At 71.2% G+C, this 114306-nt stretch carries 103 protein-coding genes, 1 tRNA gene and 1 pseudogene (2 of these 105 cut by a window edge); 73 read left to right on the forward strand and 32 right to left on the reverse strand.

Annotated features, from left to right (window positions below; all coding sequences use genetic code 11):
- Window positions 1–1077: the 3' portion of an IS256 family transposase gene (locus H4W31_RS26760; RefSeq protein WP_192768751.1), read on the forward strand. 210 nt of this gene lie to the left of the window's left edge; the window shows 1077 of its 1287 coding nt (coding positions 211–1287); the start codon falls outside the window, past its left edge; the stop codon is at window positions 1075–1077.
- 95 nt (window positions 1078–1172) lie between these two features.
- Here H4W31_RS26760 and H4W31_RS26765 read toward each other — a convergent pair whose 3' ends face one another.
- From H4W31_RS26765 to H4W31_RS26775, 3 genes are all read right to left on the reverse strand, one after another.
- Window positions 1173–2735, reverse strand: a complete 1563-nt coding sequence (locus H4W31_RS26765; protein ID WP_192769167.1) for a 4-hydroxyphenylacetate 3-hydroxylase family protein — start codon at window positions 2733–2735, stop codon at window positions 1173–1175.
- The gene (locus H4W31_RS26770) at window positions 2732–3976 is read right to left on the reverse strand and encodes an acyl-CoA dehydrogenase family protein (protein WP_192769168.1); all 1245 of its coding nucleotides are present in this window, start codon (window positions 3974–3976) and stop codon (window positions 2732–2734) included. Before H4W31_RS26770 ends, H4W31_RS26765 begins: the two co-directional genes overlap by 4 nt.
- 279 nt (window positions 3977–4255) lie before the next feature.
- The gene (locus H4W31_RS26775) at window positions 4256–5062 is read right to left on the reverse strand and encodes an SCO6745 family protein (RefSeq protein ID WP_225945698.1); all 807 of its coding nucleotides are present in this window, start codon (window positions 5060–5062) and stop codon (window positions 4256–4258) included.
- Window positions 5063–5110: 48 nt separating this feature from the next.
- On the opposite strand from H4W31_RS26775, the gene H4W31_RS26780 reads away from it, so the two are divergent.
- Window positions 5111–5491, forward strand: a complete 381-nt coding sequence (locus H4W31_RS26780; RefSeq protein WP_192769170.1) for a hypothetical protein — start codon at window positions 5111–5113, stop codon at window positions 5489–5491.
- On the opposite strand, the gene H4W31_RS26785 is transcribed toward H4W31_RS26780, so the two are convergent.
- The 4 genes from H4W31_RS26785 to H4W31_RS26800 all read right to left on the reverse strand — a co-directional run bounded on the left by H4W31_RS26785 (window position 5473) and on the right by H4W31_RS26800 (window position 8674).
- Window positions 5473–5556 (reverse strand) — tRNA-Leu (locus H4W31_RS26785). The genes H4W31_RS26780 and H4W31_RS26785 overlap by 19 nt on opposite strands.
- Window positions 5557–6099: 543 nt before the next feature.
- The gene (locus tag H4W31_RS26790; RefSeq protein ID WP_450091434.1) at window positions 6100–6810 is read right to left on the reverse strand and encodes an ABC transporter ATP-binding protein; all 711 of its coding nucleotides are present in this window, start codon (window positions 6808–6810) and stop codon (window positions 6100–6102) included.
- A 20-nt stretch (window positions 6811–6830) separates the two neighbouring features.
- Entirely contained in the window at window positions 6831–7673 is an 843-nt protein-coding gene (locus tag H4W31_RS26795; RefSeq protein ID WP_192769172.1) for an ABC transporter permease, read from the reverse strand.
- Window positions 7670–8674, reverse strand: coding sequence for an aliphatic sulfonate ABC transporter substrate-binding protein (locus tag H4W31_RS26800; RefSeq protein WP_192769173.1), 1005 nt, complete (start codon window positions 8672–8674; stop codon window positions 7670–7672). The genes H4W31_RS26795 and H4W31_RS26800 overlap by 4 nt, the downstream gene beginning before the upstream one ends.
- A 489-nt stretch (window positions 8675–9163) precedes the next feature.
- On the opposite strand from H4W31_RS26800, the gene H4W31_RS26805 reads away from it, so the two are divergent.
- The 23 genes from H4W31_RS26805 (at window position 9164) to H4W31_RS26920 (ending at window position 33177) form a co-directional block, all read left to right on the forward strand.
- Window positions 9164–10495, forward strand: a complete 1332-nt coding sequence (locus tag H4W31_RS26805) for an LLM class flavin-dependent oxidoreductase (protein ID WP_225945699.1) — start codon at window positions 9164–9166, stop codon at window positions 10493–10495.
- A 428-nt stretch (window positions 10496–10923) separates the two neighbouring features.
- Window positions 10924–11658 (forward strand): PIG-L deacetylase family protein, encoded by a 735-nt coding sequence (locus tag H4W31_RS26810; protein ID WP_192769174.1) that lies wholly within the window; start codon window positions 10924–10926, stop codon window positions 11656–11658.
- Window positions 11655–12461 (forward strand): 4-carboxy-4-hydroxy-2-oxoadipate aldolase/oxaloacetate decarboxylase, encoded by an 807-nt coding sequence (locus tag H4W31_RS26815; protein ID WP_192769175.1) that lies wholly within the window; start codon window positions 11655–11657, stop codon window positions 12459–12461. Before H4W31_RS26810 ends, H4W31_RS26815 begins: the two co-directional genes overlap by 4 nt.
- A gap of 103 nt (window positions 12462–12564) precedes the next feature.
- Window positions 12565–12894 carry a muconolactone Delta-isomerase gene (locus H4W31_RS26820; protein ID WP_192769176.1) on the forward strand — a complete coding sequence of 110 codons (330 nt, stop codon included), beginning with the start codon at window positions 12565–12567 and terminating at the stop codon, window positions 12892–12894.
- 273 nt (window positions 12895–13167) lie between these two features.
- The gene (locus tag H4W31_RS45040; RefSeq protein WP_450091424.1) at window positions 13168–13704 is read left to right on the forward strand and encodes a UGSC family (seleno)protein; all 537 of its coding nucleotides are present in this window, start codon (window positions 13168–13170) and stop codon (window positions 13702–13704) included.
- Window positions 13701–14828 carry a hypothetical protein gene (locus H4W31_RS26835; RefSeq protein WP_192769179.1) on the forward strand — a complete coding sequence of 376 codons (1128 nt, stop codon included), beginning with the start codon at window positions 13701–13703 and terminating at the stop codon, window positions 14826–14828. Before H4W31_RS45040 ends, H4W31_RS26835 begins: the two co-directional genes overlap by 4 nt.
- The gene (locus H4W31_RS26840) at window positions 14825–15082 is read left to right on the forward strand and encodes a hypothetical protein (protein ID WP_192769180.1); all 258 of its coding nucleotides are present in this window, start codon (window positions 14825–14827) and stop codon (window positions 15080–15082) included. The genes H4W31_RS26835 and H4W31_RS26840 overlap by 4 nt, the downstream gene beginning before the upstream one ends.
- Window positions 15083–15174: 92 nt before the next feature.
- On the forward strand, window positions 15175–16596 hold the full coding sequence (locus H4W31_RS26845; protein WP_192769181.1) for an FAD-dependent oxidoreductase: 1422 nt from the start codon (window positions 15175–15177) through the stop codon (window positions 16594–16596).
- Entirely contained in the window at window positions 16593–18293 is a 1701-nt protein-coding gene (gene ilvD / locus H4W31_RS26850) for a dihydroxy-acid dehydratase (RefSeq protein WP_192769182.1), read from the forward strand. Before H4W31_RS26845 ends, ilvD begins: the two co-directional genes overlap by 4 nt.
- A 151-nt stretch (window positions 18294–18444) precedes the next feature.
- Window positions 18445–20052: a sensor histidine kinase gene (locus H4W31_RS26855; RefSeq protein WP_225945700.1), complete on the forward strand. Its 1608-nt coding sequence runs from the start codon at window positions 18445–18447 to the stop codon at window positions 20050–20052.
- Window positions 20039–20713 (forward strand): response regulator, encoded by a 675-nt coding sequence (locus tag H4W31_RS26860; protein ID WP_192769183.1) that lies wholly within the window; start codon window positions 20039–20041, stop codon window positions 20711–20713. Before H4W31_RS26855 ends, H4W31_RS26860 begins: the two co-directional genes overlap by 14 nt.
- Window positions 20714–20930: 217 nt before the next feature.
- A complete protein-coding gene (locus H4W31_RS26865) occupies window positions 20931–21935 on the forward strand; it encodes a PDR/VanB family oxidoreductase (RefSeq protein ID WP_318783423.1) in 1005 nt (334 codons plus the stop codon).
- A 40-nt stretch (window positions 21936–21975) separates the two neighbouring features.
- Window positions 21976–23013 (forward strand): aromatic ring-hydroxylating dioxygenase subunit alpha, encoded by a 1038-nt coding sequence (locus tag H4W31_RS26870; RefSeq protein WP_192769184.1) that lies wholly within the window; start codon window positions 21976–21978, stop codon window positions 23011–23013.
- A gap of 77 nt (window positions 23014–23090) precedes the next feature.
- Window positions 23091–24329 carry a formaldehyde dehydrogenase, glutathione-independent gene (gene fdhA, locus H4W31_RS26875; protein ID WP_192769185.1) on the forward strand — a complete coding sequence of 413 codons (1239 nt, stop codon included), beginning with the start codon at window positions 23091–23093 and terminating at the stop codon, window positions 24327–24329.
- Window positions 24326–25036, forward strand: coding sequence for an alpha/beta fold hydrolase (locus tag H4W31_RS26880; protein WP_192769186.1), 711 nt, complete (start codon window positions 24326–24328; stop codon window positions 25034–25036). The genes fdhA and H4W31_RS26880 overlap by 4 nt, the downstream gene beginning before the upstream one ends.
- A 3-nt stretch (window positions 25037–25039) precedes the next feature.
- Window positions 25040–25888, forward strand: coding sequence for an SDR family NAD(P)-dependent oxidoreductase (locus H4W31_RS26885; protein ID WP_318783424.1), 849 nt, complete (start codon window positions 25040–25042; stop codon window positions 25886–25888).
- Window positions 25885–26127, forward strand: a complete 243-nt coding sequence (locus tag H4W31_RS26890) for a hypothetical protein (protein ID WP_225945701.1) — start codon at window positions 25885–25887, stop codon at window positions 26125–26127. Before H4W31_RS26885 ends, H4W31_RS26890 begins: the two co-directional genes overlap by 4 nt.
- Window positions 26120–27286 (forward strand): DODA-type extradiol aromatic ring-opening family dioxygenase, encoded by a 1167-nt coding sequence (locus tag H4W31_RS26895; RefSeq protein WP_192769187.1) that lies wholly within the window; start codon window positions 26120–26122, stop codon window positions 27284–27286. Before H4W31_RS26890 ends, H4W31_RS26895 begins: the two co-directional genes overlap by 8 nt.
- Window positions 27286–28782, forward strand: coding sequence for a CoA-acylating methylmalonate-semialdehyde dehydrogenase (locus H4W31_RS26900; protein WP_192769188.1), 1497 nt, complete (start codon window positions 27286–27288; stop codon window positions 28780–28782). The genes H4W31_RS26895 and H4W31_RS26900 overlap by 1 nt, the downstream gene beginning before the upstream one ends.
- A 10-nt stretch (window positions 28783–28792) precedes the next feature.
- Complete coding sequence (locus tag H4W31_RS26905) at window positions 28793–29902, forward strand: zinc-binding dehydrogenase (protein ID WP_192769189.1); 1110 nt, start codon at window positions 28793–28795, stop codon at window positions 29900–29902.
- 524 nt (window positions 29903–30426) lie between these two features.
- A complete protein-coding gene (locus H4W31_RS26910; RefSeq protein ID WP_192769190.1) occupies window positions 30427–31518 on the forward strand; it encodes an ABC transporter substrate-binding protein in 1092 nt (363 codons plus the stop codon).
- A gap of 40 nt (window positions 31519–31558) precedes the next feature.
- Window positions 31559–32392 carry an ABC transporter ATP-binding protein gene (locus H4W31_RS26915; protein WP_192769191.1) on the forward strand — a complete coding sequence of 278 codons (834 nt, stop codon included), beginning with the start codon at window positions 31559–31561 and terminating at the stop codon, window positions 32390–32392.
- Window positions 32392–33177 (forward strand): ABC transporter permease, encoded by a 786-nt coding sequence (locus H4W31_RS26920; protein ID WP_192768166.1) that lies wholly within the window; start codon window positions 32392–32394, stop codon window positions 33175–33177. Before H4W31_RS26915 ends, H4W31_RS26920 begins: the two co-directional genes overlap by 1 nt.
- A gap of 35 nt (window positions 33178–33212) precedes the next feature.
- Here the strand turns inward: H4W31_RS26920 and H4W31_RS26925 are convergent, their stop codons facing one another.
- From H4W31_RS26925 to H4W31_RS43165, 6 genes are read right to left on the reverse strand one after another with little or no spacing between them, the layout of a single operon-like run.
- Window positions 33213–34340 (reverse strand): endonuclease/exonuclease/phosphatase family protein, encoded by a 1128-nt coding sequence (locus tag H4W31_RS26925; RefSeq protein ID WP_192769192.1) that lies wholly within the window; start codon window positions 34338–34340, stop codon window positions 33213–33215.
- Window positions 34337–35395, reverse strand: a complete 1059-nt coding sequence (locus H4W31_RS26930) for a glycosyltransferase family 2 protein (protein WP_192769193.1) — start codon at window positions 35393–35395, stop codon at window positions 34337–34339. The genes H4W31_RS26925 and H4W31_RS26930 overlap by 4 nt, the downstream gene beginning before the upstream one ends.
- Window positions 35392–36405, reverse strand: coding sequence for a glycosyltransferase family 2 protein (locus H4W31_RS26935; RefSeq protein ID WP_192769194.1), 1014 nt, complete (start codon window positions 36403–36405; stop codon window positions 35392–35394). The genes H4W31_RS26930 and H4W31_RS26935 overlap by 4 nt, the downstream gene beginning before the upstream one ends.
- A complete protein-coding gene (locus H4W31_RS26940; RefSeq protein ID WP_225945702.1) occupies window positions 36402–37487 on the reverse strand; it encodes a UbiA prenyltransferase family protein in 1086 nt (361 codons plus the stop codon). The genes H4W31_RS26935 and H4W31_RS26940 overlap by 4 nt, the downstream gene beginning before the upstream one ends.
- Before the next feature lie 26 nt (window positions 37488–37513).
- Window positions 37514–38533: an NAD-dependent epimerase/dehydratase family protein gene (locus tag H4W31_RS26945; RefSeq protein ID WP_318783425.1), complete on the reverse strand. Its 1020-nt coding sequence runs from the start codon at window positions 38531–38533 to the stop codon at window positions 37514–37516.
- On the reverse strand, window positions 38527–39840 hold the full coding sequence (locus tag H4W31_RS43165; RefSeq protein ID WP_225947141.1) for an aspartate aminotransferase family protein: 1314 nt from the start codon (window positions 39838–39840) through the stop codon (window positions 38527–38529). The genes H4W31_RS26945 and H4W31_RS43165 overlap by 7 nt, the downstream gene beginning before the upstream one ends.
- 280 nt (window positions 39841–40120) lie before the next feature.
- Between H4W31_RS43165 and H4W31_RS26950 the strand changes: the two genes are divergently transcribed.
- From H4W31_RS26950 to H4W31_RS26960, 3 genes are all read left to right on the forward strand, one after another.
- A complete protein-coding gene (locus H4W31_RS26950) occupies window positions 40121–41122 on the forward strand; it encodes a glycosyltransferase family 2 protein (protein ID WP_225945703.1) in 1002 nt (333 codons plus the stop codon).
- Entirely contained in the window at window positions 41119–41817 is a 699-nt protein-coding gene (locus H4W31_RS26955) for a polysaccharide deacetylase family protein (protein WP_192769197.1), read from the forward strand. Before H4W31_RS26950 ends, H4W31_RS26955 begins: the two co-directional genes overlap by 4 nt.
- A 109-nt stretch (window positions 41818–41926) precedes the next feature.
- On the forward strand, window positions 41927–42733 hold the full coding sequence (locus H4W31_RS26960) for an AfsR/SARP family transcriptional regulator (protein ID WP_192769198.1): 807 nt from the start codon (window positions 41927–41929) through the stop codon (window positions 42731–42733).
- 175 nt (window positions 42734–42908) lie between these two features.
- Here the strand turns inward: H4W31_RS26960 and H4W31_RS26965 are convergent, their stop codons facing one another.
- The 3 genes from H4W31_RS26965 to H4W31_RS43170 all read right to left on the reverse strand — a co-directional run bounded on the left by H4W31_RS26965 (window position 42909) and on the right by H4W31_RS43170 (window position 47223).
- Window positions 42909–43577, reverse strand: a complete 669-nt coding sequence (locus H4W31_RS26965) for a class I SAM-dependent methyltransferase (protein ID WP_192769199.1) — start codon at window positions 43575–43577, stop codon at window positions 42909–42911.
- Window positions 43577–44590 (reverse strand): lysylphosphatidylglycerol synthase domain-containing protein, encoded by a 1014-nt coding sequence (locus H4W31_RS26970; protein ID WP_192769200.1) that lies wholly within the window; start codon window positions 44588–44590, stop codon window positions 43577–43579. Before H4W31_RS26970 ends, H4W31_RS26965 begins: the two co-directional genes overlap by 1 nt.
- Window positions 44591–44808: 218 nt before the next feature.
- Window positions 44809–47223, reverse strand: a complete 2415-nt coding sequence (locus H4W31_RS43170) for a glycosyltransferase 87 family protein (protein WP_225945704.1) — start codon at window positions 47221–47223, stop codon at window positions 44809–44811.
- 355 nt (window positions 47224–47578) lie between these two features.
- Here H4W31_RS43170 and H4W31_RS26985 point away from each other — a divergent pair, with 355 nt between their 5' ends.
- Window positions 47579–48016, forward strand: a complete 438-nt coding sequence (locus H4W31_RS26985; protein WP_192769201.1) for a hypothetical protein — start codon at window positions 47579–47581, stop codon at window positions 48014–48016.
- Between the two features lie 18 nt (window positions 48017–48034).
- Here H4W31_RS26985 and H4W31_RS26990 read toward each other — a convergent pair whose 3' ends face one another.
- Complete coding sequence (locus H4W31_RS26990) at window positions 48035–49777, reverse strand: DEAD/DEAH box helicase (RefSeq protein WP_192769202.1); 1743 nt, start codon at window positions 49775–49777, stop codon at window positions 48035–48037.
- Window positions 49778–50087: 310 nt separating this feature from the next.
- Between H4W31_RS26990 and H4W31_RS26995 the strand changes: the two genes are divergently transcribed.
- Window positions 50088–50846, forward strand: a complete 759-nt coding sequence (locus H4W31_RS26995; RefSeq protein ID WP_192769203.1) for a TetR/AcrR family transcriptional regulator — start codon at window positions 50088–50090, stop codon at window positions 50844–50846.
- Window positions 50830–52269 (forward strand): MFS transporter, encoded by a 1440-nt coding sequence (locus H4W31_RS27000; RefSeq protein WP_192769204.1) that lies wholly within the window; start codon window positions 50830–50832, stop codon window positions 52267–52269. Before H4W31_RS26995 ends, H4W31_RS27000 begins: the two co-directional genes overlap by 17 nt.
- 185 nt (window positions 52270–52454) lie before the next feature.
- Here H4W31_RS27000 and H4W31_RS27005 read toward each other — a convergent pair whose 3' ends face one another.
- On the reverse strand, window positions 52455–53654 hold the full coding sequence (locus tag H4W31_RS27005; protein WP_192769205.1) for an Nramp family divalent metal transporter: 1200 nt from the start codon (window positions 53652–53654) through the stop codon (window positions 52455–52457).
- A gap of 360 nt (window positions 53655–54014) precedes the next feature.
- On the opposite strand from H4W31_RS27005, the gene H4W31_RS27010 reads away from it, so the two are divergent.
- The 17 genes from H4W31_RS27010 to H4W31_RS27090 all read left to right on the forward strand — a co-directional run bounded on the left by H4W31_RS27010 (window position 54015) and on the right by H4W31_RS27090 (window position 73597).
- On the forward strand, window positions 54015–55280 hold the full coding sequence (locus H4W31_RS27010; protein WP_192769206.1) for an iron-containing alcohol dehydrogenase: 1266 nt from the start codon (window positions 54015–54017) through the stop codon (window positions 55278–55280).
- Window positions 55271–56611: a histidine kinase gene (locus H4W31_RS27015; protein WP_192769207.1), complete on the forward strand. Its 1341-nt coding sequence runs from the start codon at window positions 55271–55273 to the stop codon at window positions 56609–56611. Before H4W31_RS27010 ends, H4W31_RS27015 begins: the two co-directional genes overlap by 10 nt.
- 9 nt (window positions 56612–56620) lie before the next feature.
- Window positions 56621–57685, forward strand: a complete 1065-nt coding sequence (locus H4W31_RS27020) for a C-terminal binding protein (RefSeq protein ID WP_192769208.1) — start codon at window positions 56621–56623, stop codon at window positions 57683–57685.
- A gap of 50 nt (window positions 57686–57735) precedes the next feature.
- The gene (gene aepX, locus H4W31_RS27025; protein WP_225945706.1) at window positions 57736–58704 is read left to right on the forward strand and encodes a phosphoenolpyruvate mutase; all 969 of its coding nucleotides are present in this window, start codon (window positions 57736–57738) and stop codon (window positions 58702–58704) included.
- Window positions 58701–59885: a phosphonopyruvate decarboxylase gene (gene aepY / locus H4W31_RS27030; protein ID WP_192769209.1), complete on the forward strand. Its 1185-nt coding sequence runs from the start codon at window positions 58701–58703 to the stop codon at window positions 59883–59885. The genes aepX and aepY overlap by 4 nt, the downstream gene beginning before the upstream one ends.
- On the forward strand, window positions 59882–60637 hold the full coding sequence (locus H4W31_RS27035) for an MBL fold metallo-hydrolase (protein WP_192769210.1): 756 nt from the start codon (window positions 59882–59884) through the stop codon (window positions 60635–60637). Before aepY ends, H4W31_RS27035 begins: the two co-directional genes overlap by 4 nt.
- Window positions 60638–60654: 17 nt before the next feature.
- Window positions 60655–61203 (forward strand): adenylyltransferase/cytidyltransferase family protein, encoded by a 549-nt coding sequence (locus H4W31_RS27040; protein ID WP_318783426.1) that lies wholly within the window; start codon window positions 60655–60657, stop codon window positions 61201–61203.
- Entirely contained in the window at window positions 61184–62527 is a 1344-nt protein-coding gene (locus H4W31_RS27045; RefSeq protein ID WP_192769211.1) for a CMP-5'-phosphonoformate--3-phosphoglycerate phosphonoformyl transferase, read from the forward strand. Before H4W31_RS27040 ends, H4W31_RS27045 begins: the two co-directional genes overlap by 20 nt.
- 2 nt (window positions 62528–62529) lie before the next feature.
- Window positions 62530–63717 carry an enolase-like domain-containing protein gene (locus H4W31_RS27050; RefSeq protein ID WP_192769212.1) on the forward strand — a complete coding sequence of 396 codons (1188 nt, stop codon included), beginning with the start codon at window positions 62530–62532 and terminating at the stop codon, window positions 63715–63717.
- A 15-nt stretch (window positions 63718–63732) separates the two neighbouring features.
- Window positions 63733–64620: a carboxyvinyl-carboxyphosphonate phosphorylmutase gene (bcpA, locus tag H4W31_RS27055; protein ID WP_192769213.1), complete on the forward strand. Its 888-nt coding sequence runs from the start codon at window positions 63733–63735 to the stop codon at window positions 64618–64620.
- A 3-nt stretch (window positions 64621–64623) separates the two neighbouring features.
- Window positions 64624–66024, forward strand: coding sequence for an aldehyde dehydrogenase family protein (locus H4W31_RS27060; protein WP_192769214.1), 1401 nt, complete (start codon window positions 64624–64626; stop codon window positions 66022–66024).
- Window positions 66025–66048: 24 nt separating this feature from the next.
- Complete coding sequence (locus tag H4W31_RS27065; RefSeq protein WP_192769215.1) at window positions 66049–67287, forward strand: aminotransferase class I/II-fold pyridoxal phosphate-dependent enzyme; 1239 nt, start codon at window positions 66049–66051, stop codon at window positions 67285–67287.
- Entirely contained in the window at window positions 67284–68744 is a 1461-nt protein-coding gene (locus tag H4W31_RS27070) for an aminotransferase class III-fold pyridoxal phosphate-dependent enzyme (protein ID WP_192769216.1), read from the forward strand. The genes H4W31_RS27065 and H4W31_RS27070 overlap by 4 nt, the downstream gene beginning before the upstream one ends.
- Window positions 68716–69687: an SDR family oxidoreductase gene (locus tag H4W31_RS27075; RefSeq protein ID WP_225945707.1), complete on the forward strand. Its 972-nt coding sequence runs from the start codon at window positions 68716–68718 to the stop codon at window positions 69685–69687. Before H4W31_RS27070 ends, H4W31_RS27075 begins: the two co-directional genes overlap by 29 nt.
- Window positions 69688–69815: 128 nt before the next feature.
- Entirely contained in the window at window positions 69816–70916 is a 1101-nt protein-coding gene (locus H4W31_RS27080) for an amidohydrolase family protein (RefSeq protein ID WP_192769217.1), read from the forward strand.
- Window positions 70913–71302 carry a Rieske (2Fe-2S) protein gene (locus tag H4W31_RS27085; RefSeq protein WP_192769218.1) on the forward strand — a complete coding sequence of 130 codons (390 nt, stop codon included), beginning with the start codon at window positions 70913–70915 and terminating at the stop codon, window positions 71300–71302. The genes H4W31_RS27080 and H4W31_RS27085 overlap by 4 nt, the downstream gene beginning before the upstream one ends.
- A gap of 120 nt (window positions 71303–71422) precedes the next feature.
- On the forward strand, window positions 71423–73597 hold the full coding sequence (locus H4W31_RS27090) for an MMPL family transporter (RefSeq protein WP_318783427.1): 2175 nt from the start codon (window positions 71423–71425) through the stop codon (window positions 73595–73597).
- A 92-nt stretch (window positions 73598–73689) separates the two neighbouring features.
- Here the strand turns inward: H4W31_RS27090 and H4W31_RS27095 are convergent, their stop codons facing one another.
- From H4W31_RS27095 to H4W31_RS27105, 3 genes are read right to left on the reverse strand one after another with little or no spacing between them, the layout of a single operon-like run.
- On the reverse strand, window positions 73690–75417 hold the full coding sequence (locus tag H4W31_RS27095; protein WP_192769219.1) for a hypothetical protein: 1728 nt from the start codon (window positions 75415–75417) through the stop codon (window positions 73690–73692).
- Window positions 75418–75444: 27 nt separating this feature from the next.
- A complete protein-coding gene (locus H4W31_RS27100) occupies window positions 75445–75942 on the reverse strand; it encodes an LGFP repeat-containing protein (protein WP_192769220.1) in 498 nt (165 codons plus the stop codon).
- Between the two features lies 1 nt (window position 75943).
- Window positions 75944–76429: a hypothetical protein gene (locus tag H4W31_RS27105; RefSeq protein ID WP_192769221.1), complete on the reverse strand. Its 486-nt coding sequence runs from the start codon at window positions 76427–76429 to the stop codon at window positions 75944–75946.
- A gap of 228 nt (window positions 76430–76657) precedes the next feature.
- Here H4W31_RS27105 and H4W31_RS27110 point away from each other — a divergent pair, with 228 nt between their 5' ends.
- Window positions 76658–78493, forward strand: coding sequence for a serine hydrolase (locus tag H4W31_RS27110; protein WP_192769222.1), 1836 nt, complete (start codon window positions 76658–76660; stop codon window positions 78491–78493).
- Here H4W31_RS27110 and H4W31_RS27115 read toward each other — a convergent pair.
- The gene (locus tag H4W31_RS27115; protein WP_192769223.1) at window positions 78475–81297 is read right to left on the reverse strand and encodes an AfsR/SARP family transcriptional regulator; all 2823 of its coding nucleotides are present in this window, start codon (window positions 81295–81297) and stop codon (window positions 78475–78477) included. The two genes, H4W31_RS27110 and H4W31_RS27115, sit on opposite strands and share 19 nt — an antisense overlap.
- 168 nt (window positions 81298–81465) lie before the next feature.
- On the opposite strand from H4W31_RS27115, the gene H4W31_RS27120 reads away from it, so the two are divergent.
- Window positions 81466–81762 (forward strand): hypothetical protein, encoded by a 297-nt coding sequence (locus H4W31_RS27120; RefSeq protein WP_192769224.1) that lies wholly within the window; start codon window positions 81466–81468, stop codon window positions 81760–81762.
- 29 nt (window positions 81763–81791) lie between these two features.
- Here the strand turns inward: H4W31_RS27120 and H4W31_RS27125 are convergent, their stop codons facing one another.
- Window positions 81792–82715, reverse strand: a complete 924-nt coding sequence (locus H4W31_RS27125) for a class I SAM-dependent methyltransferase (RefSeq protein ID WP_318783428.1) — start codon at window positions 82713–82715, stop codon at window positions 81792–81794.
- A gap of 120 nt (window positions 82716–82835) precedes the next feature.
- Between H4W31_RS27125 and H4W31_RS27130 the strand changes: the two genes are divergently transcribed.
- Window positions 82836–83297, forward strand: a complete 462-nt coding sequence (locus H4W31_RS27130; protein ID WP_192769226.1) for a helix-turn-helix domain-containing protein — start codon at window positions 82836–82838, stop codon at window positions 83295–83297.
- Complete coding sequence (locus H4W31_RS27135; RefSeq protein WP_192769227.1) at window positions 83290–83649, forward strand: DUF4180 domain-containing protein; 360 nt, start codon at window positions 83290–83292, stop codon at window positions 83647–83649. Before H4W31_RS27130 ends, H4W31_RS27135 begins: the two co-directional genes overlap by 8 nt.
- 61 nt (window positions 83650–83710) lie before the next feature.
- Here H4W31_RS27135 and H4W31_RS27140 read toward each other — a convergent pair whose 3' ends face one another.
- Complete coding sequence (locus H4W31_RS27140; protein ID WP_192769228.1) at window positions 83711–84337, reverse strand: helix-turn-helix transcriptional regulator; 627 nt, start codon at window positions 84335–84337, stop codon at window positions 83711–83713.
- A gap of 280 nt (window positions 84338–84617) precedes the next feature.
- Here H4W31_RS27140 and H4W31_RS27145 point away from each other — a divergent pair, with 280 nt between their 5' ends.
- Window positions 84618–85361, forward strand: coding sequence for an ABC transporter ATP-binding protein (locus H4W31_RS27145; protein ID WP_192769229.1), 744 nt, complete (start codon window positions 84618–84620; stop codon window positions 85359–85361).
- 18 nt (window positions 85362–85379) lie between these two features.
- Here the strand turns inward: H4W31_RS27145 and H4W31_RS27150 are convergent, their stop codons facing one another.
- Entirely contained in the window at window positions 85380–86651 is a 1272-nt protein-coding gene (locus H4W31_RS27150) for a lipase/acyltransferase domain-containing protein (protein WP_192769230.1), read from the reverse strand.
- A 215-nt stretch (window positions 86652–86866) separates the two neighbouring features.
- On the opposite strand from H4W31_RS27150, the gene H4W31_RS27155 reads away from it, so the two are divergent.
- From H4W31_RS27155 to cpt, 10 genes and pseudogenes are all read left to right on the forward strand, one after another.
- Window positions 86867–88024 (forward strand): acyl-CoA dehydrogenase family protein, encoded by a 1158-nt coding sequence (locus H4W31_RS27155; protein WP_192769231.1) that lies wholly within the window; start codon window positions 86867–86869, stop codon window positions 88022–88024.
- Window positions 88021–89130 carry an acyl-CoA dehydrogenase family protein gene (locus H4W31_RS27160; RefSeq protein ID WP_192769232.1) on the forward strand — a complete coding sequence of 370 codons (1110 nt, stop codon included), beginning with the start codon at window positions 88021–88023 and terminating at the stop codon, window positions 89128–89130. Before H4W31_RS27155 ends, H4W31_RS27160 begins: the two co-directional genes overlap by 4 nt.
- Before the next feature lie 77 nt (window positions 89131–89207).
- Window positions 89208–89975: pseudogene (locus tag H4W31_RS27165) on the forward strand (ABC transporter ATP-binding protein); the annotation flags it as partial.
- A gap of 185 nt (window positions 89976–90160) precedes the next feature.
- Window positions 90161–90883, forward strand: a complete 723-nt coding sequence (locus H4W31_RS27170) for an ABC transporter ATP-binding protein (RefSeq protein WP_192769234.1) — start codon at window positions 90161–90163, stop codon at window positions 90881–90883.
- A 27-nt stretch (window positions 90884–90910) separates the two neighbouring features.
- On the forward strand, window positions 90911–91789 hold the full coding sequence (locus tag H4W31_RS27175; RefSeq protein ID WP_192769235.1) for a branched-chain amino acid ABC transporter permease: 879 nt from the start codon (window positions 90911–90913) through the stop codon (window positions 91787–91789).
- Window positions 91786–92955, forward strand: coding sequence for a branched-chain amino acid ABC transporter permease (locus H4W31_RS27180; RefSeq protein WP_192769236.1), 1170 nt, complete (start codon window positions 91786–91788; stop codon window positions 92953–92955). Before H4W31_RS27175 ends, H4W31_RS27180 begins: the two co-directional genes overlap by 4 nt.
- 169 nt (window positions 92956–93124) lie before the next feature.
- Window positions 93125–94411 carry an ABC transporter substrate-binding protein gene (locus tag H4W31_RS27185; RefSeq protein ID WP_192769237.1) on the forward strand — a complete coding sequence of 429 codons (1287 nt, stop codon included), beginning with the start codon at window positions 93125–93127 and terminating at the stop codon, window positions 94409–94411.
- 70 nt (window positions 94412–94481) lie between these two features.
- Window positions 94482–95282: an SDR family NAD(P)-dependent oxidoreductase gene (locus H4W31_RS27190; protein WP_318783429.1), complete on the forward strand. Its 801-nt coding sequence runs from the start codon at window positions 94482–94484 to the stop codon at window positions 95280–95282.
- Window positions 95283–95399: 117 nt separating this feature from the next.
- Complete coding sequence (locus H4W31_RS27195; protein WP_192772421.1) at window positions 95400–96011, forward strand: TetR/AcrR family transcriptional regulator; 612 nt, start codon at window positions 95400–95402, stop codon at window positions 96009–96011.
- A 29-nt stretch (window positions 96012–96040) separates the two neighbouring features.
- Window positions 96041–96574, forward strand: coding sequence for a chloramphenicol phosphotransferase CPT (cpt, locus tag H4W31_RS27200; RefSeq protein ID WP_318783430.1), 534 nt, complete (start codon window positions 96041–96043; stop codon window positions 96572–96574).
- Here the strand turns inward: cpt and H4W31_RS27205 are convergent.
- Together H4W31_RS27205 and H4W31_RS27210 are read right to left on the reverse strand one after the other, a co-directional pair.
- Entirely contained in the window at window positions 96571–97644 is a 1074-nt protein-coding gene (locus H4W31_RS27205) for an alcohol dehydrogenase catalytic domain-containing protein (RefSeq protein ID WP_192769238.1), read from the reverse strand. The genes cpt and H4W31_RS27205 overlap by 4 nt on opposite strands.
- Complete coding sequence (locus tag H4W31_RS27210) at window positions 97641–99056, reverse strand: aldehyde dehydrogenase family protein (RefSeq protein WP_192769239.1); 1416 nt, start codon at window positions 99054–99056, stop codon at window positions 97641–97643. Before H4W31_RS27210 ends, H4W31_RS27205 begins: the two co-directional genes overlap by 4 nt.
- A 222-nt stretch (window positions 99057–99278) precedes the next feature.
- On the opposite strand from H4W31_RS27210, the gene H4W31_RS27215 reads away from it, so the two are divergent.
- Entirely contained in the window at window positions 99279–100829 is a 1551-nt protein-coding gene (locus H4W31_RS27215) for a long-chain-fatty-acid--CoA ligase (protein ID WP_192769240.1), read from the forward strand.
- A gap of 35 nt (window positions 100830–100864) precedes the next feature.
- Here H4W31_RS27215 and H4W31_RS27220 read toward each other — a convergent pair whose 3' ends face one another.
- Window positions 100865–101278 carry a barstar family protein gene (locus tag H4W31_RS27220; RefSeq protein ID WP_192769241.1) on the reverse strand — a complete coding sequence of 138 codons (414 nt, stop codon included), beginning with the start codon at window positions 101276–101278 and terminating at the stop codon, window positions 100865–100867.
- Window positions 101279–101350: 72 nt separating this feature from the next.
- On the reverse strand, window positions 101351–101821 hold the full coding sequence (locus tag H4W31_RS27225) for a ribonuclease domain-containing protein (RefSeq protein ID WP_318783431.1): 471 nt from the start codon (window positions 101819–101821) through the stop codon (window positions 101351–101353).
- A 456-nt stretch (window positions 101822–102277) separates the two neighbouring features.
- Here H4W31_RS27225 and H4W31_RS27230 point away from each other — a divergent pair, with 456 nt between their 5' ends.
- The 8 genes from H4W31_RS27230 to ptsP all read left to right on the forward strand — a co-directional run bounded on the left by H4W31_RS27230 (window position 102278) and on the right by ptsP (window position 109091).
- Complete coding sequence (locus tag H4W31_RS27230; protein ID WP_192769242.1) at window positions 102278–103039, forward strand: DeoR/GlpR family DNA-binding transcription regulator; 762 nt, start codon at window positions 102278–102280, stop codon at window positions 103037–103039.
- Window positions 103036–103980, forward strand: coding sequence for a 1-phosphofructokinase (pfkB, locus tag H4W31_RS27235; protein WP_192769243.1), 945 nt, complete (start codon window positions 103036–103038; stop codon window positions 103978–103980). The genes H4W31_RS27230 and pfkB overlap by 4 nt, the downstream gene beginning before the upstream one ends.
- A 129-nt stretch (window positions 103981–104109) precedes the next feature.
- On the forward strand, window positions 104110–105315 hold the full coding sequence (gene mtlA, locus H4W31_RS27240) for a PTS mannitol transporter subunit IICB (protein ID WP_192769244.1): 1206 nt from the start codon (window positions 104110–104112) through the stop codon (window positions 105313–105315).
- A 35-nt stretch (window positions 105316–105350) separates the two neighbouring features.
- Window positions 105351–105659, forward strand: a complete 309-nt coding sequence (locus tag H4W31_RS27245) for a PTS sugar transporter subunit IIB (RefSeq protein WP_192769245.1) — start codon at window positions 105351–105353, stop codon at window positions 105657–105659.
- A complete protein-coding gene (locus tag H4W31_RS27250; protein WP_192769246.1) occupies window positions 105643–106110 on the forward strand; it encodes a PTS sugar transporter subunit IIA in 468 nt (155 codons plus the stop codon). The genes H4W31_RS27245 and H4W31_RS27250 overlap by 17 nt, the downstream gene beginning before the upstream one ends.
- The gene (locus tag H4W31_RS27255) at window positions 106107–107147 is read left to right on the forward strand and encodes a zinc-dependent dehydrogenase (protein ID WP_192769247.1); all 1041 of its coding nucleotides are present in this window, start codon (window positions 106107–106109) and stop codon (window positions 107145–107147) included. The genes H4W31_RS27250 and H4W31_RS27255 overlap by 4 nt, the downstream gene beginning before the upstream one ends.
- Window positions 107148–107167: 20 nt before the next feature.
- Entirely contained in the window at window positions 107168–107452 is a 285-nt protein-coding gene (locus tag H4W31_RS27260; RefSeq protein ID WP_192769248.1) for an HPr family phosphocarrier protein, read from the forward strand.
- Window positions 107445–109091: a phosphoenolpyruvate--protein phosphotransferase gene (ptsP, locus tag H4W31_RS27265; protein ID WP_192769249.1), complete on the forward strand. Its 1647-nt coding sequence runs from the start codon at window positions 107445–107447 to the stop codon at window positions 109089–109091. The genes H4W31_RS27260 and ptsP overlap by 8 nt, the downstream gene beginning before the upstream one ends.
- A gap of 349 nt (window positions 109092–109440) precedes the next feature.
- Here the strand turns inward: ptsP and H4W31_RS27270 are convergent, their stop codons facing one another.
- Entirely contained in the window at window positions 109441–109665 is a 225-nt protein-coding gene (locus tag H4W31_RS27270) for a DUF2188 domain-containing protein (protein ID WP_192769250.1), read from the reverse strand.
- A gap of 264 nt (window positions 109666–109929) precedes the next feature.
- Here H4W31_RS27270 and H4W31_RS27275 point away from each other — a divergent pair, with 264 nt between their 5' ends.
- Window positions 109930–110769 carry an ArsR/SmtB family transcription factor gene (locus H4W31_RS27275; RefSeq protein ID WP_225945708.1) on the forward strand — a complete coding sequence of 280 codons (840 nt, stop codon included), beginning with the start codon at window positions 109930–109932 and terminating at the stop codon, window positions 110767–110769.
- 108 nt (window positions 110770–110877) lie between these two features.
- Here H4W31_RS27275 and H4W31_RS27280 read toward each other — a convergent pair whose 3' ends face one another.
- Entirely contained in the window at window positions 110878–112083 is a 1206-nt protein-coding gene (locus H4W31_RS27280) for an esterase-like activity of phytase family protein (RefSeq protein WP_192769251.1), read from the reverse strand.
- 128 nt (window positions 112084–112211) lie between these two features.
- Window positions 112212–114306: the 3' portion of an Hsp70 family protein gene (locus H4W31_RS27285; RefSeq protein WP_192769252.1), read on the reverse strand. It continues 116 nt past the right edge of the window; 2095 of the gene's 2211 nt are visible here — the last part of the coding sequence; its start codon lies off the right edge, out of view; the stop codon is at window positions 112212–112214.

Here is a 114306-nt window from a genome sequence, read left to right on the forward strand (position 1 = left end):
GAACCGAGCGGCGCGGGGTCGGGCAATGTCCGTAACGGCTCCCGGTCGAAGACGGTGCTGACCGATACCACCGGACCGGTCGAGATCGACGTGCCACGCGATCGGGCGGGAACGTTCGATCCGCAGATCGTGCGTAAGCGTCAGCGGCGGTTGTCCGGGGTCGACGAGGTCGTGCTGTCGTTGTATGCCAAGGGACTGACGACCGGGGAGATCTGCGCGCACTTCGCCGAGATCTACGGGGCGTCGGTGTCGAAGGAGACTATTTCCCGGATCACCGACAAGGTGATCGAGGAGATGACCGACTGGTCTCACCGGCCCTTGGACGAGGTCTACGCGGCGGTGTTCATCGACGCGATCGTGGTCAAGGTGCGGGATGGGCAGGTGAGCAACCGGCCGTTCTACGCCGCGATCGGGGTCACCCTCGACGGGGAGAAGGACATTCTCGGCCTGTGGGCCGGCACCGGTGGTGAGGGCGCGAAGTTCTGGATGAGCGTGCTGACCGACCTGCGCAACCGGGGGGTCAAGGACGTGTTCTTCCTGGTCTGCGATGGGTTGAAGGGCCTACCGGAGGTGGTCACGAACGTCTGGCCCCGCGCCATCGTGCAGACATGCATCATCCACTTGATCCGCAACACGTTCCGGTTGACGTCCCGCAGGTACTGGGACGAACTGAAACGAGACGTCAAACCGATCTACACCGCGGTGAACGCCACCGCGGCCCGGGCCGCGTTCGACGACCTGGCCGAGAAGTGGGGCGGCCGCTACCCAGCCGTAATCCGCCTCTGGGACAACGCCTGGTCCGAGTTCATCCCGTTCCTCGACTACGACCTCGAGATCCGGAAGGTCATCTGCTCGACGAACGCGATCGAGTCACTGAACGCCCGCTACCGGCGCGCGATCAAGGCCCGTGGCCACTTCCCGAACGAACAGGCCGCGTTGAAGTGTCTGTACCTGGTCACCCGGTCCCTGGACCCGACCGGGACCGGCCGAACCCGGTGGGCGATGCGGTGGAAACCCGCGTTGAACGCCTTCGCCATCACCTTCAACGACCGCTTCCCGACCACTGAAACCTACTAACTAAGATCGCCGGAAACACCGTTGGCGAGACAGCCCCGACGATCCGCGAAATCGGCTGTCGACCGTGCGGCGGATGTCATGGCCCGGTTCCCTCGTCAGCTCAGCAGGGTGCGTGCCTGTCGGCCGATGTTCTCGAAGGAGGAGAGGTCGGGGACGGTCCAGCCGTCGAGGTCGTATTCGGCGAGGCATTGGTCGACGAAGCTTTTGTAGCCGTCGAGTTGGCCGTCGGCCATCTGTCCGAGGAGCAGTTCCACGCGGGTGTTCTCGTGGTTGCCGGTGTAGTTGCGTTCGTAGAGTTCGTGGCGGCCACCGAATTCGGAGCCGACGGCGTCCCAGAGCAGTTTCATGACTTTGACGCGTTCGACGGAGTCGATGCCGTGTGAGCCGCGGAGGTATTTGTCCAGGTACGGCCGGACGTTGTCGTTGCCGAAGTCCTGTGCGCTGGAGTTGAGGTAGATCAGCCCGCTGGCCACGTCCTGTAGCACGATCTCTCGTAGGCGTGCGTAGCCGAGCTGGGAGAACCAGCGGAACGCCGACCCGTAGTCCGGGTTGGGTAGCACTGATCCGTTGCGCCAGGGTACGGGGTTGCGGGCGGCGGCGTCGGAGAGTCCCCAGAAGAGGTTGCGCCACGCGAGTACCTCACCGAGGCGGGTCTGCACGCCGCGGAAGTTGTTGACGCCGGTGATCTCGAAGGCCTTGGCGAGCAGGCCGGCGAGGAACTCGAATTTCACCGCCAGCCGGGTGCAGCCGTGGAACCAGGCGCGTGCGTTGAAACCCGAGTGCCCGGTGAACATGCCGACCTTCATCGCGTCGCCGTAGATGAAGACGTTCTCCCAGGGGATGAGCACCTTGTCCAGGATGAGGATGGCGTCGTTCTCGTCCATCCGGGAGGACAGGGGGTAGTCGAACGGACTGCCGGTGAGCGTCGACGCCGCCGCGTAGGACTGCCGGCAGATCAGTTTGAGGCCGGGTGCGTTCGTCGGTATGGCGGCGATCAGTGCGAACTTGCGGTCCTTGATGGGCAGCCCGGCCTGGGCCACGAAATTGTGGTGGGTCAGTGCCGATCCGGTGGCCACCACCTTCGCCCCGGACACGATCACCCCGCTGTCGGTCTCGCGTTCGACGTGCATGTATACGTCGGCGACCTCGTGCGGAGGCCGATCGCGGTCGACCGGCGGATGCACGATCGCGTGGTTCCAGAAGAGGACCTTTTCCTGGGCCTCTCGATACCAGCGGCGGGCGTTGTCGGCGAACGGGTTGTAGAAGTCGGCGTTCACCTTCAGCGTGCCGAGGATCGCCGCCGAGTGTTCCGGGCTGCGCCCGAGCCAGCTGTAGCTCAGCCGTCCCCACGCGGCGATGGCTTTCTGGTCGGCGACGAGGTCGTCGACGGTGTGCGGTGTCGTGTAGAAGCGGTGGGTGTAGCCCCGGGGGCCGTCGTGGTCGGTGGCGGTGGTGAGGACGTCGTGGTGCTCGGGGTCGTGCAGTGCGTCGTAGAGGCGTGCGGTCATCCGGGCCGGGTTGCGGAACGCGGGGTGCTCGGTGACGTCCTTGACCCGCTCGCCGTAGATGTAGATCTCCCGGTCGTCGCGCACGGTTTCGAGGTACTCCTCGCCGGTCAGCGGGCGAGTGGTTGCGGTGTTGGGCGCCTGTTCGCTCATCGGTCACCTGCCACGTCGAAGACCAGCTCGGCCAACTGCCGGTTGGCCACCTTGGCCAGGAAGATGCTCACGCCGGCGTGGCTCTGCTGGGTGGACATGTCCCGCCAGATGCGTTCGATGCGTTCGCCCGTCCGCACCGCGCTCGATCCAGCGGTCGGGAACAGGTTCTCCGACATCGCACTCCACGACAGGCGGACGGTCTCGCGGCTGATCAGCGACAACCGCAGGTCCACCTCGCGGGTGAACTCGGCCGACCCGCGGTTCGCGGTCTCCTGCCACTGCCGCACTGCATCGAACAGCGCGGCCCGCGCGGTGGAGATGCGGGCAGTCGCCTCGCCGTAGTCGAACTGGAAGTCGGGGTCCTCGGCGCGCGGCCTGATCGGCGGGTAGATGGTCGTGCGGTCGCGCATCAGCTCGCCGTAAGCGTCGAGGGCGCCGGTGGCCATGCCGATCGCGAGCGCACCGTTCTGGAACTGGATCATGCTCAGCACGCCGCCGCCGTACAGGGTGTTGCCGTGCAGGGCGAGTCCCGGCGTGCCGTTCTCGACCGTCGCCGTGCCGATATGGGTGTTCAGCACGCGGTACTCGGGAACGAAGGCCCTGTCGATCTTGACGCTGTGCGACCCGCTGCCCTTGAGACCGAGCTGGTCGCCCCAGTCGTCGAGCCGCTCCCACTGGTCGCGGCGCACGATGAACATCATCGGCGCGGGCGGCCCGCCGTCCGCGCCGGCGACGAGAGAGTGGCCGATGAAGTGGGTCGCGTAGGGTGATCCCGAGCTGTAGCGATGGACTCCGTCGACGATCCAGCCGCCCTCGGCACGCTCCGCGAAGCCGACCGGCCCGATGGTGCCCGGGCAGATGAAGTCCCCGCCCGCGAACACCTCGTCCTGCGCCTCCGGGCCGAACAGGGTGGCAACCGCATGGGCGTGGGAGGCCCCGAAGGTGAACATCCACGCGGTGGAGGGACAACCCCTGGCGAGCGCGGTCACCACCCTCAAATGGGTGTCGACGCCGAATTCGTAGCCGCCGTAGCGCCGCGGCACGAGAAGCCGGTAGAAACCCGCAGCGAGGAACTCTTTGTGTGTATCCAGCGCGTAATACCCGCGCTGTTCGGTCTCGTGCTGCCGCTCGACGAGACCGGCCGCGATCCGCTCCGCGCGGGCCACGATTTCGTCAGCGGTCAGCCGCGGCTCCGGCGGAGCGGGAAAGCTGTCTGCGGACACGCTCGTGGCGGCAGTCATGTCGTGTCATCCCTTCGGCGAATGTTGCTCGACCTCGAGGATCACACGGACGCTCGGCGGCTGACGTCTTTGGGAATGCGGCCTTCGCTCTTTCAGGCCGGCGGCGGGGCGACTCAGCCGGCGATCGCCGGGTGCTCGGGCGTCCGGCGGTGGGCGGGCATGGCCGGGAGCGCCCCGCCGGGTCGGACCGGTCGCCGGGGCTCCTCCACGGTCACGCGGCAGAAGGGTACTTCGTCTTGGCGTGGTGGGCCTTGACTGCCTCCTGGCAGTCGCTGCTCGTCACCGCGATTTCGCGGCCACCAGCGTCGCGGTGATGGGTTCGAGCTCGGCGACCAGTTCGTCGAGCTCGGCGGTGGAGAGTGCTTCGTACGGCGGGGCGGCGAGCTCGTCGGTAAGTGCTTCGATGCGCTGGTAGGTCTCGCGGCCGGCGTCGGTGAACCGGCCGTCGGTGTCGACGAGCCCCCGCTCGCGTAAGCCGTCCATGACCGCGGCCAGCCGCTGTTTCGGCAGGTGATGGATACGCCCGAACGACTCCGGCGGATGGATGCCCATTGCCAGCGCGTTGAGCACGTGGGCCTCCGTGCCGCCGATGCGCGCGCCGACGAGAGCGGCGACGTGCCCGTCACCGCGGTGCTCGCGCAGCATGGTCGCGGAGTGCCACAGCCGGGCGACCGGGTCGCTGGGCACCGCAAGAGTGCGCATCGCAGCGTACATCACCCGACCTGCTGTGGGCGCGTTCGTCGCCGCTTTGGTGGTCAGGTCGGCGGCGCGTACCAGGCCCGGGGAGTTGGCCAGCTCATCACCGAGAATCCGCCGTACGGAGGCCGCGCTGCCCCGCTCCCGCGCGGCGACCGATGCCTCGGGCGCGATAATCTCCCACGCGCTCGGGATGTGCCGCGCGGCCTCCGCTTCGGCGAAGCTGTAAAAGGCCGCGTGCACCACCTGCGCCGGGACCCGCCCCAGCGGGGCGGCGCGGCTGGCGAAGTAGCCGTCCCAATAGGTGCGGTGGCCGAGCGCGGCCAGCTCTTCCTTGCACTCGTCAGCGAAGAAGGTGACCAGGCAGATCGGCTCCATGAGCTCGAACATGCGACGCGATGTACCAATCATGGCCGACATCATGCCAGCCGCCACGAGATGAAGGCGCCGCCGGCGTACCTCTCGCCCGACGGTCCACGGCATCTTGAGGCCGTTCTTCCCTCTGCCGGCCCGGCGGTCGCCGACTCCGCCATCACCACCGCGCTGGCCACCGGCGCCGAGCCGGCCACCTTCTCCTGCCGGGACCTGCTCACCCCGGGGCAGCTGGACCAGGCGCGACAGGCCGCCCGGCAGCTCTACCCGACGATGCTGTCCAACACCGAGGCGCTGGCGAGCTTCGGCAACCAGGCGCTGGACCAGGTCAACGCGCAGGTCAGCCGGATCTTCCGGGACGTCGGCCGGGTGGACATCCCCGAGCTGACCAGCATCATGATGGACTGCGCACCGATGCGTAAAATCTGTGTCCGAGGGGGGACTTGAACCCCCACGCCCTTTACGGGCACTAGCACCTCAAGCTAGCGCGTCTGCCATTCCGCCACCCGGACCTACTCGTCAACCCTACCTTTGGCCCCTTGAGCGCTTACATCGCCCATCGGCCGCCCGTAGGGCCGCACGGGGCACTACTGTACACGGCACTCATGGATCATGCACAGCGGCTGGTCCGCGGGGCGTCCGGGCACTCCGGCGGCAGTTCCGAGCCATGATGATCTCCCGCGTCGCACCGTTGGATCGGGGCTCGACGCCCCCCGATGACGACCCCTGGCGGCCTGAGTCGAGCGTGGCCGAGCAACCTCCAGGAGCGCCCCCGATCACGCCGGGTCGGACCCGGCCGTACGCAGGGATGCGGACCTACGCCCCGCGACCCGAACCTGCGAACCGCGCCGGTTGATCACTTGGCCGCCGGGAACCCCCACCTCATGGCTGCGCTGCCCTTGATCATCTGAGAGAGCCCGTGATCCACGTCGCCAACCGCCGGAGGGCCGAGGACGTACGGCGGTGTGAGCGGGAGCCCCAAGCGGTACGACGGCTGCGCTGCGGCGCAACCAACCGGCGGCGGATGGACGCACTGTGGGTGCAGCAGGGCTCACTCAGTGCAGGGCGGAGCCACCATCGGAGCCGGGTCGCACACCGAGCCGGTCGAGCAGGTGGCGACGAACCGGGCCGAAGCCGGGATCGTCGGGGGCGCGCGGCCGGGTCAGCGGGACCGGTGCGTTCTCCACGATCTGTCCGCCGTCGAGTACGAGGGTGCGGTCGGCCAGCAGCAGTGCCTCGTCCACGTCGTGCGTGACCAGCAGGGCGGCGAAACCGTGCTCGGCGTGCAGCCGGCCGAAGAGGGTCTGCATCCGGAGCCGGGTGAGCGCGTCGAGTGCGCCGAACGGCTCGTCGAGGAGCAGCAGCGCCGGCTCCCGGACCAGCGCCCTGGCGACGGCGACCCGTTGTGCCTGCCCGCCGGAGAGTTCGGCCGGCCAGGCCCGCCCGCGGTCGGCGAGCCCGACCTCGGCGAGCGCGGCGCTCACCCGCTGGCGTACGTCGCCGCCCGTCACCCCGAGCGAGACGTTGTCGACCACCCGCTTCCAGGGCAGCAGCCGGTGTTCCTGGAAGACGACGGCCTGACTGCCGGTCCGGGAGATCTCGCCACTGGCATCCGGGTCGAGACCGGCCAGGATACGTAGCAGGGTGCTCTTGCCGGAGCCGCTGCCGCCCAAGAGTGCCACCACCTCGCCCGGAGCGATGGCCAGGTCGACGCCGTCGAGCACGACGGTCCCGCCGAAGGACCGGCGTACCTCGTGCGCGGTGATGACCGGCCGGGTGGCGGTGCTCAGCTCGCCTGGAGTCCGCGTCGCCATGTCAGGGTTCTCCTTTCCGCCGTACGCAGCGCGAGGTCCGACAGCAGCCCGAGGAGTGCGTAGACGAGCAGGCCGAGGAGGACGACGTCGGTCTGGCTGAACTCCCGGGCCTCCATCATCAGGAAGCCGATCCCGGTCTGCGCGTTCACCTGCTCGCCCACCACGAGACTCAGCCAGGCGGCGCCGAGGGCCAGCCGGAGGCCGAGGAAGAGCGACGGCAGCGCGCCGGGCAGCACGACGTGGCGGAGCCGGGCCAGCTGACCGAGGCCACAGGCCCGGGCCGCCTCGACCAGGCGTTCGTCGATGTCTCGGATCCCGGCGTACGTGTTGAAGTAGATCGGGAAGAACGCCCCGAGGGCGACCAGTGTGATCTTCAGTGACTCGCCGATGCCGACCCAGATGATCAGAAGTGGTACCAGCCCGAGATGCGGCAGCATCCGGGCCATCTGTACCGGCGGATCGACCAGGTCGTCCCCGAGCCGGAGCAGTCCCGCTGTGGCGCCGAGCAGCAGGGCCAGGACCCCGCCGATGGCCAGTCCGATCCCGGCCCGGGTGAGTGAGTCCAGCAGGTGGATGCCGAGGGTGCCGTCGCGGGCGAGCCGCCAACCGGTCCGCGCCACCTCGCTGGGCGCGGAGAGCTTCTCCGGTGGCAGCAGGCCGGTCTGCGCCGCCGCCTGCCAGACCAGGAGCAGGCCGACCGGGGTGAGTGCGCGGCGCCAGCGTCGACCCGGACGGACACTCCGGCGTACGTCGCTGCGGGCCGGCGTGGGGGAGGCCGGGGAGCCGTCGACCGTACCGACGAGGGTGCTCGTCATCGGAACACCCCGCTGAACTGGTCGTCCACCAGGGAGACCATGTCGACCGTACCCGGGATCAGCTTGAGTTCGGTGAAGCCGTCGGCGATGGACTGTAGTTCGGCGCCGATCTCCGGGCCCACCGGTGCGAGCGGCTTCGCGCTGCGGGCCAGGGCGCGGGCGGTCGTCGACTCGTCGATCTTCAGCTCCGGCGCCAGGATGCTGGTCCGCTCCTGCGGGTTGGCGATGCCCCAGTCGGTGGTGCTCCGGTACGTCTCCAGGAACGTCCGGATCTGGTCCGGCTTCTGCTCCAGCGCCTCCGGCGATACCAGGATGTACTCGCGATTGCTGGCCAGTCCCGTGGCGTCGGCGAGGATCTTCACTCCGGGCTGCTCGGCGAGGGCGAAGTACGGGTCCCAGATGATCCAGGCGTCAACCTGGTCGTTGTCGAACGCCGGACGTGCCTCCGCCGGCTTGAGGTACTTGACGTTGATGTCCGCGAGGGTCATCCGATGCGCCTCGAGTAGCCGGACCAGTAGCCAGTTGACGTTCGATCCCTTGTTCAGGGCGACCGTCCTGCCCTTCAGGTCGGCGAACGTGCGGAAGCCCTTCGACTCCTTGACCAGGACCGCCTCGCCCTGTGGCACCGGTTCCGACGTACCGATGATCCGGAACTTGATTTTGCCGGCGGCGGCGAAGATCGGTGGCGCCTCGCCGACCTGGCCGATGTCGATCGCGCCGGCCTTGAGCGCCTCGGTCAGCGCCGGCCCGCTCTCGAACAGCGACCAGTCGGCGTCCGGCGCCTCGCCGCGGGCCTTCACCAGGCTGAGCCCGCCGAACCGCTGGTAACCGACGCGCAGTTTCCCGGCGTCCGCGTCGGCGCTCTCCTGCCCGCATCCGCTGGTCGCCCCGGTGGTCACCAGGGCCACGGCGAGCAGGCCCACGAGGAAGGGGCGACGCCCTCGCGGGGCACGGAACAGGGCTCGGGGACGGTCGGCAACGGTCCTGACGGGGTGGGACATGGGGATGCTCCTGAAGGGAAGGAATCCGTCCGGCGGGGCCGGCTGGTCTCGAATGCGGCGGGGATGACCGGTACGGCGGCGGACCGGGCACGGCGGCGGACCGGGTCCGGCCGGACGCGGGCCGGGTGGGACAAACGGCCGACCGGTGTACGGCCAGCAGCCGGCCACATTGGACGGCGGACCGCGTGGCGCGGAGGACCGCGTGCGAGCGGGGGATCGCGTGCGAGCGGAGGACCGCGTTCAGGTAGCCGGTGGACTGCGTTCGGGCAGCCGGTGGACTGCGTTCGGGCACGCCGGACCGCGTGCCGGGGCCGGTGGTCGGCTCCGGATTGCAGCCTACTAAACCGATAGGATTTGTGGATAGAGTGTCGAGGTCGGAGATCGGATGGCACCGCCGTCCGTCCCGCCAGTTGCCAGCCGTCAGCCGTCCACCGGCCGTCGAACCTCGCCGTTCACGCCCGCGTGCCCACCCGTGACTGGAGAGACACCATGACGCTCACCTTCCATTGGTTCCTGCCCACCTACGGCGACAGTCGGGACATCGTCGGCGGTGGCCACGGCCTGCCGGCGGGAACCGCCGGGGGTGCCCGGCCGGCCACCGTCGCGTACCTCGGCCAGATCGCCCGGACCGCCGAGCAACTCGGGTTCGTCGGCGCGCTCACCCCGACCGGCGCCTGGTGCGAGGATGCCTGGCTGAGCACCGCGATGCTCACCGAGGTCACCGAGCGGCTGAAGTTCCTGGTGGCGTTCCGGCCCGGACTGACCTCGCCGACGCTGGCCGCCCAGATGGCCTCGACCTTCCAGCGACTGTCCCGAGGACGGCTGCTGCTCAACGTCGTCACCGGCGGTGAGTCGCAGGAGCAGCGCGGCTACGGCGACTTCCTCGACAAGGACGCCCGGTACGCCCGCGCAGACGAGTTCCTGCACGTCGTACGGGGACTGTGGCGGGGCGAGACGGTGACGCACACCGGTACGCACCTGCGGGTCGAGCAGGCCCGGTTGAGTCGGGTACCCGAGCCCGCCCCGCCGATCTACTTCGGTGGCTCGTCGGCCGCCGCCGGCCCGGTGGCCGTACGCCACAGCGACGTCTACCTCACCTGGGGCGAGCCGCCGGCACAGGTGGCGGAGAAACTGGCCTGGATTCGAGGGCTGGCCGCCGAGGCCGGGCGGGAACTGCGGTTCGGGATCCGGCTGCACGTCATCTCCCGGGACACCTCGGAGGCGGCCTGGGCGCAGGCGCAGCGGCTCCTCGCCGGGATCGCCGAGTCGGACATCAGGGCCGTTCAGGCCGGGCTCGGGCGCAGCGAGTCGGAGGGGCAGCGCCGGATGCTCGCCCTGCACGGCGGATCCCGGGACGGACTGGAGGTGTCGCCGAACCTGTGGGCCGGGGTGGGCCTGGTCCGGGGCGGCGCGGGTACGGCGCTGGTCGGTAGCCACGCCGAGGTGGCCGACCGGATCGCGGAGTACCACGCTCTCGGGATCACCGAGTTCATCCTCTCCGGACATCCGCACGTGGAGGAGGCGTACTGGTTCGGCGAAGGGGTGCTGCCGATTCTGCGTCGTCGCGGACTGTGGCGGCACCCGGACGGCGAGCCGGCCGCCCCGGTCGCCGACGTCCCGTTCGCGGCGACTAACAGAGGACCGGCCGCCGACGGCCCGATCGCGGTGACCAACGGAGGATCCGGTGCTCCGGCCGGCGCCGAGGGTTCCACGAGCCCCGCCGGGGACGGTGGGTCGACTGGGGACGGTGTCCGGGCCGCTGCGGGGCAACTGGCGACGGACGTAGCTCCGTCGACGCCGGCTCGCGCCGCCACCCGGTAGTTCGTCCGTCGCATCCCGCAGGGCACGGCAATCCGGCCGAGACGGCCCCGCTACCCCGGTCCGCCGCCCGTCACGCGAATCGTCCGCGTGGCGGGGGTGGCCCGATCGTCCGATGTGGTGTCGCCGGTCTCAGTATCGATAGACGTCGACTTGTCTATCCGGTCGCGCGGGTCCTGCGGGTCGCCGCGCCGGCCGTACCGCGGATTCTGGCTATTCCAGTACGGCGGCCCGCAGCATACCCGCTCGCTCGTCGGCATTGTGAACTGCTCGCCGTCCTCGTCCGGGGCGCGGGAACGAGGGGAGATTGTTGACAATGTTATTGGCAATGGTGTTGTCCACACCTATGATCGGTCTGCCTCCGACATGCATGGCGGGTTCCGGCGTGACCTGACGGACGCGTTCGCGGAACCGCTCGGAAAGGATTGTCGATGACAGCGTCCGCAACCGGTCGAGGACCGGTCCTTGTGGTAAGCGCGCACGCCGCCGATTTCGTCTGGCGCGCCGGTGGTGCCGTCGCACTGAGCGCCTCCCGGGGTCAGCAGGTGCACGTGCTCTGCCTTACCTTCGGCGAAAAGGGAGAATCGCAAGGGTTGTGGAAGCAGCCCGGGATGACCCTCGAACGCGTCAAGGAGGCGAGACGGGACGAGGCGAGCCGGGCGGCGAAGGTCCTCGGCGCCGAAATCGAGTTCCTCGACGTGGGAGACTACCCGCTGCGCGCGACCGACGCGCTCTACGACAGCGTCACCGCGACCATCCGGCGGATCAACCCCGCCACGATCATCACCCACCCGGTCAAGGACCCCTACAACCTCGACCACTCGCTCACCCACGAGATCGTGCTGCGGTCCCGGATGGTCGCCCAGGCGGCCGGACACGACCGCTCCAGCCAGCCGATCGGGGCCACCCAGGTGCTGCAGTTCGAGCCGCACCAGCCGGAACAGTGCGACTTCGTACCGAACCTGCTGCTCGACATCTCCGAGGTCTTCGAGCGGAAGGTCGAGGCGATGCGGATCATGGGGGCGCAGGGTCACCTGGTCGCGTACTACACCGATCTCGGCGTCCGGCGCGGTGTGCAGGCGGTCCGCAACGGCGGTCCCCGCTCGATCACCCACGCCGAGGCCTTCCAGCGGGTGTTCCCGGTAGTCGGGAGCGAACTCCTGTGAGCGGCCACGTCATCGTCCGGACCACCGTCGCGCCGCCGGCCGATGCCGTCAAGCGCCTCGGCGAACTCGGCGTGTCGACGGTGCACGAGGCGCAGGGGCGGACCGGGCTGCTCGGCCACCTGCTCCGGCCGATCTACCCCGGCGCCCGAATCGCCGGTCGGGCGGTCACGGTCTCGGCCCAGCCGGGCGACAACCTGATGATCCACGCGGCGGTCGAACAGACCCGGCCCGGTGACGTCCTCGTGGTGGCCTTCACCTCGCCGAGCACCGACGGCGCCTTCGGTGAACTGCTCGCCACCTCGTTGCGCGCCCGTGGGGTGCTCGGCCTGGTCATCGAGGCGGGCTGCCGGGACGTGGCCGAGCTGACCGAGATGCGGTTTCCGGTGTGGTCACGGGCGGTCTCCTCGCAGGGGACGGTCAAGGCGAGTCCCGGCTCGGTGAACGTCCCGGTGGTCGTCGGCGGCGGATACGTACGGCCCGGCGACGTGATCGTGGCCGACGACGACGGGGTCGTGGTGGTGCCGCGCGAGCGGGCCCAGGCGGTCGCCGCGGCGGGCACCGAACGGCAGGACAAGGAAGAGGAGAAGCGTCGGCAACTGGCCGACGGCGTACTCGGCCTGGACATGTACAACCTCCGGCCGCTGTTGGACCGGCTCGGCGTCCAGTACGTCGACGCCCCGGACGGCGACGGAACCAACGGCGACGGAACCAACGGCGACGGAAGCGACCACGACGGGACCGACGGCGACGCGTCGGGTGGTGACGGGTCCGGGCGCGGATCGACCGGCCCGGCAGCCTCCTGACGCCGCTCACCGACCAGCACCTGGTCGTCACCACACCCGATCGACCGACCTCCGGGCATGCCGCCACGCCGGTCGGCACCAGCATGATCGAGGAACCTGCCTGATGGAGTTTCTGGTACGACAACTGAACCGGATGCCGGCCGACGAGGAGTCCCGTCGGCTCCGTGAGGAGCTACGCCCGAAGGAACGTCGCGTCGCCCAGGAACTGCGGGACGCGGGCATTCTGCGCAGGCTGTGGCGGGTGCCGGGCACCCAGCACGCGATCGGCCTGTACGAGGCCGACGACGCCACCGCGCTGCACGACGCGCTGTCGTCGCTGCCGATGTTCCCGTGGCTGGAGATCGAGATCCAGCCGCTCGCGGTCCACCCGCAGGAACGGGGAACGCCGCCGGTGGCTCCGACCGCACCGGCGTCCGGTCCGGTACCCGGGTAGCAGAGGTTCCGGGCCGTCGTCCGTGGTCGTCGGGGGTCTTCCGGGTGCGTCAAATGACGTACCCGGACCCGCCCCGATCGGCCACGGTGGCCCGTCATTTGCGTATCGACCCGGCCCGCCGTATTCCATATTTTCTATCTTGACGCCGACGGATGGCGATGGTGTCGCACAGTTCGAAGCATTCGTCGAGGTGTGCCATTCCGGCCTGCCCGACAACGGGGGGAACGCTCGGGCGGGGATCGATTCAGCGAGATCCGGGAGGACGTCACCACAATGGCAGTGGAACCACTGATCGATCCCACCGGTAACGGCGACCTTACCTCGAATACCACCCTCGCGCCGCGACCGGGTACGTTGCGTGGCCGAACCCTCGGTCTGCTGAACAATACCAAGCCGAATGCCGCCGTCCTGCTACAGGAACTCGGCGAGCAGCTCCAGCGTGGATACGGCCTCCGCGAATTCGTCATCTACACCAAGCCCTACTTCGGCACCCCGGTGGAGCAGACCCAGATCGAGCGGATCGTCCAGGAGTGTGACTTCGCCGTCGCGGCGGTCGGTGATTGAGGCTCCTGCAGCGCGGCCAGTCTGGCCGACGGAGTTCTGCTCGAACGTGCCGGGATCCCGACGGTGAGCATCTGCACCGACGCCTTCCGGGTGCCCGCCGACGCGATGGCGAAGGCGCTGGGCTTCCCCGGGTTCGAGTACGTGACGGTCCCGCATCCGGTGGCGAGTCTGACGCTGCCCGAGGTCAAGGAGAGGGTACGGACGATGTTGCCCCGGTTGCTGAGGATCCTGGGGGTGGAGCAGTGACGACCACCGCTGCCCCGTCCGGGGTCGGCGGCGGCCCGGACCAGTCGCCACCGGCAGCGCCGTCGGCGTTGGACCCGGTGGCGGCGCGCGAGGTGATCGAGCACTACTACGCGCAGGGCTGGACCGACGGCCTGCCCGTGGTGCCGTGCTCGGAGAGCCTGCTCGCCGAGTTCCTCGCCGAGGTGGACCAGGATCCCGACGAGATCATTTTCGCCATGCCGCACCTCAACCGGACCTGCTCGGTACGTCTCGCCGCCGTCAACGCGGCCATGGCCGGCTGCCGCCCCGAGTACTTCCCGGTGGTGCTCGCCGCCTGGGCGGCGCTCGCCGAGGAGGGGTACGCCGGCAAGGGCATCTGGCAGAGCACGACCGGAAACGGCACCTTCCTGATCGTGAACGGGCCGGCCCGGGACCGACTGGAGATCAACAGCCGGGGCAACATCTTCGGCTCCGGCTTCCGGGCCAACGCGACGATCGGCCGGGCGATCCGGCTGACCGCGATCAACGCGTTCGGGCTGCGTCCGCACGTCCTCGACCAGGCGACCCAGGGAACACCGGCGAAGTACACCTGCTGCATCGCCGAGAACGAGGAGGAGAGTCCCTGGCCAGCGCTGCACACCGACCTCGGCTTCGAGGCCGGGCAGAGCGCGGTGACGGCGATGATGACCCGGTCGGTGGTGCACATCGAGGCCCGGCACACGATCGAGTCGGACCAGCTTCTGAATGACCTCGCCAACACCGTCGCCCGGACCGGTGCGCTGGTGCACGAGACCATCAGCGCGTGTGTCGTGCTGGGGCCGGAGCACGCGAACCTGCTGGCCCGGGCGGGAATGTCCAAGGCGGACGTACGACAGGCGCTCTTCGACAAGGCGGTGCAGAGCCGGGCGACGCTGGACGCGGTCGGCAAGGGCGCGGTGTCCCGCAACACCCGGTGGCGGATCCCCCGGGAACATCCGGACGCCGTGCTGGACGGCGAGACCGACCAGGTCCGGGTGCTCAACTCACCGGAGGCGGTCGTGGTCGTCGTCGCCGGTGCCTCCAACGCTGGCGTCTCGGCGGTCGCCGAGACGTTCGGACCCAGAGGTGGCCCCCCGGCCACCGCCCGAGTGAAGGATGTGCGATGACCACTGAGCAGAAGACCACGGATCCGGCCCTGGAGACCGCGTTCGCCGACACCGTGACGGTGCTGGCCCGGGACGGCTACGCCGCGACGTGGGAACTGGACGGCGAGGGCGCGGTCACCTTCCGGGTCGCCGCGACCGCCGACGCCTGCGCGGACTGCCTCGTGCCGGCCCCGGTGATGCAGGCCATCCTCGACAGCGCCCTGGAGGGGACCGGCTACCGGATCGGCCGGGTGGAACTTCCCGCCGACCACTGACGCGCCGACGGCCGCGCGGTCATTGCACCGGTACGCCGACCACCGACCGCCGGCAGCTCACCGGCGACCACCACCCGTGCGAAAGGCGATCCATGGCAGTCGGAGACACCCACATCCGTGAACCGGAACGGGCCACCCCGGTACGCGGCGAGTACGACGTGGTCGTGGTCGGCGGCGGACCGGCGGGCCTGATGGCCGCGGCGGCGGCGGCGCGTACCGGCCGGTCGACCATCCTGCTGGAGCGGTACGGCTTCCTCGGCGGCGCCGGCACGATGGGCGGGCTGAGTACGTTCTGCGGCCTGCACGCCCGGGTGCACGGCGAGCACCAGCGGGTGATCCGGGGACTCACCGACGAACTGCTGGACCGGCTGGAGCGGATGGACGGGCTGAACGCGCCGCACCTCTCGGTCGCCGACCGGATCATGGCGCAGGCGTTCGACATCTCGGCGTACAAGATGGCCGCCGACGACCTGGTCCTGGCCGGTGGCGGGAAGCTGCTGTTCCACGCGACGGCGGTCGGGGTGTCGATGGCCGGTCCGACCGAGATCGACGCCGTGATCGTCGAGTCGAAGTCCGGCCGGAGCGCGATCCGGGGCCGGGTGTTCGTCGACGCCTCCGGGGACGGGGACCTCGCCGCCTGGTCCGGTGCGCCGTACGAGGTGTCGGAGAAACTGCTCTACCCGTCCCTGATGTTCCGGATCAACGGCGTCGACGCCGCCCGCGCCGGGCAGGCGTGGAAGACCGTCGCCCGGCTGATGGACGAGGCGGAGCGGGCCGGCACGCACACGTTCCCCCGGAAGAAGCCGATCGTCCGGCCCCAGCGCAACCCGCTCGAGTGGCGGGCCAACCTGACCCAGTTGAGCAATCCGGACGGCAGTGCGGTGGACGGCACCGACGTCGACGGGCTGACCCACGGCGAGATCCAGGGCCGCCGGCAGGTACGCGACGCCTTCGCCTTCATCCGGGAGCACACGCCGGGCTTCGAGGACTCGTACGTCGTCGACCTCTCACCGCAGATCGGCATCCGGGAGACCCGTCGGATCGTCGGCCCGTACCAGCTCACCGAGGACGACATCCTCGACTGTGTCGACTTCCCGGACACCATCGGGGTGAACGGCTGGCCGGTCGAGGCGCACGTCGCCGGGGACGTCGAGTTCCGGTTCCCGCGTGCCGACGCGGCGTCCCGGGGATTCAACCAGTTGCCGTACCGGATGATGCTGCCGCAGGTGGTGGAGAACCTCTTCGTCGCCGGCCGGTGCGCGTCGATGACCCAACGCGGGCAGTCCTCCGCCCGGGTCACCGGGCCGTGCTTCGTGATGGGGCAGGCCGCCGGTACCGCCGCCGACCTCGCGCTGTCGGCCGGCGTCGCGCTCCGGGACGTCGACATCGCCACCTTGCAGAAACGGTTGACCGGCGACGGCGCCTACCTCGGCACCGACCTCGCGCCGGACACCGCTGCCACGGACACCGCTGCCACGGACAGCGCGGGCGCCGGCACCGGGGAGCACCGATGACCCGCCAGCTGCGCAGCAACTTCGAACCCGGCACCACCCGGTGGGCGATGCGCCGGGCCCAGTGGCGGGCGATGGGCCTGACCGCCGAGGACGAGGTCAAACCGAAGATCGCCATCGTGAACAGCTCGTCGGCCCTGGCGAGCTGCTTCAGCCACCTCGACGACATCGTGGGGCCGCTCAAGGCCGCGATCAGGTCCGCCGGCGGGGTGCCCTTCGAGGTACGGACCGCCGCGCCGAGCGACGCGATCACCAGTGCCGGCCGCGCGGGGCAGTACATCCTGCCCAGCCGGGACCTGATCGTGCACGACATCGAGGTGGCGGTCGAGGGCGCCCAGCTCGACGGCATGGTCTGTCTGGCGTCCTGCGACAAGACGGCACCCGCGCACCTGATGGCCGCGGCCCGGCTCGACCTTCCGACCATCGTGGTGGCCTGCGGGTACCAGGCGACCGGGCGGTACCGGGGCGAGCACATCGACTTCGAGGACATCTTCCTGCGGGCGGGGCACGTCGCCAGCGGGCGGCTCACCGTCGACGAGCTCAGCGAGATGAGCGAGTGCGCGATCGGCGGGCCCGGGGTATGCGCCGGGATGGGTACGGCCAACTCGATGCACATCGCCTGTGAGGCGCTGGGCATGTCGATGGCCGGCAGCACTCCGGTACGCGCCAACGGCGACCGGATGTGGCGGGCGGTCCGGCGGGCCGGTGAACGGATCGTGGAACTCGTGACCGAGGACGTCCGGCCGAGGCAGATCCTGACGGCGGACGCCTTCCGCAACGCGGTTACCACGATTCTCGCGGTGAGTGGCTCGGTCAACACGCTCAAGCACCTCCAGGCGGTCGCGGTGGAGGCGGAGTGCGCCGTCGACATCGCGGGCCTGTTCGAGGAACTCGCCGCGCAGGTGCCGCTGCTGACCGGGGTGAAGCCGAACGGCGACCGGCACGTCGACGAGTTCGAGGACGCGGGGGGTACGCCGGCGCTGCTGAAGCAGTTGGCGCCGTTGCTGCGGCTCGACGCGGCCACGGTCACCGGCCCCCGGCTCGGCGAACTGCTGGCCGGGGTCGAGGTGGCCGACGCCGACGTCATCCGACCGCTGGAGAACCCGCTGGCCCGGCATCCGGCCATCGTGGTGGTACGCGGCTCGCTGGCCCCGGACGGAGCGATCATCAAGCGTACGGTGGCCGACGACGCGCCGTTGCGGTTCCGGGGACCGGCGCGGGTCTTCACCTCCCGCGAGGAGGGGCTGGCCGCGATCAAGCGGGGCGAGGTCCAGCGGGGCGAGGTGCTGGTGCTCAGCGGTCTCGGCCTGCGCGGTTCGCCGGGAATGGGCCTGACCTCCGCGTTCGTCTTCGCGCTCGACGGTGCCGGCCTGGGCGAGCACGTCGCGGTGATCACCGACGGCCAGCTCTCCGGCCTGGTGAACAAGGGTCTGGTCGTCGGCGAGGTGGCTCCCGAGGCGGCCACCGGTGGGCCGCTCGGCCTGGTCCGCGACGGCGACGTCATCACCGTGGACGTCCGGGAACGCACCGTCGACCTGCTGGTGGACGACGCGACCCTGGCCGCGCGCCGGGACCGGCTGCCGGCGCCCGTACCGGCGGTCGGTTGTGGCTGGCTCTCCGTCTACGCCCGGGAGGTGGGCCCGCTGACCGAGGGGGCCACGCTGGGCGGTCGACTGCCCCGAAGTGTCGCGACAGAGTAGTCGCGTGATGACTCGACGTGACCGTGGTGCGGGCGGTCCGCTGCGGCCGAACTCGGTCACGGCCGGGCCCTTGACGGTCCCCATATTCTGATCGAACGGAATTGCCGCTGGTCAAGGCGGCAATGGCCGCTCAGCGCAGCGGGAAAGGATCATGACGACGACGTCACCGGCGGAAGGCACCGCAGCCGTGGTCGCGGGGCAGGAGTTCGCGCTGCTCCAGGCGATCGGGCAGGTCGCGTCCGGCGGGCTGGCGGTGCTCGACGAGCGACACCGGGTGCGGTGGCTCAACCCCACCGCCGCCGAGATGTTCGGCGAGGCGGCGTCGACCCTGCTGGACCGGCCCTGGCCGTGGCAGTTGACCACGATCGAGGACGGCAATCCGGGACGGCCGGAGGGCGTACCGGACGACGCGTCGGTGAGCCTGGACGGTCCGGGCGGGCGACGCCTGTTGCAGTACCGGGCCGCCTGGGTGGACCTGGGTGGCGCGAGGCGCGTGGTCGTCTCGATCACCGATGTGACGCAGGCGCGTCGCCAGCAGCGGCGGCTGGCGGCGGTGGCCCGCGCCGCGTCGAGCGTCGCGGACGCGGGACGGCTCAGCGCCACCCTGGACGCGCTGGCCCGGGCGGTGTTCGAGTCCACCGGTCTGGCCGCCGTGCAGATTCTCACCCTGCACGGCGAGGAGCGGGAACTGCGGATGATGGGCGAGGCCGGATTCTTCGACGTCGAGAACTTCAGCGAGAAACTCGCCGAGTGCCGCCGCCGGGGCGCCGAGCTGAAGATGCTCGAGGCCGCCGTCCGGTGCGCACCGATCGTCGTACTGCACCGCAAGCCCGACATCATGCGGGACCCCGCCTGGGAGCCGTTGCACGGGATCATGGGCGCGGTCGACTGGGACAGTTTCGTCAGCATGCCGCTGTCGGCACGTGACCTCTGCGTCGGGGTGCTGAACGCCTTCTTCACCCCCGGCGAGGATCCCGGGCCGGCCGAACTGGAGTTCCTGGCCGCGATCGCCGACCAGGCCGCGATGGCGGTCGACTACGCCGGGCTGCTCGCCGCCTCCCGCGACGAGGTACGGCGGGAGGAGCGCCAGCGGCTCGCCCGGGACCTGCACGACTCGGTGGTGCAACGGGTCTTCTCCATGCGGATGCAGTCCAGCGCGCTCCGGGCCAGGATCAACCAGCGCGCCCCGGCGGTGGTCACCGATCTCGGCCCGATCGCCGACGAGCTGATCACCCTGTCCAAGACGGCCCTGGCGGACCTCCGTGACCTGATCTTCGAACTGCGCCCCGCCGAACTGGTCGACGTCGGCCTGCTGGAGGTGCTCCGGGTGCACGTGACCTCGACCGAGGCCCGTACCGGCATGCGGATCATGATCGAACTTCCGGAGTCGCTGGAGGAGGTGCCGACGGAGGCGCAGGAGGACCTGTACCGGATCGTGCAGGAGGCCCTGCACAACGTGGTCAAGCACGCGCAGGCGAGTACGGCGTGGGTCCGCCTCCAGGTGACCGGACCGCTGCACGACCGCCTCGACATCGAGGTACGCGACGACGGATCCGGGGCCGGTCGGCACGGCAACCCCACGCTGGGACTGGGACTGGTGTCGATGAAGGAACGCGCCGAACGCTGGGGCGGCTCCCTCGAGGCGGGCCGCCTGCCCAGCGGAGGCTTCCAGGTCCGGGCCGTCTTCCCCCGACTACTGGCCGCCGGCACCCCCGGCGCCGTGCAGCACGATCCGAGGAGCAGGTTTGAGCGAGCGTGACGCCCGGATCGGGGTACTCGTGGTGGACGACCACACCGTGGTCCGCCGAGGTCTGCGGGCCTACCTCGAGGTGGTCGACGGGGTCGACGTGGTCGCCGAGGCCAGCGACGGCCAGGAGGCGATCGACCGGCTCGCCCGGCTGGCGACCGAGCACCGGCTGCCCGAGGTGGTGCTGATGGACCTGGTCATGCCCCGGATGGACGGGATCGCGGCGATCCGGGAGATCGCCCGCCGCCATCCGGACGTCCGGGTCGTGGTGCTGACCAGTTTCGGCGAGGTCGAGCGGGTGCAGACGGCGTTGCAGGCGGGCGCCGCCGGCTACCTGCTCAAGGACGCCGAGCCGGAGGAGGTCATGCAGGCCATCTTCGCGGCGGCCCGGGGCGAGGTGCACCTCGACGCCGCGGTGACCCGACGGCTGACCCGGCAGATGGTCTCCCGGGACGTCGGGCTCTCCGCCCTCACCCCACGCGAGCGGGACATCCTGGCGTTGGTGGCCGAGGGGCGGTCCAACCAGCAGATCGCCGAGCAGTTGGTGATCAGCGAGCGGACCGCGCGTACCCACGTGAGCCACGTGCTCAGCAAGCTCAACCTGACCTCGCGGACCCAGGCCGCCCTGGTCGCGATCCGGGAGGGCCTGGTCCCGCCGCCCGGATCGGACTGAGTCCTCCGGTACGCCCCCGGGGCGCGGTGGGCGGCGGTGACCGGAATGCGACGGATGACGTAGCCGCACTGCTACAGAGTGTCCGCCGGGTGCCGTCATTCGCGTGAGGCCCGCTCCCGTCCGGCCGACCTAGTCTCGCAGGGCCGGGGGAGGAAGGCTCCCCCGCCGGGGCGGGAGAGGGACTTCGTCGGTGGTGGGACCAGCAGCACCTCCACAGGTGGCACCCGCGTCACGCGTCTCCGGCGACTCCGGACCACGGGTCGGAGCGCCCGGCGCCGACCAGGAGATCGCGGTCAGCGTCGTCCGGCGCCGGCTGGTTGCCGACGACGTCCTCGAACTGGCCCTGGCCCGCCCGACGGGGCAGGCACTTCCACAATGGACGCCGGGGGCGCACGTCGACGTACTCCTGCCGGGCGGCATGGTCCGGCAGTACTCGCTCTGCGGCGACCCGGCACAGACCGGAAGCTGGCGGATCGGCGTACTGCGCGAGCCGGCGGGACGCGGCGGATCCGCGTGGCTGCACGACCACGCCGTCGAGGGAACCGAACTCGTCCTTCGTGGACCCCGGAACAACTTCCCGCTCGACGACGCCGACCGGTACGTCTTCGTCGCCGGCGGGGTCGGGATCACCCCCGTACTGACCATGGTGCACGCGGCGGAACGCGCCGGCCGACCCTGGGTGCTGTGGTACGGCGGACGCCGCCGCTCCTCGATGGCCTTCCTCGACGAACTGACCGGGTACGGCGACCGGGTGCGCCTGCGCCCGGAGGACGAGTCCGGCCAGCTCGACCTGGCCACGGTGCTCGCCGACCGGGACCCGGGCACCCTGTTCTACTGCTGCGGTCCTCCCGGACTGATCGACGCGATGCGCTCCCGGTGCCAGTCGATGCCGGCCGGGAACCTGCGGGTCGAACGGTTCAGCGCGGTGCCGCAGCCGGCCGCCGACGAACCCGACGGCGGCATCGAGGTGATCTGCCAGCGGTCCGGCCTGACCGTGGCGGTGCCGCCCGGGCTGAGCATCCTCGACGCGGTACGGCAGGCCGGGGTGGACGTCCTCTCCTCGTGCACGGAGGGAATCTGTGGAACCTGCGAGACGACCGTGCTCGACGGCGTGCCGGCGCACCGGGACTCGCTGCTGACCGAGGACGAGCAGGAGGCCGGCGACACCATGATGATCTGCGTTTCCCGGGCCCTCGGCGACCGGCTGGTACTCGACCTGTGACGTGCGCCCGCCGCACCATGACGACTGCCAAGGAGATCTGATGCCACACGTCCAGAACGGTTGGTACCTCGCCGCGTGGTCGGACGAGGTGGGACGTACCTTGACCCAGCGGTGGATCGCCGGCAATCCGGTCTGCTTCTACCGGCTGGGCGACGGCACCCCGGTCGCCCTCGAGGACCGCTGCCCACACCGCAAGTTCCCGCTCTCGCTGGGCCGGCTCGACGGCGACGTGCTGGAGTGCAACTACCACGGCTACCGGTTCGACGCGACGGGCAGCTGCGTCGGGGTAGCCGAGCAGCAGGACAAGCCCCGGGCCGCCACCCGCCGGTTCCGGCTGCTCGAACGCGACGGCATCGTCTGGATCTGGCCCGGCGACCCGGACCGGGCCGACGAATCCCAACTGCCCGACACCTCGTGGCTGACCGATCCGAACTGGACACACGTCAAGGGCGTACTGCCGCTGAAGGCCCGGCACCTGCTGCTGGTGGAGAACCTGCTCGACCTGTCGCACGAGACGTTCCTGCACCCGTCGACGATCGGCAACGCGGCGGTCGCCGCCACCCCGATCGAGGTGACCACCTCCGGTCCGAGGGTCTTCTTCCAACGCCGGATGATCGGGGTGCAGGCGCCGCCGTTCTACGAGAAGTCGATGGGGCTGACCGGTCTGGTCGACCGCTGGCAGGACGGCGAGTTCCATCCGCCGGGGGTGTTCCTGCTCAACATCCGGCTGGCCGCCACCGGTACCGAGGAGCCCGAGGGCTTCCACATGAAGGTGCTGTACGGAATGACCCCGTCGACCGAGAACGAGTGCCACGACTTCTACGCGCTCGCCCGGGACTACGCGGTCGACGACGCGGAGCTGACCGCGTTCCAGCACCAGCAGCAGCTCTCCGTGATGGGCGAGGACGTGGACGCCCTCGAGGTGCAGGAACTGATGTACGCCACCGAGCGGCGCCGGACCGTGGAGTCGAGCATCCGGTCCGACCTGGCCGCGCTGCGGGGGCGCCGGGTACTACAGAAGATGCTGGCCGCCGAGGCGGCCGAGGAGAACTCCGGCGCCGTACCGGCCGGGCGGTAGTTCCACCTGGCGCGGTGGCGCCCGGCGGGCGACGACGGACCAGCAGACGACCAGCGAGGCAGGGGAGAGGGAAACCGATGGCAGGCAACCGGGCGGTCGCGTACGTCGAGCCGGGCAAGGTCGAGGTGCAGGAGATTCCGTACCCGACGCTGGAGCTTCGGGACGGGCCGGGCGTACATCCGGCGAACGTCGGCCGGCAGTGCCAGCACGGCGTCATCCTGAAGGTCGTCACGACCAACATCTGCGGCAGCGACCAGCACATGGTGCGGGGACGGACCAGCGCCCCCCGGGACCTGGTGCTCGGCCACGAAATCCTCGGTGAGGTCGTCGAGGTCGGTCGCGACGTCGAGTTCGTCAAGGTCGGCGACCTCTGCTCGGTGCCGTTCAACATCGCCTGCGGCCGCTGCCGCAACTGCAAGGAGGGCAAGACCGGGATCTGCCTGACCGTCAACCCGGACCGCCCCGGCTCGGCGTACGGCTACGTCGACATGGGCGGCTGGGTCGGTGGCCAGGCCGAGTACGTCATGGTGCCGTACGCGGACTGGAACCTGCTCCGGTTCCCGGACCGGGACCAGGCGATGGCGAAGATCCTGGACCTGACGATGCTGTCGGACATCTTCCCGACCGGCTTCCACGGTGCGGTCACCGCCGGGGTCCGGCCGGGCTCCACCGTGTACGTCGCCGGAGCCGGCCCGGTCGGACTCGCCGCCGCGGCCGGCGCCCGGCTGCTCGGCGCGGCCGTGGTGATCGTCGGCGACCTGATCCCGGAGCGGCTCGACCGGGCTCGGCGTGCCGGATTCGAGGCGGTCGACGTCTCGCTCGGCGACCCGGCGGACCAGGTCGAGCAGATCCTCGGCGTACCCGAGGTGGACGCCGCCGTCGACGCGGTCGGCTTCGAGGCGCGCGGGCACGGCGCCGGAGCCGCGCAGGAGGCGCCGGCCACCGTGCTGAACTCGCTGATGGAGCTGACCTCGGCGGGCGGCGCCATCGGCATCCCGGGCCTCTACGTCACCGCCGACCCGGGCGCGGTCGACGAGCCCGCCCGACGCGGATCGCTCAGCCTCGGCCTCGGCACGGGCTGGGCCAAGTCACTCTCCTTCACCACCGGCCAGTGCCCGGTGATGCGCTACAACCGCAGCCTGATGATGGCGATCCTGCACGACCGGGTCTCGATCGCCGACGTCGTGGGGGCCACCGTGATCTCGCTCGACGACGCGCCGCAGGGTTACGCGGACTTCGACGGCGGTGCCGCCCGCAAGTACGTGATCGATCCGCACGGCATGGTCGGCGCGACCTCGGCGGTGGCCGCCGGATGAGCACGTTCGTGCTGGTGCACGGCGCCTGGCACGGCGGCTGGTGCTGGCGCCGGGTCACCCCGGCGCTGCGCGCGGCCGGCCACGAGGTGCTGACCCCGACGCTGACCGGGGTCGGTGACCGGGCCCACCTGATCAGTCCACTGGTCGGCCTGGAAACACACGTCGAGGACGTGGTCCGGCTGATCGACGCCGAGACCGACGGCGACGGCGACGTGGTGCTGGTCGGGCACAGCTACGCCGGCATGGTGATCACCGGCGTCGCCGACCGGCGGCCGGCCCGGGTACGCCAGCGGGTGTACCTGGACGCGTTCCTGCCGACCGACGGCGAGGCCGCCATCGACCTGCTGCCCGCACACGTCGCCGGGCACTACCGGGAGTCGGTCGCGGGACCCGGACACGGCTGGCTCATCCCGCCGCGCTCGTTGCAGGTCCTCGGGGTCACCGAGCCGGACGACCTGGACTGGCTCACCCCACGGCTGACCCCGCACCCCTGGCGGAGCTACGCCGAGCCGCTGCGGATCGGCGCGGCCGTCGACGACGTACCCGGGGCGTTCGTCGAGTGCGTGGACTGGATGCGGGTCTTCACCCCGTACGCGCAGCGGGCCCGGGACCGCGGCTGGCGGGTGCTCGACCTGCCGACCGGGCACGAGGCCATGGTGACCGCGCCGAAGGCGCTCGCCGAGGCGCTCCTGCGGCTGGTCGGCTAAGCCGTGTCCGGAGCCAGCCGGGACGGGTCCGGGGTCGGCCGGGACGAGGCGGAGCGGGGCGGGCGCGGAAACGGGGTAGCGGACCGGCTGTGCGGCCGGGTCGCGGTGGTGACCGGTGCGGCCGGCGGCCTCGGCCGGGCGATCGCGCGGCGGCTGCTCGACGAGGGCGCCCTGGTGGCCGGGCTGGACGTGTTGCCGGTCGAGGAGACGACCCGGGCGGTCGGGGCCGGGGAGCCGGCCGCCGCCGACGCCACGGCACCGGCCTTCCGGGCCTGGCGCTGCGACGTCACCGACCCGGACGCCGTGGCGGAGGTGGTCGCGGCGGTCGCCGCCGGGCTGGGTCCGGTCGACGTGCTGGTGAACAACGCGGGCCTGCTCTCCGGCCGGGCCGGCATGGCCGGTACGACCAGCGCGCAGATGCTGCGGTACTTCGAGGTCAACGCGGTCGGGCCACTGCTGATGGTGCAGGCCTGCCTCGACCACCTCCGGGCGAGCCCGCACCGGGGACGTGTCGTCAACGTGGCGTCCCGGACCTTCTTCACCGGCAGCCCCGGGCAGCTCGCCTACGTCGCCAGCAAGGGCGCGCTGGTGGGGATGACCCGGGTGCTGGCCCGGGAACTCGGTGCGGACCGGATCACGGTCAACGCGGCCGTACCGGCCCAGGTGGAGACGCCCGGCACCGCGCAGCACTCCACCGCCGAGGTGTTCGAGGCGACGATGCGGCAGCAGGCGATCCAGGAGTACGTGACGCCGGAGCGGTTCGCCGGGCTGGTCGCGTACCTGGCCTCCGACGACGCCGCGTTGATGACCGGCCAGACATTGGTGTACGACGGTGGAGGGCTGCTTCGTTGACCACCCGGCAGGACGACGGCACGCGGTTCCGGGAGCCCGTCGCGACGGCAACGGAAATCTTCTCCGCCACCTGGACCCCCGGGTCGACCACGCTCACCGGAACCTGTTTCTGCGGGGCACGGCACCACGACTCGGATCCGGTGGCGATGTGGGACTGGCTCGACGCCCATCCGGTGGGGCACGACGACCGACAGGAGGACTGTGACATGAGGGGCAGATCCGGGAGGGACCATGGCTGAGATCGTCGCGGCGGCGGCCGCCGTACACGCGCCGCAGTTGATCAGCCGGCCGCAGAACGAGGAGTTGGAGAAGCTCGACCGGGGTACGGACGCGCTGCACCGGCTGGGGCGGGTACTCGACGAGACGTCCCCCGACGTCCTGCTGGTGATCGGCCTCGACCACCTGGAGACGTTCTGGCTCGGCGCGGCGCCGACCTTCACCGTCTTCGTCGGGGAGCACGCCGAGGCGGACTACGCCGGGCGGGTGCACCGGAAGGTGCCGGTGCACACCGAGATCGCCGTGGACCTGCTCAAGGGGCTGGTGGCCCGGGACTTCGACATGACCTTCTCCCAGGAGGGCACGCTGGGGCACGCCTTCCTCACCCCGTTGCAGTACGTCCTGCAGGACCGGCAGATCCCGGTGGTGCCGTTGCTGGTCAACGTCTACCTGCCGCCGCTGCCGAGCCCACGCCGCTGCTACGCGCTGGGCCGGGCGATCGCCGACGTCCTCGCGTCCCGGCCGGAACGGGTCGCCGTGCTGGCCAGCGGCGGAATGTCCCACTTCCCCGGCACCGCGCGCTACCACGACCCGCAGTTGTCGTTCGACGAATGGGTGTTGCAGGAGGTCGGCGCCGGCCGCTGGCAGGAACTCCTCGACCTGACCCCGGTGCAGCTCGACGAGGTGGGGGAGGGGGAGCTGCTGACCTGGTTCGTGATGCTCGGGATCACCGGTGAGATGCCCGCCTCGATGCTGTCGTACCAGGCGCTGTCCCATCACGGGCACGGCGTCGTACAGCTCATCCCGCCGCTCGCTCCGGCGGTCGCGGCGCCGGAGCCGACGGTTCCGCGCTACGGCGGGCACGTCTTCACCCAGGACGACTACCGCTGGTACAAGTTTCCCGAACCGAGCAGCTTCGCGCTGAACAAGCTGCTGCACCAGATCATCGTGAATCCCGGCTTCCGGGCGGAGTTCGTCCGGGACCGGGCCGCCGTCGTCGGGGCCGCCGCGCTGACCGACCCGGAACGCCGGGCGCTGCTGGCGGAGGGCTTCGACGAACTCGTGGCGGTCGGCGCGCATCCACTCCTCGCGCTCTCCGCCCGGCAGGTCGTGGCGCTGGAACAGCAGAACGCCGCACCAGCCCCGGGCACCGCCCCGGCATCCGGCGCCGGGAGCCGGTGATGGCCACGATCCGGCACTGGATCGGCGGGGCCTGGTCGGCCGGCTCCTCCGACCGGACCACACCGGTATGGGATCCGGCGACCGGCCAGCAGCGCGCCGAGGTGTCCCTGGCCGGGCCGGCGGAGGTGGACGCCGCCGTCCGGGCCGCCGCGGTGGCGGCCGAAAGCTGGGCCGAGACCTCGGTCGCGGCCCGGACCCGGGTGCTGTTCCGGTTCCGCGACCTGGTGGACCGGCACGCCGGAGATCTGGCCCGGCTGATCACCGACGAGCACGGCAAGGTCCTCTCCGACGCCCGGGGCGAGGTGCAGCGCGGGTTGGAGGTGGTCGAGTTCGCCTGCGGAATCGGTGAACTGCTCAAGGGCGTCTACTCGGACCAGGTGTCCAGCGACGTCGACGCGTTCACCTTCCGCCAGCAGCTCGGCGTCGTCGCCGGGATCACCCCGTTCAACTTCCCGGCCATGGTGCCGATGTGGATGCATCCGGTCGCCATCGCCACCGGGAACACCTTCGTACTCAAACCGAGCGAACGGGTCCCGTCGGCGTCCGGACTCGTCGCCGAGCTGTACGCCGAGGCCGGACTGCCGAGCGGGGTCTTCAACGTGGTCCACGGCGACCGGGTCGCCGTCGACGCGATCCTCGACCATCCGGACGTGGCCGCCGTCTCGTTCGTCGGATCGACGCCGATCGCCCGGTACATCCACGAGCGGGCCGCCCGGGCCGGGAAACGCGTCCAGGCCCTGGGCGGCGCGAAGAACCACGCGGTGGTGCTGCCGGACGCCGATCTCGACTTCGCGGCCGAGCAACTGGTCGCGGCGGGCTTCGGGTCGGCCGGCCAGCGCTGCATGGCGATCTCGGCGGTCGTCGCCGTGGGAACCGCCGCCGAGCCGTTGCTGAAGCGGATCAGCGCGCTCGCCGGACAGTTGCCGGTCGGCCCCGGCCGGGACGAGCGTTCCCAACTGGGGCCGGTCATCTCGGCGCAGGCGCGGCAGCGGATCCTCGGTGCCGTCGGTACCGCCGTCGAGGCCGGCGCCGAACTGGTCCTGGACGGAACCGGGCTGCGGGTACCCGGACACGAGGAGGGCTTCTTCGTCGGGCCCTGCGTACTGGACCGGGTCACCCCGGAGATGGCCGCCTACCGGGAGGAGATCTTCGGCCCGGTGCTCTGCGTACTGCGGGTCGACACCCTCGACGAGGCGTTGCGGTTGGTCAACGCCAACCCGTACGGCAACGGGGCCGCGCTGTTCACCGCGAGCGGAGAGGCGGCCCGGACGTTCCACCGCCGGGTCCAGGTCGGGATGGTCGGGGTCAACGTGCCGATCCCGGTGCCGATGGCGTACCACTCGTTCGGCGGATGGAAGGACTCGCTGTTCGGGGATCGGCACGTGCACGGCCCGGAGGGGGTCGGCTTCTACACCCGGGCCAAGGCGGTGACGACGCGCTGGCCGCGTTCCGGCGCCACCGAGGCCGCGCCGCTGAGCTTCCCGACGTCCAGATGAAGGGTTACCTGTGAAAGCCGTGGTGCTGAACGGCCCGTCGGGGGAGTTGCGCCTGGAGGAGCTGCCCCGACCGGAACCGGGACCGGGAGAGGTGCTGGTCGAGGTCGCCGCGTGCGGCGTCTGCCACACGGACCTGCACGTGATGAAGGGGGAGGTGGCGTTCCCGACGCCCTGCGTGCTGGGGCACGAGGTCTCCGGGATCGTCCGGGGTACCGGGACCGGCGTCCTCGGCTTCGCCCCGGGGGACCGGGTCGCCAGCAGCTTCATCATGCCGTGCGGCACCTGCCGGCACTGCGTGCGCGGGCACGAGGACCTCTGCGAGACCTTTTTCGCGCACAACCGGCTCAACGGCACACTCTACGACGGCCGGACCAGGCTGGCCCGCGCCGACGGAACGCCGATCTGGATGTACTCGATGGCCGGCCTCGCCGAGTACGTCGTCGTGCCCGCCACCGACGTCTTCCGGGTGCCGGACAACCTGTCCCTGGTGGACGCGGCCGTGCTCGGATGCAGCGTCTTCACCGCGTACGGCGCGGTGCACAACGTGGCCGAGCTGCGGCTCGGCGAGACCGTGGCGGTGGTGGCGGTCGGCGGGGTCGGCTCCAACATCGTGCAGCTCGCCCGCGCCACCGGGGCGACCACCGTGGTCGCGGTGGACCGCAGCCCGGAGAAGCTGGCGGCGGCGGCGGAACTCGGCGCGACCCATCTGGTCGACGCCGAGACCGAGGACGTCGCGGCGAGGATCGCCGAGATCACCGGCGGCCGGGGCGTCGACGTCGCGTTCGAGGTGCTCGGCCGGCCGGAGACCTTCGAACTGGCCCTGAACCTGCTCGGCGACGGCGGTCGGGCGGTGATGGTGGGCATCGCCCCGGCCGGGGTGACCGGGCGGATCGACATCACCCGGCTGGTGCGCCGCAAGCTGCGGGTGCTCGGTTCCTACGGGGCCCGGGCTCGCACCGACATGCCGGCGCTGTTGCGGCTGGTGGCACAGGGACTGGTCCGCCCCGGACAGGTCATCACCCGCCGGTACGGGCTCGCGGACGCCGCGGAGGCGTACGCGGCGCTCGATCGTGGCGAGATCGTCGGCCGAGCCGTGATCGAGGTCCGCGACCTGGGGTGAGCCGACCCGTACCGGGTACGGGAGGTCGGGGCCTGGCCGGGTCCCGGCCTCCCGTCGGCTTTCGGCCCGTCGGCGGGGCACGGCACTGCGGGACGGCTTTCCGGGTACGAGTCAAATGACGTAGCGGGACCGACCCGGCGTGGCGATGTCGGCCCGTCATTTGCGTATCGACCTGTCGGGGACGGTTCCATATTTTTACCTGGACGTAACGTCTTACGGCGGCGTCAGTGTCCAGGTCGACCTGGGGTGTCGGGGAATTCGCAACAGTTATCGACACGATCAGGGACGGCGGCAACACCAGATACAACCGTGAACGCGTCGCGTATGAACCTGAACTGCGTGTGGAAGACGCTCAGCACCACCGTTGACGGTGGCCGGTGCCGCAGTCGACGGCCGTAACCTGCCGCGAAACCAGCAGGGCTGCCCGGATCTTCCGCCACGATACCGGTGGCGTCCGGTGACCGTGACCGGATCCGGTGGCCTGGCCGCCCCTTCCTGGGCACCAGAAAAATAGGAGACAGCGAATGGCCAGTTCGGCTCCCCGCAACCGTGGGCTCCTGCCGCTCCAGCAAAGTCGACGCGCATTCCTCGGCGCCGTCGCCCTCGGGGTCAGCGTGCCGTTGCTGGCCGCGTGCGGCGACGATTCCGACTCCGGCGGCGACGGTTCCGGCGGTGGATCGAAGGACCTGACGTTCCTCAGTGTCATTCCGCTGCCGAGCATCTCCAACGCACCCGAACTGCTCGCCGACACCGGCGGACACTTCACCAAGCACGGACTGAACGTCCAGTTCGAGGCGACCCAGGGCTCCCCGCCGGCGATCCAGACGGTCATCGCCGGTTCGGCGCTGCTGACCAAGCTCGGTGACATCGAGACGATCACCGCGATCTCCGACAAGAACGCTCCGCTGGTGAACCTCGGTGGGGTGGAGAAGCAGGGCCTGCTGCGGTTCATGTCCAGCAAGCGGAAGCCGTTGACGAAGGCGGAGGACTTCCGTGGGGTGACGATGGGCCTGCCGTCGACGGGTGGCACCAGCGAGAAGACCCTGGACCTCGTTCTCGCGTCGGCCGGGATCCCGAGGGAGTCGGTCAAGCGACAGGTGGTGGGGCTGGCGCCGGGCATCTTCGAGTTGGTGAAGTCGGGCCGGATCGATGGCTACATCGTGTCGCTGGACACCTCGCTCTCGGTCCTGGCCCAGGAGCCGGACGCCGTGGCGTTCGCGCCCAGTTCGGTGGTCTCCGCCGGCAGCCAGGCGTACGCCACCTCGAAGGAGCAGTTGGCGCGGGCCGGGAACCAGGACCAGATCCGTCGGTTCCTCCAGGCGATCGCCGACTCGATCCGGTTCATGGTCGACGACGAGAAGAACGACTTCAAGGAGACGATCCGGCTGATCGGCACGAAGCACCAGGTGCCGTCCTTCAAGGACCCGGGGGTCGCGGTGGAGGCGCTGAAGCTCTTCGTGAAGTCGTGGACCGTGGACGGGGTCGACAAGGTCGTGCAGACCAATCCCGACACCTGGCGGTCGACGTACGACGTGATGGTCAAGTCCGGGCTCGTTCCCGCCGGCAAGGACCCGTCGCAGTGGCTGAACGCCGACTACGCGCCGAAGGCCTCCTGAGGCGATTCCGGGTTACAACGACGTGAGGCAAGGGGCAGCGGTGCAGCAGGACGGTACGGCCGCGGCGGACTCCCCGCCGCGGCCGGAGTTGGGGCCGGTGGAGCTTGAGTTGGCGGGGGTGAGCAAGGTTTATCAGGCGCGGTTGGGTCTGGTGGAGGCGCTCAGTGATGTGAACCTGTCGATTCGGCGGGGTGAGTTCATTTCGTTGGTGGGTCGGTCGGGGTGTGGGAAGACGACGTTGTTGCGGATCCTGTCGGGTCTGTTGCCGCCGTCGGCGGGTTCGGTGCGGGCGAACGGGCAGAGCATCTGGAAGGGTGCGAGCCGGGACGATGAGGCGTTGAAGCAGGTTGGGTTGGTGTTCCAGGAGGCGAATCTGTTTCCGTGGTTCACGATCGTGGAGAACATCTCGTTGCCGTTGAAGTTGCGGGGGGTGGATAGGAAGGCTCGGGTGGCTCGGGCGGAGGAGTTGTGTGAGCTGGTCGGGTTGCGGGGGTTCGAGGGTGCGTATCCGCGGGAGTTGTCCGGTGGTATGCGGCAGCGGGCGGCGATCGCTCGGGCGTTGAGTGCGCGGCCGTCGATTTTGTTGATGGATGAGCCGTTCGGTGCGTTGGACGCGTTGACGCGGGACAAGATGAATCTTGAGTTGCAGTCGATTCATGCGGCGACGGGGGCGACGGTGGTGTTTGTGACGCATTCGATTTCGGAGGCGGTGTTCCTGGCTGATCGGGTGGTGTTGTTGACGCCTCGGCCGGGGCGGATCCGGTCGGTGACGTCGGTGCCGTTGGTGCGGCCGAGGTCGGTGGAGACTGAGACGGGTGTGGAGTTCGGGCGGATTGTTCGTGGGTTGCGGGTGGAACTGGATGAGGAGTCCTGATGGGGGATCGGGAGCGGTTGAACAGGTTGCTGCCGTGGATCAGTTCGCCGATTTTGTTGGCGTTGTTCCTGGGTGGGTGGCAGTTCGCGGTGTCGGTGGTCGGGGTTTCGGAGTTTATTTTGCCGACGCCGGCGCAGACGGGGCGGGCGTTGGTGACGATGTTGAGCGATGGTTCGCAGTGGGTGCATATTCGGGTGACGTTGCTTGAGGTGTTGATCGGGTTCGGGGTCGCGTTGGTGGTGGGTACGGCGTTGGGGGCGGTCCTGGGTCGGATGCAGTGGTTGGAGCGGGCGTTGCAGCCGGCGATGGTGGCGTTCCAGGTGGTGCCGAAGGTGGCGTTCGTGCCGATCTTTGTGATCTGGTTCGGGTTCGGGATGCAGTCGAAGATTGTGATGGCGGCGATTCTGGCGTTTTTCCCGATCATGTTGAATGTGTTGTTGGGGGTGCGGTCGGTGGATCGTGGTCATCGGGATGTGATGCGGGGGTTGGGGGCGTCGCGGTGGGCGACGTTCCGGAATCTGGAGTTGCCGTCTACGTTGCCGTACATTTTTGCTGGTGCTGAGGTCGGGATCGTGTTCGCGGTGATCGGCGCGATCGTGGGTGAGTATCTCGGTGGTAGTAAGGGGTTGGGTTATCTGGTGGTGTCGAGTCTGAATGCTCTGGACGCGCCGACCCTGTTCGCGGTGATCGTGGTCCTGTCGGTTCTCGGTTCGGTTCTCTATCTGTGCGTGACGACCGCGAAGCGGTTCGTCATCCCCTGGCACGACTCCATCGCCAAGCAGTAACCGACGACGTCCGGGCCTCGACGTCCGGGCCTCGACTACCGGGTCGAGATGACGAGCTGCTGGGACCGGTGGTCGGACAGACCGCCGGTCCCGCCGCCGATCCGATAGGAGTGCACCCGCACCGTCGCCGAGACGAAGGCCCAGTCCAACTGCCACCAGCGAGGCCAGCCCGAGGTGTCGGACCAGGTCGCGGGGAAGGGCGACGACGTCGCGTGGTTGGCGCTGCGTAACCCGTCCGGCATCTTGGCCAGATCACCCATTGCCGGGCTGGTGTTGAGGTCGCCGGCGACCAGCCGGGGGTTCGGGTTGGCCGCCACGTCCCGGGCCAGGGCCCGCCACTGCGGTTCACGCTGGGCGTGCTGCTCCCGGACGATCCGGTAGAACTCCCCGTCCAGCGGACTGTGGTCCGGCGACAACTGCACCGGCAGGTGCAGGTTGTACGTCGACAGCACCCGCCCCTGCCCCAGATCCAGGTCGGTACGCAGCACCTTGTACCGCCAGTGTTCGGCCGAGCCCGCCGTCGCTGGTGGCATGTCCGGAGCCTCCAGCGGAATGCGCCGCAGGATCGGGAAACGGGACAGGGTGACCAGTTCGCCGACCACCGCGAGGTGGAAGCCGGGGAACTCGGCCCGCAACTGGTCGAGTGCGGACTCGGCCGGTCCCGACGAGTACGCGTACCAGTACTCCTGTAGCAGGTAGACGTCGGCGTCGGCGGTCCGCAGCAGTTCGTGCATGGCGGCGGTCTGCCCGCCCTCGTCCCAGTACCCGGTGTTCCAGCTGAAGACCCGGATCGCGTCCGGGGGCGCGGGACCGTCCGCTCCGCGCAGCCCGGCGACGTTCACCCCGGACAGCGGCCCACCCAGCAGCAGCGCGGCGGCGGCGAGCAGGGCCACCGGCCACCGCGAGCGCCGACAGGGTGCGGCGGCCACGCCCAGCAGCACCGGCAGGACCAGGAAGGCCGGTGGCGGTACCGCGTCGACCACGAGCCAGAACCACCACTGACCGCTGAGCACCAGGTGTGCCACGGTGAACGCCAGCCAGGCCGCCGCCGCGCCGACCAGCGCGGTGTAGAGCCACCACCGCCAGCCGCGCCGCCGTGCCGGCGGAGCGGCCCGGGGCGCGACGTCGACCGGAGCCCGGGCCTGCGGCGCGGAGACCGTCACGCTGTCCCCCGCAACGCGGTTCCCTCGACCGGGAAGGAGGCGTCGTAGAGCTGCCGGAAGGTCCGGGATACCAGCCACTGCACCGCGCCGGTGGCGACCCCGGCCGTGATGGTGACGTTGACCAGGAAGTGCAGTACCGCGAAGTAGAGCAGGAAGGGCAGGCCGTGCCGGCGCCGGACGAAGCCGTACATGCCGGCGTCGAAGCCGAGCGAGGCGGCGAGCAGCGCGATCGGAACGACCGCCCCCCACGCCCCGAACAGGACCGGCACCGCCAGCGCGGGCAGTACGGCGAACGCGGCCAGGCTGCCCCAGGCCCGGGCGGCGGTCTCGAAGCCCTGCCCGAACCGGCGGGCCCGGGCGTAGAGCGGGATACGGAGCCGACCCCGGTGGAACAGCTTGCGGAGCAGTCCGCGTAGCTGGTGGTCGTGGTCGTGTCGGCCGCGTACCCCGGAGGTGAGCACCAGCCGGTAGCGCCGGGTCAGCCGATAGCCGTAGTCGACCTCCTCGGTGTGCCGCAGTGCCGGGTTGAACGGGCCGATCTCGTCGAAGACGTCACGCCGGATCACGCACACGGCCGGGAAGAGGAACGACACGTCACCTTCAGAGCTGATCGACCAGTAGTGGTACTGCAGACCACGGTATCGGGCCACCGCCGTGTCGTGCAGCAGCGGCTCGGGATCCTCGATGCCGCAGACCGCGCCGATCCGGGAGTCGTCCTGGATCAGCCGTACCGCGTTGGCCACCGCGTCCGGGGCCAGGACGAGGTCGGAGTCGACGTAGCAGAGAAGCTCGCCCCGGGTGTGTGCGGCGCCGATGTTGCGGGCCCGGCCGCACCCGCCGTTGACCCCGGTGCTCACCACCGGTACGCCGAGCGCCTCGGCGACCACCACCGACTGGTCCGTGCTGCAGTCGTCCACCATCAGGATCTCGATGTCCGGGTACGTCTGGTCCAGGATGGACCGCAGACACAGGTCCAGCGACTCGGCGTAGTTGTAGTTCGGCACGATCACCGAGACCAGCGGTCCTCCGCCCGCCGGGAAGTTCTCCGGGGTCATCGGGTAGCCACCTCCGGCCGGTCGTAGAGTCCACGGAACCGGCGTGAGGCGAGCCAGGCGACCGCCCCGGACAGCGCGGCGACGGCGATCACCAGGTTCAGCAGGAAGTGCATCGCGGCGAAGTACGTCAGGAACAGCGTCCCCCGCTCCCGGAAGACGAACCGGTACATCGGCAGGTCACCGGCGAGGCAGGCGGCGAGGGCGACCAGCGGCACCGCGAGGTACGCCGGCCCGAGCAGGAGCGGCAGGGCCACGGTCAGCACGGTCAGCAGGGCGGCGACGCTCACCCAGGCCCGGGGACCACTGCTGAGCCCGCCGGGGAACTCCGGCTTGCGGGCGTACATCGGGATGTGCAGCGCGGTCCGGGTGAACACCTTGCGGATCAAAACGCCCAGATCGTGGTCGTGGTCGTGCACGCCGCGCACCCGGGGCGAGAGCCAGATCTGGTACCGCTGAGCCAGCCGCATGCCGTAGTCCGCGTTCTCGGTCTCCCGCAGTCGCGGATTGAAGGGCCCGACCTCGGCGAAGACCCGGGCCGGAATCGCCAGCAGAGCGGTGTACAGGGTCATGATCCGGCCCTCGTCGGCGATCAGCCAGTAGGACTGCTGGAGGCAGCGGTACTCCTCCAGCAGGCTGTCCCGGACCAGCGGTACCGGATCGTAGTTGCCGCAGATCGCGCCGATCTCCGGGTCGGCGCCGAGCAGTTCCACGGCGTTGGCCACCGCGTCCGGCTTCGCGGCCACGTCGGAGTCGATGAAGAACAGGATCTCTCCGGTCGCGTTCGCCGCGCCGAGGTTGCGGGCCGCCGCCGGTCCGGAGTTCCGAGGGGTACGCAGCACCCGGGCGCCGTACGACCGCGCGACCCCGACCGAGTCGTCGGTGCTGCAGTCGTCCACCACGATGATCTCCAGGTCCGGATAGGTCTGTTCGCGGAGCGAGCCGAGGCACAGGCCGAGGGCGCCAGCGTAGTTGTAGTTCGGCACGATCACCGAGACGAGCGGTCTGTTCATGTGTCCATCCAGTTCAGCAGGTTCGGGTAGCGGGCACCGATCTCCGCCACGGTCAAGGTGGTGCCGATCAGGACGGCGATGGCCACGATCATCCGGTCCTGGAGCAGGGCCCGGATGGGATCGCCGCCGGCCTCGCGGACCAGCACCGTCTGGAGATAGCGGAACGCGGCGAGCAGGCCGAGCGGAACCACCACGGCGAGGGTGACCGGGCGCCAGGCGCCGAGCGGCGCGTCGGTGTTCAGGTAGAGCAGGAACGTGGTGCTGGTCAGTGCGGCGTTGAGCCCGATCAGGTGGTCGGCCAGCAGGATGTTGTATCCGGCCAGCGCGGGCCGGTGCGTCACGCCGGCGACGGTGAGTTCGTGCCGCCGCTTGCCGAGGATGAGGATCAGGCAGCCGCTGAAGACGGCGGTGAGCAGCAGTCCGGACGGGGCCGCGCCGCTGGCCGCGTACCCCTGGAGGACCCGCAGCACGAAGCCGGCGGCGATCACGCAGATGTCCAACAGCGGCAGGTGTTTCCACCACCGGCTGTACGCGACGCTGAGCCCGAGGTAGCCGAAGAGCGGCCACCACGGCAGGTCGGGTCCGGCGATCACCATCGTCGTCAGCAGCCCGGCCAGCCCGGCCGCGAAGAGTCCGGCCACCGGCACCGTGATCCGCCCGGCGGCGATCGGCCGGTGCCGCTTGACCGGATGCGTCCGGTCAAGCCGGCGGTCGGCGATGTCGTTGAGGACGTAGATCAGCGACGCGGCCACCGAGAACGCCAGCACGGCCCAGCCGGTACGCAGCAGCGCCGCTCCGGTCCACCGCGGCACGTCGACCAGTGCCAGCGGCACGGCCAGCAGGTTCTTGACCGCGTGACCGGGGCGGGCCAGCGCGATCAGGTGCCCGACCAGTGCGCGGAGGTACCGGGCCAGGGCACCGAGTTGGCCGATCGCGGCGAGCACCCGGCCCGGTGCCCCGCTCACCGGCCCGACGGCCCGGTCGACCACGGCCACCACGCCCTCGTCGACCATGGCCACCACGCTCCGGTCGACCGCGCTCTCCACGCCCCGTTCGACCGCAGCCTCGACGGCGGTCACCATCGACTCCAGGACACCATCGGCTCCAGTCAGAAGAAGATCTTGGCGAGGGACAGGGCGCCCTGCCGCCACGGGTCACGGCTGGTCCGGCCACCCCGGACCGGCGCCGTCCGGTGCCGCTGCGTGCGCCACCACTCGTAGGTGCGCAGGATCGCGTCCTGATTGGACAGTTTCGGGGTGAAGCCGAGCCGGTCCCGGGCCTTGTCGACGCTCACGTACGAGTCGTGCCGGAGCTTGTGCAGCAGCCGGCCGTACACCGGGGAGAGCCGGGCCCGCTCCAGCAGGCCGAGCGCGGCCAGGGCCGGGCCGGCGGGTACGCCGACGACCCGCTTGCCGTGTCCGGCGGCGTCCAGCACCGCCTGGAAGTCCTCGCGCAGGGTACGGAACCGCCGCGCGGCTAGGTTGTACGTGTCGTCGGCCAGCTCGTCCGGCGCGGCCAGTACGGCGACCACCGCGTCCACCAGGTCGTCGACGGCGAACATCTGGATCCGTACGTCGCCCCGGCCCAGGACCGGAAAGTTCCGGCCCTCCTCGGCCCACTCGAAGAGCATCGCGAACAGGCCCATCCGGCCCGGCCCGAGGAAGGTCTTCGGTCGCAGGATGGCCACCGGCAGTCCGCTGCCCCGGTGCCGCTCGGCGATCTCCTCGGCGGTCGCCTTGGCCGCGCTGTACGTGTCGACCGGTTCCCGAGGATGCGTCTCCGGCGTCGGTACCTGCCGGGGCAGCCCGTACACGGCGGTCGACGAGATGTGGACGACGCGGTCCACCCGGGCCCGGCGCGCCGCCCCGAACACCGCGTCCGTGCCGTCCACCACGATGGACCGGATCTGCGCGGCGGGGTAGCTGGGCAGCGCCGCCGCGCAGTGGATCACGACGTTCGCGCCGGCGGTGGCCCGGGACATCAGGTCGGGATCGCGGATGTCACCGCGTACCGTGACGCCCGGCTCGGGACGGAGGTCCACGCCGCGCACCTCGTGCCCGTCGGCGGTCAGCCGCTGGACCAGCCGGGAGCCGAGCATCCCGGCGGCACCGGTGATGGTGATCACCACAGCGTGGACCCCACCTTCTGGGCGACGAACCGGGTGACGAGTCGACTCAGGCCCTGGTCGAGCACCTCGCCGAGCGCGTCGGCGCCGCGCTGTACGTCGGCGGGATCGGTGACCAGTGACGGTCCGATGATCAGCGGGTTGCGGCCGTTGAGGGTGTAGTAGGTGAAGATGTCGTGGTCCTGGTAGAGCGCGTTGATCACCGCGCAGGTGACCAGCTTCGCCTTGAACCTCGGGTCCCTGGCCATCCCGGCGGGGGCGAGCCGGGACACCAGGTCGAGGATCTTCGGCCCGCCGTCGATCTGTACGCCCCAGAGCGCGCCGGCGCCGGCGACCCGCCCCACCGCGTCCGGAAACTCCTTGGCCAGTCGGGCCAGCGCCGGTTCCAGCACCAGCTCCAGCTCGCGGGCCCGGGCCGGGTAGTCGTCCTCCACCACGATGTTGATCGCCTCGATCGCGGTGACACATTCCTCGCCCATGCCGTAGTACGTGGTGCTGGTGCTCTGCAGGAGCGCGTCGGTCAGGTTGTCGTACGCCTTCCGGAAAACCTTTTCCCGGGCGACGAATGCAGAGATCGATGACTTTCCGCCGCCGAAGGACTTTGATGTGGTAAGAACATCCGGTACGAGACCCGGATATCGCATGAAGTAGAACAGGCTGCCGGTCTTACCCCAACCGGTGTAGATCTCGTCGAATATGAGCACGATGTTCTGCCGGTCGCACAGCTCACGGACGCCACGGAGGAAATCTTCGTCGCACCACTGAATGGTGGAGGCGCTGAACGGCTCGACGACGAGCGCGTAGACGTCACCGGCGTGCGCCGCTACGGCCGAACGGACGGAATCCAGATCGCCATAGGTGAATGTTGCAATGCCCGGAATGGTGGGAAAATCGAACTGTGGCTGCCCGGTCAGCCCACCCGAACCCAGGAGCTTTCCGTGAAAGCCGCAGTCCGCCCGGAGGATGGTTCCGCGCCGGCCACCGTGGTACTTGTAGGCCAGCTTCACGGCGCCCTCGACCGCCTCCGCACCCGAGTTGGGCAGGAACGACATCCGCAGGTCGCCCGGGAGCAGCTGCGCCAGGTTGTGCCCGAGCGCCGCGAGATAGGGGGAGAAGTACGTCTTGTGCACCTCCATCCGCCGATCCCGCGCGAACCGCTCCCGGGCGGCCAGGATGCGTGGATGGTTGTGCCCGTGGTTGAGTACGCCCACGCCCCCGGTGAGGTCGAGGATGCGTCGGCCGTCGCGGAGCACCAGATATGCGCCTTCGGCACTTTCGACCAATTCCCGGCCGAACCCGAACGAGGTCATCAGGCTGACCTGGCTGGAGTTGACGTACCGGCGATAGAGGTCGTGCACCTCGCGAACGGTGAGCCGCTCGCAATCCTGGAGGCTGACCAGATTGGACATGCCGCGACGCTATCGATTGGCGTTGGTTTTTGACTGGACCGGCACTGGACGCGACCTGGATTACGTAAGGCAACGCTTGCCAGCCGACAACCCGCTAGATAACTTGGGTCGCGACACAGTTAATCTCCACTGGTCAATGTCCCTAACTGATTCTCCGCGTTCTGGGCAAGAGGTGCTGAACATGCCGCCGACGGTGTCGGTCATCATCCCCGTGCACAACGGCTCCAAGACCCTGCGCGCGTGCCTGGCGGCGGTCTACGCACAGCGACATCCGGTCACCGAGGTGATCGTGGTCGACGACGCGAGCACCGACGACACCCGGGAGATAGCCGCCGAGTTCCCGTGCCGGCTGCTGGCGGCCGACCGCAACACCGGGCCGGCCGCCGCCCGCAACCGGGGCATCCGGGCCAGTACCGGCGGGCTGCTGTTCTTCCTCGACTCCGACTGCGCGCCGGAGCCGGACGCGTTGGGCAACGCACTGGCGATCCTGCGCGAGCAGCCCGACGTCGCCTGCGTACACGGCATCTACGCGGTGCGGCCACTCTTCGACGACGGGCCGGTCGAGGCGTACCGGTTGCTGCACGGGCACTATTGGCGGCTGCGCAACGTGGGACGGGTCCGGACCACCCTCTTCGCGGTCTGCGTGATCCGCCGGGCCGTCTTCGCCGAGGTGGGGCTCTTCGACGAGAACCTGCGGGCCTCGGAGGACGTCGAACTCGGCGACCGGATGACCGAGGAGCACGGGATCGTGCTGACCGACACCGTGGTGTGCCGGCACGACGACGACAGCCACCTCGGCCGGCTGCTGCGCAAGCAGTTCGGGCGCTCGCAACTGCTGATCCCGGTCGCGCTGGCCGAACGCGGGCCGGCCGGGATCCGCGCCAACGGTCCGGTCGGGCTGCTCGCCGCCGGCCTGGTGCCGCCGACCGTACCGCTCGGGCTGCTCGATCCGGCGCTGCTGGGCGTACCGCTCTGCCTGCTCGTCCTGTTCGTCGTCGCCGACCCGGGTCTGCTCCGGTTCGTGACCCGCCAGCGCGGCCCCGGCTTCGCGGTGTTCTTCTACGGAGTCCATCTGCTGGTCCAGCTCGCCGTGCTCGCCGGTGCCGTGGTCGGCGGACTGCGCCACCTGGTCGACCGGAACTTCGGCCCGGCCCGGGTGGCCACCGCGAAACCGGGCCGATGAGCGGCCATCCTGTGCGGGTCGGGTACGCCCAGGCGCTGCACTATCTGCTGTTCGGCGTCCGGGCGCTCCAGTTCCGGCGGGCCCGGCCGGGCCTCGGCGCCCGGCGCGGGCCGGTGTTCGGGGTGCCGGGCCAGAGCGTGGCGCTGACCATCGACGACGGCCCGCATCCCGAGTGGACGCCCCGGATGCTGGACCTGCTCGGCCGGCACCGGATCCGGGCCACGTTCTTCCTCATCGGAGCCCGGGTACGCGAGCGCCCCGACCTGGCCCGGGACGTCCTGGCGGCCGGACACGTGCTCGGCAACCACTCGATGTCCCACCCGCAGCCGTTCGCGGCGCTGCCCGCACCCCGGGTACGCGTCGAGATCGCCGCCGGCCAGCGAGAGATCGAGGAGGCCACCGGGCTGCGGCCACGGCTGTTCCGGGCACCTGGCGGCAACTGGTCGCGGGACGTCCTGCGGGCGACCGCGGAGTCCGGCCTGACTCCGGTGGACTGGACGGTCAACCCGAGCGACTGGCGGAGTCCCGGCGTCGACCGGATCACCCGGTCGCTGTGCCGGGGCCGCGCCGGACACGTCCTGCTCTGTCACGACGGCGGCGGCGACCGGTCGCAGACCGTGGCGGCCCTGGAGACGGCCCTGCCGCGGCTGCTCGACCGGGGACTGCGGTTCGTCATCCCGGGCGGCGGTCGGTAGGTGGCGCCCATGCGGATCCGCCCGGCCCCGTCGCGGCCGCCACGTCGGCGGGGCACCGAAAAATGCGAAACCGGGCAGCGCGGCCCGACGGTCTGGGGGGAGTACGGCCATGCCAGAGGATGACCTGTCGATTCTGCTGCTGGGTCCGATCAGGGCCGCCCGGGGTGGCACCGCGCTCTACCTGGGCACACCACGCCAGCGTGAGGTGCTGGCGGTGCTGGCGCTGCGCAGCGGCATGGTGCTGTCGGTGCCGCAGATCGTGGACGCGATCTGGAGCGAGCGCCGGCCCGACTCGGTGGAGAACATGGTGCACACCTACATCGGCCGGCTGCGCCGGGTTCTGGAACACCCCGGACGGCCGCCCGCGCTGGCCCGGGTGCTGCGTTCCACCCGGCCCGGGTACACCCTGGAGTTGCCGGCGGGCGCGGTCGACATCACGCTGTTCGAACGCGACGTCAAGGTGGCCCGGGCGGCCCGGACCCAGGGCGACCTGTCCGGGGCGCTCTGCCTCTTCCAGCAGGGGCTGGCCCGCTGGTCCGGGCTGGCGCTCCAGGAGGCGGCCGGTCCGCTGGCGGAGGCGGAACGGATCCGCCTCACCGAGCTGCGCCAGGACGCGGTCGAGGAGAGCACCGGAGTACGGCTGCTCCTCGGCGACGTCGAGAACCTCGTCTCGGAGCTGCGGTGCATGCTCGCCGAGCAGCCGATGCGGGAGCGGCTCTGGGAACTGCTGCTGATCGTACTCGGCCAGACCTCGCGCCGGGCGGAGGCGTTGACTGCGTTCGAGGACGCCCGGGTCACCCTGGCCGACCGGCTCGGCGTCGAGCCCGGTCACCGGTTGCAGGACCTGCACCGCCGGCTGCTGCGTAGCGAGCCGGTCAGCGTACGGCCGTGGTGGGAGCGGCGGGTCCCGGTCTGACCGGCCCTCCGGCTCCGGCCGACGCCCGGCGCCGTCGACGCCCGGCTCGCTACCGGCCGGGCGCTCCGGCACCCCGGGCCGGCGCCGGCGGCCCCGACGATGGGCGCCCGGTCACCGGGTCGGGTCGCCCGGACGTCAAGGCGGTTGCCCGGACGTCGGGCCGGTGATCCGGACGTCAGGGCCGGGCGCTGTCGTCGCCCGCGTCGCCGCTGCCCCGGCCGGCCGGCTCGGCCGTGGCGGTGAGGACGAGGAAGATCCCGGACGGTCCGGAGCCGAGCCGGGTCGACAGTTCCTCGGCGACCGCGAGACCGGAGCCACGGACCAGCCGCAGCAGCTCCTCGGCCTGGGCCACGTCGTAGACCTGCACCAGGATCCTGCCCCGGGCGGTGAGCATTCCGGGCAGTCGACGCAGCAGGGTGGCCGACTCGGTCTCGGACAGGTAGTAGATGACCTCGCGCAGCAGGATCGCGTCGAACCGGTCCGTGGTGTCGAAGGTACGGATGTCGGCGACCTCGAACGAGGTGTCCGGCCGGCCGATCGCCCGGGCCTGGTCGATCGCCCGGCGGCTGATGTCGACCCCGTGGTAGCGCCGGTACCGTCCCGGGGCGAGCGGCAGGTTGGCGCTCGTCCCGCAGCCGAGGTCCAGGATCGCCGGGTCGGGGGCCCACCGCTCGATGAGCGACAGCGGCATGCCGCCATCGGACATGCCGTCGAGATAGCGCCAGAGACCCAGTGCGTACTGGGCGTTCCACAGCGCCGCGTTCATCCTCCGGTTCGGCCGGACCAGCATCCGCAGGGGCCTCATCGTCAGCCGGGCCACCGCCCGGACCAGCGGGTTCGTCATCAGCTCGCCACCTCTTCCGCCTTCTCCCGATCGAGCCGCCGCCGATGCAGGTACTGCGCCAGCAGCAGGCCGCCCGCACCGACCACGACCTCGCTGAGGGCGCAGACCAACCGGCTGGCCAGTACCACCGGGGTGGCGACCGCCGCCGGCATCACGGTGACCAGGCCGACCATCAGGACGGCCTCCCGGACACCGAGACCGTCCGGGGCGACCACGACCAGCAGACCGGCCACGGTGGCGGCGGCGAAGCCCGCGACACAGACCAGGTAGGACCGGACCGGTGGCGCGCCGGCGGTGACCGCGAGCAGCCAGAGATGGTGCCCCGAGAGCACCCAGGACAGCGACTGCGTGGCGATCGCCCGACGGATGCCGGCCCGGGACGCGGCGACCTGCGGAGGCCGGCGCCGCAGCAGCCGGGCCAGCGCGACCAGCCCGCGGTTGAGCAGATCGGGCCGGGCGAACAAGGCGACCAGTGGCAGTACGGCCAGCAGCAGCCAGCCGGTCGCGCCGGGGAGTATGCCCGGCCCGGCGGCGAGCGCGACGGTCATCCCGGTCAGCGCGACGACCGTCCAACTGAGCAGGAAGACGCCGGCCAGCCGGACCGGGCCGACATCGATCTCCTTGCCCATCCGCAACAGCACCGGCAGGGCGACGAAGCGACCTGGAACGAACTTGGCGAGGAATCCGACGAAGAACAGCCGGGCTGCGGTCCACCGGTCCACCGCCGCACCCAGGTCGGCGAAGAGGGCCTGCCAGGAGACCAGCCCGAGGAGCAGCCCGACCGCGTTGATCAGCAGCGCGCCGGACAGGACCACGATGACCTGTACCGGATCCAGCCGCTGCGCCAACGACCTGACCGGGGTCCAGTCCTGGCTCCGCAGGAACAGCACCAGGCCGGCCGCCAGCGCCAGCACGAAGACCACGGTCAGCGCCCGGTTGGCCAGCCGCCACCAGCCGCGCCCGGCGGTCCCGGTGGCCCGCCGGCCCGGCTCGGCGGGTGCGAGCGTGCTCATCACCTCACCTCGCTTCGCTCGGCGTTGCGATGCGCTGCCCTGAACCAGCTGGTTCGCTCGCTGCGCTCGCTCATCGACCCACCTCGCTTCGCTCGGCGTTGCGATGCGCTGTCCTGAGCCGACTGGTTCGCTCGCTGCGCTCGCTCATCGACCCACCTCGCTTCGCTCGGCGTTGCGATGCGCTGTCCTGAGCCGGTCGGTTCGCTCGCTGCGCTCGCTCATCGGCGCGGTCCCAGCGCCACCGGCCGGGTCCGGGCGTACCGGATCCGTCGCGCCACCGCCTGTGTCACTCCGAGCGCGAGTCCGGCGAACTCCGTGAGGTGGGTCAGGAACCGCAGCATTGCCGCGTAGAGCAGGAACCCCGGTCCGCGCTGGCGGAGCGCGAACGTCAGCAACTCCCGATCGGCGGCGAGGAACCCGGCGAGCAGGGTCAGCGGCACGGCCAGCAGCCAGAGCGAGGCGATGACGAGGGGCAGGGCGGCGACCGCCGACGCGCTGCCGAGCATGCCGGCGACGGACCCGAGGTCGATCCGGTGCGGCTCCCGCCGCTCCGGCCCGGACGCGGGAAGCGGTCCCGGAAGCGGCCCGGATGTCGGAGGCGGCTCCGCCGCCGGGCGCGGGCCGGGCGTCGGCGGTGGTGTCCACCGGGCCACCACGACCGCACCGGCATAGGTCCGTGCCCGGCGGAAGAGCTCGGAGAGGTACGGCCAGAGCCGGTCCACGTCGTCGTGCCGGCCGACCACCCGGTCACTCGTCCGGATCTCGTACGACGCCGGCAGGCGGGTGCCGAACTCCACGTCCTCGGCGTCGCGGAGCCGTTCGTCGAAGCCACCGACGGCGTCGAAGACGGGCCGGGGAACCGCGGTGAGTGCGAACATGGTGCTGGAGGTCACGCCGACGGCCTGGCGCCGCCAGAAGTGCTCGAACAGCGTCTTGTAGGACTCGACCGGTCCGTCCGCGAACAGCGGGTGCAGGTCGTAGATCCCCTGCACGACGCCGCAGCGGGGATGCTCCCGCAGTACCCGGAGCGCACCGGCCAGCGCGTCCGGGGCAAGGGCGATGTCCGAGTCGACGAAGAACAGCACCTCTCCGGTCGCCCGGGTCGCCCCGGCGTTGCGGGCTGCCGAGACGCCCCGGTTGGCCGGAAACGCGAGCAGGGTGCAGGGAAAACCGGCCACGATCTGTCGGGACCGGTCGGTGCTGGCGTCGTCGACGACTATCACCTCGGCCGGCGGGAAGCTCTGCGCGTACACCGCCGTCAGGCAGGCCTGGAGTGTCTTCTCCTTGTTGAAGTTCGGGATCACCACCGAGACCCGTACGGCAGGTGGCGGCGGTTCGTCATCGTGGTCGGGTCGGCACGTCGGGTCCCGCTCCGCGGCGGCGTACATCGGAGGGTCGTACGCCGCAGTGCCGGTTCCTCCGCTGCTGTGGGCCGCGCGGAGCAGGGGGAACGGGAGCCAGCCGAGCAGGGCGAGTCCGGTCAGCACGTACAGGTTGCTGTGCAGCAGGCCCCAGTCGTCGAAGTGGAGATCCTGGCCCCGCAGCCCCACCAGCACCCAGCCGGTGCCCGCCACGAAGACGAGCCAGGCCAGTCCCACGGCGACGAAGCCGATCCGGCTGCCCAGCCGCCAGGCCCGCCCGGCGAGCAGGACCAGGGCGGGTACCGCCCAGACCCAGTGGTGGTGCCACGAGATCGGGGAGATCAGCAGACCGGTCGTCGCGCAGGCCAGCACGCCGAGCAGTTCCTCGCCGGCCCGGGCACACCAGACCGCGAGGGCGAGTCCCGCCGCGCCGACCAGCGCCACCGGCAGCCACCCGAGGCGCAGGTCGCCGGAGTCGGTCAGCCGGGCCAGCGCGCCGGGCAGGGACTGGTTCAGGATCGTCCGTAGGTCGGCGGTGACCCGGGAGGTGTCGACGAGTGCGCCGGACCAGTACGCCGACGAGTCCGCCGGCCGCCAGAGGTACCCGACGGCGATGGTGCCGAGGAACCCGCCGAGCGCCGTCGCCGCGGCCCGTACCCGGCCGGTGGCGAGCAGGTACACCACGAAGACGAGCGGGGTGAGCTTGATTCCGGCGGCGAGACCGACCCCGAGGCCGTACCACCGGCGGCGTGGGTCACCGGTGAGGTCGACCAGCACGATCAGCATCAGGAACAGGCCGACCTGGCCGACCTGGAGATGCCCCGACACGGCGAACATCGGCAGGGCGGCGACCGTGCCGACCAGGGTCAGCGTTCCGAGACGCGGTTGCGGCACCCCGGTCGCCCGCAGCACCAGCCGGAGTACCGCCGCCAGCGCGAGCATCGAGCCCAGCGTCCAGATCCCGATCGCGACCTCCGGCCCGACGACCGCGAAGGGCTGGAACAGCAGCGCCGCGAACGGCGGGTACGTGAAACCCAGCTCGATCCCGTCCGCACCGCGCACGGTCAACTGGTAGAGGCTGCCGTCGCCATCGGCGGCGGCGGACCCGCCCGCCCGGTAGACCGCGAGGTCGCCCCAGTACCGGCCGGTGATCCGGTGCACCGCGACGGCGCCGGCGGCGACCAGTGTCGCGAGCAGTGCCACGAGGACATTGCCGGAAGCCGCGCCGATCCGGGGTCGCAGCGGCGCGTTCGTTGCGGTAGCGGACGCCATCGCCGATCTCCCTCCGTGGCCGGCGGGCACACGCTAACAATCGACCTACCACGATTTCTGGAACGTGTCTGGATTACCCAGCGTCCACGCTGACCGGCGTGGGTGGTACCGGACCTCGGCGATCTGGCCAGCCGGCGGACGTACCGGCGGTCGCGCCGGGGACCGGCCGGCCCGAATCCGCTGGGCGCCCGGATATCCGCCCGCGAACGGTCGGCGTCCGCCGCTGTCGAGCGGCCACGACACGGACACGGAAAGTAGTCAGGACCATCCGACCGTACGACGAAGCGGCGGGCCCGGGCGGGAAATCATTGACGCCGACAGGCCGACAGCTCCTCCTCCCTCCATGGTGGAAACGATGACGAAGCAGTGGGAAGGCTCGCAGCCGCCCCGGGTGATCGCGGTGGCCCGGTTCCTCGGGGTGCTCAGCGCGATCGGCGTGTTCGTCATCTACCTCGCCGGGCTCGCGGTCTCCTACCGGGCTGCGGGTGGCCTCGACGTGGAGGTCTCCGAGTCGCCGGCCTGGCTCTACCCCGTCGTGGTGGTCGGTCTGGTGATCGTCGGCAGTCTCGGCCTGGTGGCGGCCACGATCGATCCACAGCGGACCTCCCGGGTGTACCCCTGGCTGCTGGTCGGCATCGGCACGGTCACCCAGATCCTCTTCGGACTGGTGCTGACCGACCAGTCGCTCGACGCCCGGAACATCGCGGTGATCGTGCTGCCGCCGTTCACCGCCGCGCTCTCCATCGCCGAGTTCGCCCGCGAGCTGCGCAACCTGCTCCGCCCGCAGCCCTGACCACCGCGGGCGGCCCGGTCACTCCCGGTCGCCCTCCCGATCCCGGCGTACCGTCGTCTTGCGGCCCTTGATGGTGCTCTGGCGCAGCCGGGCGATCACCTCGTCGGCGGCCGACCGTGGCACCTCGACCAGTGAGAACCGGTCGGCGATCTCGATCGAACCGATCTCCCGGCCGCTGACCCGGGTCTCACCGGTGATCGCGCCGACCAGATCCTGCGGCCGGATTCCGGCCCGTCGTCCCACGCCGATGAAGAGGCAGGCCATGTCGCCCGGACGACTCCGACCGGCACCGGTACGTCGTTCGTCGCGGCCACCGTCCCGACCGCCGTCTCGGCGGGGCCGGCCGTCCCGGTCGCCCCGGAACGCCACCTGCGGGATGTCCTCCTCGTCGACCGTTCCGCCCGTCGACTCGTGCGCCAGCCGCACCGCGGCGAGGGCCACCTCCATCACATCGAACTCGTCGGTGAGGGTCTCCACGATCACCCGGAACGGCTCCAGGTCGTCCTCCAGGAGGCTCTCGTGCAGCGCGGCCCGGGTCATCTCCAACCGCCGGGTCCGCAGGTCGGCCACGGTCGGAATCTTGTCGATCGAGATCCGTTGACCCGTGGTCCGCTCGATGGTCTTGAGCATCCGGTGCTCCCGGGGCTCCGCCAGGGTGATCGCGATCCCCTGCCGGCCGGCCCGACCGACCCGGCCGATCCGGTGCACGTACGACTCCGGGGCGGACGGCACGTCGTAGTTGACCACGTGGGTGAGCTGCTCGATGTCCAGCCCCCGGGCGGCCACGTCGGTCGCCACCAGCAGGTCTGCGGTGCCCGCCCGGAGCCGTCCCATCACCCGGTCGCGCTGTTCCTGGGTCATCCCGCCGTGCAGAGCCTCGGCCCGGTAACCCCGGCCGTTCATGGTCTCGGTGAGCCGGTCGACCTCCTCCCGGCTCCGGCAGAAGACGATGGCGGCGGTCGGCGCCTCGACGTCGAGGACCCGGCCGAGCGCCGCCGCCTTGTGCGACCGCGCGACGACGTACGCGGTCTGCCGGACCAGGGGTGCCGTACCGGAGGGAGCGGGCTGCCGGCCGATCTCGATCCGGGCCGGGTCACGCAGGTGCTGTCGGGCCATCCCGTCGATCCGGCTCGGCATCGTCGCGGAGAACAGCACCGTCTGCCGCTCTTCGGGCACGTGCTGCAGGATCGCCTCGATGTCCTCGGCGAAGCCCATGTCGAGCATCTCGTCCGCCTCGTCGAGCACCACCGTGGCGAGGCTGCCGAGTCGGAGCGTGCCCCGGGAGATGTGGTCCAGCGCCCGCCCCGGGGTGGCCACGACGACGTCGACGCCGCTGTCCAGTACCCGCAGCTGCCGGGCGATCGGCTGTCCGCCGTAGATCGGCAGCACCCGTACGCCGAGATCCCGGCCGTACCGGTGGATCGCCTCGGAGACCTGGACGGCCAGCTCGCGGGTCGGCACCAGGATCAGCGCGTTCGGCTCTCCGGAACGGCGGTCCGCCGGCATCCGCTGCAGCAGTGGTAACGCGAAAGCGGCGGTCTTTCCGGTTCCGGTGGCCGCCTGCCCGAGCAGGTCACGCCCGGCCAGCAGCGGCGGGATCGCCTCCCGCTGGATCGCGGTCGGCTCCTCGTAGCCCAGGGTGCTCAGCGCGTCGAGGAGTTCGGCCCGTAGCCCAAGGTCGGCGAAGGTGCCGGTGTCGTCGTCGGTGCCGTCGGGGCTCGTGGTGTCCACCGGATCGGGTTGTGCACTTTCGGAACTCATACCGCCAGCCTTTCACCACGCCGAACCGCGCGGCTCAGCGACCGGCCATCCGGGCCTTACCGGAGGGTGGTCCGGGGCCCGCGCCGGCCGGCCCGACCCGACCAAACGGCCGGTGTGACCGGCGGATCGGCGCTGGCCGCGCGCCCTGTGTCCGGCTGCCGCTCCGTTCGGGGCTGCTGAAATCGGTAACTTCACCGTAACTTCACCGTCCCTTGACGGGCCTTCACCCCGCCTCGTGGACTATGCTGCCGGCAGAACCAAGTCGCCCGTAGTCATGGAATACAACGCCGTATTGGTCAGGTGCTGGTGTATGAGTGATCGCCGTAAGGACCAGAGTGACAGGTCCGGGACCGAGTCGGGCGGATCCGCCCGGGCACTGGGAACCCGGGACCGGCTGCTTCGCGCGGCGATGGATCTCTTCGCCGAACAGGGCTACCGGAAGACCACCATCGGGGAGATCGAGGCGCGGGCCGGGCTGGCACCGAGGTCCGGGGCGCTCTACCAGTACTTCGCCAGCAAGGAGGAGGTGCTCCGGGCCGGCATCGAGCGGCACATCGAACAGCTGAGCGTGCTCACCTCCGCGCTCGACCTGCTGCCGCTGGCCGACCTCCGGTCCGAGATCATCCTGCTCGGGCGGTGGAACCTCCAGGACCTGAACCGCCGGGAACCGCTGTACCGGCTGGTCCGGCAGGAGGGGGAGGTCGTACCCGGGCTCCTCGACCAGCTCCGGGAGGCCGTACACGACAATCCGCACCGGCGGATCGCGGAGTGGATCAGCCGCAGCGCCGAGGCCGCCGGCTCCACGCGGGTGGACGCCGAAGCGCTGGCCCTCATCGTCGCCGGCTCGATGGGGCACTACCGCACGCTCGAATCGATCTACGGCCGTAAACCGCTCGACATCGACGACGAGCGGTTCCTTGCCACCTGGGTCGAGGTGTGCATCGCCATCGCCCAGCACTTCGGCCTCGACGCCGCCCGGGACAGCACATACGGCCGCAACGGCTTTCCGCGTCCGGACCAGCCCAGGAGCGCCGGGGGAGAGGACTCCTCCCATGCCCGAGACACCTGACGCCAGGTCCCGTGCCCGGCGGGTACTCGCCGTCTGTTCCCTCGCCGCCTTCATGGCCTTCCTGGACGTCACCATCGTCAACGTCGCCTTCCCGGACCTCCAGCGATACTTCCCCGACGTACGCGAGGACGAGCTGTCCTGGGTGCTCAACGGCTACAACGTGGTCTTCTCCGCGGCGCTGGTCCCGGCCGGTCGGCTCGCCGACATGGTGGGCCGGCGGCGGCTGTTCCTGATCGGGCTGCTCCTGTTCACGGTCGCGTCTGCGGGCTGCGCCGCGGCGCCGTCCGTCTGGTGGCTGATCGCGGCCCGCGTCGTGCAGGCGATCGGCGCGGCGGCGGTGATCCCGAGTTCGATCGCCCTGCTGCTGCACGAGTACCCGGCGGAGCGCCGGCTCGCCGCCACCTCCATGCTGGGCGCCTGCGCCGCCGCGGCGGCGGCCTTCGGCCCCACCGTCGGCGGCGTGCTGATCGAGGTGCTCGACTGGCGGCTGGTCTTCCTGGTCAACGTGCCGATCGGGGTGGCCACGATGCTCTGGGGCGCCCGCGTGCTGCGGGAGTCGGCGGACCAGCGCCGGGGCCGGATGCCCGACCTGCTCGGTGCCGCCGCCCTCGCGCTGGGGCTCGGCGGGCTGGCGCTGACGATCACCAAGGGCAACGACTGGGGCTGGGCCAGCCCCCGTACGGTCGGCCCCTTCGCCGGGGCGCTGGCCCTGATCGGCCTGGCGCTCTGGAGATCCGCGCGACATCCGGCGCCGGTGCTGGAACTCGGTCTGCTCCGGCTCCGTCCGGTCGCGGCCGGCAACGCCGCCCTGGTCCTGTTCTCCATCGGGATCTACGGCAAAATTCTGGTAGATGTGCTCTATCTCAGTGATGTGTGGCATTTGCGGCCGGTGTTGACGGGACTGGCACTCGCGCCCGGTCCGCTGATAACCGCCGCCTGTGCGCCGTTCGCCGGCATGCTGGCCGACCGATTCGGGGGAAAACGGATCGCCGGTATCGGCGTGGTGGTCTACGGGCTTGGCTGCGTATGGTTTGCCACAGTTCCGGGAGTTGAGCCCAATTATCTGACTGAATGGTTGCCAGGCTCGTTTTTCACGGGTATCGGGAACGCGATGGCTTTTCCCGTATTGACCGGAGTTGCCGTTGCGTCGCTCCCGATCTCCCGGTTCGCCACCGGCAGCGCGGTCAACGCCACGGCCCGGCAGGTCGGGGCCGCGCTCGGGGTCGCGGTCGTGGTGGCCATCCTGGGACCGCTCGGTGGACTGGAGAGTCGGGACGCCCTGCTGCGCGGCTTCTGGTGCACGGGCGTGGCGTCCGGACTGGCGCTGTTCGCGGTGCTGGCCCTGCGTGGACGGTCGGCCGTGCTGCCGGTCGTAGCGGGCCCACCGCTGCCCGCGCCCACCGCGCAGGACCGGGTCGGCTGAGCCCGCCGCCAACCCGATCCAACCTCATCCGACCCGACCCGACCCGACCCGACCCGACCCGACCTGATCCGACCCGACCCGACCCGACCCGACCCGACCCGACCCGACCTGATCCGACCCGACCCGACCCGAAGTGATCCGACCCGACCCGACCCGACCCGGGACCTGGCCCGGCGGCGGTGACCTCAGGCGCCGACCAGCAGGGTCAGCGCGGCCAGTACCGAGATGAAGACCGCCGCACAACCCGCCGCCACCGTGGTGATCCGGCGGTTGACCAGCTCGCCCATCAGCGACGCGTCCCGGGTGAAGAAGACCAGGGGCCAGAGGGCGAACGGGATGCCGATGCTCAGCGTGACCTGGCTGAGCACCAGCGCCCTGGTCGGTTCCATGCCCAGGGCCAGGATGCCGAGCGCGGGCACGATGGTGACCAGCCGACGTACGGTCACCGGGATGGAGCGGCGGAGGAAGCCGGCCAGGATGACCGAGCCGGCGTACGTGCCGACCGAGGAGGAGACCAGCCCCGAGACGAGCAGGGCCAACCCGAAGCAGGCCGCCGCGAGCGCACCGGACCGCTCGTCGAAGAGGTGGTACGCCGCCTCGAGTTCGGTGACTCCGCTGCCGGCCAGGCTGCCCGCCGCGATCGCGATCAGCAGAACATTGGTGGCACCGGCCACCAGCATCGCCGCCACCACGTCGATCCGGGTCGCGGTGAGCAGCCGGCGGCGGGCCGGAACGGTGCGTACGACGCCGAAGCGGTCCCGGATCAGTGCGGAGTGCAGGTAGATCGCGTGCGGCATGATCGTGGCGCCGAGGATCGCCGAGGCGAGCAGGATGCTGCCCCGGTCCGGCAGGCCGGGAAGCAGGCCACCGGCCAGCCCCCGGGCTGAGGGCTCGGCGGTGACGGCCGCGTACCCGAAGCCGACGAAGATCAGCGCCAGCATCGCCGCGGTGAGCCGTTCGAAGCTCCGTTGGCCACGCCGGGTCTGCACCAGCAGCAGGACGAACGCCACGGCTCCGGTCAGGAAACCGCCGGCCAGCAGGGGCACGCCGAAGAGCAGGTAGAGGGCGACGGCACCGCCGAGCACCTCGGCGACGTCGGTGGCGACGGCCACCACCTCGGCCTGCCCCCAGAGCAGGTAGACCACCGGCCGGGGGAACCGCTCGCGGCAGAGTTCCGGCAGGGTACGACCGGTGGCGAGGCCGAGCTTCGCCGACAGGTACTGGGTCAGGACGGCGAGCAGGTTCGCGAGCACCACGACCCAGACCAGCTGGTACGCGTACTGCGAGCCCGCCGAGACGTTCGTCGCCACATTGCCGGGGTCGACGTACGCGATCGCCGCCACGAACGCCGGACCCAACCGAATGACCAGGTGTCCGAGGGGCATCTTGCCGGTAATGGACGAGTTCAGCTTCGATGAAGAACGGGCTACATTACTCTGGGCGCTCGACCGGGTACCATTCTGTGACCGCACCGTGCCTCCAGTCTGCGTAGGTACGCATCCCCCAGCGGGTAAATCGCTAAGTTTCACAACTCGCCTGAGGGCCCTCAATACGGACGTTGTGACTACTCACCGCTTTGAGGTTGCTGCTCATATTGTTGACTTCATGTAGTCGTAGTTTGTACGCTTCGACGCTGTCAAGGCTTTAGATTCCCGGCTGATTGGCCGCATCGGCTTGACTGATCAAGTTGCTTGTTTGGGGGCCACATGCGACTTGCACCGCAATCTCCGTTTAGCACCGCCCCCGTGCCCGCTGCCCCGGCCCCGGTCCAACGCGCGGTCGTCGGGCCGGGCGCCGTCGCCGCCGTACCGGCCGAGGCCGAGGCGATCTGCGGGATTCCGGCGTCGGAACTGGACACCCTCCTGGTCGTCGGGCCCGGGTTCGACACCCGCCCGTGGGCCGAGCGACTGGTCGCCGCGCTGCGCCCGCTGCCGATCCGGCGGTACGTCCAACCAGGCCCGGCCACTCCCGCTGGCGTGCTGCGCCTGGCACGGCTGCTCCGGGACGACCGGCCCGGGATCGTGCTGGCGGTCGGCGGCGGCACCGTACTCGACACCGTGAAGGCGGCGGTGGCGCTACAGCCGTACCCCGACCTCGACGAGCGCGACGTGGCGCGCGGTTGCGACGACCCCGAGCCGCGGCGGCGCTGGCGGACCGGGGTGTGCACCCGGCCGGCGGTGGTCGCGGTGCCCAGCACCCCGGGCACCGGAGCCGAGGCGACCCCGTTCGCCACGCTCTGGGACACCGCCGGTGGTCGGAAGCTCTCCCTGACCGGTCCCGAGTTGCTGCCCGGGGCGGTGATCCTCGATCCGGACCTGCTGGTGGGGCTGGACCGGACCGTCCTGGTCGGCGCCGTGCTGGACACGATCTGCCAGGGCGCCGAGGCGGCCTGGTCGATCCGCTCCACCCCGGCGTCGACCGCCTTCGGCCTGACCGCACTCGGCACCGCCGCAGGGGTACTGGACCGACTCGTCGCCGGGCGGCTGGACGACGCCGGGCGGCTCGCCCTGCTCTTGGCCGGTCACCACTCCGGTCGGGCCATCGCCGCCGCGCCGACCTCGTCCTGCCATGCCATCTCGTACCCGCTGACCCTCTGGCTGGGGCTGGCGCACGGGCACGCGTGCGGGGTGAGCCTGCCGAGGCTGCTGCGTCACAACGCCGATGTGACCACGGCGGACTGCGCGGACCCCCGGGGCGTCCGGCACGTCCGCGCGGTCGTCGACCGGATCGCGGTGGCCCTGGCCGCCGACGCGGTGCCCGGGACGGGCGGAACCGTCGCCGCCCGGGCCGGAACCGTCGCCGCCCGGGCCGGTGCCGCCGCCGCCCGGGTCGAGCGGTTGCTCGCCGGGGCCGGCCTGGCCCCCCTCGACGAGTTGCCGGTCGACGCCCACGATCTGGCCGTCGAGGCCCTCAACTACCCCCGATGCCACGACAATCCGCGCCGGCTGGACGTCCCCGTCCTCCGCCGGCTCCTCGGCACTCCGCTGGGACTGGAGGAGTCATGCTCGTAGACCCGTTCAAGGTCGCGCACTGGATGAACGCCCGCAAGCACACCTCGGCGCAGGTCGCCGAGCTGGCCGGGATGCCCGGGGGAGCGTTGACCGACCTGCTCGGCGGCGGCGTCGCCGAGGTCGACGACGCGCTGCTGGGCCGCATCGCGCTGGCGCTGCGCGTCGACCCGGCCCAACTCTGCGCCCAGGGCGCCCGGGACCTCACCGTGGTGCACCAGTCGGCGGACGGGCTGGCCGCGACCTGCCGGCCGATCCAGCGCGACGGCATCCACTTCTACAACTACTACTCGATGGCGGCGCCGCCCGGCCGGGTGGCACCGGTCATCCTCGACATCCTCTGCCCGGCCGACCGGCTGCCCGCGCTCAACAACGGGCACCTGGAGCCGGCCATCACCGTCAACCTGGGACCCGGCGACATCCACGGCCGCTGGGGCCGGGAACTCACCCCGCAGACCTGGCAGGTGCTGCACGCCAACCCCGGCGACGACCCGTGGATCGTCGGCGACTCGTACGTCGAACCGTCGTACTGCCCGCACAGCTACTCGCTCGCCGGCACCGCCCCGGCCCGGATCGTCTCCTACACCGGACAGTCGAACATGGCGCCGGTGATCGAGGAGGCGAACGCCTGGTCCGACAGCGCCTACGCCCGGTACCTCGAACTGCTCGACGGCGGGCTGCCCCCGGGTGACCTGCTGGACCTGCTGCTGGCCCGGCGCGGTCACCAACGGTCCTCCGCCGCGGCCGCGATCGGCCTCGACCCGGCGGCGCTGGACAAGGCGATCAGCGATCCGGTGGCCGGGATCCCCGTGCTCCGGGCCCTGGCCCGGACCGTGGGACTGGACTACCGGCTGCTGCTGCCGGCCGAGCGGAGCCACGACGAGGTCGGCAAGTCGTACCGGGACGTGCCGGGCGCCCGCGCGTCGCGCCGACGGCTCGGCCCGTACGAGGTGGCGTCGATGGCGAGCGCCCCGCACCTGCCCGACCTCACCGGGCTCTACCTGCTGGTCGACTCCGACGGGTCCGAGTCGCCCGGTGCCGACCTGGTGGAATCGGCGGAGTCGCACTACTTCGTCGCCTCCGGTGTCCTCACCCTTGACTGGGACGACGCGCAGGGGCAGCGCCAGCGCACCACCCTCACCGCCGACGGCTCGGCGTGGGTCGGCCCGTTCGTCCGGCACCGCTGGTCCGGCGACGGCGCACTGCTGAAGTTCGGCTCCGGGTCGCACGTCGGCTATCTCGACCTGGTCGAACTGACCAACACGTACGCACCGGCGGCCACCGCCCGGCGGGGCCGCCGCGACCTGTCCAGCTGGGGCTACGACGAGGGTTAGGAGGCAACGATGCGAGTGGTCTACACCGACCCGGCCTGGGCGCTCGACGCCCGCGGCCGACCCGATCCGAGCCGCGCCGACCTGGAACGCGGCATCCTCGGACCGGAGGTCAGCGTCGAGTTCGGTCCGTTCGAGAGCGGAACCGACCCCGGTCCGGCCGATGGTGCCCAGGTCGGACCGAGTGCCGACGGCGGCTTCGTGACCTGCGGCGACCAGCTGTTCGAGGCCGCCCGGGGGGCCGACGCACTGGTCATCTACCGGTGCCAGGTCACCTCGGAACTCGTCGAGGCACTCCGACCCAGCTGCCGGGTGGTCGCCCGCAGCGGCGTCGGCTTCGACAACCTCCGTCCCGACCTGCTGGCCACGGCCGGCATCTACGGATTCAACGTGCCGGACTACTGCGGTGACGAGGTGAGCACCCACACCGTGGCGCTGCTGCTCGGCCTGGAGCGGCAGATCTGCGTACAGGACCGGCTGGTCCGGGACAACCGGTGGGGGATCCACCGGGGTGGCATACCGCGCCGCACCGCGGAGCGTACGGTCGGGATCGTCGGTTTCGGCCGGATCGGCCGGGCCAGCGCCCGCAAGCTCCAGCCGTTCTACCACCGGGTCCTGGCCCACGACCCGTACGTGGCGGCCGACCTGATGGCCAGCCACGGCGTCGCCCCGGTTCCGAGCCTCCGCGAGTTGTTCGCCCGGTCGGACGCCGTGGTGATCCACGCGGCGCTGACCCCGGAAACGGACGGGCTGGTCGGCGCGGCGGCGCTCGGGGCCGCCGGCCCGGGAAGCCTGCTGGTCAACACGGCCCGGGGACGACTCGTCGACACCAAGGCCGTGCTCGACGCGCTCGACACGGGCCAACTCGCCGGCTTCGCCTCCGACGTCTTCGCGCCGGAGGACCCGAACGCCTCACCCACCGCCCGCAAGTTGCTCGCCCGGAACGACGTGATCGTCAGCTCCCATCGCGCGTTCCTGTCCGCCGAATCCGAGTTGAGCCTGCGCCGCCGCATCGCCGCGGGCGTCCGTGCGGTGCTCGTCGACGACGCGCCGCCGCCCGAGGGACGGCTGGCGTGAACACCACCGGTCGCCACCCGCAGCCAGCTCGACACTTCTTTGGAGGAACGTTGACCACATCGGAAGACACCGGTCCGGGCCCGACCACCGACCAGCGCGGCGGCGCCGGCTCGCCCGGCGACCAACTCCGCCGGCTGCTCGTCGACGAGGCGCCCTGCGTCCTGATGGGGGTGCACGACGGGCTCAGTGCCCGGATCGCGGTCGAGGAGGGTTTCCGCGCGCTCTGGGCGTCCGGGCTCTGCATCTCCACCGCCCTCGGGGTACGCGACAGCGACGAGGCGTCCTGGACGCAGCTGCTGAACAGCGTCGAGAGCATGGTGGACAACACCCGGGTACCGGTGCTCGTCGACGGCGACACCGGCCACGGCAACTTCAACACCGCACGCCGGTTCGCCAGCCGTGCCGAGCGGATCGGTGCCGCCGGAGTCTGCTTCGAGGACAAGACCTTCCCCAAGATGAACTCCTTCTTCGGGGCGGGCCATGAACTGGTGCCGGTGGCCGAGTTCTGCGGAAAAATCAAGGCCTGCAAGGACGGGCAGCAGGACCCGGGCTTCGTCGTCGTCGCGCGTACCGAGGCGTTCATCGCCGGGCAGCCGGTCGACGAGGCGGTGGCCAGGGCCGAGGCGTACGCGGCAGCCGGAGCGGACGCCATCTTCGTGCACTCCCGGCAACCGACGGCGGTGGAGATCGCCGCCTTCTCCGCCCGATGGCACGGCCGGGTGCCGATCGTGATCGCACCGACGACGTACCACCGGACCACGCTGGACGAGTTCCACCAGCTCGGGGTCGGCGGGGTCATCTGGGCGAACCAGAGCATGCGGGCCGCGTTCAGCGCCATGCGCAAGGCCTGCCGGGACATGCGGTCGAGCGGGGTGATCAGCGGCGTCGAGGAGGAGATCGCCTCGCTGAAGGAGATCTTCGCGCTGCTGGGCTACGAGGACCTGGAGCGGGAGGAGCGGCGGTACGCCTCCTTCGACCCGCCGGTGCTGTCCACGGTGACCGGGGGGAACGCTCCATGATCCGTGCCGAAGAGCTGATGGGGGCACTGGTCGACCACGCGGTGACGATGGTGACCGGGGTGCCGTGCTCCTTCCTCACCCCGGTCATCAACCGGGCCATCGGCGATCCGAGGGTGCGCTACCTCGCCGCCACCCAGGAGGGCGAGGCGGCGGCCATCGCGGCCGGTGCCTGGCTGGGCGGCGGGCTCGGCTGTGTCATCAGTCAGAACTCCGGTCTCGGCAACATGGTCAACCCGTTGACCTCGCTGCTGCACCCGGCCGGCATCCCGGCGCTGCTGCTGGTCACCTGGCGGGGCGAACCCGGCCGTCCCGACGAGCCGCAGCACGGGCTGATGGGGCGGATCACTCCGGGGCTGCTCGACCTGATGGAGGTGCCGCACGCGACGCTGCCGGCCGACCCGGAGGCGTTGTCCGGCGCGTTCGCGGTGGCCACCGGCGAGCTGCTCCGGGCCGGCCGGCCGTACGCCTTCGTGATTCCGAAGGGGACGGTCGCGGCGGAGCCGCTGAACGAGTCCGCGCTGTCCCGGCGTACCGGCCGGATCGTCCGGCACCTGCCCGACGGGCCGGCACCGAGCCGGTGGGCGGCGCTGGAGTGCCTGCTGTCCGAGTTGCCGGAGAGTGCCGCCGTCGTCTCGACCACCGGGATGACCAGTCGGGAGCTGTACGAGATCGCCGACCGGGAACAGCACTTCTACCTGGTCGGCGCGATGGGTTCGGCCGGGGCGGTGGGACTCGGGGTGGCCGCGCACACCACCCGACCGGTGGTGGTCGTGGACGGCGACGGCGCCCTGCTGATGCGGCTCGGCGGGCTGGCCACGATCGGGGCGTACGGGGGTGACAATCTCGTGCACGTCGTACTGGACAACGGCGTGCACGACTCGACCGGCGGCCAGCGGACGCTGGCGTCCACCGTGGACTTCGTCGCCGCCGCTGCCGCCTGCGGCTACCGGCAGCTACACGACTGCACCCGGCCCGAGGCGTTCCGGGTGGCGATCGGGGCCGCACTGGCCGGCCCCGGGCCGAGCCTGGTCCGGCTCCGCACCAGACCGGGCTCGCGCAGTGGGCTGGGCCGGCCGGCGGTGACTCCGGCGCAGGTCGCCCGGCGGTTCCGCCGGTTCGTCACCACCGCCCCGACCGGCGGACGGGTGGGCGCGGACGAGGTGCTGGGAGTCGTGGCGTGAGCGGTGTCCGGGTGACCTTCGCCGGTTCGGGTGACGCGTTCGGCAGCGGCGGGCGGTTGCAGGCCTGCGTACACCTGAGTCCGGTGGACGGACCGCCGATCCTGCTCGACTGCGGGGCGACCGCCCTGGTCGGGCTGAAGCGGCACGGCATCGAGCCGAACGACGTCGGCACGGTGGTGCTCTCGCACCTGCACGGCGACCATTTCGCCGGGCTGCCGTACCTGATCCTCGACGGTCAGTTCCGGCGCCGGACCGGCCCGCTGGAGGTGATCGGGCCACCGGGCACGGAGGAACGGCTGCGGCAGGTCATGGAGCTGCTCTTTCCCGGCTCGACCCGGATCACCCGACGGTTCGAGGTGACGGTCCACGAGATCGAGCCGCACGGTCGGCTCGATCTCGCGGGGCTGTCGGTGCAGGCGTACCCGGCGGAGCACTTCGCCGGTGCGCCCGCGCTCTCCCTGCGGATCGGGCTCGGCGGCCGGGTCATCGCCTACAGCGGCGACACCGCCTGGACCGACACCCTGATCACCGTTGCCGACGGGGCGGACCTGTTCATCTGCGAGGCGTACACGTCCACCCGGGCGGTGCCGTTCCACCTGCACCTGCCGATGCTCCGGGACAACCTTCCCCGGCTCACCTGCCGGCGGATTGTCCTCACCCACGCCGGGCCCGACGTCCTCGCCCGGGCCGGCGAACTCGACCTCGAAGCGCACCTCGAACTGGCCGACGACGACCGCGTCATCGACATATAGACGATCTGGAGGATCCGGTGGACCACCCCTACCCACTTGGCGTCATCCACGGCAGGTTCCAACCCCTGCACCTCGGACACCTGGAATACCTGCTCGCCGGTGCCGACCGCTGCGACACCCTCGTCGTGGGCATCACCAACCCGGACCCGTGGCAGACCGCCGAGGAAGCCACCGACCCGGTACGCGGATCGGTGGAGGCGAACCCGTGTACGTACTACGAGCGGTACCTGATGGTGGAGGCCGCGCTCACGCAGGCGGGCGTTCCGGACCACCGGCTGCGGATCGTGCCGTTCCCGCACAGCTTCCCGGAGCGGCTGCGTTACTACGCGCCGCCGGAAGCCGTCTACCTGCTGACCATCTACGACGACTGGGGCGCGGAGAAGCTCACCCGACTGGGCGCGCTCGGCCTGACCACCGAGGTGATGTGGCGCCGGGTCGAGAAGCCGATCAGCGGCGGCCGGGTACGCCGGGCCATCGCCGCGGACGACGACTGGGAGCAGTTGGTGCCGCCCGCCGTGGCCACCGTGATCAAGGAGTGTGGGATCGATGCGCGAATCCGTGGTTGACCGGGCGGACCCGGCGGACTCCGGTGCGGGCGCCGGCCGGGTCTTCGTGGTCGCGCTCTGCGGGGGCGGTGACCGGCCGATCGCGGAGTTGGCCGACCGGACCCCGTTCGAGGCGGCGGCCACCCCGCACCTGGACGAGCTGGCCCGGGACGGATGCAGCGGCCTGCTGGAGGTGATCCGGGCCGACGTGCCGCCGGAGTCGGACTCCGGCGCGATGGCCCTGCTCGGGTACGACCCGGTGCGCTACTACACCGGCCGGGGGCCGCTGGAGGGGCTGGGGATGGACTTCTGGGACGCCGACGGCTTCTCGGTGGCGTTCCGGATCAACTTCGCCAGCTGGCAGCCGGACACCGGTCGGCTGGACCGACGTACGTCCCGTGATCTGTCGGACGACGAACTCGAGGCCCTGGTGACGAGCGTCCGGGCCGAGGTACGCCTGACCGACGACGTGGCGGTCCGGCTGACCGGCTTCGGCCGGCACCGGGGAATCCTGGCCCTGACCAGCCGGACGGTGCCGCTCTCCGGCCGGGTCACCAACACCGACCCCGGGTTTGTCGCACTCGGCCCGTTCGGGGTACCGGTCGCCGATCCTCCCACGACACCGCTGCGCTGCCGGCCGGCACCGGGCCTCGACGGTACGCCGTCCGGCCTGAACGCCGAGGGCACCGCGCGGCTGGTGAACCAGTTCGTCGAACGCAGTGCCGCCGTGCTGGAGAACCATCCGGTGAACCTGGCCCGCCGGGCGGCCGGCCGACGGCCGGCGAACCTGATCCTGGTCCGCGACGGCGGCGACACCCTGCCGGTCCTGCCCTCCTTCGCCGCCGAGCGCGGCCTGCGGCTGTCGATGTACGGGCAGGTGCCGGCCGAGCGTGGGCTCGCCCGACTGATCGGGGCGAGGTTCACCGTCGCCCGGGCCGGGCCGGGGGAGGACGACCGGTCGTTCTACCGCACGCTGCTGCCGGCGTTGCTGGACGATCCCGCCGATGTCGTCTTCGTACACCTCAAGGGGCCCGACGAGCCGGGACACGACGGCCGGCCGCACGACAAGGTGACGGCGATCGGCGACATCGACGGCGGCTTCGTCGGTCCGCTGCGCGCCCGGCTCGGCCCGCTGGACACCCTCGTCGTCACCTGTGACCACGCCACCCCGTGCGAGCTGGGCATCCACGCGCCGGACCGGGTGCCGACGGTGGTCACCGGCCCCGGCGTACGACCGGACGGGGTGACCGGGTTCGGCGAGCGGGCCGCCGCCGGTGGTGGTCTTCCGGCCGCTCGGGCCAGCGAACTGCTGCCCTGGCTGCTCCGGCTGCGTAAGGGGCGCTGAGGATGCGGATCACCGGTCTGCGGCTGCGCGGCATCCTCGACTCCCGGGCCAGGGCCACGGTGGAGGCCGACGTCGTCCTGGACGGCCGCCACCACGGTCGGGGGTCGAGCCCGCGTGCCATCGCACCGGGCCGGCGGGAACGTCCGCTCGGCGAGCCGACCGTGCTGGGCCCGCTCGCCCCCGGCGAACTGCACCGGGCGCTGCTCGGCCAGGACGTCGACGACCAGGCCGACCTCGACCGGCGGGTGACCCGGCTGGACATCGGCGCCGCCGAGACCCTCGCCGTGTCGCTGGCCTTCGCCCGGGCCGCCGCCTCGGCCCACCCGCTGGCCCTGCACCACTACCTGGCCCGGCTCGCCGGCACCACACCCGGGGTGCCCCGGCTGCTGGTGAACGTCTTCTCCGGCGGCATCCACGGTGCCGGTCCGCCGGCCGGCTTCCAGCAGATCATGGTCATCCCGGACACCGGCGACCTCACCCGGGACATCGAACTGGCCCGTACCGTCTTCGACGAGGCGGAGCGGCAGGTCCAGCAGCGGTTCGGCCCGGCCCGGGTCTCGCCGTCGAGCGGGCTGCTGGTGCCGCTGGACAGCGAACGGCAGTTGGCACTGCTGCACGACGTGGTCGCGGCGGCCGGCTGTGCGGGCGCGGTGTCGTACGGGGTGGACGTCGCCGCGGAACATCTCGTCGAGCGGTCCGGCGGGTACCGGCTCGGCCCCGACGTGCTGACCTCCGCCGAACTGGCGGGACGGCTGTCGGCGCTGGTCGAACGGTATCCGCTGAGCTACCTGGAGGACCCCTTCGACCCGGCCGACGAGCCCGCCTGGCGGGCGCTGCGCCGGAACCTGCCGCCGATGACGACGGTGATCGGCGACGACCTGTTCGCCACCGACGCCGCCCGGGTGGACTCCTCCCTGGCCGACGGGATCCTGCTGAAGCTGAGCCAGGCCGGCACGTTGACCGCCACCCTCGAGGCGTCCCGGGCGGCCCGGGAGGCGGGACTGGTCTGCGCCGTGTCGCACCGGTCCGGCGAGACCGAGGACACCGCGATGTGCGATCTCGCGGTGGCGGTCGGCGCGGAACTGATCAAGGTCGGTGGGCCGCGTCGCGGTGACCGGCTCGCCAAGTACAACCAACTGCTCCGGCTGGCCGAGACCGTGCCGGCCGAATCCCCCGTTGCCGTCCGCTGAACGAAGGAGTGCACCGTGTCCCGTGCAAAGCAGTTCAAGGACCTGATGAACGCGCCCGAGCTGCTCGTCGTACCCAGCGCGTACGACGCGCTGTCGGCGAAGGTGATCGAGCAGGCCGGCTTCAACGCCGTTCACATGACCGGCTCCGGCACCTCGGCCAGCATGCTCGGCCTGCCCGACCTCGGCTTCGCCACGATCACCGAGATGGCGTGGAACGCCAAGAACATCACCCTGGCCGTCGACCTCCCGGTGATCATGGACATCGACGCCGGGTACGGCAACGCGATGAACACCTGGCGCTGCGTACGGGAGTTCGAGCGGGCCGGCATCGTCGGCGGCCACCTGGAGGACCAGGTCGTGCCGAAGCGCTGCGGTCACCTGGAGGGCAAGCGGCTGATCAGCTCGAAGGAGATGGTCGGCAAGATCGCGGCTGCGGTCGAGGCACGGGAGGACCCCGACTGGGTGCTGATCGCCCGTACCGACGCCCGGGAGAAGCTCGGCCTCGACGAGGCGATCCGCCGATCCCGGGAGTACGTCGCCGCCGGGGCGGACTGCATCTTCCTGGAGGCGATGCTCACCGTCGACGAGATGAAGCGGGTCCGGGACGAGATCGACGCCCCGCTGCTGGCGAACATGGTGGAGGGCGGCAAGACGCCGTGGCTCACCACCAAGGAGCTGGAGGCGATCGGCTACAACCTTGCCATCTACCCGCTCTCCGGCTGGTACGCCGCCACCGCGATCCTCCGCAAGACCTTCGCCGCGCTGCGCGACGAGGGTACGACGCAGAACTTCTGGGAGCGGCACGGCCTGAAGATGACCTTCGACGAGCTGTTCGAGGTCTTCGAGTACTCGAAGATCTCCGAGCTGGAGCGGCGGTTCGTCGTCCGGGACGAAGAGGGCTGACCGGTGTTCCTCGACGGGCAGCTGCTGCCCAGCGCCGGGGACGACGTACCGGTGCACGACCGCTGGACCGGTGCGGAACTCGGCCGGGTGCCCCGGGACGGCCCGGCCGAGGTGGACACCGCGGTCAGCGCGGTCGCGGGTCGGCGCCGACCGATGCCGATCGACGAGCGGGTGTCGGTGCTGACCGGCGCGGCGACCGCGTTGCAGGCCCGCGCCGGGGAGTTCGCCCAACTGATCACCGCCGAGTCGGGTGTCTGCGTCCGGGAGACGACCCGGGAGGTGGGCCGGGCGGTCGCGAACCTGCGGGTCGCCGCGGCGGAGGCGGAGCGGCTGCGCGGCGAGTCCATCCCGGTCCCCGGCGCGGCCCGGCTGGCCGTCACCGTGCCGGAACCGGTCGGCGTGGTCGCCGGGATCACCCCGTTCAACCGGCCGCTCAACCAGGTCGTGGTCAAGGCCGCGCCGGCGATCGCCGCCGGCTGCGCACTGGTGCTCAAGCCGTCCGAGCGGACCCCGCTGACCGCACTCGCCTTCGCGGAGCTGCTCACCGGGGCCGGCTATCCGAAGGAGATGCTCGCGCTCCTCACCGGTGATCCGGCGCGCGTGGGCGGCGCGCTGGCCCGGCATCCGGCCGTCGACATGGTGACCTTCACCGGCAGCGTGGCGACGGGCCGGGCGGTGGCCGCCGCCGCGGCCGGAAAGAAACTGCTGCTGGAACTGGGCGGCAACGATCCGCTGCTGGTACTGCCCGACGCCGACCTCGACCTGGCGGCCCGGCTGGCCGCCGACGGGGCGTACGCCACCGCCGGGCAGTCCTGCCGGGGGGTGAAACGGATCATCGTCTGGGCCGGGGTCGCGGACCAGTTCGTCGAACGGCTCGTCGGCCTCAGCCGGGCCAGGCGGTACGGCGACCCGCGCCGGCCCGAGACCGAGGTGGGGCCGCTGATCGACGAGGCGGCGGCGGAACTGGTGCAGCGGCGGGTGGCCTCGGCGATCTCCGCCGGAGCGCTGCTGTGTTCCGGAGGCGACCGGGACGGTGCGCTCGTCGCGCCGACGGTTCTCGATCGGGTGCCACCCGGTGCCGAACTGGTCCGCGAGGAGACGTTCGGTCCGGTGGCGCCGGTGCTCCGGGTGGGGGGACTGGACGAGGCGGTCGAGGTCGCCAACGGCACGGCGTACGGCCTCCAGGCGGGCGTGGTCACCAATGACAGCGCCGCCTTCTGGCAACTCGCCGCGCGACTGCGGGTGGGGGCGGTCAACCTGCTCGAGGGGCCGCAGTTCGACTCCCCGCACATCCCCTTCGGCGGAGTGAAGGCGAGCGGACTCGGGCGGGAGGGCATCCGTTACGCGATCCGCGAGATGAGCACCACGAAGACGGTCACCGTGCCTTACGGCTGGCCGGTCTAGCAGCATCAACAGGGGAGGACGCAAGTGGACCTGTTCGAAAAGGTGATCAACAGTCCGGGCAGTCCGATCGCGCAGATGTCGCGGGACATCCACGGCAGGTACGCGTTTCCGAGGCTGACCGGTGAGATCGGCAGCCGGATGCGGTACGGCGACACGGACCAGCTCGTCTGGAGCCTGAACAACTATCTCGGGCTGGCCAACCACCCGGAGGTCCGGGCCGCCGACGCGCGGTTCGCCGCCCGGTACGGCCTGGCCGCGCCGATGGGCTCGCGGATGATGTCCGGCGAGACCGAGGACCTGGAACTGCTGGAGTCGGAACTGGCGGCGTACGCGGACAAGCCGGCCGCGCTGTTCCTGAACTTCGGCTACCAGGGCATGATCTCGTTGCTGGACTCGCTGCTCAGCCGGCGTGACTGGCTGGTCTACGACGCGGAGTGCCACGCCTGCATCATCGACGGCATCCGGCTGCACCGGGGCAAGGCAAAGTCCTTTCCGCACAACAACATCGAACGCCTCGAGGCGGTGCTGACCCGGATCGAGGCGGAGCGCGGCGACGACGAGGCGGTGCTGGTCGTCACCGAGGGCGTCTTCGGGATGTCCGGGGTGCAGGGGCGGCTGCGGGACATCGTCGCGCTCAAGCAGCGGTTCAACTTCCGGCTCCTGGTCGACGACGCGCACGGCTTCGGGGTACTCGGTCCGGACGGCGGCGGCACCGGCGAGGAGCAGGGCTGCCAGGACGGCATCGACCTGTACTTCGGCACCTTCGCCAAGGCCGGCGCCAGCATCGGTGCCTTCGTCGCCTCGGACGCCGAGATCGTCTGGCGGCTGCGGTACGGGATGCGGTCGCAGATCTTCTCCAAGGGTCTGCCGTGGCCGGTGGTGGCCGGCAACCGGGTCCGGCTCGACATGATGCGCAACCGCCCCGAGCTGCGGCGCAAGTGTCTGGAGATCGCCGCGCACCTGCGTGCCGACCTGCGTGGGGTCGGGCTGGAGATCGGCGATCCGTCCAGCGCGGTGACCCCGGTGTTCCTGGGGCTGGAGGCCCCGCAGACCGCCGTCTTCCTGGAGCTGCTCCGGCACCGGTACGGGATCTTCTGCTCCGCCGTCACCTATCCGGTGGTGCCGCCGGGGGTGGTCCAGCTCCGGCTGATCGCCACCGCCACGCACGAGCACAGCGACGTCACGTACACGGTGGACGCGCTGCGCCGGGTGTACGAGGAGGTGACCGGGCGGAGCGAGATGGCGCTGTCCGCGCTCCGGTGAGCACCGACCTGGCCCGGAGCGCCGAACCGGCGACCGGCACCGGGCTGGTCCGCCGGCCGGGCAGCGCCCCGGCGGCGGAGATCCTGGCCCGGGCGTCGGCGATCGCCGCCCAGCCGATGCGGGAGATCGCGCCCGAGCGGTTGGAGTCGGAGCTGGCCGAGTTCCGGCGCCGTACGCCGGGCTCGGCGACGCTCTTCGGGCGGGCCCAGAGAGTGCTGGCCCGGGGGAGCGAGCACGTCGACCCGCTCTCCTCGCCGTACCCGCTGTTCCTGGACCACGGTGCCGGGGGCGAGGTCGTGGACGTCGACGGCAACCGGTACGTCGACTGCATCCTGGCCGGTGGCGCGCTCAGCCTCGGGCACAACCATCCCGGGTTGAACGCCGCGGTCGTCGACCTGCTCCGGGAGCGTACCGGCTTCCACGGCCACCTCGACGAGTTCGAGGTGCTCGCCGCCGAACGGATCATCGAGGTCTTTCCGGCGGCCGAGGCGGTCCGGTTCGTCGGCTCCGGCGCCGAGGCCGACCTCGCGGCGGCGCGGATCGCGCGGGCGTACACCGGACGACGCAAGATCATCAAATTCCGGGGCCACTACCACGGCTGGGGCGACCAGTTCATGGTGGACCTGGAGGTGCCGGGGTCCGGCGACTTCATGGCCGGCGGGGTGCCGCCGGAGCACTACGCGCACACCGTGCTGGTGCACCCGCACCGGCTCGACGACCTGGCGGCGGCACTGGCCGCCGGCGACGTCGCGGCGGTGATCAGTGAACCGTTCGGCGGCGAGTCCGGCCTGGTGCCGTTCGCCGACGACTTCCATCAACAGGCCATCGCACTGGCCCACCGGCACGGCGCGCTGTACGTGTTCGACGAGGTCGTCACCGGCACCCGGGCCGGGATCGGTGGCGCGCACGCGGTGCTGGGCGTCCGCCCCGACCTGATCACCCTCGGCAAGGGACTGATGAACGGCTACCCGTCCTGCGGGGCGGTCGCCGGGCGGCGGGAGGTCATCGAGGCGGCCGGGACCGGGCTACCGGACGGCCGGCCGTTCACCTACATCGGCGGCACCATGTCCGGCAACGTGCTGTCGGCGGCGGCCTGTTACCACACCCTCGGCGAACTGACCCGGCCCGGCGTACTCGACGGTGCCATCGCGGTCACCGCCGACCTGGTGCTCCGGCTCAACGCGCTCTTCTCCGCCGGCGGTGTGCCGTTCTTCGCGTACCACTTCGGCACGATCCTGCGGATCGAGCTGACCGCGCCGCACGCGCTGCCCGTGGACGCCGAGCGGCTGCCGGAGATCATCGCCCGGCGGGCGCTGCTCGCCGACTACATGATTCCGGTGGTCAACGCCGGGGTGCTGTCCCGGATGGGTCGGGACATGCTCTCCTGCGGGCACACCCGGGCCGACAGTGACCGGGTGGTGAACGCGTATGCCCGACTCGTCGAACTACTCGGCTGAACCGCCGATCGATCCGACGCCGACCGAACAACCGGTGCCGGGCGGACAACCGGTGCCGACTGGACAACCGGTGCCGGGCGGCACGGCGTACGACGCGACGGAGCCGGGAGGTGCGGCCTCGGGCGGGCCGTCGACCGGCACCGGGCCGGCCGGGACGGTCCTGGTCACCGGGGCGACCTCGGGAATCGGGCTCGCCGTCAGCCGGCTCTTCGTCGACCGGGGGGTGCGGGTGCTGGGCACCTCCCGGAATCCCGACGACATTCCCGCGCCGGACCGGATCCCCGGCGTGACCTACCTGGCCCTGGACCAGTCGGATCCGGCGAGCGTACGGGCCTGCGCGAAGGCGGCCGGTCCGGTCGACGTACTGGTCAACAACGCCGGGCACAGCCAGGGCGGCGCCCTGGAGGACCTGCCGGAGGAACAGCTGGAGCAACTGTTCCGGATCAACGTGCTGGGACCGGTCGGGTTGGCCCGCGCGGTACTGCCGGCCATGCGGGCCGCCGGGCACGGCCGGTTGATCTTCGTGGGTTCACTGATGGCCGAGTTCCCGGTGCCGTTCCAGGGCAGCTACGCGGCCTCCAAACTGGCCCTGCGCGGTTTCGTCACGGCGCTGCGCACCGAGGTCGCGCCGTTCGGCATCCAGGCCACCCTGGTTCAGCCGGCCTACTACCGGTCGGCCATCGACCGGCACCGCGCCTGGCACACGACGCCGGACTCGCCGTACCGGGACCGGGTGGGCGTGGTCAGCGCGCGGGTCCGGGCCCAGCACCAGAGCGCGGCGGACCCGGCGGAGGTGGCCGAGCGGATCTGGCGACTGAGCCGGGCCGCCCGGTTGCCGGTCGTCTCCATGATCGGCGGCAACGGCGCCACCCTGCGTCTCGTCCGGCGCTTCCTGCCCGACCGCGTCGCCGAGCGGCTGGTCGCCCGCCGGTACGGCCTCTGACCACGCACCTCCGGCAACGAGTCCACGCACCTGCGGCGAGCACCATCCCCGTCCGGCGAGGAGACCAGACACATCCGGCGAGGACACCACGCACATCCCTGAGGAGAACAGCTCCGCGAAGGAGAACAATGACCCAGACCCTGGACCGGTCCGCCGTACCGGACGGCACGCCCAGCGCGCTGTCGGTGATCGACACGGACGTACACGAGATGATCGGCAACCCACTGGAGTTCCTCCAGTACGTCGAGGAGCCCTGGCGGGGGCGGATCCACCCGGACAACTGGATGGGCATCTCCATCCCGTACTCCTGGCCCACCACCGGCGGGCTGGCCCGGCCGGACGCCCGGCCGACCAACGGGCTGCGGGCCGGCTCCGACTACCAGTTGATGCGCACCCAGCACCTTGACGCCTTCAACATCAAGCACGCCGTACTGACCGGGCTGCTGTACCCGAGCGAGTTCAAGGTGCAGCCGGACTTCGCGGTCGGGCTGTCCCAGGCGTACAACCGGTGGGTCGTCAACGAGTGGCTGGCCAAGGACTCCCGCTTCCTCGGCTCGATCTGCGTGGCGGCACAACGGCCGGACGACGCGGTGGCCGAGATCGAGAAGTGGGCCTCGCATCCGCAGATGGTGCAGGTGCTGCTCCCGGTGATCTCGCACGACACGATGGGCCGGGACTACTACCACCCGATCTACGAGGCGGCGGTCCGGAACAACCTGGTCGTCGGCTTCCACCAGGGCGCGAACGTGGAGACCGCGGTCGGACTGCCCACCTACTTCCTGGAGTGGCACACCGCGATCTCCCAGGCCTGGCAGTGCCAGCTCATCAGCCTGGTCGTACACGGGGTCTTCGAGAAGTTCCCCGACCTGCGGGTGGTGATGATCGAGTCCAGTTGGACCTGGCTGCCCCACCTGATGTGGCGCTTCGACCACAACTACCGGAGCCTGCGCCGGGAGGTTCCGTGGGTGAAGCGGCTGCCCAGCGAGTACATCCGGGACCAGGTCAGGTTCACCACCCAGCCGATGGAGTTCGCGGAGAACCCCGACCACCTGTACCAGATGTTCGAGATGGTGGGTAACGACGAGTTCCTGATGTTCTCCTCGGACTACCCGCACTGGGACTTCGACGCCCCGGACCGCTCGCTGCCGAGTTCCTTTCCACCCGACATCCGCCGGAAGGTGCTGCACGACAACGCGGCGAAGTTCTACCAGCTCGGGGCGGCGCGATGAGCACGACCGAGCAGACGTCGACCCGGCGGCGCCAACGCCACGTCGTGTGCGGAGTCGACGAACTCGCGCCCGGCAGCACCCGGCTGCACGCGGTCGGCCACCGGCAGATCGTGGTCGGGCACGTACCCGGGCACGGGTACGTCGCGCTGTCGAACTACTGCGCGCACCAGGGAGGTCCGCTCTCCGCCGGCTCGTTCGAGGCGATGTGGACGGCGGAGAAGGTGGGCGAGCGGATCCAGGACCCGGACCGCTGGGTGCTGATCTGCCCGTACCACAACTTCGAGATCGACGCCGCCACCGGCTGCCCGGTGGCCCGGTTGGGTACCGCCCGCACCGCCACCTACCGGGTGGCGGTCGAAGCCGACGAGATCGTCGTCTACGTCTGAGTGGCGTACACGTCCGAGTAGGTGACCACGTCCGCACCCGGCCGCCGGCAGTCGGCAACCCGGGGCGGACGTGGTCCCGCAGGGAGGCAGTCCGAAGTGCTCCGCAACCACGGTAGGTTCGTGTCCCGCCATCCGAAGAAGATCCTCGGCGTCGCGGCGCTGCTGCTCGCCGGTGCCGTCTATCTCGGGATGGGCGCGTTCGACGTCCTGCGCAGCGGCGGGTTCGAGGACCCCGCCGCCGAGTCGACCCGGGCCAGGGACCTGATCGAGTCCGAGTTCGGCGGGCAGACAAACCTCGTCCTGCTGGTCCGGGCGAAGGAGGGGACCGTGGACAGCCCCGCCGTCCGCGAGGCCGGGGCCGCGCTGACGACCCGGCTGGCCGGCGAGTCCGGGGTCGAGAACGTCGGATCGTACTGGCAGAACAACGTGCCTGACCTCCGCTCGGCCGACGGCACGATGGCGCTGGTGCTCGGGCACGTCGCCGGGGACGACGAGCAGGTGAGCGACCGTACCGAGGCGTTGCTGGCCCGGTTCCCCGCCGACGAGGGGCCGGTGACCGTCACACCCGGCGGCGAGGTGGTGGCCAACCAGGACGTACGCGACGAGGTCAACCGGAGCCTGGTGCTGGCCGAGGCGATCGCCGTACCCGCGATCCTGCTGCTGCTCGTGCTGGTCTTCGGCAGTGTGATGTCGACGATGGTGCCACTGGTCATCGCCGCCGCCGCCACCGCCGGCACCCTCGCCGAGCTGTACCTGCTGGGCTCGGTCACCGACGTCTCGGAGTTCGCGATCAACCTGGCCACGGCGCTCGCCCTCGGGCTCAGCGTCGACTACGCCCTGCTGATGGTGAGCCGGTTCCGGGAACGGCTCGCCGCCGGTGACCCGGTACCGGAGGCGGTGGCCACGACGATGGGCACCGCGGGCCGGACCATCGTCTTCTCCGCCGCCACCGTCGCCGCGGCTCTGGCCGCCCTGCTGGTGTTTCCGCAGTTCTTCCTCCGCTCCTTCGCCTACGCCGGGATCGGCGTGGTGCTGATCGCCGCCGCCACCGCGCTGGTGGTGACCCCGGCCCTGCTCGCCCTGCTCGGCCACCGGATCAACGGAGGTCGGCTGCCCTGGTCCCGGGCCGCCCGTGGGGCCGACTCACCGGTCTGGGGCGGTCTGGCCGCCGTCGTGATGCGACGCCCGCTGCTCACCGCGACGCCGGTGGTCGTACTGCTGCTGCTCGCCGCCGCGCCGCTGTCGGCGGTGCACTTCGGCAGCCCGGACCAGGGCGCGTTGCCGCAGCGGGTCGCCAGTCGACAGGTGGCCGACACCATCCGGGACCACTTCGACGCGAACGTCTGGACCGCGACCGACATCGTCGTACCCGGCCAGGTCGAGCCGGACGAGCTGGCCGGGTACGCCGGCCGGCTCGTCGCGCTGCCCGGGGTGGCCGGCACCATCACCAGTGTCGGCGCGTTCAGCCGGGACGGCGCCGGCCCCGGCGACCCCGGCCTGGGCAGCCCGGACGCGCAACGGCTGTCGGTGTTCACCACCGTCCCGCCGAAGTCCGACACCGCGCAGAAACTCATCCGGGCGATCCGGGCTGTTCCCGGACCAGGGAACGCGTCGACCCTGGTCAGCAGCTCCGAGGCGCGGCTGGCGGACACCAAGAAGGCCATCGGCGACCGGCTTCCGCTGGCCGGGCTGCTCGTCGGACTCACCACCTTCATCGCGCTGTTCCTGTTCACCGGCAGCGTGATCCAGCCGGTCCGGGCGCTGCTGTTGAACGTACTCAGCCTCTCCGCGACCCTCGGGGTGATGGTCTGGGTGTTCCAGCAGGGACACCTGGCGGACTGGCTCGGCTTCACCCCACGCCCGCTGGACACCGCGATGACCGTACTGCTGCTCTGTGTCGCCTTCGGGTTGTCGATGGACTACGAGGTCTTCCTGATCAGTCGGATACACGAACTGCATCTCGCCGGCCACGACACCCGGACGGCGGTGATCGAGGGCCTGGCCCGGACCGGCCGGATCGTCTCGGCGGCGGCCGCGCTGCTCGCGATCAGCTTCTTCGCCTTCGGTACCAGTTCGGTGAGCTTCCTCCAGATGTTCGGCCTCGGCACCGGGCTGGCGATCCTGATCGACGCGACCCTGGTACGCGGTGTGCTGGTGCCGGCCCTGATGCGTGCCTTCGGACCCCGGATCTGGTACGCGCCCCGGCTGCTGCGCCGGCTGCACGAACGGGTCGATCTCAGCGAGTCCTCCCGGGAGGAGGTGATCCCGCTGGCCCCGGCCACAGTTGAGCGTTGACCGGACCGGCCCCCGCACCGCTGCCTGACTTCCGGTCGGGGTGGTTCCGTGCGGCGGCGTCGAGCTACCGCCGCACGGAACCCGCCCGCGAGTCAGACCTGCACACAGGTGATCGTGTACGTCGGCTCCACCCAGGTCCGGTCGCCGGTGATGATTCCCCGTACGGTGATGGTCTGCGCCGTCCCGTCCGCCCGCTGGACCTGGTAGGTCGAGGTCACGTTCCGGAGCAGGACCAGATCCGAGGAGTCCATCAGCAGTGACCGGGGCTTCCCCTCCTGGTCGGTGACGTTCGCGAGTTCCCTGCCGAGGTAGCCGGTCAGCTGTGTCTGCCGGGCCGGCTCGACGAGCACGCGGTCGAGCAGACCCCGAAGCGCCGACAGTTCGACCACCTCGGGGCGGGTGGTGCCGTCCGAGTAGCCGACCCGTACGTGCCGCAGGACGAGCAGGGTCAGGTACGGCTGGAGCTGCTCGTAGAACTCGTAGACCCTGACCTTGTCGGTGGAGTTCTTCTCCTCGAAGATCTCCTTCTTCAGGATCTTCGCCGACTGGGTGAACTCGTCCTCGGAGTTGTACGTCTTCTGCTCGGTCTGCTTCTTGGCCTCGTCCACCTGGGTCTGCATGGAGTTGAAGGTCGCCTTGTTGAATCCCGCCCGGGTGGTGTTGGTGCCGCCCTGGACGTTGAGGGTGGCGTTGGCCTCGCCGCCCCAGAGGCTGGTCGCATTGGCGTCCGCGTGCGCCTGGGCATTCAGTTGGTACTTGTAACTCTCGGTGGACCCGCCGCTGGACGTGTTCTTGTCGACCCGGTCGTAGAAGTTCGACACGACGCTGGACTCCTGGCTCGTCAGCAGGCTCTGACCCAGGGACGTCTTGGAGGTGTCGAGGGTCTCGGTCACCAGGATCCGCTTGATGGTGGAGCCCGCGCCGATCGATCTCGTGTCGATCAGCCGTCCGAGGTGTGGCGCCCCGACCAGGGTCTCCAGGGCATAGTCCTCGACCAGGAACAGTTGCGGCCGGCCGAGGAACTGGGCGAACGCGGGAAACCTGTTCTCGACCGAGCCCTGGTCGAGCACCCGGTTCTGCCGGAAGTCGTAGAGGACGTACCGCAGACCGGCGATGAAGAAGATGTTCTCCTCGTTCTGTCCGGTGCCGTAGAAGGCGACATCGATGCTGGTCGGGAAGTCCTCCGGCAGGTTCCACGCCTGCCTGATGGGCATCGGCCCGGCGTCCGTCCCACCGGTGTTGAGGTTGTGCCGGACGTACTGGCCGTCCTTGAAGAAGTGGATCATGCCGTGGAACCGTGACCCCACACCGTGCAGGGCCACGGGCACCCCGGAGGTGCGCCAACTTCCGTCGGGATTGGTCCACGCCCCCGTCGCCCACTCGCCGAGAACCCCACGCGGCCCGAAGTCGACCCGCCACGCCGACTCACCGGCGGTACCGGGTACGGCAGTGCTGGAGTTGATCCGGACGAACATCTCGTCCTTGAAGGCGTACCAGAGGTGGGGGAAGGCGGGACCACCCCAGACGGTGGAGTGGATGCCGGACCTGAACATCTGGGGCAGGCTGTCCCCGGCGAAGTTGCCGGCGATCAACCGGGGCCCTTCCTCGATGCTCCCGGTCTCCAGGTCGTAGAGAAAATACTCGGCGCCCTTGAACAACCACAGCCCGTTGGGCCGGCTGGGATCGGTGTTCAGGACGGTGTCGAACAATGGCCCCGGCGTGCCCGTCTGGTGGAACGCCGTGACCGGCATCCCCAGCGAGGTGAAGACCCGCCGCAGCTCGATGGTCGCGAGCTGCCGAAAATCGTTCTGGGTACTCATGTCCCCTGTCCTTTCTACAAGGCGGGATCAGTCGATGTTCGTTCCCACCACCGCGCCACCGGACGGCGTCCAGGTGACGGTGCCGCGCTGGAACCGGCTCGTGCTCCCGCCCGGAAAATTCCCCACGCCGCTGACCGGGTAGCCAAGCCGACCGGCCTGCCAGCCGAGCTGTGCCCAGAGATCCCGGATCGGGCCGTGCACCTCGTGCGCGCCGATGTCGGCCCGCCAGTAGATGGAGCCGCCCTCGAAGTGGTTGAACCGGCCGTCCCCAGGCCCGCAGGGGGACTCGTCGGACACCGGGTACCGCAACACGCTCCGGATCCCGCCGAGCTGCGCCCACCTCACCCGGATGAGCCCGTGCACCTCGTGAGCGCCCAGCTCCGGCGTCCAGTAGATGGAGCCGTTCGCGAAGTCGCGTACCCTGCCGCGACCGTCCGGCAGGGCCATCTCCGCGCTGCCCGCGCCGGTGTCGACCGGCGGGCCCAGCCAGGGAAGCTGCCGCCACTTGTCATCGATCGCCGACATGTCAGTCGACCCGGTAGGTGACGAAGTAGTACGAGCTCTCCACGTCGGACTTCGCTAGTTTCGCAAGCTCGCCGGCGCCCTGCTCGGACTCGAAGACCGTGATCGAGCCAAGGAGGTCGTCGGCGGAGACGGCGTCGAAGTCCCACAGGGAAAGGCTCTGGGAGAAGGCCACCGGGACCTGGATCCCCGGTGAGACCGACTGGTCGGCCTGGATGTCGAGCGTCGACCGGTCGGTCGGCCAGATCGAGTTCCCCAACCCGCCGGCCGTGTCCATGGTGAGGTAGAGGTTGTCCGGGTCGGATCGGGCGCTGTCGATCGCCCCGATCACGCCGGGCAGGCTCTTCAGGAAGTCCTGGAGCGGGGTACCGCCGAGCTCCGCGACCGCGATCGATGGCGCGAGGCCGGCGAGAGCCTGGTTCACGCCGAAGTCGGTACCGGTGGAGTGGCGCAGGCACCAGATGTTCAGGACGGTAGCGCTGGCTGTCATTGGGATCTCCTGGGGTTGGCGTTGCGTCTACCGTGCGGGTCCGGCCTGGGTGCGAACCTTGTGGAGCCCTTGCGGGCCGGCCGGTCACCGGCGGGTTCGGGTTCGGACCGATCCCGATCCGAACGCGGGTACGTCCCCGGGGAGCTGGTCTGCAAGGTTGCCGCAAGGTCGACGGGTCAGGGTTCGACGACCATGGACGGATCGATCACCTCCACCGGGAGGGAACCAATGTCGGAGTTCGCCGCCTACCACCAGGTCGATGGCGTCACCCACCAACGCCGGTTCGACGAGTTGGCCGGGTCCGGTTTCCGCCCGGTCGTGCTGAACGTCTCCGGCGACCCGGACGACCCCCGCTACGCCGCCGTATGGGTACGGCGCCCGGGGCCGGACTGGCGGGGCGTGCACGGTCTGTCGGCCCCGGACTACCAGGCGTGCCTCGACGAGCTCTCCGACCAGGGTTTCGCGCCGACGGTGCTGAGTGTGGTCGGGCCGCTTGGTGCCGAGGTCTTCGCGGCGGTGTTCGAGCAGCGCACGGAGGAGCAGTGGTTCGCCCGGCAGGGGCTCGGGTGGGACCTGGCCAGCAACCCTGACTCGCTCGCCTTCCAGCAGCGGCGGGCCTACGACGAGGGATACCTCCCGCGCTGCCTGGCGGTGTACGGGGACGCCTCCGACCGCCGCTTCGCCGGGGTGTGGGTACGGAACTCCCACGCCGTGCCGTGGTCCTGGTGGTGGACGGACTCCGGTGCGTACCGACGCTTCTTCGCCGCTCTCGTCGACAGTGGCCAGCGACCCGCCGTACTCTCGGTGGCCGGAGACGGGCGGCTGCTGTCGGTCTTCCACGACGACGGGCTGGGCGAGTGGCACGCGCGGCACGAGATGTCGGCGTCCGCGTACCAGCAGGTGTTCGACGCCCAGAATGCCGAGGGGCGGCGACCGGTCGTGCTGGCGGCCGGCGGAGTGGGTGACTGGGCACAGTACGCGGGCGTGTTCGCGGCGGACGACGTGGCGCCGTTGCGGAGCTGGAACGTGACCGGTGGGGATTTCGCCGGTGCGGACGACCTCGACGCCGCGCTACGCCGGTTCATGGTTCATCGCGGGATCCGATCGGGAAGCGTGGCGATCGGCCGCGACGGAACGATCGTGGCCTCCCGTGGGTACACCTGGGCCGAGCCGGACTATCCGATCACCGCACCCGGTACGACCTTCCGGATCGCGAGCCTCAGCAAGATATTCACCGCCGCGGCACTCAGTCGCCTGGTCGAGGCGGGTCGGCTGGCCTGGAGCACGCCGGCCTTTCCGTTCGTCGGAATCACCTCGCCGCTGCCCGCCGGCACCCCGGTCGACCCCGCGGCGGACGCGATCACCGTCGGGCAGCTCGTGCTGCGTACCAGTCGGCTGCCCCGGGACTTCGGCCGGCAGCAGCGGGAACTCGCCACCCAGTTGGGCGTTCCGGTCGCGCCCGTACCCACGGACGTCCTCCTCCGGTACCTGTACGGGCTTCCGCTGGCCGGCGAGGTTCCCCCCGGTGGTCTCTACTCGAACGCCGCCTTCCATCTGTTGACCGAGGTCGTGGAACGGGCGTCCGGACTGCCGTTCGTCGGCGCGCTGGACCGGTACGTGCTGGCCGAGCTGGGCATCCGGGACGTGGCGGTAGCCAGGACAGCGGTACGGGCGCGCCAGCCGGGGGAGGTCGTCGGCTACGACCACGCCGACGTGCGTGCCTCGCAGCTGGACTTCGCTCCGGACGCCCTCGCCCCGAACGCCTACGGCGGGGAGATGGTGCTGGAAACCGCCCTGGGCTCCGGCGGCCTGATCACGTCCGCGCCGTCGATCGCCCGGGTGATCGCCCGCTACCCGGTGTGGAACGCCGACGACACCCATCTCACCGGGCGTGAGGTGACCACCCGGTTCGGCGCGTTCGACGGCACGTCCAGCGGAGCGACCAGCCGCCGCGACGGGCTGGATTTCGCGTTCCTGTTCAACCGGCGGGTCGCCGACGAGGAACGGGTCGAGATCAGGAACGCCATCAACGTCGTCCTGAACACTCACGGCGGGTCGTTGTAGCGGTCCAGCTCGTACAGTCTGGTCCGGAGCCGCTCGGCCTCCGACGGGTTCAGGTCGTCGAGGATCGCCACCGCCTGCCGCCAGACGGTGCGGGCGGCATCGGTGTCGTCGTCGGCCAGATGCGTCTCGCCGAGCCGGGTGAGCGTCTTGGCCTCCTCGTGACGGTCGCCGAGGTCCCGGAACTGGTCGAGCGCCTGGCGGTAGTACCCGATGGCCTGCCGGTGATGGCCGAGGTGGTGATGGGCGTAGCCGAGGCTGTCGCAGGTGATGCCCTGCCCCAGCCAGTTGCCCAACGCCTCGTGCTGGGCGAGTGCGCGCTCGCAGAACGTCAGGGCGCGCCGGTGGTCGCCGAGGTGGGCGTGGTACCAGCCGATGTCGTTGAGCGCGGCGGCCTGACCGGCGCCGTGACCCGCCGCGTGGAAGAGCGTCGCCGCGTGCCGGGCGTGGTCGAGCGCCTCGGCCAGGCGCTCGCGCTGCTCCCACACCATCGCGAGACGCACGTGGCTGTGCGCCTCCACGAGGAGGTCGCCGGCCTGGGCCGCCAGGTCGAGGGCGCGCAGCAGGTGGGTGTGCGCGTCGTCGAGGCGATCCTGCTGGTAGTAGGCGCGGGCCAGGTGGTAGTGCACGAGCGCCCGGGTGCCGGGCTCGGCCAGCCGCTCGGCGGCGGCCAGCGCGACGCGTTGTACGGCCACGTTGTCGCGCCAGTGTCCCCGGCGGGTGAGGAACGTCGTGAGGGTCCAGGCGAGTTGCCAGGTGTGGACGTCGAAGCCGCTGGACGCCGCCTGGTCGATGGCGGCCAGCAGGACGGCGTGTTCGGCGGTGAACCAGGCGAGGGCCTGCCCGTGCTCGGTGACACGCTCGGGTGTCACGTCGGGGTGGGGTACGGCGAGGGTGATCGGGTCCCGGGGCGGGTCCAGCACCAGAACGGCGGTGGCGGCGCTGCGCAGATAGTGGTCCAGCAGCCGGTGTACGGCGGCTCGACGCTCGTCCTCGGAATCGGTGCCCTCCGCCTGCTCTCTGGCATACGCGCGCAGCAGGTCGTGGAAGACGTACCGGCCGGGCGTGTGCTGGCTGACCAGATGAGCGCGGGTCAGCTCGTCCAGCACCGGCCGCGCGGCAGCCGGAGTCAGGCCCGCCAGGCTGGCCGCGGCCGGCGCGGCGAGATCGGGGCCGGGATGCAGGCCGATCAGCCGGAACAGTCGCGCCGCCGCCGGACTCAGCTGGTGGTAGGACCAGGAGAAGACGGTCCGCGCGTTGGTGGCGGGGTCCGCGCCGGTGAACTCGTCCAGCCGGCCCGGTGCCCCGGCCAACTCGCCGGCGAGCACGCCGAGTCCGAACCGGGGGTTGGCGGCGGCCCGGGCGGCCACGATGGAGAGCGCGAGCGGCAGTCGGGCGCAGAGCGTGATGATCTCGTCGACCGCCTTCGGCGCGGCTGTCACCCGCGCTGCCCCGACCCGGCGGGCCAGCAGGTCGCGGGCCTCGGCGACGCTCGGCAGCCCCACCGTCAGCGGGTGGGCGCCCGCACCGACGACCAGGCCGGCAAGCTGGTTGCGGCTGGTCACCACGGCCACGCAACCGGGCGCGCCGGGCAGCAGCGGACGCACCTGCTCCGCGTCGCGCGCGTTGTCGAGCACCAGCAGGACCCGCCGGCCCGCCAAAAGGCTGCGGTACAGGCCGACCTGGGCATCCAGGCCGCCCGGAATCCGCTCCGGCGGCACCTCGAACGCGTCCAGGAAACCCCGCACCGCCTCGACCGGGGTGACCGGCGAGCCGGTGGGGTCGAAGCCGCGCAGGTTCACGTACAGCTGCCCGTCGTCGAACCGGTTGGCGACCTGGTGCGCCCAGTGCAGGGCCAGCGTGGTCTTGCCGATCCCGGCCGTGCCGCCGATCGCGGAGATGACCGCCGTCCTGGCCGGCCCGGTCGCGGCCACCAGAAGTTGGTCGAGGTGACGCAGTTCGTCCTCGCGTCCGGTGAAGCCCGCCGTGTCCGGCGGCAGTTGTGCCGGTGTCGCGATCCGCCTCGCCGGGACACCGGAGTCCGGCGGGGCGGCTGGCAGCGGCTCACCCCGCAGGATCGTCCGGTGCACGTCGCGCAGTTCCGCGCCGGGATCGGTGCCGAGGGAGTCGGCCAGCCGCCGCCGGGCGTCCGCGTACCGCTCGACGGCCTCGGCGTTCCGCCCGGCGGCGTGCAGCGCTCGCATCAGGAGCACTTCGAGCGGCTCGACCAGCGGGTATTCGGCGATGAGGTCCGGCAGTACGCCGATCACCGCGTCCGGGTTACCGAGCCGCAGCTCGATTCGCGCCCACCGTACCGCCGCCTCGCAGCGGAGTCGGTGCATGCTGTCGCGGATCTGCCCGGCCCACTCGCCGGGAATGCCGGCCAGCGGTGTCCCGGTCCAGAGACTCAGGGCCTCGGCGAGTGCGCGGGCCCGATCGGGATCGCCGAGCAGGGTATCCCGTCCCTGGTCCACCAGGTGGCGGAACCGGTGCAGGTCCACCCGATCCGGATCGATCATCAGGACGTAGCCGGCGTGCCGGCGCTCGAGCCGGGGCGCCGCCGGCCCGTCCAGGGCGGCCGCCCGGCTGAGCAACTGCCGGATCCGACTCAGGTGTGAGTACAGCACGTTGCGGGCCTCGACCGGCGGGCTCTCGTCCCAGAGCCGGTCGATGAGGGTCTCGATCGCGACGGGGCGGGGCGCGTCGGCGACCAGCACCACGAGTACCGCCTGCTGCCGCGGAGCCCCCACGTCGAGTGGTTGCCCCGCCGCGTGTAGCTGCACCTCACCGAACAGCCGCACGTCCATGCGCCCGCCCCCGGTTCAATACGCGACGGAAGTTACCCATATCGATGCTTGTCGGATTGCAAGTTCACCGCAAGGTTGCTGTCCAGGTTCCGATGCGAGCGTTGCTCCCGAGTGGACCGGTCCGGCGATCCCCGCCGACGGGTCCCATACCGAAATGGGGGAATCTCAATGAAGATCCTGTTCACCCGCCTGCTGGTGACCGCCGTGCTCACGGCGCCGCTCGTCGCGGTCGGCGCGACTGCCGCGCAGGCCGAGCCGACCAACTGCACCGCGACGGCGTCGGGCAACATCAGCCGGGCGCGGTGCACCGGCGGCACCGGAGTGGTTCGGGCCGGCATCCTCTGCGTCGTCAAGGGCGAGTTCGAGAACGACCACTACGGCCCCTGGGTCGGCATCGGTGCCACCTCGACCGTGGCCTGTCTCGGCGGTGGCCGGGGGATCGACTGGTGGTACGAGATCGGCTGACCGGGTCGGGGGGAGTGCCGGCCGTGCCGCTACGACGCGGGTGGCTGGACAAGGCCGCCACCGGCACCGCCGCGCGGACCGGCGCCAGCCCCGAACCCGTACGGCCCGCCGCCGGAGCCGCCCGACGTGGCGGTGAGGGAGAACGTCAGTGGCAGGCGCTCGTCCCGATCGGGCAGCGCCCACCCGTGTGACGTGTGGACCAGTTGCGGCAGCGCCTGCCACGGGATCGAACGGTGCTCGGCGAGCGAGGTCAGCGTCAGCCCGGCGGTCAGGAGCGACTGCACGATCTCGGCGAGCGAGTGCGGCCACTCGAAGGTCGTCGCGTTGGCGAGTCGTACGGTGTCGTCGGCATAGGTGGTGCCGTGCTCGTAGCGCAGCGGTGCACCGGTGGCGAAGTACGGCTCGCGGAGCACGAGTTCACCGTCCGTCCGGTCGTGCGCCACGGTGTTCAGCATCGGGTGCGAGTCCCGGACGTAGAACAGCCCGCCCGGACGCAGAAGTGCGGCGATGGTCTGTCCCCAGCGGGCCAGGTCGGGCAGCCACGGGAGCGCGCCGATGCCGGTGTAGACGATGTCGTACCGCTCCTGACACACCTCGGCGGCGTGGGTGACCTCGCTGTCGAGGAAGGTCGCGGTGAGCCCGGCGCGCCGGGCGAGCACCCTGGCCGCCGCCGTCGACTGCGCCGAGAAGTCGACCCCGGTCACGGTGGCGCCCAGCCGGGCCCAGGACAGCGTGTCCAGACCGATGTGGCACTGCAGGTGGAGCAGGGACAGACCGGCGGGCGACCCCGCCGGCAGGTGCGGGGCCATCAGCGCCAGGTCGTCCCGGACCACGTCCGTGATGGCCGAGGGCGCGGCGACGAATTCGTCCACGCCGTACGCCCGGAGGTGCGGCGCTACCCGCTCATCCCAGTTTGCCCGGTTCGCCGCGATCGCCTGCTGCTCGACATCCACTCGGGCACCTTCCTCCGCAGGTGCCCCGCCCGCAACCCGTTTTGATTCACCAGTACGGGTCGGCTGGTCTGGGCACCCAACACTCCCTATCGGTACTCCTTGCGGGTAGGATAGGGAATCATGGAACACGGATGGCATTCGGTGGAGCAGGTCGCCGAGCGGCTCGGCCTGCACGTGCGGACGGTTCGCGGCTACATCCGCGCCGGCCGGCTGAAGGCCGTCCGGATCGGCAAGCAGTACCGCATCGCCCAGGCCGACCTCGACGCGTTCACCGGTCGACCGGCCGACGCCGTCCGACCCCGGGTGGAGGTCTCCACCATCGTGGACATCGACGACCTCGGGGCCCTGGCGGCCGACCGGCTGAGCACCCTGCTCGTCGCCGGTGCCCAACTGCCCCGGGACGCCGGCGAGCCGCTGCGCATCCAGACGGTGTACGACGAAGCGCGCGCCCGGCTCAAGGTGATCATCCTGGGCGGCGTCGCTCCGACGGCCGACGTCCTGCGGACCCTCGACGGAATCCTCGGAACGGAGAACGGCATGTTCCTGACCGACCCGGGCGGCCCGGCGGTACACCGTGGCTGACCTCGTGACCGAGCGCAGCGGCGTGCCGGTACTTGTCTGCGGCGACGAGGGCGCCCCGATCGCGAGTACCCGGGACGCGCTCGACGTGATCGGTGCCGCCTTCTCCCGGGCGGACGTCGTGGCCGTCCCCGTCGGCCGGCTCGACGAGCGGTTCTTCGCGCTGCGTACCGGCCTGGCCGGGGAGATCATGCAGAAGTTCGTCAACTACCGGGTGCGCCTGGTGGTCGTCGGTGACATCTCCGGGCACGTCGCGGCCAGTACGGCCCTGCGCGACCTGGTGTTCGAGTCCAACCGGGGCAGCCAGGTCTGGTTCGTCGCCGACCTCGGCGAACTCGACACCCGGCTGGGCTGACGGCCCGCCCGCTCTCCGGGCGCGCCGTCGCCGGCGGCGCTGCCCGGCTCGATCGGTCTCCTCAGGCGCCCTGCGCGAGGCCCGGACCGGGGCTGTCCTCGACCGGGGCGGCCACCGGGGCGCCGAGCGGTTCGGCCGGAACGGCTCGTCGGGCCGGAATGCGTACCCGGTCGCCGTCGAGCAGCGCGGCCTCGGCGTCCTCGAGGAAGGCGAGGTCGGCCTCGACGTGCCGGCTCGCGGCGGAGAGCAGCAGTCCGACCACAGGGTCGTCCGCGTCGCGCCGCAGGGCGCCGAGGTTGCGTAGCTCGCGTAGCAGGTAGCCGCGTTGGTTGGCGAGGACGGTCCGAAGCACCTGCGCCGAGCCGGACCGGGCGGCGGCGGTGACCTTCAGGAAGAAGTCGTCCCGGAATCCTCCGCCGCGCGGGCTCGGTTCGTCCAGCCAGCGGGCCAGTTCGGCCTGACCGGCGGGGGTGATGGCGTGCATCCTGCGGTCGGGTTTCACCGGCTGGGGATGTCGCTCGGTGACGACCAGACCGTCCCGGCCGAGTCGGTCGAGGATCTGGTAGAGGTGGCCGATGTTCAGCTGCCCCCACTGTGGACCGACGGCGGTCTCGAACGCGCCCTTCAGTTCGTAGCCGTAGCTGGGCCGGTCGGCGAGCAGTGCCAGGACCGCGTGCTGGATCGCCACGCCTCCTCCATCTTCGCGTTGTCGGTGCCTTGCATTGTCACAATGTATGGCGCAGAGTGTCCTCTAACCAGCGGGCGAAAGCCACGGTGGTGAGCGGGTGGGCCGCGAGACCCGGCCGCGTACCCGGGGATGGAGATCGCCGCGCTGGCCGGGCGGGTCGGCTACGCCACCGTCGGGGTCACCGCCGCCGCCGGAATGCGGCTCGCCGGCCCGGTCGCGCTCGCTCCGGCGGCACCGCGCCGCCTGCCCACCGTACGCCTGCCAGCCGAGGAGTTAGCCGATGCCGAACACCCCGGTCGCGGTCGCCGTCAACGGACTGACCAGACAGTTCCGGACCGGCGGGGAGCCGCTGACCGCCGTCGCCGACCTGTCGCTCGACGTCTCCGCGGGCTCGATGGTGGCGTTGACCGGCCCCAGCGGCTCCGGCAAGTCCACCCTGCTGCACCTGATCGGGGCGATCGAATCCGCCGACTCCGGCACGATCGTCGTCGGCGGCCAGGACGTCACGAAGCTTCGCCGCGCCGCGCTCGCCGGGTACCGGCGCACGATCGGCTTCGTGTTCCAGCGTTACCACCTGCTGCCCGCGCTCAACGCGCTGGACAACGTGATCGCGCCGGTCCTGCCGTACCGGGTCGACTTCGACCGGGCCGCCCGGGCCCGGGAACTGCTCTCCGCCGTCGGCCTGGCGGGCCGGGAGCAGGCCCTGCCGGCGCAGCTCTCCGGCGGCCAGCAACAGCGGGTGGCGGTGGCCCGGGCCCTCATCGGCGAGCCGGCACTGCTGCTGGCCGACGAGCCGACCGGCAACCTCGACTCTGCCACCGGCGGCGAGATCCTCGACCTGCTGTTGCGCCTGCGGGGGGAGCGGGGCATGACCGTCCTGCTCGCCACCCACGAACAGCACATCGCCGCCCGGTGTGACCGGCTGATCCGACTCCGGGACGGCCGGATCGCCGAGGACCTCGACCTGACCGGAGACGACGACCGGGACTCGACCCTGACCCGGGCCACCCAACTCCGGCTCTGACCGGGAAGTACGCCGCGCTCAGCCGAAATCGTCGAAGTTCAGCGTGCTGCGGTGCCCGCTGGACGGCCAGGCCGGGATCGTCAGGACGTCCAGCCCGTCGGCACCGCGTTGCCGGGCGCCGACCACGGTCAGCCCAGCGGCCGGGATGAACACGTCCATGCCGGTGATGAAGGTCTGCGCGTAGAAGGCCGGGATCGGCGCGGTCAGGTCGGTGGTCCGGTCGCTGCCCCGGTCGAACGCGAAGATCCCGATCACCCGCTTGGCCCGGGGGCTGTTCGCCGGGTTGAGGATGTCCCGGCCGTTGACCCAGAGCCGGTCCTCGCCGGCCCACCACTCCTTGTTCCGGTTGACCACGATCGCGGCGTGCCGGTCGCCGGCCTCGACCAGGGCACCCAACCCCTGGCCGGGGGTGCTGGTGAGCAGCCGGACCAGCCGGTCGCTGCGGCGGAACGGCTGGAAGTAGAAGTGGTGCGTGGGTGGGCCGTCGCGGACCACGGCGAACTCGTACCGGCGCCCGCCGTCGGCGCGCAGCGGGCCCCAGGATCCGTCGCCGGACAGCGGCACCGTCGCCACGTGTCGCTGGCGCAGGCCGAGCAGGTTCAGCTCGTACACCTGGAGGGTGCCGTCCGGAACCCCGGCGTTGAGCGGAAAGAGGACCGCCCGGCCGGACAGGGTGATCCGGTGTTCGGCCTGGATTCCGGTCGTCCGGGGAGACCGGCCGGTGAGGAACCGGTGGACGTGGACGAAGCTCTCCGCCGAGGTGACGCTCTGGGTGTGCGACTGGTCGGGCAGCGAGACGTTGGTGGCCCCGGTGACGGTCCGGGCCGGATCGCCCTCGGCCCAGATCGCCAGCGTCGGTACGCCTCCCGGCGGCGCGGTGGCGGTACGGCCGTCGAGGTTGACATAGTGCGCGACCCGGGCGGCACGCGCTGGTGAACTGGTCAGGTAACCCTGCACCACGAACGTGCCGAGCGAGTGCGCCACCAGGTCGACCTGCTGCGTACCGGACTCCTGCGACAGTCGTGCGATCCGGGCGTCGAGTCCGGCCCACACCTGCTCCATCGTGTTGAGGGTGAACGTCGAGTCGTACTCGTGGGCCTCGATGCGGACAGTCGGGTAGCCGTTGCTGGCGAACCGCTTGGCCTGGGTCTGGAACTGCTGGGCCGAGCCGGCGGAGCCGTGGACGAAGATCACCGGACGGGGTGTGCGATCGGCGGCCTGGGCCGGTACGGGACCGAGGGTCAGGACCAGGGCGGCGGCGATCCCGAGTGCGGCGGTTCGGCGAATCATGCGGATCCTCCGGGAGCAGCGGAGAGCCTGAACTTGCACTGACTGTGCATTGTGCTCTTCGCTCGACGGGCTGTCGAGGGTCCATCGACGCCGCTGTCGTCGATTGTTGGCTTCCGTCCAGTCGGACGGTGCCTTATATTGCACTCAGACTGCAATTATTGCGTCGCTTCGCCGTCAACGCCGTCGCTTCGCCGTCAACGCCCCGGAGGACCCGGATGTCCACAGACCCCGGCGACCGGCTTCCCGGTCTGGTCGCCGAGTTCCTCCGCCGGCACGATCCGGCCGGGGACCGCCTCGGGTTCCTCCGGGCCCGGTTCGACGCCGGACTGGCCTGGGTGCACTATCCGGTCGGATCGGGTGGACTGGCCGCGCCCCGGCACCTGCAACCGTTGGTCGACGACGAGTTCGCCCGGGTCGGGGCACCCGACAACCGACCCCGACGCAACGGTATCGGGCTCGGCATGGTGGCACCGACCCTTTTGCGGCACGGCACCACCGCCCAACGCGACCGCCTGCTCCGGCCACTCTGGACCGGCGAGGACATCTGGTGCCAGTTGTTCAGCGAGCCGGACGCGGGCTCCGACCTGGCCGGCCTGACGACCCGGGCGGTCCGCGACGGCGGCGACTGGGTGGTCAACGGCCAGAAGGTGTGGACCTCGCTGGCGCATCGGGCCCGCTGGGGGATCCTGCTCGCCCGTACCGCCACCGACGTCGGCAAGCACCAGGGCATCACCTGTTTCGTCTGCGACATGACCGCTCCCGGGGTGCAGGTACGACCGCTGCGCCAGCTCACCGGCGAGGCGGAGTTCAACGAGGTGTTCCTGACCGACGTACGGCTGCCGGACGACCTGCGGCTGGGCGGGGTGGGCGAGGGCTGGCGGGTCGCCCGTACGACGCTGATGAACGAGCGGGTCGCGATCGGCGGTGCTCCGGCGCCCCGGGAGGGCGGGCTGATCGGGCTGGTGGCTCGGACCTGGCGGGACCGCCCCGAGCTGCGTACCGCCGGCCGGCACGACGAACTGGTCCGGTTGTGGGTACGGGCCGAGGCGGCCCGGTTGGCCGCACTGCGACTGCGGCAGCAACTCGCCACCGGTGAACCGGGTCCGGAGGGCTCGGCGGTCAAGCTGGCCTTCGCCGAACTCGCCCAGCGGATCAGTGGATTCGAGGTGGAACTGCTGGGCGAGGCCGGACTGCGGCACGACGACTGGACGATGCGCCGGCCGGCCGAGACCGACCTGCTCACCCGGACCGCCACCCATCGCTACCTGCGGGCCCGGGGAAACTCGATCGAGGGCGGCAGTTCGGAGATCCTGCGCAACATCATCGCCGAACGGGTGCTCGGCCTGCCGGTCGAGCCCCGGAGCGACCGATGACCAACCTCCGTTACGACGACACCGAGGAGGCGCTCCGGGCCAACCTCCGGGCGATGCTCGCCACGCACAGCCCGTGGACCGCCGTACTGGCCCGGGTCGCCGGGACCGAGGAGCCGTACGACCGCGACCTCTGGGACCGGTTGACCGGCGAACTCGGGCTCGGTGCCCTGGCGGTGCCGGCGGAACTGGGCGGGGCCGGAGCGGGGTTCCGGGAGGTGGCGGTGGTGCTGGAGGAACTCGGTCGGGCGGTGGCGCCGGTGCCGTACCTCGGCAGTGTGCTGGCCACCCGGGCACTGCTCTCCTGCGACGACCCGGATCTGCTCGGTCAACTCGCCACCGAGAACCGGGGGATCGCGCTGGCGGTGCCGTTCTCCGCCGCACCGGGCGTACCCGTGCATCCGGTGGCGGTGTGGGACGGCTCGGCGCTGTACGGCACGGTGACCACCGTCGCCGATGCCCTCGCGGCCGACCTGCTGCTGGTCCCGGCGACCGACGGGCTGTACGTCGCGCAGGCCCGCGCTCCTGGTGTCGCGGTGGCCCCGGTGGTCTCGCTGGACGCCACCAGACCGCTCTGCGACATCGTGTTCGCCCATGCCCCCGCCAGGCGGATCGCCGGTCCGGACGCCACCGCGAGGGCGCTGACCGACGCGCTGACCGCCGGTGCCGCGTTGCTCGCCTCCGAGCAGGTCGGGGTGGCGCAGTGGTGTCTGGACACAACGGTCGGCTACCTGCGGGAGCGGCGGCAGTTCGGTCGCCCGGTCGGCTCGTTCCAGGCGCTGAAGCACCGGCTCGCCGACGTCTGGGTGGAGATCACCGAGGCTCGGGCCGTCGCCCGGTACGCCGCCGACTGTCTGGCCACCGGCGATCCGGACACCGAGCTGGCGGCGGCACTGGCCCAGGCGCACTGTGCGGCCGTCGCGGTGCACGCGGCGCAGGAGTGCGTCCAGTTGCACGGCGGCATCGGCTTCACCTGGGAACATCCGGCGCACCTGTATCTCAAGCGGGCCAAGAGCGCCGCGCTCGCCTTCGGCTCCGCGGACCGGCACCGGAGCACGGTGGCGCGGCTGGTGGACCTGCCCGCACCGACGCCGAGCGTTTCGGGATAGCCCGATGGTATTGACGACACGAAATTGAAACATACACTGGCGGTGTAAATAGCGGCCCGCGAACCGAAGGGTGTGTCATGCCGGAAGAGGGGCTGGCGCTGCACCACATCGGAGTGCGGTTCGGCGGCCTGACCGCGCTCGACGACGTCTCGCTGCGGGTGCCCGCCGGCCGGGTCGTCGGCGTGATCGGCCCGAACGGGGCCGGCAAGACCACCCTGTTCAACGTGGTCTGCGGAATCGTCGCGCCGGTGGCGGGCTCGCTCACCCTCGATGGCCGGGCCCTGCGTCCACGACCCCACCGGCTCGCCGGAATCGGCATCGCCCGGACTTTGCAGGGAATCGGGCTTTTCGCCGGACTCACCGTGCTGGAGAACGTGATGGCCGGGGCGGGGCGACTGGCCCGGTCCGGGTTCGGCGCCGCGCTGTTCGGCCTGCCCCGCAGCGACCGCGACGAGCGGCGGCTGCGGACCTGGGCGTACGAGGTCCTGGACGGACTCGGCATCGCCGGCCATGCCCACGCGGCGCCGGGAACGCTGCCGTTCGCCGTGCAGAAGCGGGTGGGACTGGCCCGGGCGCTCGCCGCCCGCCCACGCCTGCTGCTGCTCGACGAACCCGCCGGAGGGCTGGCCGCCGACGACGTCGACGAGTTGGCCGCGCTGATCCGGCAACTGCCCCGGCAGGCCACCGACCCGTGCGCCGTACTGCTGGTCGAGCACCACATGGACCTGGTGATGTCGGTCTGCGACGAGATCGTGGTCCTTGACTTCGGTCGGGTCATCGCGACCGGCAGCCCGGCCGAGATCCGCGACGATCCGGCGGTCGCCGACGCCTACCTCGGAGCCGCCGACACCGGCGCGGACACCCCTGGTCCGGACCCGGACTCCGGTACCGGCGACGTCGGTTCCCACACCGCCACTGCGCACTCCGACGCCGTCGACGCGCGGTCGGACGCCGCCGCTTCGCACTCTGATGCCGTCGTCGCGCACTCCGACGCCGTCGAGGCCGGGCCGAGGGTGGACGGGGTGACGTCGTGACCGGTACGGAGCTGCTGAGCGTACGCGGGCTGGTAGCCGGTTACGGCGCGGCGCCGGTACTGCGGACCATCGACCTCTCGATCCCGGTCGGCACCATCACCGCGGTCGTGGGGGCGAACGGCGCCGGCAAGACGACACTGCTGCGTACCCTCTCCGGGCTGGTCCGGCCCAGCGCGGGGCAGATCCGCCTGGACGGCGAGGAGCTGGGGCGGCTGCCCGTCGAACACCGGGTCCGACGCGGAATGGCGCACGTTCCGGAGGGCCGGGGCGTGATCGCGGAACTCACCGTCGAGGAGAATCTCCGCCTCGGCGGCCTGTGGCGGCGGGACCGGGCCGACGTACGCCGGGCGCTCGACGAGGTCTACCAGCTGTTCGAGCCGTTGGCCCGGCGACGGCGGCACGCCGGTCACCAGCTCTCCGGCGGCGAGCGCCAGATGCTCGCCCTCGGCCGCGCCCTGGTCGCCCGGCCCCGGTTGCTCCTGCTCGACGAGCCGTCGCTCGGGCTGGCGCCCCGGGTGACCGCCCAGATCATGGCCCTGCTGCGGCAACTGCGGAACAACGCCGGCCTGACCGTACTGCTCGTCGAGCAGAACGTCCGCAGCGCGCTCTCCGTCGCCGACCAGGGCGTCGTGATGTCGCTCGGCCGCGTCGTGATCGACACCGCCGCCGCCGAACTGCGCGACGACGACCAGCTGCGGCACGCCTACCTCGGCTTCTGACCACCCGTCCCGCTCGGAGGATGATTAGTGGACCGGTTCGTCTTCCTCACCCTCGACGGGCTGTCGAGGGGGGCCGTCTACGCGGCCTTCGCGCTGGCCCTCGTGCTCATCTGGCGGGCCGCCCGCGTCGTCAACTTCGCCCAGGGGGCGATGGCGGTCGCGACCGCATACGTCGCCTACAGCGTCTCGGCCTGGACCGGCTCGTACTGGCTCGGCTTCCTCGCCGCACTGGTCGCCGGGCTGCTCCTCGGCGCACTGGTCGAGGTCGCCGTGATCCGTTTCGTCGGACACGACTCCCCGCTCAACGCGGTGATCGTCGCCCTCGGGCTGGTACTGCTGATCCAGGCGGTGCTCGGGATGGTGTACGGGAACGAGTTCCTGCCCGCCACCACCGCGTTCAGCCGGACCGGGTACGAGATCGGCGGGCTGGCGGTGCTCTCCCCGTACGACCTGTTCGTCTTCGGCGCGGTCGCGGTGGTGGTGGTCGGGCTGGCCTGGATCTTCACCCGTACCGCCGTGGGGCTGCGGATGCGCGCCGCCGCGTTCGCGCCCGAGGTGTCCCGACTGCTCGGGGTGAACGTCGGCGGCATGCTCACCCTCGGCTGGGCGCTGGCCGCCGGGGTGGGCGCGCTCGCCGGCATGCTGATCATCCCGACCGGGCTCGGCCTGCACCCCAACGCGATGGATCTGGTCTTCGTCTCGGCATTCACCGCCGCCGTGGTCGGCGGATTGGACAGTCCACCCGGGGCGGTGGTCGGTGGGCTGGCGGTCGGGCTGATCCTGTCGTACGTCGGCGGGTACCTAGGTAGTGACACCACCGGGCTGGCCGTACTCGTGCTGTTGCTCGCGGTGCTGCTCGTCCGACCCGGCGGCCTGTTCGCCGCGACCGTCGCGAGGCGGGCATGAGGGCCGGGGCACTGCCGGTCGCGCCGCCGGAGTCGGACGGCGGGCCGGCGCGGACGTCGGAGCGTGGCGGTGCCGACCGGCCGACCGGGCCGCGTGGCTCGACGCTGCTGCGCCATCTCGTCGTCGTGCTGGTCGCGGCGGCGGCGCTGCTCGCGGCGAGCTACCTGCTGGATCCCTTCCGCAACTTCCAACTCGCCACCGTCGCCGCCTACCTCTGCGCGACGGCGGGGCTGACCGTCCTGATCGGACTCAACGGGCAACTCTCCCTCGGGCACGGCGCGCTGATGGCGACCGGCGCCTACACCGTGGCACTGAGCCAGAACGCGCTCGCCGACCGGGGCATGACCGGAAGCTGGCTGCTGCCGCTCTCCCTGGGCGCGGCGGTGCTGACCACCATTGCCGTCGGTGCGGTGATCGGGGTGGCCGCGGCCCGGCTGCGCGGGCCCTATCTGGCCGGGGTCACCCTCGCGGTCGCGGTCGTCGTACCGGCCCTGACGGTCACCTTCGACGGGATCTTCAACGGGGAGCAGGGCCTCTCGGTCTACCTCGAGCCACCACCGGCGGCGCTCGGCCCGTACTTCCCGTACGAACGGTGGCAGCTCTGGATCGCCGGTACGGCCACCCTGCTGGCCCTGCTGCTGGTGGCGAATCTGGTACGCAGTCGGTACGGCCGGAATTTCCGGGCGGTACGCGACGACGAGATCGCCGCCCGGCTCGCCGGGATCCACGTGGCCCGTACCCAGGTGATCGCCTTCGTGCTCAGCGCCGCCACCGCCGGACTCGGTGGCGGTCTGCTCGCCGTGCTCGCCCAGAGCGTGTCGCCGGGGGCGTTCTCGCTGACCCTCTCGCTCTTCCTGCTGATGGCGGTCGTGCTGGGCGGCCTCGGCAGCCTCGCCGGTGCGGTCTGGGGCGCCGCCGTGCTGGTGCTCCTGCCCGAGCTGAGTCACCACCTGACCGAGCAGCTGTCGTTGTCGCCGGCCGTGGCGCAGCGGTTGGCCGGCAACCTTCCGCTGGCGATCTTCGGGATCACCCTGATCGTCGTCATGATCGCGGCGCCCGGGGGCGTGCAGGGACTGCTGTCCCGGCTCGCCCGGACCCGGCCGGTCCGGGCCGGACTCCGGTCCCTGCGGCGGCCCACCCGCCGATCCCGGCAGACCCGCACCTGACCCACGCACCCCGCACCGGCAGTCGACTTCCACACCGGCACCTGAGACACGCACCCGCACCCGCAGTCGCACCCGACCCGCGCCCGCATCCAACACCCGCATCCGACACCCGCACCCGCACCAGTTCCGTATCCGCACCGTTCCGTACTGAGAAAGGTCGGTACCGCTCATGCGACGCTCCATAAGAGGCGGTCTCGCGATCGCCACTTCGCTCGCCCTGTTCGCCGCCACCGCCGGCTGCGGGGGTGACGGCTCGGGTTCCGGATCCGGGGACGCCGTGCCCGGGATCACCGACACCGAGATCGTGGTCGGAACCCACATGCCACTGACCGGACCGGCCTCGGCCGGCTACTCGACGATCGCGCCGGCGACGAAGGCGTACTTCGACTACGTCAACGCGAACGGCGGCGTACACGGCCGGAAGATCACGTACAAGATCATGGACGACGGCTACAACCCGGCCAACACCCAGCAGGTGGTCCGGCAACTGGTGCTCCAGGACCGGGTCTTCGCCATCCTGAACGGCCTCGGCACCCCCACCCACACCGGCGTGCTCGACTTCCTGAAGAGCAACCGGGTGCCGGACCTCTTCGTCGCCTCGGGCAGCCGGAGCTGGGACCAGCCCGACAAGTACCCCGGTACCTTCGGCTTCAACGTCGACTACACGGTGGAGGGCAAGATCCTGGCCAGCTACGTGCGGGAGAACCTGGCCGGTCGGAAGGTCTGCCACTTCGGCCAGGACGACGACTTCGGCCGGGACAGCCTGGCCGGGGTGGAGCGGATTCTCGGGGCCGCCGCGATCGGGGCCAAGCAGACGTACGTCACCAGCAACACCAACGTCGCCCCACAGATCGGCGCGTTCAAGGCGGCCGGTTGCCAGGTCGTCATCCTGGCCACCGTCCCCGGGTTCACCGCGCTGTCGATCGGCACCGGGGCCAGACTGGGCTTCAAGCCGCAGTGGCTGGTGTCGAACGTCGGCGCCGACTATCCGACCCTGGCCAAGCAGCTCGGCGCCGCCGCGCCACTGCTCGAAGGGGTGATCGGCGTCAACTACCTGCCGATGAACAACGACACCGCCAACCCGTGGATCCAGCTCTTCACGAAGATCAATCAGGAGCACAACGGCGCCGCACCGTTCGACGGGAACACCGTGTACGGCATGTCGGTCGGCTATCTCTTCGTGCAGGTGCTGCTCGCCGCCGGCCGGGACCTCACCCGGGAGGCGGTGACCGCCGCCGTGGAGAAGGGCGGCTACCAGGGGCCGGGCCTGGCACCGCTGCGGTTCTCCGCGACCGACCACTCCGGGTACGGCGGGGAGCGGCTGACCCGGGTGAGCGGGGGCGTGCAGCAGTACTTCGGCCCGACGTACGAGACGGACGAGGGGGAGGGGCCGGTACGGGAGTACACCGGCGCCCCGGTGCCGCCACCGGCGAACGGCATCCCGACGGCGAACTGACCGGTCGTCCGCCCGGGTCGTCCGGGCGCTCGTTGACCTGCGGGTGCCGGCCTGGGATACTACATGCATTGTGAATGCAGATAGTTCCCGCTTCGTGCTGGCCGGTGCGGCGGTGGTCGTCACCGGTGCCGGGGCCGGCATCGGTGCGGCACTGGCCACGAGGTTCGCCGCCGACGGGGCCCGGGTGGTGGTGAACGACCTCGACGCCGACGCCGCCCGGACGGTCGCGGCCCGGATCGACGGGCTCGCCTTCCCGGCCGACGTCGCCGATCCGGCCGGGATGGCCGAGCTGGTCCGGTTCGCGCGGGACCGGTTCGGCCGGATCGACCTGTTCTGCGGCAACGCCGGAGTGATCGGCGGCGGCGGCGCCGAGGCGTCCGACGAGACCTGGGAGCGGACCTGGGCGGTGAACGTGATGTCCCACGTCCACGCGGCCCGGGAACTGCTGCCCGACTGGCTCGCCGCCGGTCGCGGCCGGCTGCTGGTCACCGCCTCCGCCGCCGGACTGCTCACCCTGCTCGGCAACGCACCGTACTCGGTCAGCAAGCACGCGGCGCTGGCCTTCGCCGAGTGGCTGCGGGCCAGCTACGCCCACCGGGGAATCGTCGTGCAGGCGCTCTGCCCGCAGGGCGTCCGCACCGACATGCTGGCCCGGGGCGAGGGACCGGGTGCGGCCCTGCTCGCCCAGAGCGCGGTCAGCCCGGAGCAGGTCGCCGACCAGGTGGTGGCGGCACTGGCCGACGACCGGTTCCTGGTGCTGCCACACCCGGAGGTGGCCACCTACTACACCCGGCGGGCCGGCGACCCGGACCGCTGGCTGCACGCGATGAACCGGGCCCAGCAGGACCTGGAACGGCCGGCGGAGGACTGAGCCGGAGCCGTCCGGTTTCGACATTTCGGAACATCTCCACCGCGTGTCTACACTCGACATGCCGGGCGCGGCCGGGGGTACCGGTACGGATGCCAGGTGCTGACGGAGGGGGCAGGGATGGGCGGGGCCGAGGCGCCGATTCGAATCGACGGACGCAACGCCCGGGCCGAACGCACCCGGGCGGCGATCGTCGAGGCGCATCTCGCGCTGATCGGCGAGGGGGACCTCCGGCCGACGGGCGAACGGATCGCGGAACGGGCCGGGGTGTCCCTGCGTACCCTCTGGACCAACTTCAAGGACATGGAGACGCTGTTCGAGGCCAGCGGGGAGCAGGTACTGCGCCAGCAGGACGCCGCGTACCGACCGATCTCCAGCACCCTGCCGCTGGCCAAGCGGGTCGACGCGTACTGCCGGCAGCGGGCCCGACTGCTCCAGCTGATCGCCCCCGCCGCCCGCGCCGCGCAGATGCGTGAACCGGTCTCCGCGCAGCTGCACCGCAACCGCCTCAAGCACATCGCCCTGGTACGCGCCGAGGTCGAGCAGTTGTTCGCGGACGAGCTGGAACAGGCCGGACCGGGCCGGGACCAGTTGGTCGACGCCCTGGTCGCCAGCAGCATGTGGCCGACCTGGTCGATGCTGCGGGACGGCCTCGGGCTGGGCGTGGACCAGGCGCGTTCGGTGATGACCCGTACCATCGCCGCCCTGCTGGCCGACCCGATGGCCCGCTGACCGGCGCGCTGCACGTCTATGGTGGTGTGGTGCCGACTCGGATGATCGTCCTCAACGGTGGCTCCAGCTCGGGGAAGTCCGGCATCGGTCGCTGCCTACAGGCGGTGCTGCCCGATTCCTGGCTGCTCCTCGGGGTCGACACGCTGATCGAGGCGATGCCCTCGTCGCTGCGGACGTCGGACGCGGGAGTCGAGTTCACCCCGGACGGCGGCGTGAACGTCGGCCCGCAGTTCCGGCTCCTCCAGGCGGCCTGGATCGAGGGGGTCGTCGCGATGGTGCGGGCCGGCGGTCGGGTCATCCTCGACGAGGTCTTCCTCGGCGGAGCGGGGTCCCAGCAGGAGTGGCGGAAGGCCCTGGACGGGTTGCCGGTGCTGTGGGTCGGCGTCAGGTGTGACGGCGCGGTCGCCACCGCCCGGGAGGTTGCCCGGGGCGACCGGGTCACCGGAATGGCGGCGGCACAGGCGGAGGTGGTGCACCGGGGTGTCTCGTACGACCTGGAGGTGGACACCACCCGTACCGAGGCGATGGAGTGCGCGCGGGCGATCGCCGCCCGTCTCGGCTAGGGACACACCAGCGTCCGGGCGCCCTCGCCCCGGGCCATCCGGTCGAACGCCGCCGCCGCACCGTCCAGAGTGGTCCGATCGCTGACCAGGAAACCGAGGTCCAGGACTCCGGCCAGCACGTCGGCGGCCAGTTCCGGTAGGTCCCGGTCCGGATCCGAGGACCCGTAGACCGACGACCGCAGCGTACGCGCCGAGTGGAACACGTCCAGCGCGCCGAGCCCGACGATGTCGTCCTTGGCACCCATGCCCACCACGACGACCTGGCCACCACGTCGGGCGGCCCGCCAGGCGAGGCCGATCGTGGCGCTCCGGCCGACGCACTCCAGCGCGTGGTCCACGCCCCGTCCTCCGGTCTGCGCCCGTACCGCCCGGACGGTCGAGGAGTCGGAGACCAGGAAGGCGGTGGCGCCGGCGGCGTGTGCCAGCTCCCGTTTGGCGGGGGAGAGGTCGACCGCGATCACCGGATCGGCACCGGCCGCCCGGGCGGCGTACACCGCCGCCAGGCCCACCCCGCCGAGCCCGATCACGGCAACGGAGTCCCCGGACGCGACGGCGGCGGTCCGGCGGATCGCACCCGAACCGGTGAGTACGGCGCAGCCGAGCAGCGCGGCGGTCTCGAACGGCAGCTCGGCCGGCACCGGTACGACGGCCGACTGCGGCACCACCACCTCCTCGGCCAGCGCGCCGAGCCCGAGGGTGACGTGCAGCGGCTCGCCGTCGGCCGTACGGCCCCGGGGGCTGGCCGGCGTTCCGGTGCTCGCACAGAGCCACGGCTCGGCACGCTGGCAGAACCAGCATCGCCGGCACGGCGGCGCCCAGTTCAGTACGACGTGGTCGCCGACGGCCGTCCGGGAGACGCCGCCGCCGACCTCCACCACGATCCCGGCGGCCTCGTGCCCGAGCACCAGTGGATAGGGCGGGGCGAGGGTGCCGTCGACCATCGACAGGTCGGAGTGGCAGACCCCGGCCGCCCGTACGCCGACCCGCACCTCGCTCTCGGCGGGGCCGGGAAGTTCGACGTCGGTGACCCGGGGCGGCTCGCCCGCGGCGCGTACCACCAGGGCCCTCATCGCTGGATCGCCTTGACCTGTAGGAACTCCTCCAGGCCGTAGCTGCCCAGCTCCCGGCCGAGCCCGGACTGCTTGTACCCGCCGAACGGGGCGAGCGGGTTGAAGGCGGCCCCGTTGACGTCGACCGCGCCGGTACGCATGCGCCGGGCCACGCCCAGCGCCCGGTCCTCGTCGCCGGACCAGACCGCGCCGGCCAGGCCGTACCGGGAGTTGTTGGCCACCGCGACCGCGTGGTCGTCGTCGTCGAACGGGATCACCGACAGCACCGGCCCGAAGACCTCCTCCTGGGCCAGCGCGCTGTCCGGGTCGACGTCGGCGATCACGGTCGGCGCGACGAAGTGGCCGCGCGCCGGCAGTGTCGTCCCGGTACCGCCGGTGACCAGCCGCCCGCCGTCGGCCAGCCCTCGCGCGACGTGGTCCCGGACCCGGTCCCGCTGGGCTGCCGAGACGAGCGGGCCGAGCCGGGTGGCCGGGTCGAACGGGTCGCCTGTTCGATAGCCCTCGGCGAGTTCGGCGGCGAGCGCCAGGGCCTCGGCGTACCGCGAGCGGTGCACCAGCATCCGGGTCCACGCGGTGCAGGTCTGCCCGGAGTTGAGGAAGGCGTTTCCGATTCCCACCTTGACCGCCGTGCGCAGGTCGGCGTCGTCGAGGATCACGTTCGCCGACTTGCCGCCGAGTTCCAGGGTGACCCGGGCTATCCGGTCCGCGGCCAGGTGCGAGATTCGCCGGCCGGTGGCGGTGGAGCCGGTGAACGAGACCAGATCGACGTCCGGATGCGCGGCGAGCGCCTCGCCGGCCACCGGTCCGGTGCCGCTGACCAGGTTGACCACCCCCGGCGGGAAGCCGGCCTCGTCGATCGCGTCGAAGAGCAGGTACGCCACCAGCGGGGTCAACTCGCTCGGCTTCAGTACCACCGTGCAGCCGGCGGCCAGGGCCGGCGCCACCTTCGCCACCACCTGGTGCAGCGGGTAGTTCCACGGGGTGATCGCGCCGACCACCCCGACCGGCTCCCGGACGACCAGCGAGTGCCCGACGGTCTCCTCCGGTGGCGGTTGCCGGGCGAGGTCGACGAAGCCGCGCAGGACGGTGAGCGGCAGCCCGGCCTGGACCCGGGTGGCCACCCGCAGTGGCGTACCGAGTTCGCGTGCGACGCAGTGCGCGATCGCGTCCGTGCGGGCGGTCAGCGCGGCGTGCAGCCGGTCCAGGGCGGCGGCCCGGTCCACCGGTGCGGTGGCCGCCCAGCCGGCGAAGGCGGACCGGGCCGCCGCGACCGCCCGGTCGACGTCGGCGGGTGTGCCGGCCGGCACGGCTCCGATGACCTCCTCGGTGGCGGGATTCTCCACCGGCAGGGTGTCCCGGGTCGACGGGCTGACCCACTGCCCGTCGACGTACAGGTCGATCCTTCGATCCATCGCGTCCCTCACCTCGCCGCGCCGGAGCCGTCCGCTGGCCGTGCCCGAAAACTAGCGTCGCAAGTTTGCACCCTAGTCCGATCCTCCGCCTGGTATCAAAGGTCGCGGTCCGGGGCGGCCACGATCGCATTCTGCTCTGGACGGCTAAAACTTGCAGCGTTAGTTTGATGACGGTGGACCGGTGGTCCTCCGCCGAGCAGCCCCGCCGGACGGGAGTATCCGATGACCGCGCTGTCCCTGGCCATGGTGCTGGCCGAAGCCGCCCGCCGGTACCCGGACACCGTCGCCGTGATCGACGGCGACTCCCGGGTGACGTACGCCGAACTGTGGCTGGAGGCCCGCTGCTACGCGGCCCGGCTGCGCGAACTCGGCGTACGCCCCGGCGACCACGTGGCCCTGGTCGCGCCGAACGTCGTCGACTTCCCCCGGGCCTACTACGGAATCCTCGCCGTCGGTGCGGTGGTGGTGCCGGTGCACCTGCTGCTCACCGCGCAGGAGGCGGCCTACGTGCTCACCGACAGCGGCGCCACGCTCCTGGTCTGCCACGCCAGTTTCCTCGAACTGGGCGTTCCGGCGGCGGCGCGGGCGGGGGTTCCGGTGGTCAGCGTCGGCGCCCGGGGCAACGGTGCGGTGCAGCGGCTGGAGGGGGTGGACGGGGCGGCTCCGCCGGCACCACTGCCGTCGTACGTCACCCGGTCCGCCGAGGACGTCGCGGTGGTCTTCTACACCAGCGGCACGACCGGGGTGCCCAAGGGCGCGATGCTGACCCAGCTCAACCTGGTCATGAACACCATGGTCAACGTCTTCGACGCCAACGACGCCCGCAGCGGTGACATCGTGCTCGGCTGCCTGCCGCTGTTCCACACCTTCGGCCAGACGGTGGCGATGAACGGCACCTTCCGGATCGGCGGCACCCTGGTCCTGCTCGCCCGGTTCACCGGGGCGGCGGCGATCGAACTGATGCTCCGGGAGGACGTCAACGTCTTCCACGGGGTGCCGACCATGTACGTCGCGCTGCTGGAGGCGATCGGCGGGTACGACCGGCCACCCCGGCTCCGGCTCTGCGTCTCCGGCGGGGCGTCGCTGCCGGTCGCCGTCCTCGAACGCTTCACCGCCGTCTTCGGCGCGGACGTCTTCGAGGGGTACGGCCTCTCCGAGACCTCCCCGACGGCCACCACCAACCAGCCGCACTTCGGCATCCGGGCCGGCACCATCGGACATCCGGTCTGGGGCGTGGAGGTGGAGATCGCCCGCGCCGACCTCGACGACCGGATCGAACTCCTGCCGCCGGGGGAACTCGGCGAGATCGTCATCCGGGGGCACAACGTCTTCGCCGGTTACCTCGGTCGGCCGGAGGCCACGGCGGAGGCACTGGTGGACGGCTGGTTCCGCAGTGGAGACCTCGGGCGCAAGGACGACGACGGCTTCGTCACCATCGTGGACCGGAAGAAAGACGTGATCATCCGGGGCGGCTTCAACGTCTATCCGCGCGAGGTCGAGGAGGTCCTCGTCCGGCATCCGGGCGTCGGGCAGGTGGCGGTGATCGGCGTACCCGACCCACTGCACGGCGAGGAGATCTGCGCGGTGGTGGTCGCCGATCCGGCCGGGCCCGGCGTACCCGAGGAACGGCACCTGATCGACTGGTCGCGGGAGCGGCTGGGCCGGCACAAGTACCCGCGCCAGGTCCGGTACGTCGACGCGCTGCCGCTCGGCCCCAGCCACAAGGTGCTCAAACGGGAACTCCGGCGGGTGATCGCGGCTGGGTCCGACTGAGCGCATCCGGCGCTGTCGACGCCGGGCGGCCGCTGTCAGGTGGACGCCGCCGCCAGTCGTCGCCGCAGCTCGGCGTCGCCGGCCGGACCGGCGTGCAGGATCACCCGCAGCGCCGGGCCGGCCGGGCCGGTGGTCGTCCGTCCGGCGATCGTGCCGAGTACGGCGAGCAGGATGCCGAGCTGCCCGACCGGCTCGTCGGCGAGCAGCTCGGCCGCGTCCGTCACGACCAGCGTGCGGGGTCGCTCGGTGACGACGTCGGTCAGGCAGTCCTCGAACGCGTCCCAGTTCCGACCGAAGTGCTCCGGAAACCGCAACCGGGCCGCCCACTCGGTGAACAGCCCGGCCCGGGTACGGCTGACCGCCCCGCTGACCGGCGTCGCGCCGGGCGGTGCGGGATCGGTCGACACCGTCAACCAGGACGGCGGAGCGGGTTCGGACTGTTCCGGCATCGGTGTCCCCTGAGGATCGCCTCCGCCGGGCCTGCCGGCCGGAGCTGTGTGTGCCAGCCGAAGGTACCCGGGTCAGAGCCGGTAGAAGTCCGTGTAGTGGTTCGGGGTGAACCAGGTCGCCCCGGTGGCCTTGTTGACCACGATGCGGTAGGCGTCCCGGGCCGCTCCCCGGTTGCGGGGGTAGACGTCGTACTCGTAGTAGGTGGCGTTCAACGGCAACTGGCCCTCGCGGTTCATGTGCTGGCCGCCGGCGAAGTTGTAGAGCCCGCCGCTCCACGAGTACCAGGTCCGGGAGGTCGGGAAGCCCCGGCTGGCCCAGCCGCTGCGGGCCGTCCGCGCGTCGGCGCAGCGGGCGATGGTGCAGGAACTGTAGACGGCCGCCGAGGCGGACGGGGTCCGGGTCGGTGTGACCACCGCCGGGCCGACCAGCACCCCGGCGACGAGCGTGGCGAGCAGGGCGAAGCTGGTCAGGAACCGGCGTGCCCGTGCCGGGATGGCCGGGCGGGGACGGACGGTCGGTCGGGGAGCGGCGAGTACGGCCACAGTGTCCTCCAGATCGGACGGAGCCCGCGGGGGTGTGCGGGTGGATCAATTCTCGACAGTCGGGGTCCGTGCCGATAGGGGGCCGGGGTGAAGTTAATCGATGCGTCATCGTGCGTTCTCGCCGGATCGACCGGCGGTCGCTGCCCGGCTCGGGCCCGCCGCCCGCCCGCCCGGGGTGTCGCCGGCACGGTCGGACGAAAACCACAGAACCGGGGGTCGCTGTCGGTTTGGTTCCGGATCGGCCTGCTCGGTCACCTGCTTGGCCTGCCCGGCCACCTGCTTGACCAGGTCGGGACCAATCGCAGGTGGGGAGTTGCGCATCCTCGGGTGATATGTCCTGGATCACTGCCGCTGCGTCCGGCAGATGGCCAAACTGTTACGGCTGGATGTTGACTGACCACAGAAACGGGCGTAAACAGAAGGCAAGCAAAAACGATCGGGCGGGAGATCCACAACATGTACGCCGAGGAACGTCAGCAGGAGATCCTGCGTCTGGCCCGCGCAGAGGGCCGGGTCGACGTCATGGCGCTGGCCGAGGGCATGAACGTGACCGCGGAGACGATCCGCCGGGACCTGACCGTGCTGGAGCGGGCCGGCGTGCTCCGACGGGTGCACGGCGGGGCGATCCCGGTGGAGCGGATCGGGTTCGAGCCGGCGCTCGCCGCCCGGGACGCCGTACTGATCAACGAGAAGGAGCGGATCGCCAAGGCGGCACTGGCCGAGTTGCCGGACGAGGGCGCCGTCATCCTCGACGCCGGCACCACCACCGCCCGGCTGGCGCAGCTGCTGCCGTCCGAACGGGAGTTGACCGTGGTGGTCAACTCCCCGGTGCTCGCCGCCTCGCTCGGAGTGAAACCCAACCTGACGGTACTGCTGCTCGGCGGCCGACTGCGCGGCAAGACCCTCGCCACGGTGGACGACTGGGCACTGCGCCCGCTCGCCGAGATGTACGTGGACGTGGCCTTCATGGGCACCAACGGCTGTTCGGTCGAGCGGGGGATGACCACGCCGGACCCGGCCGAGGCGGCCGTCAAGCGGGCGATGATCGGCGCGGCCCGCCGGGTGGTGCTGCTCGCCGACCACACCAAGATCGGCAACGACTACCTGGCCCGGTTCGGCACCCTCGCCGACCTCGACCTCCTGATCACGGACAGCGGGCTCGACGAGGAACTGGCCGACGACGTGGAGGCCACCGGCGTACGGGTGGTGCGGGCATGATCCTCACTGTCACGCTCAACCCGAGCCTGGACCGGGCAATGGAGATCGACTCGCTGGCCCGGGGCGCGGTGATCCGGGCCGCCTCCGCCCGCATCGACCCCGGCGGCAAGGGCGTCAACGTCTCGCGGGCCCTGCTGGCCAACGGCGTACCCTCCCGGGCCGTGCTGCTCAGCGGTGGCGACGAGGGTGCCCAACTCGTCCACCTGCTCCAGGCGGCGGGAGTCGACCTCGTCGCGGTGCCGATCGCCGGCCGTACCCGCTCGAACATCACTCTCGCGGAGCCGGACGGCACGGTAACGAAGATCAACGAATCCGGTCCGGTCCTCACCACGGCCGAGTTCACCGCCGTCACCGAGGCGGTGTTGACGGCGGCCGGCTCGGCGCACTGGGTGGTGGCCTGCGGCAGCCTTCCGCCGGGCCTGTCGGGATCCGCGTTCGGCGAACTCTGCGCCCGCCTGGTCGCCGCCGGGGTCCGGCTCGCGGTGGATACCAGCGGGCCGGCGCTGCGGGCCGCCGCCGAGGCCGGCGCGGCACTGCTGAAGCCGAACCGGGAGGAGTTGGCGGAGGCCGTCGGTGCCCCGCTGCGCTCGCTCGGTGACGTGGTCGACGCCGCCACCCGGCTGCGGGACTGGGGTGCCGGGGCGGTGCTGGCCAGCCTCGGCGCCGACGGCGCGGTGCTGGTCGACGCCGACGGTGTGGTCGTCGGCGAGTCGCCGGTGGCCCAGCCGAAGAGCACGGTCGGGGCCGGCGACGCGCTGCTGGCCGGCTTCCTGGCCGCCGGCGCCCGTGGCCCCGACGCCCTCGCCGAGGGCCTGGCCTGGGGTGCCGCCGCGGTCAGCCTGCCCGGCAGCCGGATGCCCGGCCCCGACGACCTGATCCGGAACACCGTCCGACTACACCCCCGACCGGACCTGGTCCGGCCGCTGCTGCCGCAGGGATGACCCGATCGTGTACGGCAGCCGACAACAGAAACCCCCGGATGTCGGACGACACCCGGAGGCAACGCCGATGACATTCCAACCCGGCCGCGTTCGGTAACGCGGGCCATACTCTGCGAAGGAGTTTCCCTCATGGCCGTGTCGTACACACCGGAGGTCCAGGGCACCGGTTTCAAGGCCCGGGTCCAGCGGATCGGCGGACACCTCGCCGGAATGGTCATGCCCAACATCGGGGCGTTCATCGCCTGGGGCCTGATCACGGCGCTCTTCATCCCGACCGGCTGGCTGCCCAACGAGCACCTGGCCAAGCTGGTCGACCCGATGATCTTCACACTGCTGCCGATCCTGATCGGCTACACCGGCGGCCGGATCGTGCACGGCCAGCGCGGTGCGGTGGTCGGCGCAGTGGCTACCGTGGGCATCATCGTCGGCGCGGACATCCCGATGTTCCTCGGCGCGATGATGATCGGCCCGCTCGCGGCCTACCTGCTGAAGCTCTTCGACGGCCTGATCGAGGACCGGATCAAACCCGGCTTCGAGATGCTGGTGGACAACTTCTCCGCCGGCATCATCGGCGGCGGGATGGCGCTGATCGGCGTCTGGGTGGTCGGCCCGGTGGTCGCGAGGCTCAGCGACTGGGCCGGCAGCGGGGTCGACTGGCTGATCGGGCACAACCTGCTACCGGTCGCCTCGGTCCTGGTCGAGCCGGCCAAGGTGCTCTTCCTGAACAACGCCATCAACCACGGCGTGCTCTCGCCGCTCGCGGTGGCGCAGGCCCAGGAGACCGGCAAGTCGATCCTGTTCATGATCGAGTCGAACCCCGGACCGGGCCTCGGTCTGCTGCTCGCGTACTTCCTGTTCGGGCCGCGCTCGCTGCGGCCGAGCGTGCCGGCGGCGGGCATCATCCACTTCCTCGGCGGCATCCACGAGATCTACTTCCCGTACGTGCTGATGAAGCCGCGACTGATCCTCGCGATGATCGCCGGTGGGGCGGCCGGTGTCGGCACCTTCATGGTCACCGGTGCCGGACTGGTCGCCAGCCCCTCGCCTGGCAGTATCTTCGCGTATGCGGCGGTCACCCCGAGGGGCAGCTGGTTCGGGATGGTCCTCGGCATCCTGATCGCCACCGCGGTCACCTTCGTGGTCGCTGCGGCACTGCTCGGCTTCGGCCGGCTGAACGGGGAACGACAGGACGCCGTGCCGGCCGATCCGGACACCGACACCGACCCCGCGACGGCGGACGCCGGCACGCCGGCCCGCGAGCGCGAGACCAGCCCGGAGCGCGAGACCAGCCCGGAGCGTGCGCCCGTGGCCCGGTCCGCGACCGCCGAGGGCTGACCCAGACCACCGTACGAACGACAAGGAGTACTGCCATGGGCAGCATCAACGGTAAGGACATCCACAAGGTCGTCGTTGCCTGCGACGCCGGGATGGGCAGCAGCGTCATGCTCGCCAGCCAACTTCGCAAGCAGCTCAAGAAGTTCTCGGTCACGGTGGAGCACACCCCGGTCAACTCGATTCCGGGCGACGCCGACGTGGTGATCACGCACAGCGGCCTGGCCGCCCGGGCCAGGGCCGCCGCGCCCGACAAGATCATCGTGCCGTTCCAGGTGTTCATCGGCGACCCGGCGGTGACCGCCGTGGTCAAGGCCATCGAGTCCGGCGATGAGATCCGTGGCTGACCAACCGGGCGCACTGCTCGACCGCCGGGCGATCCAGCTGACCGAGGTGGCCGCCGACCGCGACGACGCGATCCGTCGCTGCGGTCAGGTGCTGGTCGAGATAGGCGCGGCCAGCCCGGAGTACGTACCGACGATGCTCGCCCGCGAGCAGTCGGTCTCGACGTACATCGGGGAGGGCGTGGCCATCCCGCACGGCACGCTCGCCGGCAAGGACCTGGTGCACCGCGACGCGCTCGCCGTACTCCGGTTCCCGGCCGGCGTGGACTGGGGCGGTCAGCCGGTCACCGTCTGCGTGGCGATCGCCGCCCAGGGTGACGGCCACATCGAACTGCTGGCCAGCCTCGCCGAAGTCCTGCTCGATCCCGACAAGGCCCGTGCGCTGCGCGAGGCCACCGACCCCGAAGACGTGCTGGAGCTGCTCAAGCCGGCACGGGAGGACAGCAACTCATGAAGGCCGTTCGTTTCCACGCTCCCGGCGACGTACGCATCGAGGACGTACCCGAGCCCACCCCGGGCCCGGGTGACGTCAAGATCCGGGTACGCAACTGCTCCACCTGCGGTACCGACGTCAAGATCTCCAAGTTCGGGCACCACCACATCCACCCGCCCCGGGTGATGGGCCACGAGATCGCCGGTGAGGTGGTCGAGACCGGGGCCGAGGTCACCGGCTGGGCGGCCGGCGACCGGGTGCAGGTGATCGCCGCCATCCCCTGTGGAACCTGCGCCGAGTGCCGGCGCGGCCGGATGACCGTCTGCCCCAACCAGGAGTCGATGGGGTACCACTACGAGGGCGGCTTCGCGCAGTACCTGGTGGTCCCGGCGAAGGTGCTGGCGGTGGACGGGCTGAACCGGATCCCGGACGGGGTCGGGTTCGCCGAGGCGTCGGTGGCCGAGCCGCTGGCCTGCGTACTCAACGGGCAGGAGCTGGCGCGGGTCGGGCCCGGCGACGACGTCGTGGTGGTCGGCTCGGGTCCGATCGGTTGCCTGCACGTCCGGCTGGCCCGGTCCCGGGGCGCCGCCCGGGTCTTCCTGGTCGAACTCAACCGGGCCCGGCTGGACCTGGCCGCCGGACTCGTCAACTCGGACGCGGCGATCTGCGGCGCCGAGGTCGACCCGGTCGACGAGGTGCTCAAGCTGACCGACGGGCGCGGGGCCGACGTGATCATCACGGCGGCGGCCTCGGGTGCGGCCCAGGAGCAGGCGTTGCAGATGGCCGCCCGGCAGGGCCGGATCAGCTTCTTCGGTGGCCTGCCCAAGGACAACCCGATCATCTCGGTCGACTCGAACCTGGTGCACTACCGCGAGCTGACCATCGTCGGCGCCAACGGCTCCAGCCCGGCGCACAACGCCGAGGCACTCCGACTGATCGCCACCGGCGCGGTGCCGGTGTCCGATCTGATCACCCACCGGCTTCCGCTGGACCAGGCGATCGACGCCTTCGGCGTGGTCGCCCGGGGCGAGGCCATCAAGGTCACGATCGAACCCTGAACTGGGAGAGGAAGGCCATCATGGCTACGCGTACGGTGACCGTCGGTTCGGCCAGCGGCCTGCACGCCCGCCCGGCGGCGCTCTTCGTCGCGGCGGCGGCGGCACAGCCGGTCCGGGTGACCATCCGGACCGGCGAGAAGCGGCCGGTCCCGGCCAACAGCATGCTCTCGGTGCTCTCGCTGGGCGCGCGGCGCGGCACCGAGGTGGTGATCGAGGCCGAGGGGGAGGGCGCCGACGCCGCCCTGGACGCCCTGGCCGAGCTGCTCGCCCGGGACCTCGACGCCGAGGAGTCGGCCGATGCCTGACGGGCCGGCACCGCTGCGCGGGATCGGGGTGAGCCCGGGGGTGGCCGGTGGCCCGCTGCTCCGGGTCGCCGAGGTGCCGGCGCTGCCCGCACCGGTTGCGGTGGCCGATCCCGCCAGCGAGGCCGACCGGGCGGTGGCGGCGCTGCACGAGGTGGTCGCCGAGTTGACCCGACGAGCCGACCGGAGCGGGGAGAAGACCCTGGTCGACGTGCTCCGGGCCCAGGCGATGATGGCCGACGACCCGGTGCTGTCCGACGCCGTACGGGAGAACGTCGCGGCGGGGATGGACGGGCCGCACGCCGTCGACGCGGCCTTCGCCACCCACCGGGCGGCGTTCGAGGCCGCCGGTGGATACCTCGCCGAGCGGGTCGCCGACCTGGACGACCTGCGGAACCGGGCCGTCGCGGTCTGCCTCGGCCGGCCGATGCCCGGGGTGCCGTCCCCGGGCCACCGGTACGTGCTCACCGCCCGGGACCTGGCCCCGGCCGACACGGTGGACCTGGATCCGGAGCAGGTCGTCGCCCTGGTCACCGAGGACGGCGGGCCGACCAGCCACACCGCGATCCTGGCCCGCGCGCTCGGGCTGCCGGCGGTGGTCGCCTGCCCCGGCGTCCGGGACCTCGCCGAGGGTACGACGGTGCTGGTCGACGGCGATACCGGCGCGGTCGGCGTGGACGTGGACCCGGCGGAGGTGGCCGCCGCCGAGGCGGTCGACCGGGATCGGCTGACGGCCGTGGCGGCGACATCCGGGCCCGGTCGTACGGCCGACGGCCACGCCGTCGCCCTGCTCGCCAACATCGGCTCGGCCCGGGACCTCGGTGCCGCCGACGGGGCCGAGGGGGTCGGACTGTTCCGCACCGAACTGCTCTTCCTGGACCGCACCCGGGAACCGGACCTGGCGGAGCAGGCCGAGGCGTACCGGGCGGTCTTCGCGGCCATGTCCGGTCGCCGCGTGGTGATCCGTACCCTCGACGCGGGCGCGGACAAGCCGTTGCCGTTCCTGCACCAGACCGACGAGCCGAACCCGGCGCTCGGCGTACGGGGGCTGCGCCTGGTCCGGCAGCGGCCGGAACTGCTGCACACCCAGTTGGCGGCCATCGCCCGGGCGGCGGAGCAGACCGGAGCCGACGTCTGGGTGATGGCGCCGATGGTCTCGACCCGGGCCGAGGCGGCCGAGTTCGCCGACGCCGTGTACGCGGTGGGGCTGCCGAAGGCCGGCGTCATGGTCGAGGTGCCGGCGGCGGCCCTGCGCGCGGGACAACTGCTCCAGGTCGTCGACTTCCTGAGCATCGGCACCAACGACCTGAGCCAGTACACATTCGCGGCTGACCGGCAGAGCGGCGTACTGGCCGAACTGCTCGACCCGTGGCAGCCGGCGTTGCTCCGGCTGGTCGCCGAGGTCGGCGCGGCCGGGCGGGCGGCGGGCAAGCCGGTCGGGATCTGCGGGGAGGCGGCGGCGGATCCGCTGCTCGCCCCGGTGCTGACCGGTCTCGGGATGACCAGCCTGTCCATGTCGGGCCGGGCGCTGCCCCGGGTACGGGCGGCGCTGGCGGGGCGTACCTACCCCGACTGCGAGCGGGTGGCGCGGCTCGCGCTGGACGCCGACGACCCGGAGCAGGCCCGCAAGGCCGTCGCTTGACGGCCGTTGGACTGACCGCCACCGCCTGACCGCCGCCGCCTGACCGCCGCCGCCTGACCGCCGCCGCCTGACCGCCGCCGCCTGACCGCCGCCGCCTGACCGCCGCCGCCTGACCGCCGCCGCCTGACCGCCGCCGCCTGACCGCCGCCGCCTGACCGCCGCCGCCTGACCGCCGCCGCCTGACCGCCGCCGCCTGACCGCCCTGCCCGGAACAGGAATCGGCCCACGCCGTGGACCGTCCGGCGTGGGCCGCTGTGCGCCGTTGCCCCGATCCGGCGGTCCCGCCGGATCGGCGGGACCGTCCTCGGGTCGGGGCAGGTGACCGGGCAATACACCCGGTGTGCGGCGGTCAGCCGGCGGGCGGGAACGGATCGTCGCGGTAGGTGTGCTCGGCCTCGATCTGCCCGTCCTGCTTGTGTACGACGAGCTGGCTCGGCTGGTTGGCCTTGGCGGCGTCCCGGCCGGCGCCGACCGCGTTCTCCTTGGTGTCGTAGTGTCCGACCACCGTCGACCCGTGCTCCACCTTCCAGCCAGCGGCTTCGGGAACAACGTGGTACTCGGTCCGTGCCGTCATGGTGCTCCTCCTGGTCGATTGTCGGATGTGGAGGAACTACCCGGGGCAGGCGATCGGAAACACCTCGCCCGATGGTTGGCACTTCACACCAGCGCCAGCGCCAGCGGCAGTGGCAGTGGCGTCCGCGATCGCGACTGGTGTCGGTGTTGGTGTCGGCGGAACGCTGCGGGGCTGCCGGCCACTGTGGAACCTGGTGGGCGGGCGCGGGGCGATTGACATGCAACCATCTGGCTGCCTATGGTAGATGGGCAGCCAGATGGTTGCATGTCCGGAAGGCGAGGAATGGACGAGGTGTTCAAGGCGCTGGCCGACGGCAGCCGCCGTCGGCTGCTCGACAGCCTCAACACCCGCAACGGGCAGACCCTGCGCGAGCTCTGCGCCGGGCTGGAGATGACCCGGCAGTCCGTGAGCAAGCACCTCGCGGTGCTGGAGGCGGCCAACCTGGTCACCACGCTGTGGCGCGGCCGGGAGAAGTGGCACTACCTCAACGCCGAGCCGATCAACGCCATCGCGGACCGCTGGATCAACCAGTACGACCTCGGCCGGGTGCACGCACTCGCCGATCTCAAGCGAGCATTGGAGCAGGAGCCCATGAGCGAGCACGAATTCGTCTACACCACGTTCATCAACACCACCCCGGAACGCCTCTGGCAGGGGCTGACCGACCCCGCGTTCACCAGCCGCTACTGGGGTGTCAGCTTCGAGTCCGACTGGCAGGTCGGCTCCGAGGTCGTCTGGGTGATGCCGAAGGGCGTACGGGTCGTCGACCCGGCTCAGGTCGTACTGGTAGCCGAGCCGTACCGCCGGTTGGCGTACACCTGGCACAGCCTCACGCCGGAGTTCGCCAAGGCGTACGAGATGGATCCGGCGGAGATCGCCAAGCTGGCCGGGGAACCGCGTACCAAGGTGAGCTTCGAGCTCGAGCCACGGGGAGAGGTGGTCAAGCTGACCGTCGTACACGACGGTTTCGCGCCCGGGAGCGGGTTGCGCGACAGCGTCAGCGGCGGCTGGCCCGAGTTGCTCTCCAGCCTCAAGACGCTGCTGGAGACCGGCGAGCCGCTGCCGCAGGCGGAGCCGGCCGAGGCGTCGCCGGCGGGCGGATGACCACGTTGCCGGCAGGCGGGTGACCACAGGGCGCCGGCCGGCGCCGGACTCCCACGCCTGACGCGTACGAGAGGGTCCGAGCCGGCCGGCCGACGGATCGTGCGGCGGTCAGTAGCGCCGCAGCACCCGCTTGTCCGCGTCCAGGTCGTGGTCCAGCTTGATCACGATGAACTCGTTGTTGTCGGGCCGCCCCGGAGTCCGGCCGGCCGACGACGGGAAGTTGTTGTCGTTGAGCACGGCCAGGGTGCGGTCGTCGAGGATGACCACGTCCTCGATCGTCTGGAACGGGAAGGTGAACCGGGATCCGAAGCCGCCCACCCGCTTCGGGTTGGCGATGTCCATCAGGTCGGCGACCAGCGTCTTGTCGAGCTGACCGTCCCGGTTCCGGTCCCGCCGGTCGGCGAGGTAGATCTTCTTGGTCTGCGCCGTGGCGCCCTCGCCGTTGTCCCGCTCGATGACCAGGAAGCGGTCCTTGTCGACCGCGATCGCGTCGCCGATCGCGTTCGCCGGGGCGTCGAGCAGGTACGTCCAGCGCCGACCGGTGTACGCGTTCGCGGCGATGTCGAACTCGTTGAACCGCAGCGCGCCGGCCGGGTCACCGGCGACCGTCCCCTCCAGCAGCGGGTAGAGGGTACGGCCGTCGGGAGACTGTGCCATGCCCTCGAAACCCTTGCTGCTGTTCAGGTTGGCCGGGGTGTCGCCCCGACCCGGGTTCTCCGGTGCGAAGACTCCCGGCAGCGGCACCGGTGCCTGCAACAGCCGACCGGCCCGGTCGAAGTGCAGCAGGTACGGGCCGAACTCGTCACCGATCCAGTACGTCCCGTCGGCGGTCCGGGTGATCGACTCGACGTCGAAATCGCTGCCGGTGAGCACCCGGTCGGGGCGGGTGAGCGGGAACGGCACCTTGCCGTCCGGGTCGGTGAGGTTGATCCCGCCGAGCAGGTCCACGGTGCCGGGGCCGAAGTTCGGGCCGACCCGCTGGATCCGGAGCAGGAAGTCCGCGCTGTTGGCCTTGTTGCCGAAACCGTTGTCGGACAGTACGTCGAAGGTGCCGTCGCTGTTGCGCAGTACGCCGCTGAAGCCCTGGACGGGCTGGTCGGCGAAGGGCGGAGTGATCCCGTTGACCGGCGCCGTACCCAGCAGGGAACCGGCCGGCTCGCTGCCCGGGACGTACGTCTGCGCGGGCAGCGCGGCGAACTTCAGCAACTCCGCGCGGTCCCAGGTGCCCCGGTCGGCGGCGGACGCCACCCCGGGCATGGTCATCGCCAGGGCCGCCACCGCGACTCCCACGCCGACCCGCTTGATTACTCCCATCGATCCTCATTTCGTAGCTGGAACTCGCTGGGAGGTTAGGGGCGGCCGGTGAACTGGGGCTGTCCACCAGGCAGTGATCATCGGAACCTTCCGCCCGCCCGGTCGGCGCAGGCGGGGCCAGGGGCGAATCAGCGGAGAATCTCCCAGAGGAACAGCGAGTTGCCGACCGCGCCGGCCAGGATCGTGCCGTCCGGGTTGAACGCCACGGCGGCGGCCTCCGAGGTCCCGTCCGTGAGCGGCGTACCGATCATCTCGCGGCTGGCCAGGTCCCACAGCCGGACGTGCCGTCCACCGGTGGCCAGGACCGAGCCGTCCGGGCTGAACGACACGCTTCCGGCCGGAAGCAGCAGGTCGATCGGCTCGCCGACCTGTTGCCGGCTGGCCAGGTCCCACACCCGCACGGTGGCGTCGTTGCCGTTGCTGGCCAGCAGGAGTCCGTCCGGGCTGAACTTCACGTCGTTGACGATTTCGTCGTGGGCGCTCAGCGACGCGCCGATCTGTCGGCGAGTGCGCAGGTCCCACAGCCGCACCGTCCGGTCCGCACCGCCCGAGGCCACGATGTTCCCGTCGTGGGGGTGGAACGCCAGCGCGTACACGTTGTCGGTGTGGCCGAGCAGCGGGGCACCGAGCGCCTGCCGCCGGAGCACGTCCCACAGCCGGATGGTGTGGTCAGCACTGGAACTGGCCAGCGTCCGCCCGTCCGGACTGAAGTCCACGACGTAGTTCACCGAGGTGTGCCCCCTCAACGGGTAACCGAGTCGACCGCGGGTGACCACGTCCCACAGCCCGATGCCGAAGTTGTTGCCGCAGGCGGCGAGGACGCTGCCGTCCGGGCTGAACCGGACGCCGCGGACGTAGTTGGGGACGCCGTCTCCGGCCTCGAACGGGATCGGCTTGTCGATCGGTCCGCGACTCGTGGTGCTCCACAGTCGGATGGTGCCGTCGCCACCTGCGGTGGCGATCAGATCGCCACCGTGCGCGTCGAAGGCCACGTCGAAAACGGTGTCGGTGTGCCCGGTCAGCTCGGCGACGAAGCGGGCGCCGGTGACGGGGCGGGGAGTGGGAGTCGGTGAACCCTTGGGCGGATCTCGGCGGAGCACCGCGGCGGCACTGGCCGCAGTGCCCAGGGCGGTCACCGTCGCGGCGCCGACGATCACCGTACGCCGGCTCAGACGCCCCCGCCACGCGCTGCCCGGGGCGCCGGTCGCGATGGTCGGTACGGGCAACGGCCCGACGTCCGGCCCCGACGAGGGCGCCGGTGGGATCGTACGACGGATCAGCAGGCTCCCCTCGGCCACCACGAGTTCGGGCTGCTCGATGGCGACCGGGGCGATTCCCAGGGTCTTGTGCAGCAGCGTGGCGGCCAGCGGGATCCGGGACGAGCCGCCGACGAGGAACACAGCGCCGATCGACTCACGGGGGATCGCGGCATCGCGCAACAGTTCGAACGTGACGTTGGTGGTGCGGTCCAGATGCGGCCGTGCCGCTCTCTCGAATTCGCCCCGGGTGAGATGTACGTCGGTGCCGACCACCGGCAGCCGTAGGTCGGACGTGGGGTGCCGGGACAACTGCTCCTTGGCCGACCGGGCGCCCCACCACAACGTGTGTCTGGCGAACCCGTCATCCGCCGTCTGCGGCCAGTCCAACCGCTGCCACGCCTCGGCCGCGGTCGCGGTCAGCGCCCGTACGTGCGCGACGACGGCGGCGTCGAATTCCAGACCGCCGACGTCGTCCAGCCCGGCGGAGGCGACCACCTCGAACCCCGTCGCCGACACCCGCACCGCGCTCACGTCGAAGGTGCCCGCTCCCAGGTCGTAGACGATGACACAGCGCCCTGGTGCGATCCGCCGTCCCAGGGCGGTGCAGAAGTACGCCGCCGCGGCGACCGGTTCGGCGACGAACTCGACATTCGGGAACCCGGCCTGGGCGGCGGCCTCGGCGAGGATGCCGAGTCGGAGACGACTCCAGTCCGCCGGATGGGTCAGCACCACCACCGCCGGTCGCTGGCCGGCGACCCGGTACGCCTCGGCCGCGACCCGGGCCAGTACCGCCGCGATCAGGTCGACGACGCGGATTTCCTGGTCTGCCAACCAGACGGTTCCGTCGTCGATCCGCCGTTTCGGGTTCGCCTCGAAACCGGCGGGATGACCCAGCGCGGCACGCTCGGCGTCGGCACCGGTGAGCATCCCGGGTGATCCCGGTCCGATGAACACCGCCGAGGCC

Source organism: Plantactinospora soyae (assembly GCF_014874095.1).
Lineage (GTDB): Bacteria > Actinomycetota > Actinomycetes > Mycobacteriales > Micromonosporaceae > Plantactinospora > Plantactinospora soyae.

Bases quoted from the DNA above. Each gene is read 5' to 3' on its own strand.
- H4W31_RS26965 (WP_192769199.1), bottom strand. From the start codon at position 43,577: ATGACGAACCCGCTGGTCCGGGCGGTGGCCCGGCTGACGATGAGGCCC.
- H4W31_RS27100 (WP_192769220.1), bottom strand. From the start codon at position 75,942: ATGTCGGCGATCGATGACAAGTGGCGGCAGCTTCCCTGGCTGGGCCCG.
- ilvD (WP_192769182.1), top strand. From the start codon at position 16,593: ATGACCCGCCAGCTGCGCAGCAACTTCGAACCCGGCACCACCCGGTGG.
- H4W31_RS26820 (WP_192769176.1), top strand. From the start codon at position 12,565: ATGGAGTTTCTGGTACGACAACTGAACCGGATGCCGGCCGACGAGGAG.
- H4W31_RS27245 (WP_192769245.1), top strand. From the start codon at position 105,351: ATGGGCAGCATCAACGGTAAGGACATCCACAAGGTCGTCGTTGCCTGC.
- H4W31_RS26765 (WP_192769167.1), bottom strand. From the start codon at position 2,735: ATGAGCGAACAGGCGCCCAACACCGCAACCACTCGCCCGCTGACCGGC.
- H4W31_RS27115 (WP_192769223.1), bottom strand. From the start codon at position 81,297: ATGGACGTGCGGCTGTTCGGTGAGGTGCAGCTACACGCGGCGGGGCAA.
- H4W31_RS26805 (WP_225945699.1), top strand. From the start codon at position 9,164: ATGACGCTCACCTTCCATTGGTTCCTGCCCACCTACGGCGACAGTCGG.
- H4W31_RS26955 (WP_192769197.1), top strand. From the start codon at position 41,119: ATGAGCGGCCATCCTGTGCGGGTCGGGTACGCCCAGGCGCTGCACTAT.
- H4W31_RS27205 (WP_192769238.1), bottom strand. From the start codon at position 97,644: ATGAGGGCCCTGGTGGTACGCGCCGCGGGCGAGCCGCCCCGGGTCACC.
- H4W31_RS27255 (WP_192769247.1), top strand. From the start codon at position 106,107: ATGAAGGCCGTTCGTTTCCACGCTCCCGGCGACGTACGCATCGAGGAC.
- H4W31_RS27145 (WP_192769229.1), top strand. From the start codon at position 84,618: ATGCCGAACACCCCGGTCGCGGTCGCCGTCAACGGACTGACCAGACAG.
- H4W31_RS27050 (WP_192769212.1), top strand. From the start codon at position 62,530: ATGCGGATCACCGGTCTGCGGCTGCGCGGCATCCTCGACTCCCGGGCC.
- H4W31_RS26970 (WP_192769200.1), bottom strand. From the start codon at position 44,590: ATGAGCACGCTCGCACCCGCCGAGCCGGGCCGGCGGGCCACCGGGACC.
- H4W31_RS26940 (WP_225945702.1), bottom strand. From the start codon at position 37,487: ATGGTGACCGCCGTCGAGGCTGCGGTCGAACGGGGCGTGGAGAGCGCG.
- H4W31_RS27195 (WP_192772421.1), top strand. From the start codon at position 95,400: ATGGGCGGGGCCGAGGCGCCGATTCGAATCGACGGACGCAACGCCCGG.
- H4W31_RS27005 (WP_192769205.1), bottom strand. From the start codon at position 53,654: ATGCCCCTCGGACACCTGGTCATTCGGTTGGGTCCGGCGTTCGTGGCG.
- H4W31_RS27275 (WP_225945708.1), top strand. From the start codon at position 109,930: ATGTCCGGAAGGCGAGGAATGGACGAGGTGTTCAAGGCGCTGGCCGAC.
- H4W31_RS27080 (WP_192769217.1), top strand. From the start codon at position 69,816: ATGACCCAGACCCTGGACCGGTCCGCCGTACCGGACGGCACGCCCAGC.
- H4W31_RS26800 (WP_192769173.1), bottom strand. From the start codon at position 8,674: ATGTCCCACCCCGTCAGGACCGTTGCCGACCGTCCCCGAGCCCTGTTC.
- H4W31_RS27220 (WP_192769241.1), bottom strand. From the start codon at position 101,278: ATGCCGGAACAGTCCGAACCCGCTCCGCCGTCCTGGTTGACGGTGTCG.
- H4W31_RS43165 (WP_225947141.1), bottom strand. From the start codon at position 39,840: ATGACCTCGTTCGGGTTCGGCCGGGAATTGGTCGAAAGTGCCGAAGGC.
- H4W31_RS26920 (WP_192768166.1), top strand. From the start codon at position 32,392: ATGGGGGATCGGGAGCGGTTGAACAGGTTGCTGCCGTGGATCAGTTCG.
- H4W31_RS27160 (WP_192769232.1), top strand. From the start codon at position 88,021: ATGACCAACCTCCGTTACGACGACACCGAGGAGGCGCTCCGGGCCAAC.
- H4W31_RS27270 (WP_192769250.1), bottom strand. From the start codon at position 109,665: ATGACGGCACGGACCGAGTACCACGTTGTTCCCGAAGCCGCTGGCTGG.
- H4W31_RS27075 (WP_225945707.1), top strand. From the start codon at position 68,716: ATGCCCGACTCGTCGAACTACTCGGCTGAACCGCCGATCGATCCGACG.
- H4W31_RS26995 (WP_192769203.1), top strand. From the start codon at position 50,088: ATGAGTGATCGCCGTAAGGACCAGAGTGACAGGTCCGGGACCGAGTCG.
- H4W31_RS26870 (WP_192769184.1), top strand. From the start codon at position 21,976: ATGCCACACGTCCAGAACGGTTGGTACCTCGCCGCGTGGTCGGACGAG.
- H4W31_RS26880 (WP_192769186.1), top strand. From the start codon at position 24,326: ATGAGCACGTTCGTGCTGGTGCACGGCGCCTGGCACGGCGGCTGGTGC.
- H4W31_RS26985 (WP_192769201.1), top strand. From the start codon at position 47,579: ATGACGAAGCAGTGGGAAGGCTCGCAGCCGCCCCGGGTGATCGCGGTG.
- H4W31_RS26900 (WP_192769188.1), top strand. From the start codon at position 27,286: ATGGCCACGATCCGGCACTGGATCGGCGGGGCCTGGTCGGCCGGCTCC.
- ptsP (WP_192769249.1), top strand. From the start codon at position 107,445: ATGCCTGACGGGCCGGCACCGCTGCGCGGGATCGGGGTGAGCCCGGGG.
- H4W31_RS26930 (WP_192769193.1), bottom strand. From the start codon at position 35,395: ATGACCCCGGAGAACTTCCCGGCGGGCGGAGGACCGCTGGTCTCGGTG.
- H4W31_RS27180 (WP_192769236.1), top strand. From the start codon at position 91,786: ATGAGGGCCGGGGCACTGCCGGTCGCGCCGCCGGAGTCGGACGGCGGG.
- H4W31_RS27095 (WP_192769219.1), bottom strand. From the start codon at position 75,417: ATGAGTACCCAGAACGATTTTCGGCAGCTCGCGACCATCGAGCTGCGG.
- H4W31_RS26795 (WP_192769172.1), bottom strand. From the start codon at position 7,673: ATGACGAGCACCCTCGTCGGTACGGTCGACGGCTCCCCGGCCTCCCCC.
- H4W31_RS27015 (WP_192769207.1), top strand. From the start codon at position 55,271: ATGCTCGTAGACCCGTTCAAGGTCGCGCACTGGATGAACGCCCGCAAG.
- H4W31_RS27260 (WP_192769248.1), top strand. From the start codon at position 107,168: ATGGCTACGCGTACGGTGACCGTCGGTTCGGCCAGCGGCCTGCACGCC.
- H4W31_RS26780 (WP_192769170.1), top strand. From the start codon at position 5,111: ATGAAGGCGCCGCCGGCGTACCTCTCGCCCGACGGTCCACGGCATCTT.
- H4W31_RS26950 (WP_225945703.1), top strand. From the start codon at position 40,121: ATGCCGCCGACGGTGTCGGTCATCATCCCCGTGCACAACGGCTCCAAG.
- H4W31_RS43170 (WP_225945704.1), bottom strand. From the start codon at position 47,223: ATGGCGTCCGCTACCGCAACGAACGCGCCGCTGCGACCCCGGATCGGC.
- H4W31_RS27185 (WP_192769237.1), top strand. From the start codon at position 93,125: ATGCGACGCTCCATAAGAGGCGGTCTCGCGATCGCCACTTCGCTCGCC.
- H4W31_RS27130 (WP_192769226.1), top strand. From the start codon at position 82,836: ATGGAACACGGATGGCATTCGGTGGAGCAGGTCGCCGAGCGGCTCGGC.
- aepY (WP_192769209.1), top strand. From the start codon at position 58,701: ATGATCCGTGCCGAAGAGCTGATGGGGGCACTGGTCGACCACGCGGTG.
- H4W31_RS27155 (WP_192769231.1), top strand. From the start codon at position 86,867: ATGTCCACAGACCCCGGCGACCGGCTTCCCGGTCTGGTCGCCGAGTTC.
- H4W31_RS27250 (WP_192769246.1), top strand. From the start codon at position 105,643: ATGAGATCCGTGGCTGACCAACCGGGCGCACTGCTCGACCGCCGGGCG.
- H4W31_RS26895 (WP_192769187.1), top strand. From the start codon at position 26,120: ATGGCTGAGATCGTCGCGGCGGCGGCCGCCGTACACGCGCCGCAGTTG.
- H4W31_RS26990 (WP_192769202.1), bottom strand. From the start codon at position 49,777: ATGAGTTCCGAAAGTGCACAACCCGATCCGGTGGACACCACGAGCCCC.
- H4W31_RS27020 (WP_192769208.1), top strand. From the start codon at position 56,621: ATGCGAGTGGTCTACACCGACCCGGCCTGGGCGCTCGACGCCCGCGGC.
- H4W31_RS26840 (WP_192769180.1), top strand. From the start codon at position 14,825: ATGACCACTGAGCAGAAGACCACGGATCCGGCCCTGGAGACCGCGTTC.
- H4W31_RS26960 (WP_192769198.1), top strand. From the start codon at position 41,927: ATGCCAGAGGATGACCTGTCGATTCTGCTGCTGGGTCCGATCAGGGCC.
- H4W31_RS27105 (WP_192769221.1), bottom strand. From the start codon at position 76,429: ATGACAGCCAGCGCTACCGTCCTGAACATCTGGTGCCTGCGCCACTCC.
- H4W31_RS26845 (WP_192769181.1), top strand. From the start codon at position 15,175: ATGGCAGTCGGAGACACCCACATCCGTGAACCGGAACGGGCCACCCCG.
- mtlA (WP_192769244.1), top strand. From the start codon at position 104,110: ATGGCCGTGTCGTACACACCGGAGGTCCAGGGCACCGGTTTCAAGGCC.
- H4W31_RS27120 (WP_192769224.1), top strand. From the start codon at position 81,466: ATGAAGATCCTGTTCACCCGCCTGCTGGTGACCGCCGTGCTCACGGCG.
- H4W31_RS26810 (WP_192769174.1), top strand. From the start codon at position 10,924: ATGACAGCGTCCGCAACCGGTCGAGGACCGGTCCTTGTGGTAAGCGCG.
- H4W31_RS27280 (WP_192769251.1), bottom strand. From the start codon at position 112,083: ATGGGAGTAATCAAGCGGGTCGGCGTGGGAGTCGCGGTGGCGGCCCTG.
- H4W31_RS27215 (WP_192769240.1), top strand. From the start codon at position 99,279: ATGACCGCGCTGTCCCTGGCCATGGTGCTGGCCGAAGCCGCCCGCCGG.
- pfkB (WP_192769243.1), top strand. From the start codon at position 103,036: ATGATCCTCACTGTCACGCTCAACCCGAGCCTGGACCGGGCAATGGAG.
- H4W31_RS26770 (WP_192769168.1), bottom strand. From the start codon at position 3,976: ATGACTGCCGCCACGAGCGTGTCCGCAGACAGCTTTCCCGCTCCGCCG.
- H4W31_RS26775 (WP_225945698.1), bottom strand. From the start codon at position 5,062: ATGTTCGAGCTCATGGAGCCGATCTGCCTGGTCACCTTCTTCGCTGAC.
- H4W31_RS27085 (WP_192769218.1), top strand. From the start codon at position 70,913: ATGAGCACGACCGAGCAGACGTCGACCCGGCGGCGCCAACGCCACGTC.
- H4W31_RS27110 (WP_192769222.1), top strand. From the start codon at position 76,658: ATGTCGGAGTTCGCCGCCTACCACCAGGTCGATGGCGTCACCCACCAA.
- H4W31_RS26935 (WP_192769194.1), bottom strand. From the start codon at position 36,405: ATGAACAGACCGCTCGTCTCGGTGATCGTGCCGAACTACAACTACGCT.
- H4W31_RS27000 (WP_192769204.1), top strand. From the start codon at position 50,830: ATGCCCGAGACACCTGACGCCAGGTCCCGTGCCCGGCGGGTACTCGCC.
- H4W31_RS27210 (WP_192769239.1), bottom strand. From the start codon at position 99,056: ATGGATCGAAGGATCGACCTGTACGTCGACGGGCAGTGGGTCAGCCCG.
- H4W31_RS26910 (WP_192769190.1), top strand. From the start codon at position 30,427: ATGGCCAGTTCGGCTCCCCGCAACCGTGGGCTCCTGCCGCTCCAGCAA.
- H4W31_RS26855 (WP_225945700.1), top strand. From the start codon at position 18,445: ATGACGACGACGTCACCGGCGGAAGGCACCGCAGCCGTGGTCGCGGGG.
- H4W31_RS27230 (WP_192769242.1), top strand. From the start codon at position 102,278: ATGTACGCCGAGGAACGTCAGCAGGAGATCCTGCGTCTGGCCCGCGCA.
- fdhA (WP_192769185.1), top strand. From the start codon at position 23,091: ATGGCAGGCAACCGGGCGGTCGCGTACGTCGAGCCGGGCAAGGTCGAG.
- H4W31_RS27150 (WP_192769230.1), bottom strand. From the start codon at position 86,651: ATGATTCGCCGAACCGCCGCACTCGGGATCGCCGCCGCCCTGGTCCTG.
- H4W31_RS27045 (WP_192769211.1), top strand. From the start codon at position 61,184: ATGCGCGAATCCGTGGTTGACCGGGCGGACCCGGCGGACTCCGGTGCG.